This is a genomic window from Streptomyces sp. NPDC043680, assembly GCF_056436685.1.
Genome location: NZ_JBWKCE010000006.1, coordinates 318,907 through 407,380, shown reverse-complemented (window position 1 = coordinate 407,380; position 88,474 = coordinate 318,907). Strand labels below are relative to the sequence as shown.

Annotated in this window: 77 protein-coding genes, 2 tRNA genes and 1 pseudogene (1 of these 80 cut by a window edge); 30 read left to right on the top strand and 50 right to left on the bottom strand. The window is 72.5% G+C overall.

Going from position 1 to position 88,474, the window contains the following annotated elements; translation table 11 throughout:
- Positions 1 to 213: 213 nt before the first annotated feature.
- The 3 genes from AC0666_RS16865 to AC0666_RS16855 all read right to left on the bottom strand — a co-directional run bounded on the left by AC0666_RS16865 (position 214) and on the right by AC0666_RS16855 (position 4,792).
- On the bottom strand, positions 214 to 1,092 hold the full coding sequence (locus tag AC0666_RS16865) for a cellulose-binding protein (RefSeq protein WP_468969762.1): 879 nt from the start codon (positions 1,090 to 1,092) through the stop codon (positions 214 to 216).
- Positions 1,093 to 1,248: 156 nt separating this feature from the next.
- On the bottom strand, positions 1,249 to 3,771 hold the full coding sequence (locus tag AC0666_RS16860; RefSeq protein WP_478707818.1) for an SUKH-4 family immunity protein: 2,523 nt from the start codon (positions 3,769 to 3,771) through the stop codon (positions 1,249 to 1,251).
- Positions 3,772 to 3,778: 7 nt separating this feature from the next.
- Positions 3,779 to 4,792, bottom strand: a complete 1,014-nt coding sequence (locus AC0666_RS16855) for an SMI1/KNR4 family protein (RefSeq protein WP_361718216.1) — start codon at positions 4,790 to 4,792, stop codon at positions 3,779 to 3,781.
- A 229-nt stretch (positions 4,793 to 5,021) separates the two neighbouring features.
- Between AC0666_RS16855 and AC0666_RS16850 the strand changes: the two genes are divergently transcribed.
- On the top strand, positions 5,022 to 5,570 hold the full coding sequence (locus AC0666_RS16850; protein WP_468581960.1) for a YwqJ-related putative deaminase: 549 nt from the start codon (positions 5,022 to 5,024) through the stop codon (positions 5,568 to 5,570).
- Between the two features lie 11 nt (positions 5,571 to 5,581).
- Entirely contained in the window at positions 5,582 to 6,094 is a 513-nt protein-coding gene (locus AC0666_RS16845) for an SUKH-3 domain-containing protein (RefSeq protein ID WP_478707817.1), read from the top strand.
- Positions 6,095 to 6,152: 58 nt separating this feature from the next.
- Here AC0666_RS16845 and AC0666_RS16840 read toward each other — a convergent pair whose 3' ends face one another.
- A complete protein-coding gene (locus tag AC0666_RS16840; protein ID WP_478707816.1) occupies positions 6,153 to 7,418 on the bottom strand; it encodes a sensor histidine kinase in 1,266 nt (421 codons plus the stop codon).
- A 131-nt stretch (positions 7,419 to 7,549) separates the two neighbouring features.
- On the opposite strand from AC0666_RS16840, the pseudogene AC0666_RS16835 reads away from it, so the two are divergent.
- From AC0666_RS16835 to AC0666_RS16805, 7 genes and pseudogenes are all read left to right on the top strand, one after another.
- Positions 7,550 to 8,466, top strand: a pseudogene (locus AC0666_RS16835) (hypothetical protein).
- A 7-nt stretch (positions 8,467 to 8,473) separates the two neighbouring features.
- Positions 8,474 to 8,544, top strand: a tRNA-Gln gene (locus AC0666_RS16830).
- Positions 8,545 to 8,653: 109 nt separating this feature from the next.
- Complete coding sequence (glmU, locus tag AC0666_RS16825) at positions 8,654 to 10,102, top strand: bifunctional UDP-N-acetylglucosamine diphosphorylase/glucosamine-1-phosphate N-acetyltransferase GlmU (RefSeq protein WP_478707815.1); 1,449 nt, start codon at positions 8,654 to 8,656, stop codon at positions 10,100 to 10,102.
- A gap of 144 nt (positions 10,103 to 10,246) precedes the next feature.
- Positions 10,247 to 11,224, top strand: coding sequence for a ribose-phosphate diphosphokinase (locus AC0666_RS16820; protein WP_356853028.1), 978 nt, complete (start codon positions 10,247 to 10,249; stop codon positions 11,222 to 11,224).
- Positions 11,225 to 11,432: 208 nt separating this feature from the next.
- Positions 11,433 to 12,014, top strand: a complete 582-nt coding sequence (locus AC0666_RS16815; protein WP_468581956.1) for a 50S ribosomal protein L25/general stress protein Ctc — start codon at positions 11,433 to 11,435, stop codon at positions 12,012 to 12,014.
- Positions 12,015 to 12,116: 102 nt separating this feature from the next.
- Positions 12,117 to 12,707 (top strand): aminoacyl-tRNA hydrolase, encoded by a 591-nt coding sequence (gene pth / locus AC0666_RS16810; protein ID WP_468581954.1) that lies wholly within the window; start codon positions 12,117 to 12,119, stop codon positions 12,705 to 12,707.
- Positions 12,708 to 12,872: 165 nt separating this feature from the next.
- Positions 12,873 to 13,607 (top strand): LPXTG cell wall anchor domain-containing protein, encoded by a 735-nt coding sequence (locus tag AC0666_RS16805; RefSeq protein ID WP_478707814.1) that lies wholly within the window; start codon positions 12,873 to 12,875, stop codon positions 13,605 to 13,607.
- An 84-nt stretch (positions 13,608 to 13,691) separates the two neighbouring features.
- Here AC0666_RS16805 and ppc read toward each other — a convergent pair whose 3' ends face one another.
- Positions 13,692 to 16,448, bottom strand: a complete 2,757-nt coding sequence (gene ppc / locus AC0666_RS16800; protein WP_468581952.1) for a phosphoenolpyruvate carboxylase — start codon at positions 16,446 to 16,448, stop codon at positions 13,692 to 13,694.
- Between the two features lie 362 nt (positions 16,449 to 16,810).
- On the opposite strand from ppc, the gene AC0666_RS16795 reads away from it, so the two are divergent.
- Together AC0666_RS16795 and AC0666_RS16790 are read left to right on the top strand one after the other, a co-directional pair.
- The gene (locus tag AC0666_RS16795) at positions 16,811 to 17,791 is read left to right on the top strand and encodes an acyl-CoA desaturase (protein ID WP_468969777.1); all 981 of its coding nucleotides are present in this window, start codon (positions 16,811 to 16,813) and stop codon (positions 17,789 to 17,791) included.
- Positions 17,788 to 18,462, top strand: a complete 675-nt coding sequence (locus AC0666_RS16790; RefSeq protein WP_361726003.1) for a TetR/AcrR family transcriptional regulator — start codon at positions 17,788 to 17,790, stop codon at positions 18,460 to 18,462. Before AC0666_RS16795 ends, AC0666_RS16790 begins: the two co-directional genes overlap by 4 nt.
- Before the next feature lie 73 nt (positions 18,463 to 18,535).
- Here the strand turns inward: AC0666_RS16790 and AC0666_RS16785 are convergent, their stop codons facing one another.
- Together AC0666_RS16785 and AC0666_RS16780 are read right to left on the bottom strand one after the other, a co-directional pair.
- Entirely contained in the window at positions 18,536 to 18,916 is a 381-nt protein-coding gene (locus tag AC0666_RS16785) for a VOC family protein (protein WP_468969780.1), read from the bottom strand.
- 2 nt (positions 18,917 to 18,918) lie between these two features.
- The gene (locus tag AC0666_RS16780) at positions 18,919 to 19,803 is read right to left on the bottom strand and encodes a trans-aconitate 2-methyltransferase (protein ID WP_468969783.1); all 885 of its coding nucleotides are present in this window, start codon (positions 19,801 to 19,803) and stop codon (positions 18,919 to 18,921) included.
- Between the two features lie 175 nt (positions 19,804 to 19,978).
- Here AC0666_RS16780 and AC0666_RS16775 point away from each other — a divergent pair, with 175 nt between their 5' ends.
- Entirely contained in the window at positions 19,979 to 20,476 is a 498-nt protein-coding gene (locus tag AC0666_RS16775; protein WP_356853042.1) for a MarR family winged helix-turn-helix transcriptional regulator, read from the top strand.
- Here AC0666_RS16775 and AC0666_RS16770 read toward each other — a convergent pair.
- The 12 genes from AC0666_RS16770 to rsmI form a co-directional block, all read right to left on the bottom strand.
- Positions 20,435 to 21,220 (bottom strand): LuxR C-terminal-related transcriptional regulator, encoded by a 786-nt coding sequence (locus AC0666_RS16770; protein WP_468581946.1) that lies wholly within the window; start codon positions 21,218 to 21,220, stop codon positions 20,435 to 20,437. The genes AC0666_RS16775 and AC0666_RS16770 overlap by 42 nt on opposite strands.
- A 530-nt stretch (positions 21,221 to 21,750) precedes the next feature.
- A complete protein-coding gene (galE, locus tag AC0666_RS16765; RefSeq protein WP_361713157.1) occupies positions 21,751 to 22,698 on the bottom strand; it encodes a UDP-glucose 4-epimerase GalE in 948 nt (315 codons plus the stop codon).
- Between the two features lie 127 nt (positions 22,699 to 22,825).
- The gene (locus AC0666_RS16760; protein WP_468969787.1) at positions 22,826 to 23,515 is read right to left on the bottom strand and encodes a response regulator transcription factor; all 690 of its coding nucleotides are present in this window, start codon (positions 23,513 to 23,515) and stop codon (positions 22,826 to 22,828) included.
- A 145-nt stretch (positions 23,516 to 23,660) separates the two neighbouring features.
- Positions 23,661 to 25,409 carry an outer membrane protein assembly factor BamB family protein gene (locus AC0666_RS16755; protein WP_478707813.1) on the bottom strand — a complete coding sequence of 583 codons (1,749 nt, stop codon included), beginning with the start codon at positions 25,407 to 25,409 and terminating at the stop codon, positions 23,661 to 23,663.
- A gap of 40 nt (positions 25,410 to 25,449) precedes the next feature.
- The gene (locus tag AC0666_RS16750; protein WP_478707812.1) at positions 25,450 to 27,093 is read right to left on the bottom strand and encodes an outer membrane protein assembly factor BamB family protein; all 1,644 of its coding nucleotides are present in this window, start codon (positions 27,091 to 27,093) and stop codon (positions 25,450 to 25,452) included.
- Between the two features lie 135 nt (positions 27,094 to 27,228).
- Complete coding sequence (locus AC0666_RS16745; RefSeq protein ID WP_468581941.1) at positions 27,229 to 29,025, bottom strand: ABC-F family ATP-binding cassette domain-containing protein; 1,797 nt, start codon at positions 29,023 to 29,025, stop codon at positions 27,229 to 27,231.
- Between the two features lie 123 nt (positions 29,026 to 29,148).
- On the bottom strand, positions 29,149 to 30,060 hold the full coding sequence (locus tag AC0666_RS16740; protein WP_468581940.1) for a 4-(cytidine 5'-diphospho)-2-C-methyl-D-erythritol kinase: 912 nt from the start codon (positions 30,058 to 30,060) through the stop codon (positions 29,149 to 29,151).
- Positions 30,057 to 30,959: a 16S rRNA (adenine(1518)-N(6)/adenine(1519)-N(6))-dimethyltransferase RsmA gene (rsmA, locus tag AC0666_RS16735; RefSeq protein ID WP_468969798.1), complete on the bottom strand. Its 903-nt coding sequence runs from the start codon at positions 30,957 to 30,959 to the stop codon at positions 30,057 to 30,059. The genes AC0666_RS16740 and rsmA overlap by 4 nt, the downstream gene beginning before the upstream one ends.
- On the bottom strand, positions 30,956 to 32,854 hold the full coding sequence (locus AC0666_RS16730; protein WP_478707811.1) for a ubiquitin-like domain-containing protein: 1,899 nt from the start codon (positions 32,852 to 32,854) through the stop codon (positions 30,956 to 30,958). Before AC0666_RS16730 ends, rsmA begins: the two co-directional genes overlap by 4 nt.
- Before the next feature lie 112 nt (positions 32,855 to 32,966).
- Positions 32,967 to 33,842 carry a TatD family hydrolase gene (locus tag AC0666_RS16725; RefSeq protein WP_468969804.1) on the bottom strand — a complete coding sequence of 292 codons (876 nt, stop codon included), beginning with the start codon at positions 33,840 to 33,842 and terminating at the stop codon, positions 32,967 to 32,969.
- Between the two features lie 36 nt (positions 33,843 to 33,878).
- Positions 33,879 to 34,421: a hypothetical protein gene (locus AC0666_RS16720; protein WP_468969807.1), complete on the bottom strand. Its 543-nt coding sequence runs from the start codon at positions 34,419 to 34,421 to the stop codon at positions 33,879 to 33,881.
- Positions 34,422 to 34,581: 160 nt separating this feature from the next.
- Positions 34,582 to 35,439 (bottom strand): 16S rRNA (cytidine(1402)-2'-O)-methyltransferase, encoded by an 858-nt coding sequence (rsmI, locus tag AC0666_RS16715; RefSeq protein ID WP_478707828.1) that lies wholly within the window; start codon positions 35,437 to 35,439, stop codon positions 34,582 to 34,584.
- 202 nt (positions 35,440 to 35,641) lie between these two features.
- Here rsmI and AC0666_RS16710 point away from each other — a divergent pair, with 202 nt between their 5' ends.
- Positions 35,642 to 37,411: a dolichyl-phosphate-mannose--protein mannosyltransferase gene (locus AC0666_RS16710; RefSeq protein WP_478707810.1), complete on the top strand. Its 1,770-nt coding sequence runs from the start codon at positions 35,642 to 35,644 to the stop codon at positions 37,409 to 37,411.
- Between the two features lie 177 nt (positions 37,412 to 37,588).
- Here the strand turns inward: AC0666_RS16710 and AC0666_RS16705 are convergent, their stop codons facing one another.
- Entirely contained in the window at positions 37,589 to 37,885 is a 297-nt protein-coding gene (locus AC0666_RS16705; RefSeq protein WP_468969812.1) for a pentapeptide repeat-containing protein, read from the bottom strand.
- Here AC0666_RS16705 and AC0666_RS16700 point away from each other — a divergent pair.
- Entirely contained in the window at positions 37,860 to 39,491 is a 1,632-nt protein-coding gene (locus AC0666_RS16700) for a penicillin-binding transpeptidase domain-containing protein (protein ID WP_478707809.1), read from the top strand. The genes AC0666_RS16705 and AC0666_RS16700 overlap by 26 nt on opposite strands.
- Before the next feature lie 82 nt (positions 39,492 to 39,573).
- Here AC0666_RS16700 and AC0666_RS16695 read toward each other — a convergent pair whose 3' ends face one another.
- From AC0666_RS16695 to AC0666_RS16680, 4 genes are read right to left on the bottom strand one after another with little or no spacing between them, the layout of a single operon-like run.
- Complete coding sequence (locus tag AC0666_RS16695) at positions 39,574 to 40,740, bottom strand: serine hydrolase domain-containing protein (RefSeq protein ID WP_468969817.1); 1,167 nt, start codon at positions 40,738 to 40,740, stop codon at positions 39,574 to 39,576.
- A 28-nt stretch (positions 40,741 to 40,768) separates the two neighbouring features.
- Positions 40,769 to 41,569, bottom strand: a complete 801-nt coding sequence (locus tag AC0666_RS16690) for an energy-coupling factor ABC transporter ATP-binding protein (RefSeq protein ID WP_468969819.1) — start codon at positions 41,567 to 41,569, stop codon at positions 40,769 to 40,771.
- The gene (gene cbiQ, locus AC0666_RS16685) at positions 41,557 to 42,318 is read right to left on the bottom strand and encodes a cobalt ECF transporter T component CbiQ (protein WP_361713100.1); all 762 of its coding nucleotides are present in this window, start codon (positions 42,316 to 42,318) and stop codon (positions 41,557 to 41,559) included. The genes AC0666_RS16690 and cbiQ overlap by 13 nt, the downstream gene beginning before the upstream one ends.
- 1 nt (position 42,319) lies before the next feature.
- Positions 42,320 to 43,384, bottom strand: coding sequence for an energy-coupling factor ABC transporter permease (locus AC0666_RS16680; protein WP_468969822.1), 1,065 nt, complete (start codon positions 43,382 to 43,384; stop codon positions 42,320 to 42,322).
- Between the two features lie 214 nt (positions 43,385 to 43,598).
- Here AC0666_RS16680 and AC0666_RS16675 point away from each other — a divergent pair, with 214 nt between their 5' ends.
- Positions 43,599 to 44,084 carry an SsgA family sporulation/cell division regulator gene (locus AC0666_RS16675; RefSeq protein WP_468969824.1) on the top strand — a complete coding sequence of 162 codons (486 nt, stop codon included), beginning with the start codon at positions 43,599 to 43,601 and terminating at the stop codon, positions 44,082 to 44,084.
- Between the two features lie 86 nt (positions 44,085 to 44,170).
- On the opposite strand, the gene AC0666_RS16670 is transcribed toward AC0666_RS16675, so the two are convergent.
- Positions 44,171 to 46,372, bottom strand: a complete 2,202-nt coding sequence (locus AC0666_RS16670) for an MMPL family transporter (RefSeq protein WP_468581920.1) — start codon at positions 46,370 to 46,372, stop codon at positions 44,171 to 44,173.
- A gap of 116 nt (positions 46,373 to 46,488) precedes the next feature.
- Positions 46,489 to 47,079, bottom strand: a complete 591-nt coding sequence (locus AC0666_RS16665; protein WP_361713092.1) for a TetR/AcrR family transcriptional regulator — start codon at positions 47,077 to 47,079, stop codon at positions 46,489 to 46,491.
- A 162-nt stretch (positions 47,080 to 47,241) separates the two neighbouring features.
- Between AC0666_RS16665 and AC0666_RS16660 the strand changes: the two genes are divergently transcribed.
- Positions 47,242 to 50,523: a S41 family peptidase gene (locus AC0666_RS16660; protein WP_468969827.1), complete on the top strand. Its 3,282-nt coding sequence runs from the start codon at positions 47,242 to 47,244 to the stop codon at positions 50,521 to 50,523.
- Between the two features lie 102 nt (positions 50,524 to 50,625).
- On the opposite strand, the gene AC0666_RS16655 is transcribed toward AC0666_RS16660, so the two are convergent.
- From AC0666_RS16655 to AC0666_RS16645, 3 genes are read right to left on the bottom strand one after another with little or no spacing between them, the layout of a single operon-like run.
- Positions 50,626 to 51,519, bottom strand: a complete 894-nt coding sequence (locus tag AC0666_RS16655) for an SDR family oxidoreductase (RefSeq protein ID WP_468969829.1) — start codon at positions 51,517 to 51,519, stop codon at positions 50,626 to 50,628.
- The gene (locus AC0666_RS16650) at positions 51,516 to 52,475 is read right to left on the bottom strand and encodes an alpha/beta fold hydrolase (RefSeq protein WP_478707808.1); all 960 of its coding nucleotides are present in this window, start codon (positions 52,473 to 52,475) and stop codon (positions 51,516 to 51,518) included. The genes AC0666_RS16655 and AC0666_RS16650 overlap by 4 nt, the downstream gene beginning before the upstream one ends.
- Positions 52,472 to 54,094: a flavin-containing monooxygenase gene (locus tag AC0666_RS16645; protein WP_478707807.1), complete on the bottom strand. Its 1,623-nt coding sequence runs from the start codon at positions 54,092 to 54,094 to the stop codon at positions 52,472 to 52,474. Before AC0666_RS16645 ends, AC0666_RS16650 begins: the two co-directional genes overlap by 4 nt.
- Positions 54,095 to 54,262: 168 nt before the next feature.
- Here AC0666_RS16645 and AC0666_RS16640 point away from each other — a divergent pair, with 168 nt between their 5' ends.
- Positions 54,263 to 54,961 carry a MerR family transcriptional regulator gene (locus AC0666_RS16640; protein ID WP_468969836.1) on the top strand — a complete coding sequence of 233 codons (699 nt, stop codon included), beginning with the start codon at positions 54,263 to 54,265 and terminating at the stop codon, positions 54,959 to 54,961.
- On the opposite strand, the gene AC0666_RS16635 is transcribed toward AC0666_RS16640, so the two are convergent.
- Positions 54,943 to 55,746, bottom strand: a complete 804-nt coding sequence (locus tag AC0666_RS16635; protein ID WP_478707806.1) for an exodeoxyribonuclease III — start codon at positions 55,744 to 55,746, stop codon at positions 54,943 to 54,945. The two genes, AC0666_RS16640 and AC0666_RS16635, sit on opposite strands and share 19 nt — an antisense overlap.
- Before the next feature lie 38 nt (positions 55,747 to 55,784).
- Between AC0666_RS16635 and AC0666_RS16630 the strand changes: the two genes are divergently transcribed.
- The gene (locus AC0666_RS16630; RefSeq protein ID WP_468969841.1) at positions 55,785 to 56,279 is read left to right on the top strand and encodes a GNAT family N-acetyltransferase; all 495 of its coding nucleotides are present in this window, start codon (positions 55,785 to 55,787) and stop codon (positions 56,277 to 56,279) included.
- 217 nt (positions 56,280 to 56,496) lie between these two features.
- Here the strand turns inward: AC0666_RS16630 and AC0666_RS16625 are convergent.
- From AC0666_RS16625 to galU, 7 genes are all read right to left on the bottom strand, one after another.
- Positions 56,497 to 56,570: transfer RNA gene (locus tag AC0666_RS16625), tRNA-Ala, on the bottom strand.
- 76 nt (positions 56,571 to 56,646) lie between these two features.
- Positions 56,647 to 57,660 (bottom strand): divisome protein SepX/GlpR, encoded by a 1,014-nt coding sequence (gene sepX, locus AC0666_RS16620; RefSeq protein ID WP_468969843.1) that lies wholly within the window; start codon positions 57,658 to 57,660, stop codon positions 56,647 to 56,649.
- A 157-nt stretch (positions 57,661 to 57,817) separates the two neighbouring features.
- Positions 57,818 to 58,426 carry a GNAT family N-acetyltransferase gene (locus AC0666_RS16615; RefSeq protein ID WP_478707805.1) on the bottom strand — a complete coding sequence of 203 codons (609 nt, stop codon included), beginning with the start codon at positions 58,424 to 58,426 and terminating at the stop codon, positions 57,818 to 57,820.
- 17 nt (positions 58,427 to 58,443) lie between these two features.
- Positions 58,444 to 58,926, bottom strand: a complete 483-nt coding sequence (locus AC0666_RS16610; RefSeq protein ID WP_468970497.1) for a MogA/MoaB family molybdenum cofactor biosynthesis protein — start codon at positions 58,924 to 58,926, stop codon at positions 58,444 to 58,446.
- 164 nt (positions 58,927 to 59,090) lie between these two features.
- The gene (moaC, locus tag AC0666_RS16605; protein ID WP_361713075.1) at positions 59,091 to 59,570 is read right to left on the bottom strand and encodes a cyclic pyranopterin monophosphate synthase MoaC; all 480 of its coding nucleotides are present in this window, start codon (positions 59,568 to 59,570) and stop codon (positions 59,091 to 59,093) included.
- Between the two features lie 74 nt (positions 59,571 to 59,644).
- Positions 59,645 to 60,994, bottom strand: coding sequence for a molybdotransferase-like divisome protein Glp (glp, locus tag AC0666_RS16600; protein WP_468969850.1), 1,350 nt, complete (start codon positions 60,992 to 60,994; stop codon positions 59,645 to 59,647).
- A gap of 4 nt (positions 60,995 to 60,998) precedes the next feature.
- Positions 60,999 to 61,901 carry a UTP--glucose-1-phosphate uridylyltransferase GalU gene (gene galU / locus AC0666_RS16595; RefSeq protein ID WP_356852310.1) on the bottom strand — a complete coding sequence of 301 codons (903 nt, stop codon included), beginning with the start codon at positions 61,899 to 61,901 and terminating at the stop codon, positions 60,999 to 61,001.
- Between the two features lie 90 nt (positions 61,902 to 61,991).
- On the opposite strand from galU, the gene AC0666_RS16590 reads away from it, so the two are divergent.
- The gene (locus AC0666_RS16590) at positions 61,992 to 62,621 is read left to right on the top strand and encodes a 5-formyltetrahydrofolate cyclo-ligase (RefSeq protein ID WP_468969854.1); all 630 of its coding nucleotides are present in this window, start codon (positions 61,992 to 61,994) and stop codon (positions 62,619 to 62,621) included.
- Here AC0666_RS16590 and AC0666_RS16585 read toward each other — a convergent pair.
- Complete coding sequence (locus tag AC0666_RS16585) at positions 62,616 to 65,459, bottom strand: penicillin acylase family protein (RefSeq protein WP_468969857.1); 2,844 nt, start codon at positions 65,457 to 65,459, stop codon at positions 62,616 to 62,618. The genes AC0666_RS16590 and AC0666_RS16585 overlap by 6 nt on opposite strands.
- Before the next feature lie 255 nt (positions 65,460 to 65,714).
- Here AC0666_RS16585 and AC0666_RS16580 point away from each other — a divergent pair, with 255 nt between their 5' ends.
- The 7 genes from AC0666_RS16580 to mscL all read left to right on the top strand — a co-directional run bounded on the left by AC0666_RS16580 (position 65,715) and on the right by mscL (position 72,259).
- On the top strand, positions 65,715 to 67,202 hold the full coding sequence (locus AC0666_RS16580; RefSeq protein ID WP_468969860.1) for a potassium/proton antiporter: 1,488 nt from the start codon (positions 65,715 to 65,717) through the stop codon (positions 67,200 to 67,202).
- Positions 67,203 to 67,609: 407 nt separating this feature from the next.
- Positions 67,610 to 68,941 (top strand): MFS transporter, encoded by a 1,332-nt coding sequence (locus tag AC0666_RS16575; protein ID WP_478707804.1) that lies wholly within the window; start codon positions 67,610 to 67,612, stop codon positions 68,939 to 68,941.
- A gap of 67 nt (positions 68,942 to 69,008) precedes the next feature.
- Positions 69,009 to 69,314 carry an FmdB family zinc ribbon protein gene (locus AC0666_RS16570; RefSeq protein ID WP_361713062.1) on the top strand — a complete coding sequence of 102 codons (306 nt, stop codon included), beginning with the start codon at positions 69,009 to 69,011 and terminating at the stop codon, positions 69,312 to 69,314.
- 76 nt (positions 69,315 to 69,390) lie between these two features.
- Positions 69,391 to 70,224, top strand: coding sequence for an S-methyl-5'-thioadenosine phosphorylase (locus tag AC0666_RS16565; RefSeq protein ID WP_468969866.1), 834 nt, complete (start codon positions 69,391 to 69,393; stop codon positions 70,222 to 70,224).
- A 90-nt stretch (positions 70,225 to 70,314) separates the two neighbouring features.
- Positions 70,315 to 70,872 carry a carboxymuconolactone decarboxylase family protein gene (locus AC0666_RS16560; RefSeq protein ID WP_468969869.1) on the top strand — a complete coding sequence of 186 codons (558 nt, stop codon included), beginning with the start codon at positions 70,315 to 70,317 and terminating at the stop codon, positions 70,870 to 70,872.
- Between the two features lie 256 nt (positions 70,873 to 71,128).
- Entirely contained in the window at positions 71,129 to 71,644 is a 516-nt protein-coding gene (locus tag AC0666_RS16555; RefSeq protein WP_468969872.1) for a hypothetical protein, read from the top strand.
- 123 nt (positions 71,645 to 71,767) lie between these two features.
- Complete coding sequence (mscL, locus tag AC0666_RS16550) at positions 71,768 to 72,259, top strand: large conductance mechanosensitive channel protein MscL (protein ID WP_468969874.1); 492 nt, start codon at positions 71,768 to 71,770, stop codon at positions 72,257 to 72,259.
- A gap of 4 nt (positions 72,260 to 72,263) precedes the next feature.
- Here mscL and AC0666_RS16545 read toward each other — a convergent pair whose 3' ends face one another.
- Positions 72,264 to 72,491 (bottom strand): hypothetical protein, encoded by a 228-nt coding sequence (locus tag AC0666_RS16545; protein ID WP_478707803.1) that lies wholly within the window; start codon positions 72,489 to 72,491, stop codon positions 72,264 to 72,266.
- Between the two features lie 37 nt (positions 72,492 to 72,528).
- The gene (locus AC0666_RS16540; RefSeq protein WP_478707802.1) at positions 72,529 to 73,968 is read right to left on the bottom strand and encodes a NarK family nitrate/nitrite MFS transporter; all 1,440 of its coding nucleotides are present in this window, start codon (positions 73,966 to 73,968) and stop codon (positions 72,529 to 72,531) included.
- A 289-nt stretch (positions 73,969 to 74,257) separates the two neighbouring features.
- Here AC0666_RS16540 and AC0666_RS16535 point away from each other — a divergent pair, with 289 nt between their 5' ends.
- Both AC0666_RS16535 and AC0666_RS16530 read left to right on the top strand, forming a co-directional pair.
- Positions 74,258 to 75,412 carry a low temperature requirement protein A gene (locus tag AC0666_RS16535; protein WP_468969881.1) on the top strand — a complete coding sequence of 385 codons (1,155 nt, stop codon included), beginning with the start codon at positions 74,258 to 74,260 and terminating at the stop codon, positions 75,410 to 75,412.
- Positions 75,413 to 75,451: 39 nt separating this feature from the next.
- A complete protein-coding gene (locus AC0666_RS16530) occupies positions 75,452 to 76,708 on the top strand; it encodes a cytochrome P450 (RefSeq protein WP_468969883.1) in 1,257 nt (418 codons plus the stop codon).
- Between the two features lie 144 nt (positions 76,709 to 76,852).
- Here AC0666_RS16530 and AC0666_RS16525 read toward each other — a convergent pair whose 3' ends face one another.
- The gene (locus AC0666_RS16525; protein ID WP_468581879.1) at positions 76,853 to 77,347 is read right to left on the bottom strand and encodes a DUF5949 family protein; all 495 of its coding nucleotides are present in this window, start codon (positions 77,345 to 77,347) and stop codon (positions 76,853 to 76,855) included.
- 91 nt (positions 77,348 to 77,438) lie between these two features.
- Entirely contained in the window at positions 77,439 to 78,044 is a 606-nt protein-coding gene (locus AC0666_RS16520) for a DUF4352 domain-containing protein (protein WP_468969886.1), read from the bottom strand.
- 170 nt (positions 78,045 to 78,214) lie between these two features.
- Between AC0666_RS16520 and AC0666_RS16515 the strand changes: the two genes are divergently transcribed.
- Entirely contained in the window at positions 78,215 to 78,646 is a 432-nt protein-coding gene (locus AC0666_RS16515) for a DUF6299 family protein (RefSeq protein ID WP_468969889.1), read from the top strand.
- Between the two features lie 41 nt (positions 78,647 to 78,687).
- Here the strand turns inward: AC0666_RS16515 and AC0666_RS16510 are convergent, their stop codons facing one another.
- The 5 genes from AC0666_RS16510 to AC0666_RS16490 form a co-directional block, all read right to left on the bottom strand.
- Positions 78,688 to 78,882 carry a hypothetical protein gene (locus tag AC0666_RS16510; RefSeq protein ID WP_468581875.1) on the bottom strand — a complete coding sequence of 65 codons (195 nt, stop codon included), beginning with the start codon at positions 78,880 to 78,882 and terminating at the stop codon, positions 78,688 to 78,690.
- A gap of 53 nt (positions 78,883 to 78,935) precedes the next feature.
- Complete coding sequence (locus tag AC0666_RS16505; RefSeq protein ID WP_468970500.1) at positions 78,936 to 80,975, bottom strand: SpoIIE family protein phosphatase; 2,040 nt, start codon at positions 80,973 to 80,975, stop codon at positions 78,936 to 78,938.
- Positions 80,976 to 81,056: 81 nt separating this feature from the next.
- Positions 81,057 to 81,329, bottom strand: coding sequence for a hypothetical protein (locus AC0666_RS16500; RefSeq protein ID WP_468969892.1), 273 nt, complete (start codon positions 81,327 to 81,329; stop codon positions 81,057 to 81,059).
- Between the two features lie 12 nt (positions 81,330 to 81,341).
- Complete coding sequence (locus AC0666_RS16495; protein ID WP_468969895.1) at positions 81,342 to 82,640, bottom strand: NAD(P)-binding domain-containing protein; 1,299 nt, start codon at positions 82,638 to 82,640, stop codon at positions 81,342 to 81,344.
- Positions 82,641 to 82,804: 164 nt separating this feature from the next.
- Entirely contained in the window at positions 82,805 to 84,154 is a 1,350-nt protein-coding gene (locus AC0666_RS16490) for an ATP-grasp domain-containing protein (RefSeq protein ID WP_478707801.1), read from the bottom strand.
- Positions 84,155 to 84,448: 294 nt separating this feature from the next.
- Between AC0666_RS16490 and AC0666_RS16485 the strand changes: the two genes are divergently transcribed.
- Positions 84,449 to 86,149, top strand: a complete 1,701-nt coding sequence (locus tag AC0666_RS16485) for a glycoside hydrolase family 26 protein (RefSeq protein ID WP_468969901.1) — start codon at positions 84,449 to 84,451, stop codon at positions 86,147 to 86,149.
- Positions 86,150 to 86,163: 14 nt separating this feature from the next.
- On the opposite strand, the gene AC0666_RS16480 is transcribed toward AC0666_RS16485, so the two are convergent.
- The 3 genes from AC0666_RS16480 to AC0666_RS16470 form a co-directional block, all read right to left on the bottom strand.
- Positions 86,164 to 87,306, bottom strand: a complete 1,143-nt coding sequence (locus tag AC0666_RS16480; RefSeq protein WP_468969903.1) for a GNAT family N-acetyltransferase — start codon at positions 87,304 to 87,306, stop codon at positions 86,164 to 86,166.
- Positions 87,303 to 88,040: a YveK family protein gene (locus AC0666_RS16475; RefSeq protein ID WP_478707827.1), complete on the bottom strand. Its 738-nt coding sequence runs from the start codon at positions 88,038 to 88,040 to the stop codon at positions 87,303 to 87,305. Before AC0666_RS16475 ends, AC0666_RS16480 begins: the two co-directional genes overlap by 4 nt.
- 71 nt (positions 88,041 to 88,111) lie before the next feature.
- A protein-coding gene (locus AC0666_RS16470; RefSeq protein ID WP_478707800.1) for a glycosyltransferase crosses the window boundary here: on the bottom strand, positions 88,112 to 88,474 show its 3' portion. It continues 948 nt past the right edge of the window; the window shows 363 of its 1,311 coding nt (coding positions 949-1,311); the start codon falls outside the window, past its right edge; the stop codon is at positions 88,112 to 88,114.

Sequence of the window (88,474 nt, the reverse complement as noted above, 5' to 3'; positions counted from 1 at the left end):
CTATTGTGTGGAGTACCGACCTGCGCACCTCCCCCCCCCCCACCCCCCCCCCCCCCCCGGCCCCACCGGACCCGCCCCGCTGGGCCCCGCCCGCACGGGACCGCAAGCACCCGCAGGGACCCGCAGGGACCCGCCGGAACCCGCGCCCGCCGGGACCCGCAGGGACCCGCCCCCCAAGGGATCCGCCCGGCACGGGACGCGCAAGGACCCGCCCTAGCCCTCGGCCGGAGCCCGCCCCGTCAAGGCCGCCAGGCTGGACCGGACATGGCTCATGTGCGCCCGCATCTCCTCCTGCGCCTCCGCATGCTCCCGCAGGATCCGCTCCGTCTCCCGCCCCACCCGCTCCGCCTCCACCCGCGCCTCCGCCAGCACCTCAGCGGCCAGCGCCTCCGCATCCTCCTGCCCGTGCCGCGCCAGCTCCTCCACCTCCGCGTACCCCCGCCGCGCCTCCGCCAGCCTCCCCTGCGCCGACCGCTCCCACTCCGCATGCCGCGCCAGCAACTCCGCCTCCCGCGCAGCCAGCTCCCGCTCCGACGCCTCCCACCGCGCCTCCTGCTCCTGCTCGCGCTCCGCCAGCAGCGCCTCCGCCCGCCGCCGCACCTCCGCCAGCCCCGCAGCCGCCTCCCCCCGCCACGCGGCCGCCTCCTCCCGCGCCTCCGCCCGCAGGGCCTCCGCCTCCTGCTCCGCCCGCGCCAGCCCCTGCCGCGCCCGGACCTCCGTCTGCTCCCGCACCGCCTCCGCGTCCTGCCGCGCCAGCTCCGCCACCCGCTCCGCATGCGCCTCGGCCGCGCTCCGCGTCTCCGCCGCATCCGCCCGCGCGTCCCCGCGTACGCAGTCCGCCTCCTCCTCCACCAGCAGCAGGATCCGCCGCGCACGCTCGCCCAGCTCGTCGTACGTCTGCCCGTGCGGCGCCAGCTGCGCGACCGCCTCCCGCAGCCGCTCCGCCTCCGCCTCCATCTGCCGCGCCAGCACCGTCAGCCGCGCCGCGCGTTCCCACGCCTCGTCCCGACTCCCCGACAGGCGCGCGAGATACCGCTCGACCTGGTCCGTCCGGTAGCCGCGGCCGCGCACGGTCGTGAAGGGTGCACTCATCTGGAAGCGCCTCTCTCGCGGGGGGGGATCCCTGTCAAGGATGCGCCATTTGCTCCCAGAAGCCGGAATGGCCGGGCCGGGACCCCGCACGAGGGGTCCCCACCCGGCCATTCAAACGATCACCTGATCACCCGATCGCCGGACCGGGTCACCGGATCAGAGCAATCCGTCCCACATCTGCTCCAGCAGCACCGACCACCAGCTCTCCGGCGACGCCAGCGCCGCACTGTCGAGCCCCGCCAGATTCGCCTGGAAATCGACGGTCCAGCGCCCGGCCTGCTCCGGCGTCAGATGCTGCCGGAGCCGCCACATGTGACCCAGCATCGCCAGCGACCGAGCGAACTGCGGCAGGCTCGAATTCACGAACTGCGGAGGCACCGGCGCCCCGCCCGGACCACCCTCCACCGGCACCGCGACGATGTGCGCCGTCCCGTACTGCACGCACAGCGCCTTGCCGAAGTCACTTCCGACCACGAGGTACGAACCCGCGTCCGAAGCCGGCTGCACCTGACGCTGCGCCGCCAGCTCCGCCAGCGTCGGCACCGGCTGGCCCGGCACCGCCTGCGCCCAGAAGAACGGCCCGAAGTCCACCGGCAGACCCGACCACACCAGCGTCTGCGCCACGATCTCCGGCACACCCTGGCGCGACACGGCCCGCTGGTCGAAGCGGAACACGCCCTGCGGACCGAACGCCCCCACCAGCTCCTGCGCGATCGCCTCCAGCGGGATCGCCGGCTGCAGCGGCACCTGCGGCAGCGGCGCCCGTACCGGCGCGGGCCGCGCCGGACCGTCCGCCACCTGGTGCAACTCGCCCTGGTGCGTCAGCAGATGGCGCATGCCGGCCTGACGGCCCGCGTGGTCCTGCCCGTACGGGGCCACGCTCGTGATCCGGACCTGCGGCCACGTCTCCCGGATCATCCGGGCGCAGTAGCCGCCGGGCAGCTCGCACGAGGCCAGCTCGGTGTGCAGCTCCAGCACCTGCTGCGGCGGCACGTTCATCGCGCGCAGCTCGTGCAGGATCTGCCACTCGGGGTGCGGGGTACCGGGCGCCGAGCGGCGGATGAGCTGCTGCTCGGAGCCGTCGGGAGCGCGGTAGCGCAGGACGGCCTGGTAGCCCGGGCCCACGGTGGGCACACCCGGGGGTACGGGAGCCTGCGGCGCCGGACCCGGCTGCGGCTGCGGCTGGCCGGGCGGGCCGGGGGGCGCGGGCGGCCGGCCCACGACGGCCGGACCGGCCAGCATCGTCGCGGCATGGTCCAGCCCCTGCCCGGGAGCACCCGGAGCACCGGGAGCACCAGGCGCACCCGGAGCCCCGGGCGGCCCCGGAGGCGCGGGCGGCTGGCCCACCACGGCCGGACCGGCCAGCATCGTCGCGGCATGGTCCAGCCCCTGCCCCGGCGTACCGGGAGCCCCCGGCGGGCCGGGAGGCGCAGGCGTCTGACCACCACGCGAAGCACCGGGCGCACCGGGCGGACCGGGAGGCGCGGGCGGCTGACCCACCACGGCCGGACCCGCCAGCATCGTCGCCGCATGGTCCAGTCCCCGCCCCAGCGAACCGGGAACCCCCGGCGGGCCGGGAGGCGCAGGCGCCTGACCACCACGCGAAGCACCGGGCGCACCAGGCGCACCCGGAGCCCCGGGCGGACCGGGAGGCGCGGGCGGCTGACCCACCACGGCCGGACCCGCCAGCATCGTCGCCGCATGGTCCAGCCCGCCCCCCGGCGGACCGGCGGGAGCGGCCGGCTGGGCCGCGGGCGGCGCCACGGGCGGCTCGCCCGGCCGGGAGACACGGGCCTTGCTCGTCGGAGCGTCCGCAAGGGCACTCGCATCCGCCGCCCCGAGGTCCAGCGCGGGCGCCACCGCCGTCCTCGGGAGCTGGCTGCCCCCCGCCATCAGCGTCGTCTTCGCCTCCGAGGCCCCCGCGGGCGGCGCGGGCACGTCGTCCAGGTCCGAACCGGACAACGGCGGCGCGAACACCGTCGCGGGCAGCGGCACGGAAGCGGCGTCGTCGGCGCCGGAGTTCACATCGGTCCCCGCCCACGGCGTGGCCCCGACCGGCACCCCGTCATTGGCGGTCGGCTCGTACGGCACCTCGCGCCGCAGCGGCACGGCGTCGATCGGCTCCGGCGCGGCCGGAGCGCCCGCTGCCTGCGGCCCGGCGGCCGCAGGAGCAGGAGCAGGAGCAGCCGGAGCCCCCTCGGCCGCAGCCCCCACAGGAGCACCCGCGTCCCCGGCCGGAACCGAAGCCGCAGCCGCATCCACCGGCGGAGCCGGAGCCGCAGCCGGAGCCGGAGCCGCCGGCGCAATCCCCGCCCGGTCCGCCGCCTCCTGCAACCACTCCGGCGGACTCAGCATGAACGACGTCTGCTCCGAGTCGATCCGCGGCGTCGGCACCGACGGCTCCGCAGCCGGCGCAGCCGCAGCCCCGTACTCCTCCTCGTACCGGCGGATCACCTCACCCACCGGCAACCCCGGCCACAGCGTCACCTCGCCGCTGTCCCGCGCGATCACCAGCCGCTGGCGGCCGCCACCCGACACCGGACCCGCCGCACGGTCCTCCGCCCACACCACGAACCCGAGCCCGAACTCCCGCACCCGCACCTCCCGGTGCTGATACGGCGCCACGGCCCCGTTGATCCACTCCTCGGCGCGCTCCTGCGCCTGCGCAAACGTCACCATCGCGCCGTCACCCCTCCACCGGAGCCTGAGCCGAAGCCGACGCCGACCCCGCCACTGGAACCGAGCGTGCGAATCCGCCGTCCACCATCAGACCGGCCACCGTCTCCAACTCCGGCGGATTCCCCGCCAACCGTTCGAGGAAGGCATCGAAATCGGCACCGCACGGCAGCAACAACCGCTCCACGCGCTCCTGCACCGACCAGCCGTCCCGGTCACGCGCGTCGTCGTACGGCGAGAACCACACCGACCCGATGCCCTCGCCCTTCACCTTCACCGCGAGCAGACCGCCCTGCGCGAAAGCCACGCACAGGTAGTCCTTCGTCAGGTGGTCGCGCAGACACTTGTTGACGTACACCAGGTCATTGACCGCCGCCTCCTCACGCACCGTGAAGAACGGCTGGTCCACCAGCACACCCAGGTCCACGTCCAGCCCCACACCCACCGGCGCACAACCGCCCGCCGCCTTCAGGAACGAGCGGTACGCCTCCGGCAGCCGGTAGCCGAGATCCTCCTCGACCCCCTGCACCTGCTCCTCGGACACCGACACCACCGTCTTCGGCAGCCCCAGGTGCACCGGGCGCACCTCCTGCAACGCCCGCGTCCCACGCCTCTCGTGGTCCACCGGGGCCGTCGCCAGACCCGCGTGATGCCGCAGCAGCGCCTTCACCTCGACCGGGACCAGCTCCATCCGCCGCGTCCCCGCCACGTGGTGCCACGTCCAGCCGTGCGGCGTCGCCACCGCACCGACCGTGTCCCACAGCGCATGCCCCGAGGCCCGCATCGCCGCATTCGCCGACACGAAGTCCGTCAGCCGCAGCTCGTCCACGCCGAAGCCCTCCGGCGGCTCGGCGATCTCCACCGCCGCACGCGCGTACGGAGAGAAGTCCGGGTGTCCGTTCCCGTCCATCCGCACGCCCTGGGGATGCCGAGCGGCCCGGACCGGGTCCGGGAAATGCACGACCTGCCCCGAATACGCGGCGTTGGGTGGCGCGGCCTGCTGCCCGAGCCGACCTGTCGTCATGGCGGTAGCCCCCTGCTGGATCTGGCTGGTTCACCACAGCCTATGTGTTCCGGCAAGAGCACCCCGCGCCCGTACGCCACCCGCCCCCACAAGGGCCAGGAACATCCGAATTGATACGAATATTCGACCCCGCTTCCACACGACAGAGGACATTTGACAGTCTGTCCCCGCAGCACGGGGGCGTGCGCGACAGCGGCCATCACCGCCGCCACGGGAGGGAAGAGCGACCATGCAGAACACGGCGACCCGCACAGAACACGCACAGCCAGACGGCCAGAACGGCAGCCACGGCGGCGACCCGCGCCTGCGCTGGAGCAGCACCGACGGCCGAGCCGCCGTACCCGTCCTGCGCTTCCGCCGCGACGGCATCCTCCCCACCATCGCCGCCGCACTCTCCGTACGCGGCGAAACCCTCACCGGCACCGCCGGCAAAGCCGACCAGCCACCGGCACTCCACCACCTCGTCCAGGACTTCCTGGACACCCTCACCAGCAACCAGCGCGAACGTTTCACCGGCCGGTGCCCCGAAGCGATCCTGCTCTCCCGCCACCTCGCCGCCGTCGAAGGCGCCCGCAGCAAGCGCGCCTCCCGCAAACCCCTGACCGCGAGCGAAGCCCGCCGCTCCCTCAAACACGCCAAGATCACCGCCCGTCGCATCCGCGAGGACGGAGACCCCCTCCACGGCAGCTACGCACCACCCTGCCGCTCCTGCGAAGCCCTCCTCGCCCACTTCGGCGTACGCGCCGTCGACCTCACCCCCGCCTCACAGAAGGCCTGACCCACACCACCATGACCACCTCCTCCGCCTCCTACGACCGCTCCTCGGCCACCCGCTTCGCCACCCCCGTGGACACCGCCCTGCGCACCGCCGGCTGGGAGCCCGGCCGCTGGGACATCAAGCAGGCCGAATACTGGGCCGACGCCCTCCGGGACCACACCACCCCCGCCGGACACCGGCACACCGTCTTCCCCGCCGCCGTCGAGGCCTGGGCCGAATTCGGCGGCCTCACCGTCGCCGCCCCCGGCCCCGGCCGCCAGATAGCACCGGTCCCCGTGCGCCTGGACCCCCTCACCGGCCTCCACCTGGCCCGCACCTTCGCCGACCTCGGCCGGGCCCTCTCCACCGAGCTCTGCCCCCTCGGCGCCGACTCCGACGGAACCTCCCACCTCGCCATCGACCGCGAAGGCCGCGTCTACGGCATCGACCACACCGGCGACTGGTACCTCGGCGCAGGCGTCGACGAAGCCCTCACCCTCCTCCTCACCGGCCTCCAGCCGGCCCGCCTCACCACGGCGCACTGACCACCACCGGCCGGGGTCCCATCCCCCGGCCCCCGGCCCCCGGCCTCCGGCCCCGCGCCTACACCGGCAACACCGCCGACACCCGGAACCCGCCCGCATCCGTCGGCCCCGACACGAACACCCCGCCCAGCCCCAGGACCCGCTCCCGCATCCCCACCAGGCCGTTCCCCCCGCTCGGCAGCGCCGGCACCACCGCCTGACCGTCACACGGCCCGTTCTCCACCTGCATCGCCACCTCCCTCTCCCGGTGCGCCAGCCGTACGGCGACCCGCGCACCCGGCGCGTGCTTGTGGCAGTTGGTCAACGCCTCCTGCACCACCCGGTACGCCGTCTGCTCCACCTCCGCCGCATACGACGCCCCCGAACCCCACACCTCCAGCTCCACGACCATCCCCGCCGCCCGCGACTGCTCCACCAGCGCCTCCAGCTCCGCCAGCGAAGGCCCCGGCCCGTCGTCGAAACCCCCCGCCAAAGCCACCGGCGCCACCGCAGCCACCGCCACAGCCGGCTTCGGCGACTCCACCGCCCGCAGCACACCCAACATCTCGCGCAGCTCCGTCAACGCCTGCCGGCCCATGTCCCCCACCAGCGCGGCATTCCTCACGGCCTTCTCCGGATCCTTCAACGCCACCGCCTGCAACGCCGCCGCGTGCACCACCATCAGCGACACCCGGTGCGCCACCACGTCGTGCATCTCCCGCGCGATCCGCGTCCGCTCCTCCGTACGCGCCCACTCCGCCCGCTCCTCGGCCCGGTCCGCGAGCAGCGACAACTCCCGCTCCAGCGACACCGCCCGCTCCTGCAAGCTCTCCATCAGCCTGCGCCGCGCCCCTATGTAGAGGCCGAGCAGCACCGGCGGCACGGTCAGCGCCACCGCCACGAACACGGACAGCCAGATCACGACCGTCCGCGTCACGCCCTCGTCACCGATGGTCCTGACGTACATCACCACGAAGGTGGCCGCCAGCGACATCGCGGTCAGCGTCGCGGTGATCCGCCGGGGCACCTCGCAGGCGGCGAGCGTGTACAGCCCGACCACCCCCAGCAGGAACCCGATCGCGGCCGGCGACACGGCGATCCCGACCAGCACCACGGCGATCGGCCAGCGCCGCCGCAGTACCAGCACGGCCCCCACCACGACCCCGAACAGCACCCCGACGACCACGGGCACCGAAGCCTCGTGGGCGAAGCCGACGCCCTCGACGGCGCACTCGACGGCGGACACCCCGCCGAGCCCCACATCGAGCACGGCCCCCCGCCGCCGCTCCCACCACCAAGGCCCGTCCCGCCCGGCCCCGCCTTGCTCTTCCCCCGTATAGGTCATGCCGTCCAGCGTAGCCAGCGCCCCCCACCACGGAGGCGACCGGAATTCCGGCAAACCCCCGGTAATCGCACGACGAATGAATAAGCCGGCATGCGAGACCTGAATCCCACATTCCGGACGACAGTGAGGCCATGGCCGACATCCGACGTCGCCCCGGCGACGGCACCGGCGGCCTCCGCACCGGAACCGCGACCTTCGACAGCCTCCGCGAGCAGGCGGTGACCCTGCGCCGCGAGGGCCTCAGCCGCCGCCAGATCCGCGACCGCCTGCACGTCCACAACAACGACATCCTCAACCGCCTCCTGGAGGGCGAACCGGCCCCTGAATGGACGAAGCGCCCCAACGCCAAGGACGACCTCCGCGCAAAGGCCCGCGAACTCCGCCTCCAGGGCATGACCTACGACCAGATCCAGGTCGAGCTCGGCTGCTCGAAGAGCTCGATCTCCCTCCGGGTCCGCGACCTCCCGAAACCGGAACGACAACGAACCCCTGCCGAACAGGCGCGGCTCGCCTCCACGAAGCGCCGGGAGCACGAAAACGCCATCCGCGACGGACTCCGGACCCAAACCAAGGAGGCGGCGCGCTCCTCGATCGGGCGACTCAGTGACAGGGAGCTGTTCATCGCAGGCGTGACCCTGTACTGGGCGGAAGGAGCGAAAGACAAGGCGTACGACCGACGCGAGAAGGTCCAGTTCATCAACAGCGACCCTGGCGTCATCCAGGCATTCCTCGCCTGGCTCGATCTCATCGGCGTGGAACGGCAGCGCATCCGGTACCGCGTGATGATCCACGAGTCGGCCGACGCCGCGGCAGCGAGGCCCACTGGGCGCAGTTCGCCGGCGCGGACCCGTCACAGTTCGCCAGGACCACCCTGAAGAAACACAACCCGAAGACCACTCGGAAGAACGTCGGCGAGAACTACCGCGGCTGCCTGGTTCTTTACGTGAGTCAAAGCGCCGACATCTACCGTCGCATCGAGGGCGCCTGGTGCGGCATAGTAGGGGCGTTCAACACGAACGGGAAAGCCGGAATGTCCGATTCGGGTTGATTTGCCATCCCCTGTGGTGTAATGGCAGCACTGAGGTTTTTGGTACCTTATGTCCGGGTTCGAATCCTGGCAGGGGAGCACAGTACGTTCGGGTCCTGACCTCCACGGTCAGGACCCGGCCTCGTTTCCGGGGGCCGGGCCACCGGTATCCTTCACGGGTCCACCCCCGAAGCCGAAGGGCACACCCGTGAGCGCCAACCGCCCGGCAGCCGTCGTCGTACTCGCAGCGGGTGAGGGCACCCGCATGAAGTCGGCCACTCCCAAGGTTCTGCACGAGATCTGCGGGCGCTCGCTCGTGGGACACGTGGTCGCCGCCTCGCGCGAGCTGGACCCCACCCACCTCGTGGTCGTCGTCGGCCACGCCCGTGAGCAGGTCGCCGCGCACCTCGCCGACATCGACGCGGGCGTCCGCACGGCCGTCCAGTACGAGCAGAACGGCACCGGCCACGCCGTCCGCATGGCCCTGGAGGAGCTCGGCGGGCAGATCACCGGCACCGTCGTCGTGGTCTGCGGCGACACCCCGCTGCTGACCGGGGAGACCCTCGCGCAGCTCACGCGGACCCACGAGGCCGACGGCAACGCGGTCACCGTGCTCACCGCCGAGGTGCCGGACTCCACCGGCTACGGGCGGATCGTGCGCGACGCGCAGACCGGAGCCGTCACCGCCATCGTCGAGCACAAGGACGCCACCGAGGCGCAGCGGGCGATCCGGGAGATCAATTCCGGGGTGTTCGCCTTCGACGGGGCCCTGCTCGCGGATGCGCTGGGGAAGGTACGGACGGACAACAGCCAGGGCGAGGAGTACCTCACCGATGTGCTGGGGATCCTGCGCGAGGCCGGCCACCGCGTGGGGGCGTCGGTGGGCAGCGACCACCGGCAGATCCTGGGGATCAACAACCGCGTGCAGCTCGCGGAGGCGCGGGCGCTGCTGAACGCGCGGCTGCTGGAGGGCGCGATGCTCTCCGGTGTCACCGTGGTCGACCCGGCGAGCACCTTCGTGGACGTGACGGTCACCTTCGGTCAGGACGCCCTGGTGCATCCCGGCACGCAGCTGCTCGGTGCCACGCACATCGCGGAGGGTGCCGAGGTGGGTCCGAACACGCGGCTGAAGGACACGCAGGTGGGTCCGGGGGCGCGGGTGGACAACACGGTGGCGGACTCGGCGGTGATCGGGGAGTCGGCTTCGGTGGGGCCGTTCGCGTACCTGCGTCCGGGTACGAAGCTGGGCCTGAAGGCGAAGGCAGGCACGTACGTGGAGATGAAGAACGCGACGATCGGCGAGGGTACGAAGGTGCCGCACCTGTCGTACGTGGGTGATGCGACGATCGGCGAGTACACCAACATCGGTGCGGCGAGCGTGTTCGTGAACTACGACGGTGAGCACAAGCACCACACGACGGTCGGCTCACACTGCAAGACGGGTTCGGACAACATGTTTGTGGCACCCGTCACGATCGGGGACGGGGCTTATACGGCGGCCGGGTCCGTGATCACGAAGGACGTGCCGCCGGGTGCGCTGGCCGTGGCCCGTGGACAGCAGCGGAATATCGAGGGTTGGGTGGCTCGCAAGCGTCCGGGGAGTGCGGCGGCGTCGGCGGCGCAGTCGGCGTCCGTGGACGAGTCCGAGGTCCGCTGAGGGTCTTCCGGGTGAACTGACCGGAAACAGGTACGCCTGGGACGGCGTACCGTGATAGGTGCACGCAATTCGGCTGGCTCACCGTGTGCGGGACGGACGCACACGGGGGCGAGCAGCTTTCAACACGTCTGAGGAGACTGTGCTGTGACCGGGATCAAGACGACCGGCGAGAAGAAGCTGATGCTCTTCTCCGGCCGCGCCCACCCCGAGCTGGCCGAGGAGGTTGCGCATCAGTTGGGCGTCGGCCTCGTGCCGACCAAGGCTTTCGATTTCGCGAACGGTGAGATCTACGTTCGTTTCCAGGAGTCGGCCCGTGGCGCGGACTGCTTCCTGATCCAGAGCCACACGGCTCCGATCAACAAGTGGATCATGGAGCAGCTGATCATGATCGACGCGCTGAAGCGCGCGTCGGCCCGCTCCATCACCGTGATCATCCCGTCGTACGGGTATGCCCGTCAGGACAAGAAGCACAAGGGCCGTGAGCCGATTTCGGCGCGTCTGGTCGCGGACCTGCTGAAGACGGCGGGTGCGGAGCGGATCCTGACGGTGGACCTGCACACGGACCAGATCCAGGGCTTCTTCGACGGCCCGGTGGACCACCTGTCGGCGCTGTCGGTGCTGGCCGACTACGTGGGCGCGAAGGTGGACCGTACGAAGCTGACGATCGTGTCTCCGGACGCGGGTCGCGTGCGGGTGGCGGACCGCTGGTGCGACCGGCTGGATGCGCCGCTGGCGATCGTGCACAAGCGGCGTGACAAGGACGTCGCGAACCAGGTGACGGTCCACGAGGTGGTCGGTGAGGTCGCGGGCCGGGTCTGCGTCCTGGTCGACGACATGATCGACACGGGTGGCACGATCTGCGCCGCTGCCGACGCGCTGTTCGCGCACGGTGCGGAGGACGTGATCGTGACGGCGACGCACGGCATCCTGTCGGGTCCGGCGGCCGACCGTCTGAAGAACTCGAAGGTCAGTGAGTTCGTGTTCACGAACACCCTGCCCGACCCGTCCGATCTGGAGCTGGACAAGATTACGGTGCTGTCGATCGCGCCGATGATCGCGCGTGCGGTGCGCGAGGTGTTCGAGGACGGTTCGGTCACGAGCCTGTTCGAAGAGCAGCAGTAGGGTCCGGCGGTAACGGCCGGCGGCAGAGCCGGCAGTAGAGATCCTTTTGGGTACGGCCTCCCGGCCGGGTAGACTCTTCGAGTTGCTCGGCGAGGGAGGCCGTACCTGCGTGCAGGTCCGGACACTCCGTTATCGACGCGCTCTTCGTAGCAGGCCGTTTCGGCCGGGTGACTCCAGTCCATTTCCGTCACCCCCACGAGGAGTGAGCATGTCCGAGGTCAAGCTTTCCGCCGAGACCCGCACCGATTTCGGTAAGGGCGCCGCCCGCCAGGCCCGTCGCGACGGCAAGGTTCCCGGTGTCATCTACGGTCACGGCACCGCCCCGAAGCACGTGGACGTCGAGGGCCACGGCCTGATGATGGCCCTGAAGACCCCGAACGTCCTGATCTCCCTGGACATCGCGGGCACCGGCTCCGAGCTGGTCATCCCGAAGGCCGTCCAGCGTCACCCGGTCAAGCGCAGCCTGACCCACGTCGACTTCCTGATCGTCCAGAAGGGCGAGAAGGTCACGGTGGACGTTCCGGTCGTCACCGAGGGCGAGCTGGCCCCGGGTGGCAACCTGCTGGAGACCCTGCTGACCACGATCTCCGTCGAGACCGAGGCCACGCACATCCCGACCGAGGTCACCGTGTCCATCGCGGGTCTGGAGGCCGGTGCCTCGATCCACGCCAAGGACCTGGTCCTGCCGAAGGGCACCACGCTGGCCGTCGACGGTGAGACCGCCGTTCTGCAGGTCGTCGCCGCCCAGGCCGAGGAGCCGGCCGCCGAGGCCGAGGGCACCGAGGCCTGAGCCTCGCCCCTTCTGCTTGGCAGTGCCCTCAGCAGTTGCTGACCGACCGCCGTCCGGCTCCACTGGAGCGGGACGGCGGTCGTTCTCGTTAAGGAGCTTTTGATGTCGGACGACGCGGCGCCCTGGCTGATCGTCGGTCTCGGTAATCCGGGTGCGGAGTATGCGGGCAACCGCCACAACATCGGGTTCATGGTGGTGGACCTGCTGGCGGAGCGGATGCGCGGGAAGTTCAAGGCGCACAAGGCGCGGGCGCAGGTGGTGGAGGGCCGGATGGGTCCGCCGGGTCCGGCGAACCGCCGGGTGGTGCTGGCGAAGCCCATGTCGTTCATGAACCTGTCGGGTGGGCCGGTGACGGCGCTGCGGGATTTCTACAAGGTGCCGGTGGAGCGGATCGTGGCGGTCCACGACGAGCTGGACATCGACTATCCGACGCTGCGGTTGAAGCTGGGTGGCGGGGACAACGGGCACAACGGTCTGAAGTCGATGACGAAGGCGATGGGTGCGGACTACCACCGGGTGCGGTGTGGGATCGGGCGTCCGCCGGGTCGGATGCAGGTGGCGGACTTCGTGCTGAAGGACTTCTCGTCCTCGGAGCGCAAGGAGCTGGAGTGGTTCGTGGACCGGGCGGCGGATGCGGTGGAGTGCCTGGTGGCGGAGGGTCTGGAGCGGGCCCAGTCGGCGTACAACTCCTGACGGCGGCCCGGCCGTAGGGAGATCGTTACTTCAGACATTCCGCCCGCCGGGGGGCAACTCCGTACGAGTGCCCACGAGTACCTCTTGACCTTGGCGGGCGGCGCTCAGCATGCTGGGCCGCCGCCCCCCACGGCACGATTCCCCCTCCCTGTCAGAGGTACCTCCATGCCCATTTCCAGGGTTCGTTGGGCTGCGGCGACGCTCCCCACAGCGGCCTCGCTGCTTCTGGCGGCCGGCGCCGCCCCCGCTTTCGCGGACGACACCTACACCCTCCCGCTGCACCAGCCGCTGCCGGTCACCGCCACGTCGCAGGGCGTGGAGCACGAGAAGACCTGCGCGGACATACCGTCGAGCAAGGACGGCTGGCACTTCGTGCTGCCCGGGAACTCGACGACGTTCGTCAAGCTGACGGTCACCTTCGAGCCGGGCGGCCAGCAGGTCGTGACGGTGTTCGGGCCGCCGTCGGACAAGCACGCCTACGTCGCCTCGGCGCCGGGTGCGAAGCTGACGGCCGCTTCCGCCGAGGTCAAGGGCGGCAGCGTGAACTGGTTCAACCTGTCGCACACCTGCCCGGCGACGACGAAGCCGAGCGGGACGCCGTCGGGGACGCCGAGCTCGGCGCCGCCGTCGCAGGTGCCGAGCCAGAGCCCTTCGCAGAGCGCTTCGCCGTCGCCGTCCGGGACGCCGTCGGGCACGCCGAGCCGCACGCCGTCGGGGACGCCTTCCTCGCCGGTTGCGTCCGTGTCGGCCCCTGCGGGTGCGGGTGGTACGACGGGGGGTGACCTGGCGAAGACCGGTTCGGACACTCCGGTGGGTCTGCTCGCCGGGGTGGCGGCCGCGCTGGTCGGTGCCGGTGCCTTCCTGGTGGTCCGCCGCCGCAAGGCGGGTGCGCAGGGCTGAGCCCGCGCCCGGGGTGGTTCCCGTACGAAAGCCCCCGCCCTCCGGATCGGATCCGGAGGGCGGGGGCTTTCGTGTGCGGGGGTGTCAGCCGGTGTTGCGCAGGCCTGCGGCGACGCCGTTGACGGTGAGCAGCAGGGCGCGGGAGAGCAGCGGGTCGGGGTCTTCGCCTCGGGCGGCGGCGGCGCGCTGGCGGGCGAGGAGGGAGACCTGGAGGTAGGAGATGGGGTCGAGGTAGGCGTCGCGGACGGCGAAGGTCTGCTGGAGGACGGGGTGGGAGTCCAGGAGCTTTTCGCCGCCGGTGATGCGCAGGACCTCGCGGACGGTGAGTTCGTGTTCGGCTTCGATGCGGGCGAAGACGTGCTTGAGGTGGTCGGGGACGAGGGTGTCGACGTAGTGGCGGGCGATCCGCAGGTCGGTCTTGGCCAGGGTCATTTCGACGTTGGACAGGAAGTTGCGGAAGAAGTGCCAGCGTTCGCCCATTTCGGCGAGGACGTCGCCCTGTCCGGTTTCGCGCAGGGCCTTGAGGCCTGAGCCGACGCCGTACCAGCCGGGGACGATCTGGCGGGACTGGGTCCAGCCGAAGACCCAGGGGATGGCGCGCAGTCCGTCGAGGCCGGCGCCGGAGTCGGGGCGGCGGGAGGGCCGGGAGCCGAGGTGGAGGTCGGCGAGCTGGTCGACGGGGGTGGCGGCGAAGAAGTAGGCGGGCAGGTCGGGGTCTTCGACGAGGGCGCGGTAGGCGGCGTGGGCGGCGTCGGAGACGGTGTCCATGGCCGCGTCCCAGCGGGCGAGGTCGTCGTGGGACTGGCGGGGGGCGGTGTGCAGGGCGGAGGCCTGCAGGGTGGCGGCGACGGTGAGTTCGAGGTTCTCGCGGGCGAGGGAGGGGACGAGGTACTTGTCGGAGATGACCTCGCCCTGTTCGGTGACCTTGATCTCGCCTTCGAGGGTGCCCCAGGGCTGGGCGAGGATGGCGTCGTGCGAGGGGCCGCCGCCGCGGCCGACGGTGCCGCCGCGGCCGTGGAAGAGGCGCAGGCGGACGCCGTAGCGGTGGGCGACGTCGCGCAGGCGGCGCTGGGCGCGGTGGATCTCCCACTGGCTGGTGGTGATGCCGCCGAACTTGGAGGAGTCGGAGTAGCCGAGCATGACCTCCTGGACGTCGCCGCGCAGGGAGACGAGGCGGCGGTAGGAGGGGTCGGCGAGCATCTGGTCGAGGATGACGTCGGCGGCGCGCAGCTCGTCGGTGGTTTCGAGGAGCGGGACGATGCCGATCTTGGCCCAGCCGGCGTGGAGGTCGATGAGGCCGGCCTCGCGGGCGAGGACGGCGGCGGCGAAGACGTCGTCGGCGCCCTGGCACATCGAGATGATGTAGGACTCGATGACTTCGGGGCCGAACTTCTCGAAGGCGTCCTTGATCGCGAAGAAGACGCCGAGGGTCTTCTGTCCGGCGGCGTCGAGGGGTGCCGGGGTGGGGGCGAGGGGGCGCCGGGAGCGGAGTTCCTTGGCGAGGAGCTTGCCGCGGTAGTCGCGGGGCATGTCGGCGTAGCGCCAGGATTCCTCGCCGAGGCGGTCGAAGAGCTGGCCGAGGGCGTGGTGGTGGGCGTCGGCGTGTTCGCGTACGTCCATGGTGGCGAGCTGGAGGCCGAAGGCGGCCAGGGTGCGGATGGTGCGGTCCATGCGGCCGTCGGCGAAGAGGGCGCCGCGGTGTTCGCGCAGGGAGGTCTGGATGAGGGTGAGGTCGGCGAGGAGCTCGGCGGTGCCGAGGTAGTCGCGGCCTTCCTCGTGGGGGGTGCCCTTGGCGAGTCGCTCGCGGGTGTTGAGGAGCTTCTGGCGGATGCAGGTGGCCTTGAGGCGGTAGGGCTCCTCGGCGTTGAGCCGCTTGTAGCGGGGGCTGATCTCGGGGAGGCGTTCGAGGTCGGCCTGGAGGGAGGAGAGGAGTTCCTCGGTGGCTCCGGTGTAGCGGATGGAGTTGGAGAGGAGGCCGCGCAGGAAGTCGACGAGTTCGAGGGCGTCGGTGATGCCGTGTTCGTGCTGGAGGATCAGGACGTCGCGGGTGACGTCGGGGGTGACGTTGGGGTTGCCGTCGCGGTCGCCGCCGATCCAGGTGCCGAAGGTGAGGGGGCGGGTGCCGGCGGGGAGTTCGACGCCGACGCGCTGGAGTTCGGCGGTGAGGTCTTCGAGGACGTCTCCGACGGCGCCGGCGTGGAGTTCGTCGAGGTAGTAGATGGCGTTGCGGGCCTCGTCGGTGGGTTCGGGGCGTACGACGCGCAGTTCGTCGGTCTGCCAGACGAGGTCGATGTTCTCGGCGAGGCGCAGGTCGTGGCGGCGGCGTTCGCCGGCGCCGGAGACGGGCTCTTCGAGGAGGGCGGCGATGCGGCGCAGCTTGTTGAGGACGCTGCGGCGGGCCGCTTCGGTGGGGTGGGCGGTGAAGACGGGGCGGACGTTGAGGTTCTTGACCGTCTCGCGCAGGTGCTCGGGGTCGGCGTCCTTGAGCATGTCGGCGGTGCGGGCCAGGAGGCCGCCTTCGGCGGCGCGGTGGGCGCGCAGTTCCTTGCCCCGGTGGACCTGTTCGGTGACGTTGGCGAGGTGGAAGTAGGTGGAGAAGGCGCGTACGAGCTTGGCGGCGGTCTCCAGGTCGGTTTCGCCGAGCAGGGCGGCGGCGGCTTCGCCGTCGGTGCGGGTGAGGGCGCGCACGCGTTCGACGAGGTCGAGGAGCTCTTGGCCTTCTTGGCGTACGAGGGTTTCGCCGAGGAGGTCGCCGAGGCGGCGGATGTCCGCGCGCAGCTCTGCGTTGGCGGCGGCGACTGCCGTGGGGGTGGTGGAGGGGGCCTGGTCAGCACTGCTCACAGGTGCGGCTCCTTGCAGTGTTCGAGCGCTACTGGGAGGTGGCACCGGGACACGCCCGGTTACCGCTGCGGACCACGCTGTCCGACGTCACCAGGATAGGTGGCCGGTGCTGATGTCCAGGTAGGCGTCCCGGCAGGCGGGACGCGGGGTGTAACGGGAGGCTTGGGGTAGGCGTAGTGGGAGGTGGTGGGGCGCGGCGGGGCGGGTGGCCCCGGGCGTGCTCCTCTTGCCGCGCTGCACGGCTGCGCCATACTTACGTTGCCGTAGGTTACGGCTCCGTAGGCTGGGGCCGGCCGTCTCACGACCCGTTCCTTGCATCCCGCTTCCTTGACCCCCGATTCCTCACCCCCAGGGGACATGCCATGACCCTCAGTCCGGATCTTGTCGAGGACGCTTCGGCGGCCTCCGAATCGTCCGTGCCGTCCGCGACGCGCGGCGGCGAGAGCAAGCGGTCCGTCGAGCAGATTGCTCTGCTGCTGTTCATCACCGTTCCCTTCCTGGCGCTGCTGGCGGCGGTTCCGCTGGCGTGGGGCTGGGGGGTGAGCTGGCTGGACCTCGGCCTGATGGTGTTCATGTACTACCTGGCCTGCCACGGGGTCACCATCGGCTTCCACCGCTATTTCACGCACGGGTCCTTCAAGGCGAAGCGGCCGCTGCGGATCGTGTTGGCCGTGATGGGGTCGATGGCGGTGGAGGGGCCGCTGGTGCGCTGGGTGGCGGACCACCGCAAGCACCACAAGTTCTCCGACCACGAGGGTGATCCGCATTCGCCGTGGCGGTTCGGGGAGAGCGTGCCGGCGCTGATGAAGGGCCTGTGGTGGGCGCACATCGGGTGGCTGTTCGACGAGGAGCAGACCGACCAGCAGAAGTACGCCCCCGATCTGATCAAGGATCCGGCGATCCGGCGGATCTCGCGTGACTTCGTCTACTGGACGATCCTGTCGCTGGCGATCCCGCCGCTGGTGGGCGGTCTGGTGACGATGTCGTGGTGGGGGGCGTTCACGGCGTTCTTCTGGGGTTCGCTGGTGCGGGTGGCGCTGCTGCACCATGTGACGTGGTCGATCAATTCGATCTGTCATGCGGTGGGCAAGCGGCCGTTCAAGTCGCGGGACCGTTCGGGCAACGTGTGGTGGCTGGCGGTGCTGTCGTGCGGTGAGTCCTGGCACAACCTGCACCACGCGGACCCGACGTCGGCCCGCCACGGCGTGCTGCGCGGCCAGGTCGACTCCAGCGCCCGGCTGATCCGCTGGTTCGAGCTGGCGGGCTGGGCGACGGACGTGCGCTGGCCCTCGCAGTCCCGGGTCGACGCCCGGCGCAGGGAAAACGCGTCGAACGCGGCATGATGGAGGGCGTGGCGATCGACGGCAGTACTTCCAGCAGCGACAAGCCCCGGCGCGGCCGCAGGGTCCGGATGACGGGAGCGGAGCGCCGTCAGCAACTGCTGGACATCGGTCGGGCCCTGTTCGCGGAGAAGGGTTTCGAGGGCACCTCGGTGGAGGAGATCGCGGCGAAGGCCGGGGTGTCCAAGCCGGTGGTGTACGAGCACTTCGGCGGCAAGGAGGGCCTGTACGCGGTGGTCGTGGACCGGGAGATGCGCCAGCTGCTGGACGGGGTGACGGGCGCGCTGACGGCCGGGCACCCGCGGGAGCTGCTGGAGCAGGCGGCGTTCGCGCTGCTGGACTACATCGAGTCGTACACGGACGGTTTCCGGATCCTCGTGCGGGATTCCCCGGTGGCGCAGTCGACGGGTACGTTCGCCTCGCTGATCAGCGATATCGCCACGCAGGTCGAGGACATCCTGGGGCTGGAGTTCAAGGCGCGGGGGTTCGATCCGAAGCTGGCGCCGCTGTATGCGCAGGCGCTGGTGGGGATGGTGGCGCTGACGGGCCAGTGGTGGCTGGATGTGCGCCGGCCGAAGAAGGCGGAGGTTGCGGCGCATCTGGTGAACCTGGCCTGGCACGGGCTGGACGGGCTGGAGGCGAAGCCTCGGCTGGTGGGCCACCGCAAGAGCTGAGGCCCGTGCGGGCCCGGTGTGCGAGGGCGCCCCGTCACCGCGGTTGCGGTGGCGGGGCGCCGTCGCGCGGCCGTCACGCCGGGTGCGGCTGCGGGCTGTGCGGCTCCAGGAACTCAAGCCGGTTGCCCACGGGGTCCTCGGAGTAGAAGCGGCGGTGGCCCGGCAGGTCGTCGTCCCAGACGACCTTGGCGCCGCGCTGTTCCAGCCTGCTCGCGTATGCCTCGATGCCGGTCACGCGCAGGCCCGGGTGGGCTTTGCAGGCGGGCCGGAAGTCCTCCTCGACGCCCAGGTGCAGCTGCACGGGCCCGGCGGCGAACCAGCAGCCGCCGCGGGCGGCGAGGACGGGCGGCTTGGGGATCTCGGTCATGCCGAGGACGTGCGTGTAGTAGGCGCGCAGGCGGTCCTCCGAGCCGGGTGGCGCCGCGAGTTGGACGTGGTCGACTGCGGTCAGCATGCTCAGGGCTCCTTGCGGGCGACGGCGAAGATGCGCCGGAAGGGGAAGACGGTGCCGCGCGGGCCGGGCGGGTAGGCGGTGCGCAGCAGGTCGCGGTACTCGGCGACGAAGGCGTCGGCGGCGTCCTTGTCGTCGCCGAGGGCGGTCAGGACGGGCCGCATGGCGGTGCCCTTGACCCAGTCGAGTACGGGGTCGGGGCCGGACAGCATCTGGTAGTAGGTCGTCTCCCACGTGTCGGCGGCGCAGCCCAGCTCGGTGAGGCGGGCGAGGTATTCGGCAGGTTCGAGGATGTGGATGTAACGGGCGCCGTGGCCGGCCAGGCGGCCCCGCCAGCGCGGGGTGTCGCAGAGTTCGGCGAGGAGGGCGTGGCTGGGGGCGGTGAAGTTGCCGGGGATCTGGAAGGCAAAAGTGCCGCCGGGGCGCAGTCCGTTGATCCAGGCGGCGAAGGAGCCGGGATGGCTGGGGACCCATTGGAGGGCGGCGTTGGAGACGATGAGGTCGTAGGGCTCCTCGGGGAGCCAGCCGGCGATGTCGGCGTGGCGGAAGTCGATGCTGCCGCCGCCGGGGGTGGGTCCGGCGTGCTCCTCGGTGGCGCGCAGCAGCATGTCCGGGGAGAGGTCGAATCCGGTGATGCGGGCCTGGGGCCAGCGGTCGGCGAGGAGGGCGGTGACGTTGCCGGGGCCGCAGCCGAGGTCGGCGATGCGGGCGGCGGGGGTCTCCCCGGACGAGTTCCGGGGGAGGGCGGGGAGCTCGGGTATCCGGCTCAGGAGATCGAGGAAGGGGCGGGTTCGGTGTCCGGCGTGCCGGAGGTACTGCTGGGGGTCCCAGGTGGGCGCGGCGTGGGTGGTAACGGTGGGGATCCGGGCCGACGCGATATCGGAATGCATGTTCGAGCCTCCCTGCTGGCGGGGCGGGCGGAAGCGGAAGCCGTTCCGGCCCCCTCCATGCCCATCGTCAGCCAAAATATATCTTGATGTCAAGATTCACGTTTTCGAGATATCCATCGTCGAGATTCTTGCTTTGAAGAGACTTCACATCGACAGACCCCTTACACTGATCGGCATGGAGGACGAGGTCGACCGATTGGTCGCGGCATGGCGGCGGGAGCGCCCTGACCTCGACGTGGAACCGCTCGAAGTACTGAGCCGCGTCAGCAGGCTGGCCCGGCACCTCGACCGGGCCCGCAGGCTCGCCTTCTCCGAGCACGGCCTGGAGCCCTGGGAGTTCGACGTCCTGACCTCCCTGCGGCGCGCCGGCGCGCCCTACCAGCTCTCCCCCGGCCAGTTGCTGACCCAGACCCTCGTCACCTCCGGCACCATGACCAACCGCATCGACCGGCTCGCCAAGAAGGGCCTCGTCGAGCGGCTGCCCGATCCCAACGACCGGCGGGGCGTCCTCGTCCGCCTGACGCCCGAGGGCCGCGACCGCGCCGACGAGGCGCTCGCCGGCCTGCTGGCCCAGGAACGGGCGATCCTGGCCCAGCTCTCACGGGCCGAGCGCGGCGATCTCGCCGGACTGCTACGCCAGTTGACCGCTCCGTTCGACAACATCCCCGGCTAGCTCCGCCGGCCGCACCCCGGCCCGCCGGGCCAGCGCCACCGCCGCGAGCGTGGAGTGCACCCCCAGCTTGCCCAGCACGTTCTGCATGTGCGTGCGGACGGTGTGCGGGGACAGGAACAGCCGCGCGGCCACGTCCTTGCGGCCCAGCCCCGCCACCATGCAGCGCAGCACCTCGTGTTCGCGCGGCGTGAGGGACTCCACGAGCCGCTCGCTGTCACTGCGGTGCTTGCGCGCGGCCGTCAGCTCGCGCAGCACGCCGGTCAGCAGCGCGGGCGGCAGGTGGGTCTCCTCGCGCAACACCCCCCGGATGACGGCGAGCAGCCGCGAGAGCGAGCAGTCCTTCGCCACCCAGCCGGAGGCACCCGCCTGCAGGGCGAGCGCCGCCCGGCGCGGATCGTCGCGCTCGGCCAGCACCACGGTGCGCACCCCCGGGTGGGAGGCCCGCACCCCTGCGACCAGCGCGATCCCGTCCGGACCGGGCGCGCCGGGCGCGCCCGGCGGCAGCGGGCCGGAGCCCGACTCGCGCTGCGCGGGCACCGCACCGGCCGCGGCGCCGAGATCGGAATCGACCAGCAGGACGTCGAAGCGGCGGCCCTCCGCCACCGCCCGTTCGAGACAGCGCAGCGCGGCGGGGCCGCTGCCGGCCGCGGACACGTCCACGTCGGGCTCGGCCGCGAGCGCGGCGGCGAGCGATTCGGCGAAGATGCGGTGATCGTCGACCACGAGAACCCGGATACGAACCACAAAACCCCCAAGGGTCGGGGAACGGACGGACGACTGCGGGTACGGCGCACGGACCGGGTGATCCGCAGCTGCCGCGGCCGCCGCCGGGACACCTCTGCACTACCCCGGACCGGACGCCGTACCCGGCGTGTCTCGACCCCTGAAACATCACCGGCCCCCACCGGTGTCACGCATCAGCGTAGAGCGGGTCTCCCCTCGCGGTTGGCCGAATAGCAGAAGTTTTCCCCGCGATTTTCCGGCTCGAACCTCCCGAACGGGCGCGGCGGTGGCCTGAATTCGATGTCCGAGGGGTGGCCCGTAAACGGGCCGGGCCCCGGAGCGTGCCACGGGCAGGTGCGCGGGGGCCGGTTCACCCGGCGTGTGCGCGCCGGGCGCCCGCGCACGGCGCCCGCCCGCGGCGCCGACCGCCCTGCGCACGCCCCGGGCACAGCGCCCGTACGGGCCGCACGCCCTGCCGGTTGCCCGTACGCACCGCGCCCCCCGCACCGGTGCGGTGCGGGGGGCGCGGTGAGCGGGTGCGGCGCGGGGGGTCAGGAACAGTGGGCGCGGGTGAAGTTCCAGGCGTCCGTGATGATGCCGGTGAGGTCCGCGCGGGTCGGCGTCCAGCCGAGCCTCTCGTGCGCCCGGCGCGCGGAGGCCACGAGGACCGCGGGGTCGCCGGCCCGGCGCGGGGCGACGACCTCCGGGATCTCCTTGCCGGTGACCTTGCGGACGGTCTCGATGACCTCGCGGACCGAGAAGCCGTTGCCGTTGCCGAGGTTGCAGATCAGGTGCTCGCCCGCGGTGGCGGCCCGCAGCGCGGCCAGGTGGGCCTGCGCGAGGTCGGCGACGTGGATGTAGTCGCGTACGCACGTGCCGTCCGCGGTCGGGTAGTCCTCGCCGAACACCGAGATCGACTCGCGCCGGCCCAGGGCGACCTGGAGCACCAGCGGGATCAGGTGGGTCTCGGGGTCGTGGCGCTCGCCGAACTCCCCGTACGCCCCCGCCACGTTGAAGTAGCGCAGCGACACCGCCGCCACCCCGTGCGCCGCGCACTCCCCGGCGATCATGTGGTCGACGGCCAGCTTCGAGGCGCCGTAGGGGTTGGTGGGCTTGGTGACCGAGTCCTCGGTGAGCAGGCCCTCGGTGGGCTCGCCGTAGGTGGCGGCGGTGGAGGAGAAGACGAGGGTGCGCACGCCGGCGGAGCGCATCGCGGCCAGCAGGGCGAGGGTGCCGCCCACGTTGTTGTCCCAGTACTTGCCCGGGTTAACGACGGACTCGCCGACCTGCGAGGAGGCCGCGAAGTGCAGGACGCCGTCGTAGGAGGAGTCGAGGTACTTCTCGGCGTCCTGGATGCGGCCTTCGATGAAGGCGGCGCCGGCGGGGACGCTCGCGCGGAAGCCGGTGGACAGGTCGTCGAGGACGGTGACCTCGTGCCCGGCCTCCAGGAGGTGGGCCGCCACGACGCTGCCGACGTATCCGGCGCCGCCGGTGACCATGTACTTGGAAGACGCCGTCTCACTCACTCGCCTACTACCTCTCCGAGGGGGATCGCACGCGCCGTACGTGCACGTGCCGGTCACTGGCTTACCGGATTCCGGCCCTCCGGGGAAATCGGCGGGCGTCTCACTCCGGCGCGGAGGCAGCCCGCGGCAGGACCACCCGGTCCAGCAGACCGGTCCGGGCGGCCAAGGCGGCCGCCTCCAGCCGTGAGCCGACCCCCAGCTTCATCAGCACCCGCTGGACGTGCGTACGGGCCGTGCTCGGGGCGATCTCCATGCCCGCGGCGATGAGCCGGGTGTCCTCGCCCTCGGCGACCCGCAGCAGGACCTCCACCTCGCGGGGGGTGAGCAGCCGCAGCAGCCGGCTGCCCTCGTCGTCGGGCTGGACGGCGGGGTTCAGCAGTTCGGCGAAGGCCCCCTGGAGCAACTGCGGGGAGACGGCGACTTCCCCCGCCCGGGCCTTGGCCAGCGCCCGCTCCACCCCTTCGATCCGCTCGTCGTGGCGTACGTAGCCGGACGCCCCCGCGGCGAAGGCGGCCGCGATCCCGCGCGGGCTGGGCACCGGTCCCAGGACGACGACGGCGATCTGCGGGCGCTCCCGCTTGATGCGGACCACCGGTTCGAAGACGCCCGGCTCGGCGGGCGTGGCGGTGCCGAGCAGGCACACCTCCGGGGACCGGCTGATGACCAGCTCGGCGGAGCCCGCGGCCGGTGCGGCCGCCGCGAGCACCCGGTGCCCGCGCAGTTTCAGGGCAGAGGCCAGCGCCTCGGCCAGCAGCCGGTGCTCGTCGACCACCACGACCCGTACGCCCATTGGGCACCCACCCCCGACCCTTCTGCCCCGGCAAGCTACACGCTTGTTCGACGGTGCGCGGCGGATACCGCGCAGAAGCCCCCGGAAGGCGGACCTTCCGGGGGCTCGGGGTGACTGCGCGGCTGACCGCGTGAGCGGCCGGGGATCAGCTTGCGGTGAAGGAGACGAACAGGTACTCCGGGTCGCCCGTGGACGAGTACGGCTTGCGGGCCGTCGTACGGGAGATGAAGAGCTTGCCGTTGTGGTAGCGGTACTCGGAGTACTCGGGGGAGAAGGCGGTCTCGGCGCGCTGGCTCGCCTTGTCCGCCGGGTTCTCCATCAGCAGGGTCTCCTTCATCGTCGCGCCGTCGATGCTGACGACCTGGCCGCCCTTGTCGTACGGGGGCTCCTTGTACGCGATGATGTTCGACCCGTCCATGCGGAGCGGGAACATGGTGTACCGCTCGCCGGCGTCGGCGCGGTCGGTGGTCTGCTTGCCGGTCTCCAGGTCGAAGGAGAGGATCTCGTTGGTGCGGCCGGCGGCGGCCTGGCCCTGGTGCTCGTACGAGGGCAGGTAGACCTTGCCGTTGCCGACGACGAAGCCGCTGCACTTCTCGACCTCGGTGGCCCCGCACTTGCCGGCGAAGTTGCCGGAGGCGAGCGAGATGCGCGTCTTCAGTTCGCCCTTGGCGTCGACGACGAACAGGTCGCTGACGCCCGTGGCGTTCTTCGCCGTCTTGCCGACGTCCGCGGCGACGATCAGGGGCTTGGTGGAGACGAGGGAGGCCCACTCGATGCCGGGCGAGAGCTTGTAGGAGGCGGTGGGGGCTCCGGTGGCCGGGTCCAGGCTCTGCGCGTACAGGGTCTGGGCGCTGCCGCGGCCGCACTTGCGGATCACCCCGAGGGCCTCGCCGCCCGCGTAGCCCATGTCGTAGCAGCCTTCGCCGTCGACCTTGGGCGTCCACAGGGGCTTGCCGTCGGCGAGGTTCCAGGCGGCGCCGCCGCTGGTGCCGCCCGCGGCGACGGTCTGGCCGCTGAGGGTGACCTCGTAGTAGGCGGCGGGCTTGTCGCCGGTGGTGGCGCCCTTGGCGTTGCCGGACCAGACGAGCTTGCCGGTGTTCAGGTCGATGACGCCGACCTCGGTGCACGCCGGGTACTTGTTCTCGGGCGTGGCCTGGGTCGGGCGGAAGAGCACCGCCGTCTTGTTGTCGCTGATGTGCTTGGTGGCGCCGCAGAGCTCGCCGGGGAACGGCAGCTCCCACTTCTTGCCGCCGTCGACCACGTTGTAGCCGACGACCTTGGCCACGTCGGACTTGATGTAGGTGGTGTCGGTGAGCCAGGAGCCCGCGACGCCGACGACGTCTTCCGGCGTCGGGTTGGGCTGGTTGAACAGCGGCTTCGACTTGGGGTTGGAGGGGACCTTCTCCGACCCGGGCGTGCCGCCGGCCGGCTTGTCGCCGCCGGTGCCGCCACCGTTGGCGCTGGGCCGGGTGCCGCCGCCGTCGTCGCCGGAGACGTACCAGAACCCGCCGGCGATGATCAGGACGATGGCCAGGAGGGCCGCGCCGACGATCATCAGCTGGGTGCGCTTGTCGTTGCCGCCGCCCGTGGGGCCCCCGGGTGCGGCGGGCTGGGGGACGTACGTCGGCGCCTGCTGCTGGGGCGGGTAGGCGTAGCCCTGCTGGGGGTATCCGTACGCCGGCTGCCCGGGCGGGCCCGCGGGCGGCGCGGCCGGTACGGTCGGCGGCTCGGCCGGCGGCTGCGGGGGCCCCGGCGGTACGGGCGGCACCGGCGGCGGCGCGCCGAAACCGCCGGGCGCGGGGGTCCCCCCGGCGTTGGCCGGGGGAGGGTCCTGCGGTGCTCCGAAGCCGCCGGCGGGCGGCTGGGGCGGGGGCGGGGGCGGCGGGGTACTCATGGGTTGCTAAGCCTCTCGGTGGGCGGCTCGGTGGACGCGTTCACTTGCCGAAGACCATCAGGAGCTTCTCGTCCTTGCCCTTGGCGAGCAGGCGGGAGGCGGAGATGTACAGCCGGCCGCCCACGTAGTCGACCTTCGGGGCGTAGAAGGAGCTCTCGATCGGCGCGGCGGCGCCCGACGGGTTGCGCAGCAGCGCGGTGGGCTGCCCGCCGGCGGCGGGGATCGAGACGACCTCGCCGCCCTGGTCCTGCTCGGCGTGGCGGTAGGCGATCAGCTGCCCGTTCGCGGCGCCCAGCGGGGTGAGGGTGCGCTTGTCCCCGGCGGGGGTGCGCCACTTGACCTTGCCGGTGCCGAGGTCGAAGGCGACGATCTCGTTGGCCTTGCCGGGCTCCGCGACGGTCGGCAGGTAGAGGGTGTTCGCGTCGACGGCGGTGGTGGAGCAGACCTCGACGGACCGGAAGAGGCCGCCGCTGCAGTTGGTGGCGAAGCTGCCTTCGCCGCTGACGGTGGTGCGCTGCTTGCCGTCGGGTCCGAGGACCACGATGGAGCGTTCCTTCTTGTCCTCGTTCCCGACGTCGAGGACGAGCGGGTCCAGCGAGTAGACGGCGGTGACCTTGTACTTGGCGGGGAGCCGGTAGGTCCAGGTCTTCTTGCCGGTGACCGGGTCGGCGTCGGAGACCTCGGCGGTCATGTCGTCGTCGTAGCAGGTGGAGATGGCGATCATCTTGCCGCTGTGGGCGACGTAGGAGTCGGGCTTGCAGCCCTCGGCCGTGGCGCTGCCGAACAGCTTGTCGCCGGTGCTGACCTTGAAGGCGCTGGCCGTGCCGCTGCGGCTGACGGCGACGGTGTCGCCGGTGATGCCGAGGCTGGGGCTGGTCATGATGTCGAAGAGGCCCTCCTTGGGCACCTCCTTCGTCCAGCCCTCCTTGCCGGACTTGAGGTCGACCTGCCGCATCTGGTTGCAGCTGGCGCTGTCGCCTTCGCCGTCCTTGAACATGACGACGGTCTTGGCTTCGGCGGTGGTCTGGCGGGTGACGGCGCAGATCGGCGTGGGGAAGGCGAGCGTCCACTTCTCCTTGCCGTCGGTGGAGCCGTAGGCGGTGAGGTTCTTCCAGACGCTCTTGACGACGGTGTCGCCGACGACCCACTGGCCTTCGGAGTCCACGCCCAGGCCGGGTCCGTCGACCTTGGCGGTCTTCAGCCACAGGACCTTGTCCTCGCCCTGCTTGCGGCCGGCGTTGAGGTCCTCGTCGTCCTTGGAGCCGTTGCCGCTGCCGTCGCCGGTGTCGGCGGAGGTGGACGGCTTGTCGTCGGGGCCCGGACTCTGCGCCACGGGCTTCTTCGGGTCCTTGTCGTCGCCGCCGACGAAGGCGGCGTACGCGCCCGCGCCGAGGACGAGCACGCCGGCGACGGCCGCGGCGATGATGACGGTCATCCGCTTCTTCGGCGGCATGCCCTGGCCCTGCGGGGCCCCGGGCGGCGGATAGCCGTAGCCCGCCGGCTGTGTGGCCGGCTGGGGCCCCCAAGCGGGCTGGTGCATGGGCTGGGTGGGGGGCTGCTGGGCGTACGGGTTCTCGCCCTGTGGCGGGTGGCCGTAGCCGGGCGCGGACTGCGGCGGGCCGGGCAGGTGACCGTAACCGGACGGCGGGGGCGGCTGGTTCGGCGGCTGGGGCGGCTCGGTCATCAGCGCATACCTTCGGCGTCGGGTGATCGTGGAGGATCACCTTTTTATCACTGACGCCGTACATACATCGGGCCGGTCCTGCCCCTGTTCCCAAGGGAGGACCGGCCCGTGACAACGCTGTTATCGGCCGGCGGGCTACGCCTCCTCGGCCAGCTCCAGCCAGCGCATCTCCAACTCGTCCCGCTCCGAGATCAGTTCGCGCAGCTCCGCGTCGAGCTTGGCGACCTTGTCGAAGTCGGTGGCGTGCTCGGCGATCTGGGCGTGCAGATTGCTCTCGCGGTCCGACATCTTGTTGAGCTGCCGCTCGATCTTCGCCAGTTCCTTCTTCGCGAGGCGGGAGTCCCCGGAGGCCGTCGACTTGGGGGCGGCGGGGGCCGGTGCCGGGGCGGCCGCCTCGATCATCTTCCGGCGGCGCTCCAGGTACTCGTCGAGCCCGCGCGGCAGCATCCGCAGCGTGGCGTCGCCGAGCAGGGCCATCACCGTGTCGGTGGTGCGCTCGATGAAGAACCGGTCGTGGGAGATCACGATCATCGAGCCGGGCCAGCCGTCGAGGAGGTCCTCCAGCTGGGTGAGGGTCTCGATGTCGAGGTCGTTGGTGGGCTCGTCGAGGAACAGGACGTTGGGCTCGTCCATCAGCAGCCGCAGGATCTGCAGGCGGCGGCGCTCACCGCCGGAGAGGTCGCCGACGGGCGTCCACTGCTTCTCCTTGGTGAAGCCGAACTGCTCGCACAGCTGACCGGCGGTCATCTCGCGGCCCTTGCCGAGGTCGACCCGGTCGCGTACGCGCTGCACGGCCTCCAGGACGCGCAGGGACGGGTCGAGTTCGCCGACCTCCTGGGAGAGGTAGGCGAGCTTGACGGTCTTGCCGACGGTGACGGTGCCCGCGACGGGCTGTACGTCGCCCTGGGTGCGGGCGGCCTCGGCCAGCGCGCGCAGCAGGGAAGTCTTGCCGGCGCCGTTGACGCCGACCAGGCCGACGCGGTCGCCGGGGCCGAGGTGCCAGGTGAGCTGCTTGAGCAGGATCTTCGGGCCGGCCTGGACGGTGACGTTCTCCAGGTCGAACACGGTCTTGCCGAGGCGGGCGTTGGCGAAGCGCATCAGCTCGGACTTGTCGCGCGGCGGCGGCACGTCGGCGATGAGCTCGTTGGCGGCCTCGATGCGGTAGCGGGGCTTGGAGGTGCGGGCGGGGGCGCCGCGGCGCAGCCAGGCCAGCTCCTTGCGCATCAGGTTCTGCCGCTTGGTCTCCTCGGTGGCGGCGATCCGCTCGCGTTCGGCGCGGGCGAAGACGTAGTCGCTGTAGCCGCCTTCGTACTCGTAGACGGAGCCGCGCTGGACGTCCCACATGCGGGTGCAGACCTGGTCGAGGAACCAGCGGTCGTGGGTGACGCACACGAGCGCGGAGCGCCGCTCCTGCAGGTGGCGGGCGAGCCAGGCGATGCCCTCGACGTCGAGGTGGTTGGTGGGCTCGTCGAGGACGAGCAGGTCCTGGTCGGCGATGAGCAGCTGGGCGAGGGCGATGCGGCGGCGTTCACCGCCGGAGAGCGGGCCGATGACGGTGTCGAGGCCCTGCGCGAAGCCGGGCAGGTCGAGGCCGCCGAAGAGGCCGGTCAGGATGTCGCGGATCCTGGCGTTGCCGGCCCACTCGTGGTCGGCCATGTCCCGGATCATCTCGTGGCGGATGGTCGCCGCGGGGTCGAGGGAGTCGTGCTGGGTGAGGACGCCCATGCGCAGGCCGCCGCTCTGGGTGACCCGGCCGGTGTCGGGCTCCTCCAGTTTGGCGAGCATGCGGATCAGGGTGGTCTTGCCGTCGCCGTTGCGGCCCACGACACCGATCCGGTCTCCCTCGGACACGCCGAGGGAGATGCCGTCGAGCAGGGCACGGGTTCCGTACACCTTGCTGACTGCCTCGACATTGACCAGATTGACGGCCATCAGACGCGCTCCAGGTGGGGGTCCCCCCGGTCCGGGCCCGGGGGGAAAATGTGGATCAGCCCCCCAGCCTAACGCTCCGGACCGGGCCGCAAGGCGCCGCGGGCGGCCCGGCGACGGGGGACGCTAGGGCAGGACCACCGCTCCGGGGGAGGGGCTGGTGGCCACCCGGGTGGTGCGGCAGGTGCCGGAGGCTTCGAGGGCCGCCGCCACCTTCAGGGCCGCTTCGGGATCGCGGACCAGGAACGCCGTGGTCGGGCCGGAGCCGGAGACCAGACCGGCCAGGGCGCCCGCCTCGGTGCCCGCGGCCAGGGTCTGCGCCAGTTGCGGACGCAGCGACAGCGCGGCCGGCTGGAGGTCATTGGCCAGGGTGGCGGCGAGGGCGTCCGCGTCCCCGGATGCCAGGGCCGCCAGCAGGGCCGGCGAGGCCTCGGGCGCCGGGACCGGCCGGCCCGCGGCGAGCCGGTCGAACTCCCGGAACACCGCCGGGGTGGACAGGCCGCCGTCGGCCACGGCGAACACCCAGTGGAAGGAGCCCGCCTCGACCGGGGTCAGCAGTTCCCCGCGCCCGGTGCCCAGGGCGGCGCCGCCCACCAGGCTGAACGGCACGTCGCTGCCGAGCTCGGCGCAGATGTCCAGGAGGTCCTGGACGGGGGTGTCCAGCCCCCACAGGGTGTCGCAGGCCAGCAGGGCCGCCGCGCCGTCGGCGCTGCCGCCGGCCATGCCGCCGGCGACGGGGATGCTCTTCGCGATGTGCAGGTGGACGTCGGGGGCCAGGCCGGCCCGCGCCGCGAGGAGCTCCGCGGCCCGCGCCGCCAGGTTCGTCCGGTCCAGCGGCACCTGGTCGGCGTCCGGGCCCGTGCAGCCGACGGTGAGGCCGTCGGCCGGCGTGGCGGTCACCTCGTCGTGGAGGGACACGGCGAGGAAGACGTTGGCGAGGTCGTGGAACCCGTCGGGCCGGGCCGCGCCGACCGCCAGCTGGACGTTGACCTTCGCCGGGACCCGTACGGTCACCCCCGCGGCCGGTGCCGCGCTCACAGCGCCGGCCTTTCGGCGGCGGGCTTGTGCTCGGCGATCGCCGCGAACTCCTCGACGGTGAGGGACTCGCCGCGTGCCTGCGGGGAGATCCCGGCGGCGACGAGCGCCGCCTCGGCGCCCGCCGCGGAGCCGGCCCAGCCGGCCAGCGCGGCCCGCAGCGTCTTGCGGCGCTGCGCGAAGGCCGCGTCGACGACGGCGAAGACCTCCGCCTTCGAGGCGGCCGTCTTGATCGGCTCGGCGCGCCGCACGAGCGAGACGAGACCCGAGTCCACATTCGGCGCGGGCCAGAACACGTTGCGGCCGATCGACCCGGCCCGCTTCACGTCCGCGTACCAGTTCGCCTTGACCGAGGGCACGCCGTACACCTTGTTCCCGGGCTTGGCGGCCAGCCGGTCGGCGACCTCCGCCTGGACCATGACGAGCGTGCGCTCGATGCTCGGGAAGCGGTCCAGCATGGTGAGCAGCACGGGCACGGCCACGTTGTACGGGAGGTTCGCGACGAGTGCCGTGGGCGGCGGCCCCGGCAGTTCCTCCACCAGCATCGCGTCGGAGTGGACCAGTGCGAAGCGGTCCTTGCGCTGCGGCATCCGCGCCTCGATGGTGGCGGGCAGCGCCGCGGCCAGGATGTCGTCGATCTCGACGGCGGTGACCCGGTCCGCGGCCTCCAGGAGGGCGAGCGTCAGCGAGCCGAGCCCCGGCCCGACCTCGACGACGACGTCGTCGGGCCGCACCTCGGCGGTGCGCACGATACGGCGCACCGTGTTGGCGTCGATGACGAAGTTCTGGCCCTTCTGCTTCGTCGGCCGTACGCCGAGTACGGCGGCCAGTTCCCGGATGTCTGCCGGGCCCAGGAGGGCGTCTGGGGTGGTGCTGTCGGGCTGCTGCTCTGCGGTGCTCACCGGTAAAGCCTACGGCCGCAGTGCGGCCAGGGACTCGCCCCCCGCTGTACGTAGAGCTTCTTGGCCCGGTACGTCTGCTCGGCGGCCGATGCGTCCTGGGGGCGGCCGCTGCCGCCGAGGCTCTGCCAGGTGTGTACGTCGAACTGGTACAGCCCGCCGTAGTTGCCGGACGCGTCGGTGGCGGCGGGGCGGCCGCCGGACTCGCACTGGGCCAGCGCCGCCCAGTCCAGGCCGTCCGCGCCGGCGACGGAGGACGGCAGCGGCTTCGTGCCGACCTTGACGAGCTGCGTGACGGGCTCGCGGACGGTCTCCTCGGCGACCTGGCGGGGTTTTTGGCGCACGCCGTTGACGGTGCGCAGGACGTAGGTGACCCGGCGGGCGCCGGGGCGGCCGATCCGTTCGACGACTTCGGTCCCGGCGAACAGGCTGTCGTCCTCGACCTTCTCCGTCGCGTACGGGATGCGTTCTTCGCGGACCTCGCGGGTGCCGGTGACGCGCAGGACGGTGACGGTCTGGCCGTCGCGGGGGAAGGAGGCGGGCGGGACGGAGGTGGTGTCCTGGCCGCGGAGGGTGATCCCGGCCTGGGCGAGGGCCTCCTGGACGGTGGCCGCGTTGGTGCGGACGGTGGTCTCCTCACCGTCGGCCATGAAGGTGACGCTGCGTTCGGTGCGGACGGCGAGGGCGAGGCCGGTGCGGGGCACGGGGGTGGTGCGGGCGGTGGAGAGGTAGGCGCCTTCGACGCGGATCCCGAACTGGCGCAGCGCGCCCTCGACGGTGCGGGCGGTGGTCCACACCTGGCGGCTCTGCCCGTCGAGCGTGAGCTTCAGGGGGCGCCCGTAGTGGACGACGACCTCGTCCCCGTCGCCGATGGCGGCGTTGCGGGCGGGGGCGACGAGGTCGTGGGGGCCGACTCCGAGTCCTTCGGCGGCGAGGAGTTCACCGACGTCGTCGGCGAAGGTGTGCAAGGTTCTGGGCTGCCCGTCGACGGTGAGCCGTACGGACTTGTCGGCGGCGACGAAGGCGGTGGTGCCGCCCGCGAGGACGGCGACGACGAGCGCCTGCGGCACGATCCGCCGCCAGTTGTCCCGCCCCGCGACCGCGGCTCCCGGGAGCCCGGCTCCCACGGTCCCGGCGGCTGCGAGCTCGGCTGCTGCGGCCCCGCCTGCTGCTGCGGTGGCCGCCTCGCGCCGCCGCCTTCCGGTGCCGGGCTGGTCGGGGGCGGGGTCCCCGCTGCGGCGGCGCCCCGAGCCGGGCCCTGCGGGGGCGCTCCCGTACGCGGCCGGTCCGGCACCGGCGGCGGACTCGGGGCCGCGGCGCCGCCCGGTGCCGGGCCCGGCGGGGGCGTACGCCCGGTCCGGCCCGGCGGGGGCGTACGCCCGGGCGGCGGACTCGGGGCCGCGGCGCCGCCCGGTGCCGGGCCCGGCGGGGGCGTATGCCCGGTCCGGCCCGGCGGGGACTTCGGCCGCCGCCCTGCGGCGCCTGCCGCCGCGTCTCTCGCCGGGGCGGGGCGCCGGCACGCCGGGCTCGGGCTCGGCTCCGCCCTGCGCGGCCCCCGGATCCGGATCCGCGGGCGGACCGCCGGCCGGCCCCGGCCAGGGGTGCGCGGGGCCCCCCGGCGCGAGCCACCGGGCGGCGGCGGCCGGGCCGGGATCGCCCTCCCGGGCGGGCTGCGACCAGGTCGCCGGCGCCGGCTCCGGGCGGGGGGCGGGTTCGGGCCACGGGCGGCGGGCCTGTGCGGCGGGATCCGGGTCGGGGCCCGGCCAGGGCAGGGCCGGCGCGGGCTCCGGGTCGGGCCACGGGGCCGGCTGCGGCGGTGCTTCGCGGTTCAGGTCCGGCCAGGACAGGCGCGGGTCGGACTCGCGTACGTACACCCCGGTGAAAGGAATCTCGCTCACGACGCTCGCTCCACTGGTCCGGCCCCATCGGTTCGGGCACGGCACCCTAGCGGAGCCTTCGTCACTCACCCAAGTCGGCCGGCTACGCAGTGTGTCGAACGGCGGGGCCGGTTCAGTAGCCGAAGGCCCGCGCCGTGTTCGCCGCCAGGGCGGTGGCCATCGCGTCCTCGTCGATCCCGCGGACCGCGGCCATCGCCCGTACCGTCAGCGGAATGAGGTACGGCGCGTTGGGCCGTCCGCGATACGGCGCCGGGGTCAGGTACGGGGCGTCGGTCTCGACGAGCACCAGCTCCAGCGGGGCCACCGCAAGGGCGTCGCGCAGCGGCTGGGCGTTCTTGAAGGTGACGGTGCCCGCGAAGGACAAGTAGTAGCCCGCGGCGGCGCACTCCCGGGCCATGTCGGCGTCGCCCGAGTAGCAGTGGAACACCGTCCGCTCCGGGGCGCCCTCCTCGCGCAGGACGCGCAGGACGTCGGCGTGGGCCTCGCGGTCGTGGATGACCAGTGCCTTGCCCTGCCGCTTGGCGATCTCGATGTGCGCGCGGAAGGACCGCTCCTGCGCGGCCATCCCCTCGGGTCCGGTGCGGAAGTAGTCCAGGCCGGTCTCGCCGACGGCCTTCACGTGGTCCAGCTGCGCGAGGGCCTCGATATCGGCCAGCGCCTCGTCGAGCGCGGCCTCGCCGCCCCCGGCGCGCGCGCCCTGCCGCGACCAGCCGTCGGGGTCCCCGTGCACGATGCGGGGCGCCTCGTTCGGGTGGAGGGCCACGGCCGCGTGGACGTTCTCGTACGCGGCGGCGGTCTCGGCCGCCCACCGGGAGCCCTTCACGTCGCAGCCGACCTGGACGACCGTGGTCACGCCGACGGAGGCGGCCTTGCGCAGGCCCTCCTCGACGGTGCCGGCCTGCATGTCCAGGTGGGTGTGGGAATCCGCCACCGCCACCCGGAGGGGCTCGGGCAGCGGCGGCGGTGCGTCCTTGGAGGCGTTGCTCATACGGCCGATCTTATGACCGGCCCCCTTGGCCCGCGGTCACCGGCGGAACAGGGCCGCCAGCCGGGAGAGCCAGCCCCTGCGCTCCCCGATGTCGGCGTTCACGGGCACCGGCCCGGGGGCGTCGTGCAGCGGGGCCTTGCGCTGCTTCGGGGCGCGCGGCAGGTCCGCGCCGGCCGGGACGGGCCCGGCGATCCCGGGGGATATGCGGTGGTGGTAGAGCTTGTCGATCGTGCCGAGCACCGACGACACCTGGCCCTCGCGCATGATCCGCACCACGTGCCCGCCGCAGTTGTGGCAGGTCGGGTTCGACAGCGGGGAGGGCACCCGCTCGCCCTTGACCGTGTAGATGATGAAGGGCTGGCCCTTGCCGTCGACGTGGTGCTCGATCTCGTAGCCCTGCTCCCAGGCGTAACCGCACTTCATGCACGCGAACGAGTACGCCTCGTGCACGGTGTGCACCCCGGGCGCGGTCTGCGCGGTCGGTGCCGTCGGTGCGGTCTGCGCGGTCGGTGCGGTCGGTGCGGTCGGTGCGATTGCGGGGGCCGGGGCGGGTGCCGAGGTGTCTGCGATCTCACTCATGCCAGCTCCTCTTGTTCCACTGGTGCCGTTGCCAGTGGACGCCTCTTCGGGCGGGAGCGCATCAGGCCCTGTCTACTGTTGGACGGACTTTGGGCGACTCATGCCCAAAGCGCCCGGTGCGCGGTCTGAGCTTTGCTTTTCAGGTTAGCTCTTTACCGTCTTACGGCGCCTTTTGTGTCGCATTCTTTGCCGCGACGACCGCGTCGAAGACCTCGCGCTTGGGTACGCCGGCCTCGGCCGCCACCGCCGCGATGGCCTCCTTCCGGCGCTCCCCCGCCTCCTCGCGCACCCGCACCCTGCGCACCAGCTCCTCGGCGTCCACGTCGCCCGGTCCGGCCGCGGGGGCACCCTCGACCACGATGGTGATCTCGCCGCGTACGCCCTCGGCGGCCCAGGCGGCCAGCTCGCCGAGCCCGCCGCGCTTGACCTCCTCGTACGTCTTGGTCAGCTCGCGGCAGACGGCGGCCCGCCGGTCGGCGCCGAAGACCTCGGCCATGGCGGCGAGGGTGTCGTCGAGCCGGTGCGGGGCCTCGAAGTAGACGAGCGTGCGCCGCTCGCCCCCGACCTCGCGCAGCCGGCCGAGGCGCTCGCCCGCCTTGCGCGGCAGGAACCCCTCGAAGCAGAACCGGTCGACGGGCAGCCCCGACAGGGCGAGTGCGGTGAGCACCGCGGACGGCCCGGGGACGGCGGTGACCTTGATGTCCTTCTGCACGGCGGCGGCGACCAGCCGGTAGCCGGGGTCGGAGACCGAGGGCATGCCCGCGTCGGTCACCAGCAGCACCCGCCTGCCGTTCTCCAGTGCCTCGACCAGCTCCGGGGTCCGGGCCGACTCGTTGCCCTCGAAGTACGAGACGACGCGTCCGGTGGTGTGCACGCCGAGCCCCTGGGTCAGCCTGCGCAGGCGCCGGGTGTCCTCGGCGGCGACCACGTCGGCGCGCTCCAGTTCGGCCGCGAGCCGGGGCGGGGCGTCGGCGAGGTCGCCGATCGGGGTGCCGGCGAGCACGAGCGTGCCCGTCAGGCCTGCGGCCGGGCCTGCAGCCGTGGCTGCGGTGGCGGGGGTTTCGGGGCGGCGGGGCTGGTCAGTGGTCACCCGCCCATCCTCTCAGCCGTCCCGCCCGGCACGTCATGCGTCCCGCCCGGCACCTCATGCGTCCCGTCCGGCGCACACCGGACCGCCCCGGCGCTGGGGTTCGCACACGCGCGTTCCCTACGATGACCCGGTGACCAGTACCGCGACGCCGCCGCCCAGCCCCGCGGGGGCCCCGCCCGTCCCCGTGGCGGGGCGCGAAGACCAGCCGTCCACCTGGCTGCGCCGCCTGCGCGCCTTCGGCTACGTGCCGCCCGCCCGGACCGGGCGGCGCGGGGACGTCCGCTCCCGCCTGGTGCCCCCGTACGCCCGGCCCTCCGGCCAGTTGTGGACGGCGCTCGGCATCCACGAGTCGGCGGCGGACGGCTGGCAGCGCTTCCTGGCGTGGGCCGGGCCGCTGCTGGTGGCGCTGGTGGCGGGGGTGCTGCGCTTCGCGCACCTGGGCAGCCCGAAGGCGGTGATATTCGACGAGACGTACTACGCCAAGGACGCCTGGGCCACCATCAAGCAGGGCTACGAGGCGAGTTGGCCCAAGGACATCGACAAGTCGATCCTCGCCAACCCGGACGGGGTGGCACTCCCCGTCGACCCCGGCTACGTCGTGCACCCGCCGGTCGGCAAGTGGGTCATCGGACTCGGCGAGTGGATGTTCGGCTTCACGCCGTTCGGGTGGCGCTTCATGACGGCCGTGCTCGGCACCCTGTCGGTGCTGATGCTGTGCCGGATCGGGCGGCGCCTGTTCCGCTCCACCTTCCTGGGCTGCCTGGCGGGCGCGCTGCTGGCGGTGGACGGCCTGCACCTGGTGATGAGCCGGACCGCCCTGCTCGACCTGGTGCTGATGTTCTTCGTGCTGGCGGCCTTCGGGGCGCTGCTGATCGACCGGGACCGGGCGCGGGCCCGGCTCGCCGCCGCACTGCCGGTGGACGAGGAGGGCCGTACCCAGCCGGACGTGCGGATCGCGGAGACGCTGCGGCTGGGCTGGCGTCCGTACCGAATCCTGGCCGGGGTGTGTCTGGGCCTGGCCTTCGGCACGAAGTGGAACGGCCTGATCGTCCTGGCCTTCTTCGGGGTGCTGACGGTGCTGTGGGACGCGGCGGCGCGGCGCACCGCGGGTGCGGGCGCCCCGTACGCGGCGATGCTGCGCCGGGACGCGCTGCCGGGCTTCCTGTCCACCGTGCCGGTAGCGGTCGCGGTGTACCTGGCGTCGTGGACGGGCTGGATCCTGAGCCCGGACAACGGCAAGGGCGGCTACTTCCGCGACTGGGCCGCCAAGCAGGACCAGCACAGTGCCCTGTCGTTCCTGCCGGAGTGGCTGCGCAGCCTGTGGCACTACGAGACCGAGGTCTACAAGTTCCACGTCGGTCTGACCTCGGGCCACACGTACGACTCGAACCCGTGGAGCTGGCTGGTCCTGGGGCGTCCGGTCTCGTACTTCTACGAGTCCCCCGAGCCCGGCACGGACGGCTGCCCGGCGACGGAGGCGGGCAAGTGCGCCCGCGAGGTGCTGGCCCTGGGAACGCCGCTGCTGTGGTGGGCGGGCTGCTTCGCCCTGCTGTACGTGCTGTGGCGGTGGTTCTTCCGCCGCGACTGGCGGGCGGGCGCGATCGCGTGCGCGCTGGGAGCGGGCCTGCTGCCCTGGTTCAACTACCAGGAGCGGACCATCTTCTTCTTCTACGCGGTGGTCTTCGTCCCGTACCTGTGCCTGGCGGTGGCGATGATGATCGGCGCCCTCCTGGGCCCGTCGGGCTCGACGGAACGCCGCCGCGCCCTGGGCGCGATCGCGGCGGGCGTACTGGTGCTGCTGATCATCTGGAACTTCATCTACTTCTGGCCGATCTACACGGGCCAGACCATCCCGATGGACTCCTGGCGGAACCGCATGTGGCTGGACACCTGGGTCTAACGGCCGAATCGACGGCCCCAACACCCACCGGTGTCGGGGCCGTCGTGGTTGTTGTGCGCAAATGGTGGATATCACCGGATTGGACATCAGCTCCGCCGCCCCGACCTCCAACAGGCAGTTCCGCGCGCGGGCTACTGCGAGCGTGTCGAGTCAAGCCAGCCCATGGTGGCGCCTCCATCACCTGTCCAGCAGTTCAGCCGGAATGCCCCTCGCCTGATCTAGGTGGGCTCCGTTCAGGTTCACGCGGGTTAGATCGGCGCCGACCAGGTTCGCCCCCTCCAAGTGGGCGTAACTCAGGTCAGAGGAGTGCGCGGGGCGGTCGGGGTGCAAGGGGCGGATGTTCCGGTCCGGTAACAAGAGTGACACCGTTCGCTCGCAGCGCGTAAGGTCGGCAGCTGAGGTTCTTTGAACATGTTCAGAGAACGGGGGATCCTGGGGAGGGGACGCAGTGAACGGGGCGGCGAAGGGTGCCATCGTCGGCGGGGTGTTTCTCGCGATGGTCGGCGGGGCCGGGTACGGGGTGTACGCCCTGGTCGGGGACAGCGGCCAAGGGCACGGCAAGGACGGCGGGGCCGCCGTCCAGGCGGAGAAGGCGAGCGGGCCGGTCACGGACAAGGAGGCCGCCCAGACCGCGAAGGCCTTCCTCGCCGCCTGGGCGGCGGGCGACGCGCGGGCGGCCGCCGACCTGACGAACAACGTGCAGGCCGCGCAGACGGCGGTGGCCGACTACCGGGCCAGGGCGAACGTGTCCAAGGCCGTGATCACCCCGGGGGTGCAGACGGGCACGACCATCCCGTTCGCCGTCGCCGCCGAGGTCACGTACGAGGGAGTGACCAAGCCGCTCGCGTACGAGTCCAAGCTGACCGTCGTGCGCGGGCTCACCAGCGGCAAGCCGCTGGTCGACTGGCAGTCCTCGGTCATCCACCCGCAGCTCGGCAAGGACGAGAAGCTGCGCGCGGGGGCTCCAGCGGCCCCGCCGGTCAAGGCCGTCGACCGCTCCGGCGAGGAGCTGACCGCCGAGAAGTACCCCTCGCTGCGGCCGGTCCTCGACCAGCTGCGCCAGACCTACGGCGGCAAGGTGGGCGGCAAGCCGGGCGCCGAGCTGTGGATCGAGCCGACCGCGCAGGACGCGCCGAAGCGGACGCTGCTGACCCTGGTCGAGGGTGAGCCGAGCACGCTGAAGACGACGCTGGACGCGACGCTGCAGGCGGCCGCGGAGAAGGCCGTCGCCCGCTACCCGGAGTCCTCGGTATTGGCCGTCAAGCCGAGCAACGGGCACATCCTGGCCGTGGCCAACAACCGCAAGGACGGCTTCAACGCGGCCATGCAGGGCACGCGGGCACCCGGCTCGACGATGAAGATCGTGACCTCGGCCATGCTGATCGACCGCGGCAAGGCGGCGGCCGACAAGCCGGCCGAATGCACCAGGGAAGCCTCCTGGGGCGGCCGCACCTTCCACAACCTGGACAACTTCGAGCTGCCCGGCGCCACTTTCGCGACCAGCTTCGCCAAGTCCTGCAACACCGCCTTCATCAAGCAGATCGACGACGTCAAGGACGACGCGGCGCTGTCGAAGGAGGCCCGGGAGGTCTTCGGCATCGGCCTGGACTGGAAGACGGGCATCAAGTCCACCGACGGCAAGGTCCCGGTGTCGAGCGGTGCGGAAGCGGCCGCCGCGTACATCGGGCAGGGCCAGATCACCATGAACCCGCTGAACATGGCCTCCATCACGGCGACCGCGCGCAGCGGACAGTTCCACCAGCCGCTGCTGGTCGCGGCGGACCTGGACGGCCGTACGCTCGCGACCGCGGAGCGGCGCATGAAGCCGTCGGTGCAGCAGCAGCTGGTGCAGATGATGCGGCTGACGGCGACGAACGGCACCGCGGCGCAGGTGATGCGGTCGGTCGGCGGCTCGGACAAGGGCGCGAAGACCGGCTCGGCGGAGGTCGACGGCGCGGGCAGCCCCGACAGCTGGTTCACCGGCTACAGCGGTGACGTCGCGGCCGCCGCGATGGTCGAGGGCGGCGGCCACGGCGGGGACGCGGCGGGCCCGATCGTCGCGGCCGTGCTCAACTCCTGAGCCGGGGAAGGGCTCCTGCGCCCAGCCGTGAGCGGGGCGCGGAGCGGCGGCGCCCCGGACCCGCGCTGCGACCGGAGCCGCGTCAGAGGCTGGCGCGCACCGCCCGGACCAGTGCCTGGGCGCGGGGGTCGGCGGTGACCGACGTGGCGTGGGCGTTGGTGACGTAGCCGAAGCCGATGCCCGCCTCCGGGTCCGCGAAGCCGAGCGACCCGCCGCGGCCCGGATGGCCGAAGGAGGCCGGCGACAGCAGCGGCGAGGCCGGGCTGTGCAGCATGTAGCCGGGGCCGAAGCGGGTGTTGACCACGAGCACCCGGTCGGGCCCGGACGAGAGCTCCGCACCCGCCAGGCGGACCGTCTCCGGGGTGAACAGGCGCGGCCCGTCCTGCGTGTCACCGAGCAGCGCCGCGTACAGGCCGGCCAGGCCGCGGGCGGTGCCGATGCCCGCCGAGGCCGGGAGTTCGGCGGCCCGGAACTCCGGGGCGTTCTCGTCCGCGAGCGGGGTGATCGCGGCGAAGGCGCGGCGGGTCAGCGAGGTGGGGTCCGCGTACGCCTCCGAGACGTTCCGCCGGGGCCGCGTCCGAAGACCTGCCGCCGTCTGCGGCGGCTCCACCGGCCCCACCCGGCCCACCCGGCCCGACTCCGCCTCCGGCAGGCCGATCCAGAACTCCAGCCCCCTCGGGCCCGTCACCTCCTGCGCCAGCCACTGGCCCAGCGAGGCCCCGGTCGCCCGCAGCACCAGCTCCGACAGCAGCCAGCCGTACGTCTGCGCGTGGTAGCCGTGGGCCGTGCCCGGCTCCCAGAAGGCCCGCTGCTCGGCGACCGCACGCGCCCCCGAGCTCCCGTCCACCGCCTCCGCGGGGGTCAGCGGCACGTCCAGCGCCGGCACCCCCGCCCGGTGGGCGAGCAGGTCCCGTACGAGGGCGTGCTCCTTGCCGCCCGCCTTGAACTCGGGCCAGTACGCCCCGACGGGCGCGTCCAGGTCCAGCAGCCCGCGCTGGTGCAGCAGCAGCGGTACGACGGCGGCCACGCCCTTGGTGGCCGAGCGCACCACCTGCGCGGTGCCCGCCGCCCAGGGCCGGCCGCCCTCCCCGCCGTCGACGTCCTGGGGGCCCGCCCACAGGTCCACGACCTTGCGGCCGTCCCGGTACACGGCCACCGCCGCGCCCCGGTCCCCGAGCACCTCGAAATTGCGCACGAAAGCGTCCCGGACGGCCTCGAAGCCCTCCGCCACCACACCCTGGATGTTCACGAGCGGTCCAACAATCGCCTGATCCGACTTATGCCACCGATACCGAACGCGGGTCGAAGCCGAAGGGCAGCTCCAGCCGGTGCGCCCGCATCAGCTCCTCGTCGCACAGCAGGTCCTGGGTGCGCCCGTCCGCGGCGATGACCCCCTCGCTGAGGATCACCGAGCGCGGGCACAGCTCCAGCGCGTACGGCAGGTCGTGCGTGACCATCAGCACGGTCACGTCCAGGGAGCGCAGGATGTCGGCGAGCTCGCGCCGCGACGCCGGGTCCAGGTTGGAGGAGGGCTCGTCGAGCACGAGGATCTCCGGCTGCATGGCGAGGACGGTCGCCACGGCGACCCGGCGGCGCTGGCCGAAGGACAGGTGGTGCGGCGGACGGTCGGCGAAGGCCTCCATCCCGACCTGTTCGAGCGCCCCGCGCACCCGCGCCTCCAGTTCCGGACCCCGCATGCCTGCGGCCGCCGGGCCGAAGGCCACGTCCTCCCGGACGGTCGGCATGAACAGCTGGTCGTCTGGGTCCTGGAAGACGATCCCGACCCGGCGCCGGATCTCGGCGAGGTTGCGCTTCTCCACCGGGAGCCCGGCCACCGTGACCGTGCCGACCCCGCCGTCGAGGATGCCGTTGAGGTGCAGCACCAGGGTGGTCTTCCCGGCGCCGTTGGGACCGAGCAGCGCCACCCGCTCCCCCTGTCCGACGGTGAGGTCCACGCCGAAGAGGGCCTGGTGGCCGTCCGGGTAGGCGAAGGCGAGGCCGCTGACCTCCAGGGACGGAGGAGAGGACGGGGGAAGGGGGGACGGAGGAAGGGAGGCGGAAGGAGTCACAGCGTCCATCCCATCAGACAGACGGCGAGGGCCGTCACGGGGAGGGCGGCCGCGTACGCCCACTGGGCGCGCGTGGCCGCGACGTCGTCGATCACCGGCATGGATCCGGTGTAGCCCCGGCTGACCATGGCGAGGTAGACCCGCTCGCCGCGCTCGTAGGAGCGGATGAACAGGGCTCCGGCCGTCTTGGCCAGGACCCCCCAGTGCCGGATGCCGGAGGCCTCGAACCCGCGCGAGCGCCGGGCGATCGACATCCGGCGCAGCTCGTCGGTGATCACGTCGCCGTACCGGATCATGAACGAGGCGATCTGGACGAGCAGCGGAGGCAGCTTGAGGCGCTGCAGCCCGAGCAGCAGCGACCGCAGTTCGGTGGTGGAGGCGAGCAGGACGGAGGCGGCGACCCCGAGGGTGCCCTTGGCCAGCACGTTCCAGGCGCCCCACAGGCCGGAGACGCTGAGCGAGAGGCCGAGCACCTCCACCCGTTCGCCCTGCGCCACGAAGGGCATCAGCACGGCGAAGGCCACGAACGGGACCTCGATCAACAGCCGGCGCAGCAGGAAGGCCGCCGGAATCCGGGCGGTCGCCGTGACCGCGGCGATGAGGACCGCGTAGAGACCGAAGGCCCACACCGCCTCGCGCGGTGTCGACACGACGACCACGACGAAGCCGAGCGCCGCGGCGATCTTGCAGTGGGGTGGCAGGGCGTGCACCGGCGAGTGGCCGTGCCGGTAGAGCTTGTGGGCGTGGCCGGCGCCCATGTCAGCCCGCCGCGGAGGGGCTCGCGGGCAGGGCTGCCGAGCCGTCCGCGCGGCGACGGCGCACGGTCCAGAAGACCCCGGTGCCGACGGCGACGGTCGCGCCGACGCCGATGACCCCGGCGAGGCCGCCGGAGAGGCGGGCGTCGTCGACGTCCTTGACGCTGTAGTCGGCGAGCGGCGAGTCGGCGGCGGCGTGCTCCCGGACCTTCTGGTCGATGCCCTGGTCGGCGGCGACCTTCTCCAGGCCGTCGGGGCTGGCGGAGGCGTAGAAGGAGACGAAACCGGCCAGCACGAGCGCGGTGACCAGGCCGGTGGCCCACACCTTCCGGGTCGAGCCGCCGGAGCGGGCCGCGGCGGCCGCGGGGGCGGCGACCGGGGCGTCGACCAGCTCGCCGCCCACGCGCAGCTTCAGCGGGGAGGCGAGCGTGCGGGCCCCGTGCACCAGGTCGGGCCGTACGGCGAGCACGGCGGCCACGGTCGCGGCGGTGATGACGGCCTCGCCGATGCCGATCAGGACGTGCACGCCGACCATCGCGGTGAACACCTTGCCGACGGACACGTCGGTGGTGCCGCCGAGGGCGTAGAGGAGGGTGAACGTGACGGCCGCGCCGGGCACCGAGAGCAGCGCCCCGGCGAAGGCGGCGACGGTGACGGAGCGGCGGGTGTCCGGCAGGAGCTTCAGCAGCCCCCGGAAGACCGCGTAGGCGACGACCACCGTCACCACGGCCATGTTCACGACGTTCACGCCGAGGGCGGTCAGGCCGCCGTCGGCGAAGAGGACGCCCTGCATGAGGAGGACCACCGACACGCACAGCACGCCGGTGTAGGGCCCGACGAGGATCGCGGCGAGGGCACCGCCCAGCAGGTGTCCGCTGGTGCCGGCCGCGACCGGGAAGTTCAGCATCTGGACGGCGAAGATGAAGGCGGCGACCAGCCCGGCCAGCGGCGCGGCGCGCTCGTCGAGCTCGCGGCGGGCGCCCCGCAGGCTCACGGCCACGGCTCCCGCGGCGGCGGCACCTGCGGCCAGTGACACGGGGGCGTCGATGAATCCGTCGGGCACGTGCATGGATGGGCTCCGCTTCTCCCCCGGACTCCTGCGGGGGGTACCCCGGGGCTGTCCGGGCCTTGACCTGAAAAACCTTTAGCCGCTCAAGAATAGTGCCCTATTGCAAACCGTTGGCAAGAGCGTCCACCTCACAAAGACTGACGCGCGGAATGGCGGGAATGTGCGAGGCTGGGGGCAATACGGACGGATACGTTCCGATCTGAGGAGTCTTGTCGTGTCAGCCACCGCCGAGAATCCCCCCGCGACCGCAGCGACAGCGGCCACGGCGACCGCGACCTCCCGGGCCGCCGCCCCCGCGACCCCCGCCGGCGCCACTGCCACCGCCACTGCCACCGCCGTCGAGGAGCGCGTCGTCGCCCGCGTGATCAGCGACGATCCGCTCTACCGGAAGATCCCGGTCGCCCTGCGCTTCACTCCCACGGAGCCCTTGGCCGTCCGGATCGTCTTCCCCGCGGGCCTGTCGCCCGAGGGCACCGACAACGAGTGGGTCTTCCCCCGGGCCCTCCTGGAGTCCGGCCTCCAGATCCCGACGGGGACCGGGGACGTACGCGTCTGGCCCTGCGGCCGCGTCCAGGCGGTGGTCGAGTTCCACTCCCCCGAGGGCGTCGCCGTGATCCAGTTCGACATCGCCGCCCTGCGCCGCTTCCTGCGCCGTACGTACGCGCCCGCCGAGGCCGCTGCCCCCGCCGCCACCCGGTAGGCCCAACGGGCCGCAGGCAAAAACGGGCCCGGCCCCGCACCCGGTCATCGGGTGCGGGGCCGGGCCGTTCGCCACGGGCGCGGGCGTCAGGCGTTGACCAGCTCGCGGTCCTTGTCCGGGCCCTCCGTGTCGCGGGCCGCCTCGCCGAGGTGCTTGCGCAGGCTCTCGCCCTCCACGTCCACGTTCGGCAGCAGCCGGTCCAGCCAGCGCGGCAGCCACCAGGCCTTGTGGCCGAGCAGCGCCAGCACCGCCGGGACGATCGCCATGCGGACGACGAAGGCGTCGAAGAAGACGGCGACGGCCAGGCCGAAGCCGATCATCTTGATCATCTGCTCGCTGGCGCCGATGAAGCCGGAGAACACCGCGATCATGATGACGGCGGCGGCCACGACCACCCGGGCGCTGTACTGGAAGCCGGTGACGACCGCCTGGCCCGGGCGCTCGCCGTGGACGTAGGCCTCACGCATCCGGGTGACCAGGAAGACCTCGTAGTCCATGGCCAGGCCGAAGACCACGCCCACCATGAAGATCGGCATCATGCTCATGATCGGGCCGGTCTGCTCCACCCCGAACAGCGAGCCGAGCCAGCCCCACTGGAAGACCGCGACGACCGCGCCGAGGGCCGCGACGACCGACAGCAGGAAGCCGAGGGCCGCCTTGAGCGGGACCAGGACCGAGCGGAAGACCACCATCAGCAGCAGGAAGGCGAGGCCGACCACGAGCGCCAGGTAGGGCAGCAGCGCGTCGTTCATCTTCTGCGAGAAGTCGATGTTCATCGCGGTCGCGCCGGTGACGAGGACGTCGTCCCCGCTGCCGTCGCGGATCGTGTGGACCAGGTTCTCGGTCTCCACCGAGGACGGGCGGTCCTTCGGGATGACCGTGATCACGGCGGCGTCGCCGGCCTCGTTGGGAGCCGGCGGGGTGACCGCGGCGACGCCCTCCAGGCCCTTGATCCGGCCCTGGGTCTCGTCGGCGAGCTTCTTGTCACCGTCGACGACCACCAGCAGCGGGCCGTTGAAGCCCGGGCCGAAGCCCTCCGACAGCAGGTCGTACGCCTTGCGCTGGGTGGTGGAGACCGGCTGGGCGCCGTCGTCGGGCAGGCCCATCTCCAGCTTGCTCGCCGGGATGGCGATGGCGCCGAGGCCGATCACTCCGACGAGCAGGACCATGACCGGGCGGCGCAGGACGAAGCGGGCCCAGCGGGTGCCGCCGTTGGGCTTGGGCGTGGCGCCGGCCGGGCGGCCCTTGCCGAACAGCCGGCTCTTCGTGCCCGCCGGCAGCACCTTCTTGCCCGCGAAGCCGAGGATGGCCGGGACCAGCGTCAGGGCGACCAGGACCGCGATCACCACGGTGGCCGCGGCCGCGAAGCCCATCTTGGTCAGCATCGGGATGTTGACGACGGCCAGGCCCACCAGGGCGATGACCACGGTCAGACCGGCGAAGACCACTGCGGAACCGGCGGTTCCGGCAGCGCGGCCCGCGGCCTCGTCCCGCTCCCGGCCCTCGGCGAGCTCCACGCGGTAGCGGGAGACGATGAAGAGCGCATAGTCGATGCCGACCGCGAGGCCGATCATCATCGCGAGCGTGGAGGTGGTGGAGCCGAGGTCCAGCACGTTGGCGAGCGCGGCGATCGAGGAGACGCCGATGCCCACGCCGATCAGCGCGGTCAGCAGCGGCAGACCGGCCGCGATCAGCGAGCCGAAGGTGATGACGAGGACGATTCCCGCGATCAGGATGCCGACGATCTCGCCCGAGCCCGTCTCGGGGGCCGTCATCAGCGCGTCGCCGCCGATCTCGACGGTCAGTCCCGCGGCCTTGGCCTGCGTGCCCGAGCCCTTGAGCGCGTCGCGCGTCTCGTCCTTGAGCTCCATGCCGCTGACGTCGTACTTGACGCTGACGTAGGCGGTGGAGGCGTCCTGGCTCACGGCCTGGGCCTGGTACGGGTCGGTGACCGAGGCGACCTGGGCCGCACCGGGACCGGACTTCAGGCCGGAGACGATCTTCTCGACCTCGGCCTTGTTCTTCGGGTCGTTGACCGTCGCGCCCGCGGGCGCCTTGATCACGATGCGGGCGGTGGCGCCGTCGGCGGCCATGCCCGGGAACTTCTTGTCCAGCAGGTCGAAGGCCTTCTGGGCCTCCGTGCCGGGTATCGAGAAGGAGCCCGACGTGGGGGCGGACGCCGTCGCGGCGCCGAAGCCGGCGGCGAACAGCAGCGCCACCCAGACGAGGGCGACGAGACCGCGGCGCCGGAAGGCGCCCCTGCCGAGTCGGTAGAGGAAGGTGGCCACTGAGGTGGTTCTCCCGTTCAGGTCGTGGGATGGATCCGGGATGGATCAGGGCGTGGAAAGCCGGCCCGACGACGAGAGCGGCGTGTCAGGAGCAGCAGTGGGACGTGCGCGAAGACTCAGACGCCGAGGGCGGGGAAGACCACGGCGTCGATGAAGTCCCCGAGGAAGGCCCGGTCGACGGACCGGTCCTCGATCAGCGGAAGCGCGATGAACGCGCCGACGAGCATGTGCGGGACGAAACAGAGGGCCGGACAGTCCGGGGCGACCTCGCCCCGGTCCACGGCCCGCTGGAGCATCAGCTGGAGACCGGTGATCTCCGGGTCGACCAGCAGGTCCCGCAGTGCCTTGTGAAGCTCCGGGCTCTCGTGGACCGCATGGGCCAGACCCCGCATCAGCGCGGTGTCCTTGGCCATCTGCGCATCGTCGGAGTGCTCGACCATGAGGTGGAAATCGCCGCGCAGGCTACCCGTGTCGATCTCCCGCAGGGACATCGGCTGGGTGCACCGCAGGGCCTTGGCGACCAGCTCCGGCTTGCTCCCCCACTGGCGGTAGAGGGTGGCCTTGCTGGACTTCGTACGGGCGGCGACCGCATCCATGGTCAACGCCTCGTAGCCGACCTCGCGCAGGAGGTCGAGGACCGCCCCGTGCAGCTCGGCTTCCCGCTCGGGGGTGATCCGGCTGCGCCGCGAGGGGACTTCGTCGATCATCTGCGGCACCTCCTTGCCCATCCATCCGAACGAAACTGTTTCGTACGCTTCGATACTACTCCCCTCCCCTAGCGAAACGAAACCGTTCCGTTTCGCTGGAGGACGTGGCATGGATCACGTGTACGAGTTGCCAGGCCCCTGTCGCACGGAAAGCATTGTGGGGTGAGTCACGACGCCGCGTACCTCCGATTCCCGCACCTGCACGGCGATCTGCTGTGCTTCGTCACCGAGGACGATCTTTGGGTAGCGCCCTTGGTTCCGCCTGGAGAACCGGTCGGCCGGGCCTGGCGGATCACGGTCGACCGGACCAGGGCCGGCCATCCGCGCTTCTCGCCGGACGGGCGGCACATCGCCTACACCACGTGGCGCAGCCTCGATCCGGAGATCCACCTGGCCCCCGTCGACGGCGGGCCGGCGCGCCAGCTCAGCTACTGGGGCTCCACCGACACCCGCGTCTGCGGCTGGACCCCGCCCGACAAGGACGGCCGCAGCGACATCCTCGCGGTGTCCTCGCACGGCCAGCCCTTCTCCTACTACGCGTGGGCCTACAGCCTGCCGACCGACGGCTCCCCCGGCGGCCAGCTGCCCTGGGGCCCGGTCTCCGACATCGCCGTCCACGAGGAACCCGGCGGCGAGCGCCGCACGCTGCTGCTGACGGGCAAACCCCCGCACGAGCCCGCCGCCTGGAAGCGCTACCGCGGCGGCGCCACCGGCCGGCTCTGGCTGCACGGCACACAACTGCTGGAGCACATGGAGGGCCACCTCGACGCGCCGATGTTCGTGGACGGCAGGATCGCCTTCCTCTCCGACCACGAGGGCATCGGCAACCTGTACTCCTGCCTGCCCGACGGCACCGACCTGCGTCGGCACACCGACCACGAGGAGTTCTACGCCCGGCACGCCTCCAGCGACGGCTCGCGGGTCGTCTACCAGTGCGCCGGCGACCTCTGGCTCGTCGAATCCCTGGCCCCCGAGGCCGTCCCGCGCAAGCTCGACGTCCGGCTCGGCGGACCCCGCCCGGGTCGGCGCACCTACCAGGTCCCGGCCGCGCACCACGTCGACTCGCTCTCCGTCGACGCCACGGGGCGTGCCAGCGCGGTCGTCGTACGGGGCAGCCTGTACTGGCTCACCCACCGCGACGGACCCGCACGGACCATCGCCGACACCCCGGGCGTACGGGTGCGGCTGCCCGAGATGCTCGGCAGCGGCGGGCAGGTCGCGTACGTGACGGACGCGGAGGGCGAGGACGCGATCGAGATCGCCTATCTGCCGCGGGCCTCGGGGGAGCGGGAGCCCCGGCGGCTGGCCTCGGGGAAGCTGGGCCGCGTACTGGAACTGCTGTCCGATCCGGACGGCGAGCGGCTCGCCATCGCCTCCAACGACGGGCGCCTGCTGCTCCTCGACGCGACGGAGGAGTCCGACGGCGAGGTGACGGAGCTGATCCGGTCCGTCAACGGGCCCGTCACCGACCTGGCCTTCTCCCCCGACGGGGCCTGGCTGACCTGGTCGCACCCGGGTATCGGGCGCTCGCTGCGGCAGATCAAGATGGCCAGGATCGCCGGCCCCGGGCCGCGCACCGTCGTGGACGTCACCAACGGGCGGTTCGAGGACGACCATCCGGTCTTCACCCGGGACGGGCGCTATCTCGCGTTCCTGTCCTGGCGCGGTTTCGACCCGGTGTACGACGTGCACACCGGTGACCTGTCCTTCCCGCTGGGCTGCCGCCCCTACCTGGTGCCGCTGTCCTCGGCGACCCCCTCGCCCTTCGCGTACACGCCCCACGGCCGGCCGGCGGCGGGCGGACTCGACCCGGTGGAGGGCGAGTCGAGCGAGGGCGACGGCTCGGTGACCGTGGAGGTGGAGGGGCTGGAGAGCCGGGTCACACCGTTTCCGGTCACGGCCTCGAAGTACTCCGCGCTCTACCCGGTGCACGGCGGCGGCCTGGTGTGGTTGCGCTGGCCGATCTCGGGCGCGCTAGGCGAGACCTTCGCCAACCCGGCCGACACCAGCGGCAAGCCGACCCTGGAGCACTTCGACATCACCAAGGCACGCAAGAGCGAACTGGCCTCCGGGCTGGACTGGTTCGCGGTCAGCGGCGACGGCACCCGGCTGGTGATCAACGACGACGGCGACCTGCGCGCGGTCCCGGCGACCGAGTCGGGGGACAGCGACTCCACCGTCTACCTGGACCTGCGGCGCATCCACCACGAGGTGGACCCGGCGGCCGAGTGGCGCCAGGCCTTCGAGGAGGCCGGCCGGCTGATCCGTGCGTACTTCTGGGAGCCGAAGATGTGCGGCATCGACTGGGACGGGGTGCTGAGCCAGTACCGCCCCCTGGTCGAACGGGTCGCCTCGCCCGACGAGTTCGCCGACCTGATGCGCGAGGTGCTCGGTGAACTCGGCACCTCCCACGCCTACGTCTCGCCCCCGCGCCGCAACGAGGGCCCGCCGCACTACCAGCGTCCGATCGGCCTGCTCGGCGCGAACCTGGTGCACCGCGAGGAAGGGTGGATGGTCAAGCGGATCCTGCCCGGCGAGTCCTCCGACTCCAAGGCCCGCTCGCCGCTGGCCGGGAGCGGGATCCGGGAAGGCGCCATCCTCACCCACGTGGACGGACGGCCGGTGGACCCGGTCACCGGGCCCTATCCGCTGCTCTCGGCGGCCGGCGGCACCACGGTCGAGTTGACCTTCCGGCCCGCCGACGGCGAGGGCCGGCCGCGGCGGGTCGCGGTGGTGCCGCTGATCGACGAGCGGCCGCTGCGCTACCACGACTGGGTCTCCAAGCGGCGGGCGGTGGTCCGCGAGCTCAGCGGCGGCAAGTGCGGCTACCTGCACATCCCCGACATGGGCGGCTCGGGCTGGGCCCAGTTCAACCGGGACCTGCGCATGGAGATGTCCCGGCCCGCCCTGATCGTGGACGTACGCGGCAACGCGGGCGGGCACATCAGCGAATTGGTGGTGGAGAAGCTGAGCCGCTCGATCCTCGGCTGGGACCTCACGCGCAACGCCCAGCCGGTCAGCTACGCCTCGAACGCGCCGCGCGGTCCGATCGTGGCGCTCGCCGACGAGGCGACCTCCTCGGACGGCGACATGATCACCGCGGCGTTCAAACTGCTGGGGCTCGGCCCGGTCGTGGGCCAGCGCACCTGGGGCGGGGTGGTCGGCATGACCGGTCGGCACACCCTCGGCGACGGAACGGTGATCACGGTGCCGATGAACGCCGCCTGGTTCCCGGAGTACGGCTGGTCGGTGGAGAACCACGGCGTGGAGCCGGACCTCGCGATCATGCGCACCCCGCTCGACTGGGCGGAGGGACGGCACGCCCAGCTGGACGACGCGGTGTTCCTGGCGGTGGAGTTGCTGGAGCAGGAGCCGGCCGCGGTGCCGCCCGGCTATGCGGACGTACCGGACCTGCGGCGTCCGAAGCTGCCGCCGCGCGAGTAGGGCGTGCCCGAGGCGCCGGGGCATGCCCGAGGGGCGCGATCCGCGGCTGCGGGTCGCGCCCCTCGGCTCTGCTCAGGCCAGGGCTGCCGGCGACTCCCCCCGCTACCGCGGGGAGGTGCCCCCGGTGCGCTCCCTTTCGTCGGCGGCGCCCCCGGCGCCCACCAGCCCCTTGGAGACGCCTGCGAGCCTCGGTTCGAACCGCTTCATCTCCCGCTGCCCGACGGTCGCGATGATCCCCGGCAGATAGCCGCGCACCCCCTGCATCCCGCGCAGCCACCCCTGCGCATACACGTGCGCGGAGCGCCGCTCGATGCCCGCCACGATCCGGTCCACGGCCGGGCCCAGCGGGTACGTGCGGTTCGCCGGCCAGGGCAGTCGTCGGCGCAGCTCCCGCATCACCTCGTCCCGGTCGGCGCCGCGCACCATGTCGGTGTCGGTCCACGAGAGGTAGCCGACGCCCACCTTGACGCCCTTGTAGCCGACTTCGGCGCGCAGGCAGTGCGCGAAGGTCTCCACGCCGGACTTGGAGGCGCAGTACGCCGTCATCATCGGCGCCGGCGTGATCGCGGCGAGCGAGGCGATCTGCAGGAAGTAGCCGCGGCTCTCCGTGAGGACGGGAAGGAAGGCGCGGGCGGTGACGGCCCCGCCGATCAGGTTGACCTCGATCACCCGGCGCCAGGCGTCGGGATCGGAGTCGGCGAACGGACCTCCCGCGGCAACGCCCGCGTTGGCGACGACGATGTCCACCTTGCCGAAGCGCTGCTTGACCGCCTGGGCCACCCGCGCCATGGCCTCGTGGTCGGTGACGTCGGCGTACCAGTGGTCGCTGTCGGAGTGCAGCCGCTCGGAGACCTCCTTGAGCGCCTCCGGCTCCAGGCCCACCAGGGCCACCTTCGCGCCGCGCGCGGACAGTTTGCGGGCGAGCAGTTCGCCCACGCCGCGGGCTGCGCCGGTGACGACGGCGACCTGGCCCTCCAGACTCCTGCGAGCGCTCACGGCGTCTTCTCCTTCTCCTGGTCGGTCACGTGGTCGGTCGTGTCTGCGGTGCCGGGCAGGTGGCGGGCGGCCAGCTCCCGCAGGGCTCCCGTGACGGCCCGCGGGGCCTCGATCGGGGTCATGTGGCCCATGCCGGTCAGCTCCGTCAGACCCGCGCAGTGCGGGAGCGCGGCGGCGAGCTGGCGGGCGTGCACGAGCGGCGTCAGCCGGTCGTGCGTACCGCCGAGGACCGCGGTGGGCACGGTGAGCGCGGCCAGGTCGGCGTCGAGGTCCAGCCCGGCCAGCACCTGGGACCAGGCGTGCCGGGGGCCGGTGGCGCAGGCGTGCACGATCCGGGCGCAGGCCTCGACCTGTTCGGGCGTCGCTCCGGGGCCCATGGTGGCGTACTTCAGCACCTTCGCGGCCACCGGCGTGACGGGCCCGAGCGGGGCGCGGGAGCCCAGGATCGCCCCGGTGGCGCGCGTCCTCAGACGCCCGGCACGCCAGGGCAGGACCAGCGACTGGGCGACCAGCTGCGAACTGCCGGTGCTGCACAGCAGCGCGGCGGCGGCGTGCTCCTCGAACTCGGGGCGCCCGGCCGCGGCCATGATCGTCATCCCGCCCATGGAGTGCCCGGCGACCACGGCCCGTTCGCCGGGGGCGAGGGTGGCGCCCAGGACGGCGACCAGGTCGTCGGCGAGGGCGGAGGTGCTGTACCAGCGCCCGGCGGGGCTGCGCCCGTGCCCGCGCTGGTCGTACGCGACCACCCGGTGGCCGGCCGCGGCCAGGGCGCGGATCTGCGCGGCCCAGAAGGCGGTGGAGCAGGTCCAGCCGTGCGCCAGCACCACGGCCGGCGCCCCCTCCTCCCCGTGCACCTCCACGTGCAGCCGCGCCCCGTCGGCGGAGACCGCGGTCAGCTCGCGGCGGGGAACGGGCGGGGCGTACGGCCCCGTCGTGACGTGCGGCGGGCGGCTCACGCGGCGCCCTCCTCGACGCCGGCCTGCGCAGCGGCGGGCCGCGCAGCCGCGGCCCGGGTGGCGGCGGCCCCGCCGGCTGCGGCCTGCGCGGGGACCCGCCCGGGCGCCGGCTCCCGTTCCTGCTCCTTCTCCCGCAGCCGTACGACCTCGTACTCGCCCAGGTCCACGGTCCGCGTCTCCTTGCGGAACTCGCCGGTGGTGCCCGGCCAGACGGTGGTGTTGCGGCCCTGCGCATCGAGGTACCAGCTGGTGCAGCCGCCGGTGTTCCACACCGTGCGCTCCATCCGGGTCTGCACGCGCCGGTTCCACGCGTTCACGGCCGACGGCCTGGCGGCGAGCGCGACCGGCCCGCCGAGCATGTCGAGCTGGCGCAGGTAGTCCGCCATGTAGTTCAGCTGCGACTCGATCATCAGGATCATCGAGCTGTTGCCGAGGCCGGTGTTCGGCCCGATGATCGTCATCCAGTTGGGGAAGCCCGCGGCCGTCGCCCCGCGCAGCGACTGCATGCCGTCCTTCCAGTGGTCGGCGAGGGTCTTGCCCTCCGCCCCCACCACCCGGTCGGCGATCGGCATGTCCGTGACGTGGAAGCCCGTGCCGAAGATGATCGCGTCGACCTCGGTCTCGGTGCCGTCGGCGGCGACCAGGACGGAGCCCCGGATCTCCTTCAGACCGGAGGCGACCAGGTCCACGTTGGGCCGGGCGAGCGCCGGGTAGTACTCGCTCGACAGCAGGATCCGCTTGCAGCCGATCCGGTACGAGGGCGTCAGCTTGGCCCGCAGTGCCGGATCCTTGATCGACCGCGCCATGTTGGCCTTGGCCAGCGACTCGATCAGCCCGAGCTGGTTCGGGCGCTTGGTGAAGGCGCTCACCTGGAGCTCCCGGATGCCCCACAGCAGCCCGCGGCGCGCGGCGCGGGTGAAGGGCAGCCGGCGGTGCAGCCAGCGCTCCGCGGTGCCGATGGCCCGGTCGGTGCGCGGCATCACCCACGGCGGGGTCCGCTGGAAGAGCGTGAGCCGCTCCACCTCGGGTGCGATGGCGGGCACGATCTGGATGGCCGAGGCGCCGGTCCCGATCATGGCGACGCGCTTGCCGCGCAGGTCGTAGTCGTGGTCCCAGCGCGCCGAGTGGAACACCTTGCCCGGGAAGCCGGCGAGCCCCGGAAGCTCCGGCACCTTCGGGTCGGACAGCGGGCCGGTCGCGGACACGACGACGTCCGCGGTGAGCTCGCCCGTCGAGGTCTCGATGTGCCACCGGAGCCGGTCGGCGTCCCAGCGCATCATCGTGACCTCGGAGTTCAGCCGGATGTGCGGGCGCAGCCCGAAGGTGTCGGCGACGTGCTCCAGGTAGGCGCGGATGTGCGGCTGCCCGGAGAAGGTCCTCGGCCAGTCCGGGTTGGGTGCGAACGAGAACGAGTACAGGTGCGAGGGAACGTCGCACGCGCACCCGGGATAGCTGTTGTCGCGCCACGTCCCGCCGACGGAGTCGGCCCGTTCCAGGACGACGAAGTCCGTGATCCCCTCCCGCCGCAGCCGGACGGCCGCGCCCAGCCCGCCGAAGCCGGAGCCGATCACCGCCACCCGTACGTGCTCACGCCGTTCGGCGCCACCCTTGCCCGCCATGCCCGCCGCCTTCCGCATCCGCTTGCGCAGTACCAGCCCAGCCCAGTCATCACCACAGCGCCACACTGCCAGCAATCACTGGCACAATCGGGAGAGTAGAGCAGCCCCGTACTCATGGGTAGGGGTCGCACCCGGAAAGTTACTCCCGGTACGCCATAGGCTTCGTCCGTGGCAGAGACGCAAGCGGCGAGGACAGTGCGCGAATACCGTACGGCGGAACTGGCGGAGGCGGCCGGCATACCCGTCCGCACCCTGCGCTTCTACCGCGAGCGCAAGCTCCTGCCGCCCCCGCGCCGCGAGGGCCGCATCGCCTGGTACGACGACCACCACCTGGCCCGGCTGCGCACCATCGCCGCCCTGCTCGAACGCGGCCACACCCTCGGCGGCATCGCCGAACTGACCGCCGCCTTCGAGAACGGCCGCGACGTGAGCCAGCTCGGCGAGCTGCTCGGCATGGGCGGGTCCGAGGAGACCCCGGTACGCCTGACACCCGAGGCCCTGGCCGACTACTTCGAGGGCGAGGTCACCCCGGAGAACCTGGCGGCCTCCCTCGACCTCGGCTACCTCGCCACGGACGGCGACGAGATCGTGCACGTCAGCCGCCGCCTGCTGGACGTCTCCTCAGCGCTGGTCCGCGAAGGCGTCCCGCTCGCGGCGGTCCTGGAGACCGGCCGCCGGGTCCGCGCGCACGCGGACGCCTTGGCGGCCCTGTTCACGGAGCTCATCGAGGAGCACCTCTCCCCGGAGGCCGTGCCGCGCCTGCGCCCGCTGGCGAAGAGCGTGGTGGAGGCGGAGCTCGCGATGGCGATGGACCGCCTCCAGGCCTCCCGGTCCCGGCCCGCGGGGTCTCAGACCCCGAGCTCGTAGACGGCGGTCACCGGCGCGTGGTCGGACCACCGCTCCGGATGGGTCGCGGCCCGCTCGACGAAGGCCTTCACCGCCCGGGCGGCGAGTCCCGGGGTCGCGACCTGGAGGTCGATGCGCCAGCCGGCGTCGTTGTCGAAGGCCCGCCCGCGGTAGGACCACCAGGAGTACGGCCCCTCGGTGTCCGGATGCAGCGCGCGTACGACGTCGACGTACCCCGCCTCCTCGTACACCCTGCCGAGCCACTCGCGCTCCTCGGGCAGGAACCCGGCGCTCTTGCGGTTGGTCTTCCAGTTCTTCAGGTCGACCTCCCGGTGGCAGATGTTCCAGTCGCCGCACACCACGACCTCCCGCCCCTCGCCGGCCGCGCGCACCTTCAGCGCGGCGAGGTAGGGCAGGAACTCCGCCATGAACCGGTACTTCTCGTCCTGCTTCGCGGTCCCGGCCTCCCCGGAGGGCAGGTACAGGCTCGCCACGGTCACACCGGGCATGTCGACCTCCAGGTACCGCCCGGAGCCGTCGAACTCCTCGCTCCCGAAGCCCACCTGCACCCGCTCGGGCTCCCGCCGCGTGTAGAGGGCCACCCCGGCCCGGCCCTTGACGGCGGCCGGCGCGAAGACCGTGTGCCAGCCCTCGGGCTCCCGCACCTCGGCCGGAATCTGCGCCTCCTCCGCCCGTACCTCCTGCAGGCAGACCACGTCGGCATCCGACCCGGCCAGCCACGGCGAGAAGCCCTTCTTGGCGGCGGCGCGGATCCCATTCACATTCACGGAGGTCACGGTGAGCATCCCAGCACCATAGCGGGAGGGTTCCGTACGATGTTCCGATGTCTCACGGGATCCAGCTCCGCTCCGTACCGTACGACCACCCGGACGCGGTCAAACTCAACGACCAGGTGCAACTGGAGTACCAGGCGCGCTATGACGGCGAGGGCGATGTCACACCCCTCGACCCGGTGATGTTCACCCCGCCGCGGGGGCTGTACCTGCTGGCGTACGACGCCTCGCAGAGCCCGATAGCCAGCGGCGGCTGGCGCACCCAGGACGAGAACGACGAGGGCTACTCCGACGGCGACGCCGAGCTCAAGCGCATGTACGTCATCCCCGAGGCCCGCGGTCTCGGCCTGGCCCGCCGCATCCTCGCGGAGCTCGAAGCCGACGCCCGCGCGGCGGGCCGCGTCCGCATGGTCCTGGAGACGGGCGACCAGCAGCCGGAGGCGATAGCCCTCTACCTCTCCTCGGGCTACGCCCCCTCCCCCAAGTTCGGCCACTACCGCTTCCACGACTCCAGCCGCTGCATGGCCAAGCCCCTGACCCCCTGACGCGGCAGAGCCCGCCCGGACGGATCGCGGCAGCAAAGAGCGCTCGGCCGTACCGGAGTTGCCGCCGCTGGCTCCGGCGGCCGCCAACGGCCCGTGACCGCCCGGCCGTTCGGGCACCGGGCTGCCCGGACCCCGGAAACGCCGAGATCCCGCCCGGTCTTGCGACCGGACGGGATCTCGTGACGATTCCCGAGAGCTACTCGGGAACTGTCGTCTGTGGACCTGTGGGGATTTGAACCCCAGACCCCCTCGATGCGAACGAGGTGCGCTACCAGACTGCGCCACAGGCCCTTGCGACGTGTGAAACATTAGCATCCCCGCGGCGGTGCTCCAAAACCGGTATCGGGGAGCATCCGCGCAGGTCCGGTCATTCGTTCGCGGCGCGGGGGCGCTCGTCGCTCTCGTACTGGTCGAACAGCGGGGTGCGACCGCGGTCGCGGCCGCGGCCGGGGTGCTGGGGCTTCGTCTCCTGGGCGGGGGCCGGGGCGGGCTGGGTGCGCAGGCGGGGGTCCGTCGGTTCGGCTGCGCTGGAGCGGGCCGCGCTCCAGGCGTCCGGGGTCGCCGGACCCGTGGCGCGCGGAGCCACCGGGGCCGTCACGTACGTCGGCAGCGGGACCGGGACCGGCTCCCAGCTGTCGCCGCGGGCGGGGCCGCGTTCGCGCTCGCGCTGCTGGTCCACCCACTCGGCGTGGTCGGTCTGCTCGACCAGCGCGCGCCGGCCGGCCTCCTGCGGGGAGACCGGCGGAGCGGGGTCGGGTTCGGCCGCGGCGGTCGGGGTGTCCTCGGGATGGCGGCGGCGCTGGCGGCTCTCGCGCAGCTGCCGGGCGGCGGCCTCGGCGCGCCGCCGGTCCATGGTGAACTCGTAGCGCCTGCGCTCCTGGACGCGCAGGTGCATGATGTACGCGCTCAGCAGGAGGGCCGGTACGGCGGGCGCCCACAGGTACGCCAGACCGCCGACCGCGGCCACGACCGCGCCCAGCGTGAAGATCAGGAAGAGCAGCGCGGTGGTGCGCCGGCGGCGGGCGAGCACCTGCAGGCGCTGCTCGCGCCGGTGCCGCTCCGCCACGGCCGACCGCGGCTCCGCCCTGGTCGGGGGCACGGCAACGGCCCGGGCGTCGGCGTCCACGGAATTCACCGTTTCCGTCGCGGCGTCCGGGTCCGCGTGGTACTGGGTCTGCGCCTCCTGCTCGGCACGCTCACGCAGCCCCTTGGCGTAACGGCGCTCCATTCCCGCCCGGCCCGAAAGCAGCCGAATGGCAGTGGAGAAGCGTTCCGTCGGACGGGCCTCGTTCAGCTCGTCCTGCCTCCGGAGCCACATGGGCACCAAGTAGGCGGCCCAAGCCCCGACAATGACTGCGTAGATGAGGCCGCTGCTGCTCACACCCCACACCGTAGAGGGGCGCGGCCGAGCGGATCCGCCAATTGGACCGGTGTGTCGCACGAACTGGCTGATATCACGGACTTTTTTTGTGATTCTTCGGATCAGGTTATGGGCGAATCGGTTTCCCGGCCCAGGAATTCGAACGGATATTCGTTTCCTATGAGGGCGAGGCCCCTTGGCTGCGCGCCCGGTGCCAGCGGCGCAGCAACCCCTCCGGGATCTCCTCCGCGGTCAGCGCGTACACGAGGTGGTCGCGCCAGGCGCCGTCGATGTGCAGGTAGCGCAGACGCAGCCCCTCCTCGCGGAAGCCCAGCTTCTCGACCACGCGCCGGCTCGGGCCGTTCTCCGGGCGGATGCACACCTCCATCCGGTGCAGCCCGACCTTCCCGAAGCAGTGGTCCACCGCCAGCGCGACCGCCGTCGGCATGACCCCGCGGCCCGCCACCTCGCGGTCCACCCAGTAGCCGACGTGGCCCGCGCACATCGAGCCCCAGGTGATCCCGGCGACCGTCAGCTGGCCGACCAGGCGGCCCCGGTACTCGATGACGAAGGGCAGCATCCGCCCCGCGTTCGCCTCGGCTCGCAGGTGCCGCACCATCTGGCGGTACGTCGGCCGGTGGACCACCGGCCCCCAGGGCGCGGGCGGCGGGATCGTGGCCTCCCAGGGCCGCAGCCAGTCGCGGTTGCGCCGGTTGACCTCGCGCCAGGCGCTCTGGTCGCGCAGCTTTATCGGCCGGAGCGTGACGTCGCCGTCGCTCAGCACCACCGGCCAGGAGGGCCCGTTCAGCTGGGGCTCCCCGCAGGTCTGGGGTGATCGCCACCCCGGATCTGGTCCACGGCGTGCGGCAGGATCCGGGCCAGGACCGCGAGGCCGTCGCGGACTCCGCCCGTCGAGCCGGGCAGGTTGACGATCAGGGTGCGGCCGGCCACTCCCGCCAGCCCCCGGGACAGGGCCGCCGTCGGCACCTTCGCCAGGCTCTCGGCCCGGATGGCCTGCGGGATGCCCGGTACCTCGTGGTCCAGCACCCGGGCGGTGGCCTCGGGGGTGCGGTCGGTCGGCGAGATGCCGGTACCGCCGGTGGTGAGGATGACGTCGTACCCGGCGGCCACGCCCTCGCGCAGCGCCTGCTCGACCGGGTCCCCGTCGGGGACGACCCGCGGCCCGTCCACGGTGAAGCCGAGTCCTTGGAGTCCCTCTGCGAGCAGGGGCCCGCCCCGGTCGGCGTACACGCCGGCCGAGGCCCGGTTCGAGGCGGTGACCACCAGGGCGCGAAGGGGGCGGGCGGGCTGCCCGCCCGGCCCCGCCTGCCGTGCATCGGCCGCGGCGGGGGTCGCCGTGCCGCCGGGTGCCGCGGACGCGCCGGCGCCGTCCGCGCCGGCCGGCGCAGGGCCGTGGCTGTGGCTGTGGACCTCGCCGCCGCGCGGGGCGTTCACGCCCGGCTCCAGTCGCCGGACTTGCCGCCGGTCTTCTCCTCCACCCGGACGTCGGTGATGACGGCGCCCTTGTCGACGGCCTTCACCATGTCGATGACGGTGAGCCCGGCGACCGCGACGGCCGTCAGCGCCTCCATCTCGACGCCCGTCCGGTCGGCGGTCTTGACCGTCGCGAGGATCTCCACGGCGTCGTCGGCGACCGAGAGGTCCACCTTCACGCCCGAGACGGCCAGGGGGTGGCAGAGCGGGATCAGGTCGGGGGTCTTCTTCGCCCCCATGATCCCGGCGATCCGCGCGGTGGCGAGGGCGTCCCCCTTGGGCACGCCCTCGCCGCGCAGCAGTTCGATCACCCGGGGGGAGACCAGCACGCGCCCGCTGGCCCGTGCCGTCCGCGTCGTGACGTCCTTCTCCGAGACGTCGACCATCCGGGCCGCACCGGCCTCGTCGATGTGCGTCAGCCTGCTCTGCGTACTCATGTCTGCGTGCCGCTCCCGCTCCGGGCCCCGCAAGGGCCTGTGTGGTGCACCACGCTACCCGCACCGGCGGGACTTCAGCCGAGCAGGACCACTTCCAGCTCGTCCCCCGGCTGCACCGAGGTCACGTCCTCCGGCACGACCATCAGCGAGTCGGCGTGCGCCAGGGCCGCGATCAGGTGCGAGCCGGATCCGCCGACCGGACTGACCGTGCCGCTCTCCTTGTCGTACGCCCCGCGCAGGAACTGCCGGCGGCCCGACGGGGAGCCCAGCGGCCGGTCCGCCTTGAGTACCGCCCGGACGCTCGGCCGGCTGACCTCGGAGGCGGGCAGCCCCATGAGCGCGCGGATCGCGGGCCGCACGAACAGCTCGAAGGAGACGTAGGAGGACACCGGGTTGCCGGGCAGGGCCAGCAGCGGGGTGTGGTCCGGGCCGACGGTGCCGAAGCCCTGCGGCTTGCCGGGCTGCATCGCGAGCTTGCGGAACTCCATCCGCCCGGCGTCGATCCCGGCCTCGGGATCGGCGCCGACCGAGGACAGCGCCTCCTTGACCACGTCGTACGCCCCGACGCTGACGCCTCCCGTGGTCACCAGCAGATCGGCCCGGATCAGCTGGTCCTCGATGGTGGAGCGCAGGGTGTCGGCGTCGTCCGCGACCGCCCCGACGCGGTAGGCGATGGCCCCCGCGTCCCGCGCGGCCGCGGCCAGCGCGAAGCTGTTCGAGTCGTAGATCGTCCCGGGGGCCAGCGCCTCGCCCGGCTGGACCAGCTCGCTGCCGGTGGAGAGCACCACCACGCGCGGCCGCGGCCGGACCCGGACGGTGCCCCGGCCGATGGCGGCCAGCAGAGCGATCTGCGGCGGGCCCAGCACCGTACCCGCGGCCAGCGCGAGGTCTCCGGCCTGGACGTCGCTGCCCCGTGCCCGTACATGGGCCCGCGCCTCGGCGGCCCGGTGCACCCGCACCTCGCCGCCCGCGCCCTCGGGGGCCGCGCTGGCCGGGGTCATGCCGGTGGCCGCGCCCGCGCCCGCGCCGCCGTCGGTCCACTCGACGGGGACGACGGCCTCCGCGCCGGGCGGCAGCGGGGCGCCGGTCATGATGCGGGCGGCCTGGCCCGGGCCGACGGCGGGCAGTTCACCGCTGCCCGCCGCGACGTCCCCGATGACCGTCAGCACCGCGGGGAACTCCTCGCTCGCGCCCTGGACGTCGGCCGTGCGGACGGCGTACCCGTCCATCGAGCTGTTGTCGAAGGGCGGGAGGGCGACGGGCACGGTGACGTCCTCGACCAGGACACAGCCCTGGGCGTCGAGCAGCTGGAGCTCGATGGGCTCCAGCGGCCGGACGGCGGCGAGGACGTCCGCGAGGTGCTCGTCCACCGACCACAGACGCTGCTGGCCGGTGTCCTGCGGTGCGGCGGCGGGGCTGCTCAAGGTGCTACATCTCCTCCGTGACGTAACGGTGAAGCCAGGTGCGGAACTCCGGGCCCAGGTCCTCACGCTCGCACGCGAGGCGGACGATGGCCCGCAGGTAGTCCCCGCGGTCCCCGGTGTCGTAGCGGCGGCCCCGGAAGACCACGCCGTGCACCGGGCCGCCCACGCTCTCGTCGGCGGCCAGCTTCTGCAGGCCGTCGGTGAGCTGGATCTCCCCGCCGCGGCCCGGCTCGGTCTCCCGCAGTATGTCGAAGATCGCCGGGTTGAGGACATAGCGTCCGATGACGGCGTAGTTGCTGGGGGCGTCGGCGGCGTCGGGCTTCTCGACGAGGCCCGTGATCCGGACGACGTCCGCCTCGTCGGTGGGCTCGACGGCGGCGCAGCCGTAGAGGTGCACGCTGGCCGGGTCGACCTCCATCAGGGCGATGACGGTGCCGCCGGTGCGGGCGTGCACATCGGTCATCTGGCGCAGCAGGGGGTCGCGCGGGTCGATGAGGTCGTCGCCGAGCAGGACGGCGAAGGGCTCGTCGCCCACGTGCGGAGCGGCGCACAGGACGGCGTGGCCGAGGCCGCGCGGGTCGCCCTGGCGGACGTAGTGCATGGTGGCCAGGTCGCTGGACTCCTGGACCTTCTTGAGCCGGTCGTCGTCGCCCTTGGCGATGAGGGCGGACTCCAGTTCGTAGTTGCGGTCGAAGTGGTCCTCAAGCGCACGCTTGTTACGCCCTGTGATCATCAGGACGTCGTCCAGGCCGGCCGAGACGGCCTCCTCGACGACGTACTGGATGGCCGGCTTGTCCACGACCGGGAGCATTTCCTTGGGCGTCGCCTTCGTCGCCGGGAGGAAACGTGTGCCAAGGCCTGCGGCAGGGATGACGGCCTTTTTGATCACGGGGTGCAACTGAGTCATGGGCAGAACCATAGTGGGTCACGCTCCCACCCATGGATTCCGGCAAATAGATCCCTGATTGCCCCCTTTGAAAGGAAATCTGAGGCAGCCGTGCTAGTGAACGCACCCGATCCGTCCGCAAAGGCCCAGTTGCGCCGGGACCTCCTCGCCGCCCGCCGCGCCCTGTCCCCCGACTCCCTGCGCACGGCGGCCCGCGCGCTCTCCCGCTCCGCCCTCGGACTGCCCGAGCTCGCCGGGGCGCACACGGTGGCGGCGTACGTCTCCGTGGGGAGCGAGCCCGGTACCCGCGAGCTGCTCGACGGGCTGCGCACGGCCGGGAAGCGGGTCCTGCTGCCCGTCCTGCTGCCCGACAACGACCTCGACTGGGCCGAGTACGAGGGCCCCGGCAGCCTCGCCGAGGCCGCGCACCCGGGGAAGATGCGGCTGCTGGAGCCCGCCGGACCGCGGCTCGGTCCGGAGGCGGTCACCGGCGCCGACGCCGTCCTGCTGCCCGGGCTGGCGGTGGACCGGCGCGGGATGCGGCTGGGGCGCGGCGGGGGCTCGTACGACCGGGTGCTCGCGCGTCTGGAGCGCGCCGGGGCGCATCCCGCGCTGGTCGTGCTCCTCTACGACGAAGAGGTGGTCGCGCGGGTCCCGGAGGAACCGCACGACCACCCCGTTCAGGCGGTGGCCACCCCGTCGGGGGTGGTCCGCTTCACTTCTCCGGCCGGCGGCTCATGAACCCGGCTTCAGCGTGAGCGTCTCGACCGTCGCCTTGTCCACGGCCTCCTTGCCGAACGGCCAGTCCAGCAGCTCGCCCTTGGCCCACAGGGTCGTCTGGTCCGTGTAGTTGTCGTGGTAGGCGTGGCCCGAGGCGCCGGTCAGGTTGATCCAGCGGGACTTGTCCAGGTCGTTCAGGTTCACGACCATCCGCATCGACGGCACCCAGGTCACCCCGTAGCCGCCGGAGGCGTTCCAGCCGGTCGCGTTGACCGTGGCCTCGCCGCCGCCCAGGTTCCACGGGCCGCGGTTGAGGAGCCACTGCAGGAAGCCGGGGCCCTCGGTGCCGATGGTCTGGTTCTTCAGCGTCAGCTGGTGCAGGCGGCCCCAGCTCCAGGTGGCCTGATCCTTGCCGAGCTTGGCGGTCAGCTCCCAGCGGGCGTCCTTCATGGCCCGGGCGAACAGCTCGTCGCGGGTGGTGGTCGCCGGCTCCCGCAGGCCCCGCTTGGGCGACTGCCACCACGCGGACTTCTCGTCCTTGACCAGGCGGCGGACCACCTCGAACCAGCGGTCGCCGCCGTCGGGCTGCGCGGAGTCGGAGCCGCGCTCACCGCACTCGCGGACGGTCTTGGCGAGGTCGTCGACGATGCCGGTGCCGTCGCCGGTGACGTTCATGCAGCTGTCCTCGATGCGCAGTTCCTTGGGCATCTTGTCGCCGAAGGACAGCTTGAGGATGTTGCGCCAGACCGCGTTGAAGTAGGCGGCGGCCGCCGAGTCGGGCTCCTGGGTGTAGTTCCAGCCCTCCAGCAGCTTCTGCGCGGAGCGCACGTCCGGGTCCGAGACCTCGATCTTGGCCAGCATCGGGGTCAGCAGCGCGGCGATCTCGCTGCTGTTGTCCATCTGCATGGTGCGCATGTCGTCGGTGGAGATCTTCCCGCTGTCCTTGATCTTCGCCTCGATGAGGTCGTTGATCCGCTGGCTGCGGGCGCCGTAGCCCCAGTCCGCCGTCAGCAGGTACGGGTACTTGCCCTGGCCGGTCCCGCTCTCGACGACGGCCTGGTTCGCCGTCACGATGTAGCCGCGGCCCGGGTTGAGGTCGTACGGCATCTCGTCCTGCGGGATGTAGCCCGCGTTGCCGTCCTTGCCGCCCTTCCAGGCGTACTTGGAGTCCCAGCCGGGGGCGGGCATGCGGCCGTCGCCGGCGCCGCGGACCGGGATCCGGCCGGGGGCCTGGTAGCCGATGTTGCCCAGCGGGGCCTTGTTGTCGGCGTAGATCAGGTTCTGCGAGGGGACCTCGAAGTCGCGGGCGGCCTCGCGGAAGCCCGCGAAGTCCTTGGCCCGGTCGAGCTTGAAGACGGCGTCCATCGACTTGCCCGGGTCCAGGGCGGTCCAGCGCAGGGCGACGGCGTAGCCGTTGCCGCGGTCGGGGGCCGAGCCGGCGACAGGGGCGCGGCTGCCGACTGCGGCGAGCTCCTCGCTGCGGTCGGAGATCAGCGGACCGTTGTTGGTGGTGCGGACGGTGATCTTCTTGCTCTTCTTCTCGCCCGCGATCTTGATCTCCTCCTCGCGGGTCGTGAAGGGGATCACCTTGTTGTCGTAGACGTAGCCCTCGGGCTTGACCTGCTCCAGGTAGAGGTCGGTGACGTCGGCGCCCAGGTTCGTCATGCCCCAGGCGATGTCGGCGTTGTGGCCGATCACCACGCCGGGCATGCCGGAGAAGGTGTAGCCGGCCACGTCGTACTGGCACTGCGCGGAGACCGCGCGGCAGTGCAGGCCCATCTGGTACCAGACCGAGGGAAGCTGCGGGGACAGGTGCGGGTCGTTGGCGAGCAGCGGCTTGCCGGTGGTCGTGTACTTGCCGGAGACGACCCAGGAGTTCGAGCCGATGCCGCTGCCGTTGGGGCCGAGTATCGCGGGGATCTGGTCCAGGGTCTTGGCGAGGGAGGTCAGCGAGGTGCGCAGGCCCACCGTCGCCCCCTGGGCGGTGGCGTCGTCGGCGAGGCCGGTGGGCGTCGTGGAGGCCGGCGATCCGTTCGCGGTGCCGGTGCCGGTGGTGGAGCCCTTGCCGGTGCCGGGTCCGGCCGCGGCCGAGCCGCCCTGGGGCGCGTACTTGCCGCCGTCGATCTTGCCGCCCTCGACGATCGGCCGGTTCCGGTCGAACGGGTAGGGCGGGTAGAGCTCGTCGATCTGCGCGGGCGTGAGCTTGTTCGCCATCAGCGCGCGGTCGATCTCGTCCTGCATGTTGCCGCGCAGGTCCCAGGCCATGGCCTTGAGCCAGGCCACCGAGTCCACCGGCGTCCACTGCTCGGGCTGGTAGTCGGCGCTGAGCTTGAGGGCGGCGTGCTCGACGGAGAGGTCCTTGCCGGACTTCCCCTTCAGGTACGCGTTGACCCCGTCGGCGTAGGCCTGGAGGTTCTTCTTCGTCTCCGGCGAGAGCTTCGTGTCGTACTCGGCCTGGGCGACCTGGCGCCAGCCCAGCGTGCGCAGGAAGGCGTCGGTCTCGACCTGGCCGGAGCCGAACATCTCCGAAAGCCGCCCCGAGGTCAGGTGGCGGCGTACGTCCATCTCCCAGAAGCGGTCCTGCGCGTGGACGAAGCCCTGCGCGCGGAAGAGGTCCTCGTCCTTGTCGGCGTAGAGCTGCGGAATGCCGTGCGCGTCGCGCTTGACCTCCACTGCCGAGGTCAGGCCGGGCACCTGGAGGGAGCCGGTCGCCTGCGGGAAGGAGGCGCGGACGGTGTCCAGGCCCCAGTACGTCCCGTACCCGAAGCCCGTGAGGAGCGCCAGGACCAGGACGAGCACGATCAGGCGGGCGCGTCGTCCCTTCTTCTTGACGGAAGGGGCGGTTTCGTTGGCGGGCATCGCTGTCCTTAGAGGGGCAGGGCGGTCCTGGGAGTGCTGGGAGCAACCATAGGCGCACGACCGTGTTCGTTGATCCGCCAGGGGTCAAGGTGCGAAGGACAAGGCCGAACGGCCGTTTCACAATGTGGTTATCGCGTAAAGGGTGCGTCAAATATTAGGTAAGGTAACGAACTACCTGCCGATCTTGCCGAACCGGTCGCCCGCAGGAACGTTTTGCCGGGCGCTTGAGGAAAGGGCCGCCCGCTGACTGTCCACATGCTCAATGAGCTTCTGCTGGTCTGCTCGCTCGTGCTGCTCGTCGCCGTGGCGGCGGTGCGCGTCTCCTCACGCAGCGGCCTCCCCAGCCTGCTCATCTACCTCGGCATAGGCATCGCGATAGGCCAGGACGGCATCGGCAACGTCGTCTTCGACAACGCCGAACTGACCCAGGTCATCGGCTACGCGGCGCTCGTCGTCATCCTCGCCGAGGGTGGTCTGGGCACGAAGTGGAAGCAGATCAGGCCCGCCCTGCCCGCCGCGATCTCCCTGTCGCTGGCGGGCGTCGCGATCAGCGTGGGCGTCACGGCGGCGGGCGCGTACTACGTGGTGGGCCTCGACTGGCGGCAGTCCCTGCTGATCGGCGCGGTCGTCTCCTCGACCGACGCGGCGGCCGTGTTCTCGGTGCTGCGCAAGGTGCCGCTGCCCTCGCGGATCACGGGTGTGCTGGAGGCGGAGTCGGGCTTCAACGACGCCCCGGTGGTCATCCTGGTCGTGGCCTTCGCCACGGTCGGCCCGGTGGACTCCTGGTACGTACTCGTCGGCAAGATCGCGCTGGAGCTGGCGATCGGCGTGGCGATCGGCCTGACGGTGGGCTTCCTCGGGGCGTACGGCCTGCGGCACGTGGCCCTGCCCGCCTCGGGCCTCTACCCGATCGCCGTGATGGCCATCGCCGTCGTCGCGTACGCGGCCGGCGCACTGGCGCACGGCTCCGGCTTCCTCGCCGTCTACCTGGCGGCCATGGTGCTCGGGAACGCGAAGCTGCCCCACTGGCCCGCCACCCGGGGGTTCGCGGACGGGCTCGGCTGGATCGCCCAGATCGGCATGTTCGTCCTGCTCGGCCTGCTGGTCACCCCGCACGAGCTGGCGGGCGACTTCTGGCCCGCCGTGGTCATCGGCCTGGTGCTGACGATGGTGGCGCGGCCGCTGTCGGTCTTCATCAGCCTGCTGCCCTTCCGGGTGCCCTGGCGGGAGAAGGCCCTGATGTCGTGGGCCGGCCTGCGCGGAGCCGTGCCCATCATCCTCGCCACCATCCCGATGGTGACGGGGATCGAGGGCAGCGACCGGGTCTTCAACATCGTCTTCGTGCTGGTCGTCGTCTACACCCTGGTCCAGGGGCCGACCCTGCCCTGGGTGGCCCGCACGCTCCGGCTCGGCGACACCGACGAGGCCGCGGACCTGGGGATCGAGTCGGCGCCCCTGGAGAAGCTGCGCGGCCACCTGCTGTCCTTCGCCATCCCCCGGGACTCGCGGATGCACGGCGTCGAGGTGAGCGAGCTGCGGCTGCCGCCCGGGGCCTCGGTGACGCTGGTGGTCCGCGAGGGCAAGAGCTTCGTGCCGTTGCCCTCGACCGTGCTGCGGCGGGGGGACGAGCTGCTGGTGGTGGCCACCGATCCGGTACGGGACGCGGCGGAGGCACGGCTGCGGGCGGTGGCCCGGGGCGGCAAGCTGGCCGGATGGCTGGGGACCGGGTCCAACGGTTCCTGAGCCCCGGCCGGGGCTTCAAGGGATGTCGACAGAGCGTTAGAGCATCGTTCTAATTCGCTATTTCAGAGGGTTGGGATAGAGCCTTTGCCCTGCTTCGACAGGGCTCGGAATACGAAATTCCAGTTAATCCAAGGTGAAGACACACCCTGTCGCCGGAATCACAGGGCGTGATGCCAGCTCTCCCTGTACGATAAAGGCACACCACATCGAACCAACTCTGCCTGACGCAGAGCTGGCGCGACCGCAAAGCGGCCGTGGCACCCTCCCGCAGTGGGCGCCCAGGTATCACTCGGTTCTGCGCAAGAGGACAGCTCTCGGGGCTCCCACATGTACGGGTGCGGTCGCTCACGAGGCGGCACACCGTCCGCAGACGGGGACGCTCTACCAGGCAGCGGAAAGGCCAGGCCGTGACATCCGCGGTCACGACCGACACGTCCGCCCGACCCGGTTACGGGCAGCTCCTGCGCACCCCCCGCGCCCTCGGCTTCGTTCTCCCGGGCTTCGCCGCCCGCCTCCCCTTCGGCATGCTGACGATCAGCATCCTGCTGCTCGTCCAGCACACCACCGGCTCCTACGGCAGCGCCGGCATCGTCGCCGCCGTCACCGGCGTATCCATGGCCCTGTGCGCCCCGGTGATGGGCAACCTCACCGACCGCTTCGGCCAGAGCGCCGTACTGACGCCGGTCGTCCTCATGCACTCCGCCGCGGTCAGCACCCTGGTGGCCCTCGCCCTGCTCGGTGCCCCCGTGTGGGCCCTGGCGCTGGCCGCCGTCCCGGCCGGTGCCTCGGTGCCGCAGGTCGGCCCGATGGTCCGGGCCCGCTGGGCCGCCCGGCTGGAGGGCTCGCCGCTGCTGCCGACGGCCGCCGCGTTCGAGTCCGTCACCGACGAGTTCACCTTCGTCGTCGGACCGGTCCTCGCGACCGCGCTGTGCACCGGCATCCACCCGGCCGCGGGCCTGGTCACCGAGGCCGCGCTGACGCTGGCCGGCGGCCTGGTCTTCGCCGCCCAGCGCGCCACTCAGCCCACTCCGCACGCCCGGGCCGCGGGCGACGAGAAGCACGCCTCCGCGCTGTCCTTCGCGGGTCTGCGCGTCCTGATCGTGGCCTTCCTCGGCATCGGCGCCGTCTTCGGCGGCATGCAGGTGTCGCTGGCCGCCTTCTCCAACGAGATCGGCAACCCGGGCGCCAACGGCCTGCTCTACGGCGTCTTCGCGGCCGGCAACATGATCGCGGGCATCGCCTGCGGTGCGATCGCCTGGAAGATCGGCCCGCGGCGGCGGCTGCTGCTGGGCTACGCCGGCCTGACCGTGGCCGCCTCGGTCCTGTGGACTGCACACTCCGTGATCCTGCTGGGCGCGCTCGGCCTGCTCGTCGGCCTGTGCATCGCCCCGGCGCTGATCACCGGGTACACCATGATCGAGTCGCTGATCCCGGCGAACGCCCGGACCGAGGCCTTCACCTGGCTGACCGGCGCGGTCGCCTTCGGCCAGGCCACGGCCGTGACGCTGGCCGGGCGCCTGACGGACGCCCACGGGTCCTCGTACGGCTTCCTCGTGCCCATGGCGGGCACGGCGCTGGCGCTGGTCACCCTGCTGGCGCTGCGGGCGAAGCTGGCCCCGAAGGCCCCGAGCCGGATCATCAACTCGTCCGCGCAGGCCGCCCAGCCGGCCCCGGCGGACTCGTCGGGGCGGGTGAACCAGCGTGGTCTGGGTCACCGCGCGCCGGTGACGGTGGACTGATCCGCCGGAATACGTCACCATGGATCGTCGTTAGCACTCATCGAGTCAGAGTGCCAGGAGGAAATTCGTGCCGACCTACCAGTACCAGTGCACCGAGTGCGGTGAGGGCCTTGAGGCCGTGCAGAAGTTCACCGATGACGCACTGACCGAGTGCCCGAGCTGCAACGGACGCCTGAAGAAGGTGTTCTCCGCGGTCGGCATCGTCTTCAAGGGTTCCGGTTTCTACCGGAACGACAGCCGTGGAGCCTCGTCGAGCAGCACCCCTGCCTCGAAGCCCGCGTCGTCCACTTCGACCTCGACGTCCTCGGCCCCCGCGCCCGCCGCGTCGACCGCGAGCAGCAGCACGAGCTCCAGCTCGACCTCGGCTGCCTGACCTCGTCACTTCCTCGCAAGGCCCTGCCTCCCTTCCGGACGGCAGGGCCTTGCGCATGCCCGGTTAGGGTGACGACATGGCTAACGCAGAGATCGGTGTCATCGGCGGTTCGGGGTTCTACTCCTTCCTGGAGGACGTCTCCGAGATACAGGTGGACACCCCGTACGGGCCCCCGAGCGACTCCCTCTTCCTCGGCGAGCTGGCCGGGCGGCAGGTCGCCTTCCTGCCGCGGCACGGCCGCAGCCACAAGGTGCCGCCCCACAAGATCAACTACCGCGCCAACCTCTGGGCGCTGCGCTCGCTGGGTGTGCGCCAGGTGCTCGGCCCGTGCGCGGTGGGCGGCCTGCGCGCCGAGTACGGTCCGGGCACGCTGCTGGTTCCCGACCAGCTGGTCGACCGCACGAAGTCCCGGGTGCAGACCTTCTTCGACGGGGAGCCGCTGCCCGACGGCTCGGTGCCGAACGTCGTGCACACCACGTTCGCCGACCCGTACTGCCCGGTGGGCCGCGCGGTGGCGCTGGCCGCGGCCCGGGGGCGCCAGTGGGAGGCGGTGGACGGCGGCACGATGGTCGTGGTCGAGGGGCCCCGCTTCTCCACCCGCGCCGAGTCGCAGTGGCACGCGGCGGCGGGCTGGGCGGTCGTGGGCATGACGGGCCACCCGGAGGCGGTCCTCGCCCGGGAGCTGGGACTCTGCTACACCTCGATGGCGCTGGTGACGGACCTCGACGCGGGCGCGGAGACGGGCGAGGGCGTGTCCCACACGGAGGTCCTGAAGGTCTTCGGCGAGAACGTCGGCCGACTGCGCGAGGTCCTCTTCGACGCGGTGGCGGCCCTCCCGCCGACGGAGTCCCGCGCCTGCCTGTGCACGCACGCCCACGACGGCTGGGACCTCGGCATCGAACTGCCGTAGCCGCCTGCTGTCACATTTCGCAGGGCTGTCCTGTCTCAGCGGATGGAGGCCCCGAACCGCGGGGCCGCATCCGCCCAGGAGGCGACCGCCATGCCGCGCATCTCCCTCACCCCGCCCCGTACGCCCCTCATGCGCCTCGGGGCCTGGTACTCGCGCCGCAAGTACGGCAAGGTGCTCGACCCCGGGCAGGCGTACGGGCACAACCAGCGCGTGCTGTTCGCGTACGTCCGCCTGGAGCAGCGGGCGGCGAAGTGGAACGCACTCGACGCCGGGCTGAAGCACCTCGCGGTGATGGCCGCGGCGGCGCGGATCAACTGTTCGTGGTGCATGGACTTCGGCTACTGGGAAGGCCGGGAGCTGGGCCTGGCCGCCCACAAGATCGAGCGGGTGCCGCAGTGGCGGGAGTCCCGCGAGGCCTTCACCGAGGTGGAGCTGCTGGTCATGGAGTACGCCGAGGCGATGACGGAGACCGAGCCGGCGGTCACGGACGCACTGGCGGCGGAGCTGCTCGGACGGTTGGGCGAGGCGGCGTTCGTCGAGCTGACCGCGATGGTGGCCCTGGAGAACATGCGCTCACGCGCCAACCGGGCCTTCGGCCTGACCAGTCAGGGCTTTGCGGAGGCGTGCACGGTCCCGCCCGGCCGGTGACCGGAGGCCTGGAGCGGCCCGGGTGGTCGGCGAAAGGCAGCCGACGACCCGGCGACCCGGGGCGCCGACGGCTCGGGTGGTCGGTGACGGGCGGCGGGTGACCCGGGCGGCCGGCTGCTCCTGGGGGTGACGACGTTGTCCACAGGCTGTGGATTGTCCACAGGGTCGAGCGGGATCCTGCGGGTGGGCGGATCGTGAGGGGGTGTCCGGGCATCGGGTCCGGGCAGCGGAACTCACATCTCTGGTGGTGGTCGTCATGTCCAGGACCTCGCAGGTCTGCCCCGCTCCGCTCCCTTCGTGCCCTCCGGCGCGACCGGTCCCCTCCTTCCCCCCGCTCCGCGTCGGCCGGGGTGGGGACCGGCTGCGCCGGGCGGTGCGGCGTCGGCGGCGGGCCGCCTCGGCCGGACTGGCCGCCGTGGCGGTCGCCCTCGCGGCGGTGGGCGCGGCGCAGGCACAGGCCTCGCGGGGCGGAGCGCCGCCGGTGGTGAAGCCGCCGCCGGAGGCGGTGCGGACGGTGTCGGCGCCGGTGCGCATCGCGGACGCGGCGACGGTGCGGCTGCTGCGGCCCGGGGACCGGGTGGACGTGGTGGCGGCGGAGCGCGCCGGGGCGCCCAGGGTGGTGGCCGCGGGGGCACGGGTGGCCGAGGTGCCGGATCCGGGGAAGGCCGAGGGGGACGGCGGGGCGCTGGTGGTGCTGTCCGTGCCCCGGGAGACCGCGCGGGCGCTCGTGGGCGCAGGCGCCGTGGCTCGGCTGGCGGTGACGTTGTGCTGAAGCGGACTGCGGTTCTGTCACGTCGCCTTGAATCCAGGGCTGATTGGACACACGGGGCCCGTACTGCCGTAGTTTTCGGAACCGTTGGCTCCGAGTTTGGCAGTGAAGAAAAGAGGCTCAGTGGTGAGCGCGAAGAACAAGGAGAGCGTCCTGGCGGGCTTCAAGGCCTTCCTGATGCGCGGCAATGTCGTGGACCTGGCCGTCGCCGTGGTGATCGGCGCCGCGTTCACGAACATCGTGAACTCCGTGGTGAAGGGGATCATCAGCCCGGTGGTCGGCGCCGTCGGCACCAAGAGCCTGGACGTCTACTCCTCCTGTCTGAAGGCCCCTTGCGGCGTCGACGCGAAGGGCGAGCCGACGGGTGTGAACATCCTCTGGGGCTCGGTGCTCAATGCCACGCTGACCTTCCTGATCACCGCCGCAGTCGTCTACTTCCTGATGGTGCTGCCCATGGCGAAGTACCTCGCCAGGGTGGAGCAGCGCCGCCGCGCCCGGGAGGGCGTGCAGGAGACCATCGAGATCACCGAACTGGAGGTACTCAAGGAGATCCGCGACGAGCTGGTCGCCCAGCGCGGCCAGGCGAGCGGCGCGGGCGTCCCCGGAGGCCGGTACTAGCAGTTCAGAGGTGGTGGGGCGGCTTCTCGTCGAGGAAGCGGGCCAGGTCGGCGGCGCTTCCGCCGGTGGCCGGCCGCTCGCCCCACCCGCGGTCCGTGTCGTCCGCGGACTGCTGGTCCAGCGGGTCGTCGAAGTCGATCCTCGGCTTCGGCTTCGGCTCGGCAGCGGGCGCGGGCTGCGGCCGGGAGGCGTCGGGCGCGGACTGCGGGTCGGCGTCGGGGGCGGTGCTCATGCCTCCAGGGTACGGCCGCCCCCGCCCGCGTCCCCGCTCAGCTGGGGGCTTCGGCGCCCTCGCGGGCGTAGAACCACCAGCACAGCGCCAGGCAGGTGGCGTAGAAGCCGATGAACAGCCACAGCGCGTGCGGGACGGGCATGGCGGCGAACATCGCGGGGATGAAGAAGAAGCCGTAGGCGGCGATGGCGGAGGAGAAGCCGGTGACGGCGCCCGCCTCCATCTCCGCCTGCCTGAGGGCCGCGGCCTGCGCCTCGGCGCCCCGGCCCTCGGCCTCCTGCATGTGCCGGTCCCGGAAGACCACGGGGATCTGGCGGAAGGTCGACCCGTTGCCCAGCCCGGAGAAGGCGAAGGCCGCGAGGAAGCCGGCAAGGAAGGTCCAGAAGCTGCCCCGGTCACCGCCGGACGGCTGCGCGGCGATCACCACGGCCAGGGCCCCCGCCATCCCGGTGAACGACAGCATCGTGACGCGCGCCCCGCCGATCCGGTCGGCGAGCCGGCCGCCGGCCCAGCGCATCAGCGCCCCGATGAAGGGGCCGATCCAGGCATGGGTCGTGGCCTGGTGGCCCTGCACCTCGAAGTCGTTCTTGATCAGCAGGGGCAGGCCCGCGGCGAAGCCGATGAAGGACCCGAAGGTGCCGACGTAGAGCCAGGTCATCAGCCAGTTGTGCTTGCGCCGGAAGATGACCTTCTGCTCGCGGAAGGGGGCCGCGGCCACCGTGAGGTCGTTCATCAGGAACCACGCCAGCAATGCCGTGACCACCAGCGGCAGCACCCAGAGGAAGGCGCCGTTCTGGAGCCAGATGTCGTTTCCCTGCTTGGTGTCGCGCTGCGGGCCGCCCGCCGGCGGACCCAGGACGCCCGCGGTCACCACCAGCGGGGCGACCAACTGGACCACGCTCACCCCGAGATTGCCGAGCCCGCCGTTGAGGCCGTTGGCCGTGCCCTTCTCCCGCCGGGGGAAGAAGAAGCCGATGTTCGCCATCGAGGAGGCGAAGTTCGCGCCGCCGATGCCGCAAACGGCCGCGATGAGGGCCAGTTCCCCGTACGGGGTCCCGGTGTCCTGGAGGGCGCAGCCGAGCCAGAGCATCGGTGCCACCAGCACGATCGTGCTGAGCGCGGTGAACTTGCGCTCGCCCACGATGGGTCCGATGAAGGTGTAGAGGATCCGGAAGGTGCCGCCCGTGATCCCGGGGATCGCGGTCAGCCAGAACAGCTGGGCCTTCGAGAAGCCGAAGCCGACGTCGTTCAGCCGGACCACGGTGACCGACCAGACCTGCCAGACCACGAAGCCGAGCATCAGGGCGGGGATGGAGACCCAGAGGTTGCGCCGGGCGACCCTGCGGCCGGTGGCCTGCCAGAAGCCCCGGTCCTCGGGCCGCCAGTCGCCGATGGAGGTTCCGGGCCCGTAGGACTCCGCGGGGTGCGGGCGCAGCCGCTGCGGAGCGGCGGTCGGGGTGGGGGCGGGACCGGCCATGGTCATCGGTCCCTCGGGGCGAGGAGCCACGGTGCCCAGCACGACGAGTAAGGCCAGGGCCCGGAACCCGGCCCCGGGACGGACCCGCACCGCGCGGGAGCGGGGGCCCGTTCGGACGGAGGTGGCGCCGCGGCGAGGGCTTCTGAGGGCTCGGACACGCCCCCACGCTAGGCGGTGTGAACCGCTATGACCTGTTGTGTCCGTCGAGTGGGTGAACCTCTCGGGCAATGGCCTACCCCCGCTCCGCGAAGGCTCCCTCCGTCGGTGCGCGGCTGCTGTCCTGGGCGGTATGACGTACGTACCGATGACCTCCCGCAGCCGGGAGGAGGCACACCGCACGTCGACGCCGCTGGAGCTCTTCTTCGACCTGTGCTTCGTCGTCGCCGTGGCCCAGGCGGGCCGGCAGCTGGTCCACGCCCTCGCCGAGGGGCACACCGGCGCCGGGATCGCCGGCTACCTCTTCGTCTTCTTCGGCGTGTGGTGGGCCTGGATGAACTTCACCTGGTTCGCCTCCGCCTACGACGTCGACGACGTGCCCTACCGGATCGCGACCCTCGTACAGATCTCCGGCGTGCTCATCTACTCGGCCGGCATTCCCCGGGCCTTCAACGACAACGACTGGACCGTCGCCGTCGTCGGCTATCTGGTGATGCGCCTCGCGCTGACCGTCCAGTGGCTGCGCGCCGCCGCCGGGGAGCGCGGCCCGGCCCGGCGCTGCGCGCTCGTGTACGCGCTCGGGCTGGTGGTGTGCCAGGCGGGCTGGACGGCGATGCTCGCGGCCCCGGAGGCCGACCGCAAGTGGCTGTTCCTGGTCCTGGTGGCAGCGGAATTGTCGGTTCCGGTCTTTGCCGAGCGCAGCAGCCAGACGCAGTGGCACCCGCACCACATCGCCGAGCGGTACGGCCTGTTCACCATCATCGTGCTCGGCGAGACGATCGCCGCCAGCACGGTCGCGGTCCAGTCGGCGATCGACGAGCACGAGGCGCTGGGCCGGCTCCTGCCGATCGCCGCGGGCGGTCTCCTGCTGGTCTTCGCGGCCTGGTGGATCTACTTCGCGGTTCCCGTCCACGACCGGCTCCGGAGCAACCGCGAGGCCATTCCCTGGGGATACGGGCACTTCGTGATCTTCGCGGCGGCCGCGGCCATCGGAGCCGGCATCGAGGTGGCGATCGAGCACGCCGTCGGCAAGGCCCACATCTCCACCCTGGCCGCGAACCTCGCGGTCACCGTCCCCGCGGCGCTCTTCTTCGCCTTCGTCTGGCTGCTGCACTCCCGCCACTTCAAGCGCGGCCGCGCCCAGCAACTGATCCTGCCCCTAGCGGCCCTGGTCCTGTTCGCCTGCGCCTGGACCGGTGCGTCGGCGGTCCTCTGGGCCGGGCTGGCCGCCGCCGCCACCGTCGCGGTGGGCGTGACCTTGGCCCACCGCGAGCGTTCTGGTGCGTGAGGACGGAGGGCTGCGGCCCGGCGAACGGAAGAAGAAACGATGACGGTACCGGCACAGCGGTACGAGAACGCAGAGGCGGGCGCCCAGCTCGCCGACCCGGCTTTCTGGCAGCAGGCCCCGGCCGCGCGCCTGGCGGCCTTCGCCCGGTTGCGCGCCCTGGACTCCCCGGTCCACGTGCCCGAGGCGAAGGGCCCCGGGCACTGGGCCCTCGTACGGCACGCGGACGTGCAGGAGGCGAGCCGGCTGCCCAAGGTGTTCGCCAGCGCGCCCGGGGTGACCACGCCCGAGCCGGCGCGGTGGGTGCGGGCGCTGTTCGGCGACTCGATGGTCAATCTGGACGGCGCCGACCACGCCCAACTGCGCAAGATCGTCCAGCGGGCCTTCACGCCCCGGCTGCTCGCTGCGGCCGAAGAAGACATCCACGCGGTGGCCGCCCGGATCGTGGACGACGTACTGGCCGAGCAGCCGGACGAGTTCGTCTCGGCCGTCGCCTCCCGGCTGCCCTTGGAGGTCATCTGCAACATGATGGGCATCCCGGAGCGCCACCGGGCCGAGATCGCCGACCGCGTCAACCACGCCTCCGAGAACATCGGCGTCGAACGCGGCCTGGCCTCGCGGCTGCGGATGCCCGGACGCGGACTGCGGGCGCTCGCCCGGATGCAGCGGATGGTCGCGGGCATCGGCCGGGAGCGGCGCAAGAACCCGACCGACGACCTGATCTCGGCCCTGGTCTGCGCGAATGTGGACGGCCAGGCCCTGGGCGCCCGGCAACTCGGGGCCTTCTTCTCGCTGCTGATGGTCGCGGGCGTGGAGACCACCCGCAACGCGATCACGCACGGGCTGACCCTGCTGACCGACCACCCCGACCAGCGGGACCTGCTGCTCTCGGACTTCGAGAAGTACGCCGACGGCGCGGTCGACGAGATGATCCGGCACTCGACGCCGATCATCCAGTTCCGCCGGACGGTGGCCGCCGAGCACACCCTGGGCGGACACCCGTTCCACCCCGGCGACAAGGTGGTGCTGTACTACGCCTCCGCCAACCGGGACGAGGCGGTCTTCGCCGACCCCGACGCCTTCGACATCACCCGTTCGCCCAACCCGCATCTGGGTTTCGGCGGCGGAGGCCCGCACTTCTGCCTGGGTGCGCACCTGGCCCGGGTGGAGATGAAGGCGCTGTTCCGGGAGCTGCTGACCCGGCCGGTCGGGCTGCGGGCGGTGGGCCTGCCGGACCTGGCGGGGTCGAACTTCGACAACCGGGTCCGTTCGCTGCGGTTCGCCTTCGAACGCCCGTAACACCCGCGACGCCCGTGACGCCCGTGGTGGCCGCCGCACCCGCGGCGGCCGTCGCTCCCGCGGCCTGCCGGCGGCGGGTCGGCCGCGCGGGAACCGGCCGCCGGGCAGGCCGGGGGCCGGTTCCCGCGCAGCCGGGGACCGGGGCTACTGCTGGAGGCGCCGCACCGAGAGCACGCAGTGGGCGCTGCCCGTGAGCACCGCCTCGTCGCCGGCGAACTCCTGCAGGGTCTTCGCGTCGACCGGCTGGCCCGGGACGGCCTCGGGCCAGGCGCGCGTGGCGAACAGGAAGTAGGCCTGCCCGCTCTCGTTCGCCGCCGCGACCCACTCGTCGGGCGCCGTGCAGGTGGCGTTCAGCCCGGGCATGGTCAGCCCGATCTGGTTGTTCGCCAGCACGATCTGCACCGGGAAGGCGGACGGGTTGCGGGTGCCGTCCATGACCACGTCCCCGATGGGCAGGCCGATCTCCTCCAGGAGTCCCCGCGCGGCCGCCTCGCCGGCCTCCCGGCCCTGCGGGCCGTCGCCGAGGGTGTAGGCGAGGAGGTAGGGGATGTCGTGTCCGTCGGAGGGGTCGCCGATCCATGCGAGCACCGAAAGGGTGCCGAGCTGGGACCGGTCGATTTCGGCTTGAGTTGAAGTCATGCGCGCACCCTAGTGCTCTCTCCCTCGCCGCCTTCACGGCCTTTCACCCGCGCGGGCTACGCACCCCGGCCGCCGACGGACACGCCCCGGATCAGACCGCCCAGAATCCCCCTCCGGAATTCGGCTGCGTGTTCGCGTCCTGGTACTGGAGCCGCACGATGCGCGCGTTTTCCGGGATTTCGAACACCACCCAGCCCTCGGCCCGCTCCCCCACCGCGAGGGAATCGAAGACGAGGGGCTTTCCGGTGGTCAGTTCGCCGGTCGGTACCACCGGGTGCCGCTGCCCCGCACTGTCGTACGCCCACATGCGTCCGAGCGCCCCGTACGAGACCCCGCCGACGTTGACGAACGACATCGAGGCGGCCACCCAGCGCTTCCCGGCGGGCGGGGCGTAGTTCGCCTCCACACTGACCGCCGGGTCCACGTACGCGCCGAGCACGGCCTGCAGGTGCTTGCCCACCTGCTTGCCGTCCACCTGTACGGGCTCGCCCACGTGGGCGTCCTTCACGGCTCCCTGCGCAGCTCCCGCACCCGTCGCGGGATCCTCATCGGCTCCCGGCACCCCGTCGTCCACCGGGACGGCGGGCGCCGCGGCGGGGGCGAGCGCGGCCCCCTCTGGCGCGCGGGAGCAGGCCGTGGCACCGGGGAGCAGGGACAGCAGGAGGGCGGCGGCGAGGACGGAAGCGGACTGGCGCATGCGGGATCCCTTCGGGGACCTTCGGGGCTGTATTCCGGTCAGTTTCACGCGCCCGAGCGGGCAATTGCACACACCGACACGGGTGTCCGGAGCGAGTTGCCGCCCAACTGCCAGCACAATTCGTTCCGACGGATTCCCGCCATCTGCATTCACCTGGAGGAACGATGGGTATGCTCGGCCGCCGAATGGCCCTGGCAGCGCTCTCCACCCTGGCCGCCACCGCGGCGTTCACCGCCCCGGCCACCGCCACCTCTTTCGATTCCGCTATTTCCGTACAGCCGTACGCTCATATCGGTGAGGACGGCACGATCACCCTTTCCGGGACGTACCGCTGCACCGACACGTCACCCGTCGGAGGGATTCAGATCGCGGCCTCCGTCATCCAGGACAACACCCGCCTGACGACCGGCGCGGGCGGGGCCGTGTGCGACGGCGCCGAGCACGAGTGGGAGAGCCGCGCCTCCCTCAAGTGGACCCCGGGCATCCACCCGGGCCAGGCCCGGGCCGAGGTCAGGCTCCAGGAGGCCAAGCGCTCCGGGCTGATGCCGAAGTCGCTCCACACGCTCGCCGAGGACCAGCAGGACATCCTGGTCGTCGAGTAGCCACGCGGCGTCCGCGGATCCGGCCGTGCCGGTAGCCGCCGCTACCGGCAGGCGGGCTCCGCCCCGGTCATCGACATGAACGCGACCCGTTTGCAGCCCGGGTCCCGGTGCGGGCGCCCCGTCGTCCAGTCCACGACCGTCGGCACCCCGGCCACCAGCAGGAGCACCGCCGCGACGGCCGCGACGGCGCCCTTGCCCGGCCGCCTGCCCGACCTTCCCTCAGTGGTCCGTTCCATGGACCGCATCATCACCCCGGCTCCCCGACCCCACAACTCGGAGTGACGGACGCTCACCCGAAGCCCGCCACACTGCCCGCCGCGCTGAACTCGCACCACACCGCCTTGCCGTCGCCCCGGGACTCCACCCCCCAGTGCGTGGCCAGCGCGTCCACCAGCAGCAGCCCCCGGCCGGTGGTCGCCGACTCCCCCGGGGTCCGCCGGCGCGGCCACACGCTGGAGCGGTCCTTGACCCACAGCCGGATCCGGCGCACCGGCTCCGGCAGCACCTCCATGGTCAGCACCGCCCCGCCGTCCGTGTGCAGCAGGGCGTTGACCAGCAGCTCACCTGCCGCGAGTTCCACGTCGTCGGCGAGCTCCGGCATGCCCCAGTCGCGCAGGGCCTGCCGCAGCGCGTAGCGGGCCTCCGAGAGGCCCTCCGGGTCGGCCTGGTGGATGTACTGGTGGATCCGCGGGGCCCGGTGGGTGCCCGGGTCCGGGGCCCGGCGCAGCACCAGCAGGGCCACGTCGTCGCCGGAGCCCCAGCGCTCCCAGAGCCGGTCCGAGAGGTGGTCGGCGAGGGCGCCGGCGTCCTGGGGGCCGGTCCTGACCGCCTGGGCGAGGGCCTCCATGCCCTGGGTGATGGCGGTCCCGGGCTCCTCCACCAGGCCGTCCGTGCACAGCACGAGCGTCTCCCCGGGCACCAGGTCGAGCCGGGTCTCGGGGAACTCCTCCTGCTCGAAGACCGAAGCCAGCCCGAGCGGGAGCCCGCCGCGCACGTTGGGCCAGCCCGTGCGCCCGTCGGTGTGGCGGATCAGCGGCCCGAGATGGCCCGCACGGACCGCCCGTACGCCGCCGGTTTCCAGGTCCACCTGCGCGTACATGCAGGTCGCGAAGCGTTCGGTGTCCAGTTCGGCGAGGAAGCGCGAAGCCCGCGCCAGTACGGTCGACGGCGGGTGGCCCTCCCCCGCGTACGCCCGCAGCGCGATCCGCAGCTGGCCCATGATCGCCGCCGCGTGCGTGTCGTGCCCCTGTACGTCGCCCACCACCAGGCCCACGCGGTCGCGGGGCAGCGCGATCACGTCGTACCAGTCCCCGCCGACCTCCCGCCCGCTCCACGCGGAGTGGTAGCGCACCGCGATCTCCCCGCCGGTGATCTCCGGGATCCGCCGCGGCAGCATCGAGGCCTGCAGGCCCGTCGCGAACTCCCGCTCCTGGTCGAACAGCAGGGCCCGCTGGAGCGACTGCGCCACGATGCCCGCGAGGCCGAGGCACAGGTTGCGCTCCTCCGGGCTGAACTCGCTGCGCCGCCGGTAGAACAGCACGAGCCCGCCGATGGCCTTGGCCTGCGCGATCAGCGGAAGGTAGGCGGCCGCGTCGAAGCGGATCCGGTTCAGGTAGTCGGACAGCAGCGGGAACTCGTCCGCCAGCTCGGTCAGCGAGGTGACGAACCGCGCCTTGCGGGTCAGCACCGCCTGCGACAGCGGCAGCGAACCGTCCAGCCGGGTGAACTTCCGCTCGCTGAGGATCTCCAGTGATTCCCCGCTCAACGCAATGATCTTGATGGCGCCATTCTCGACCAGCCCCAGCGCCAGCCCGTCCGCGCCGAGCCGCTCCAGCGCTCCCGCCCCGGTCAGCGTGGCCGTCACGTCGTCCACGGTCACCGCCCGCGACAGGGCCTCCGTGGTCCGCTGCACGATGGTGGCCTGCGCCGCCCGCGCCGCCTCCAGCTTCCGCAGCACCATGGCGTGGGCCAGCTCGGCCGTCGCGTCCCGGACGATCCCCACGATCCGCCGCGCCCGCCCGTCGGGATCGCGCAGGATCCGGCCCTGCGTGTGCGTCCACTGGCCGACGCCGTCACGCCGCTGCACCGTGAAGTACGAGCCGTACGTCTCCTCGCCGCTCTCCAGCGCGGCCTGCACCGAATCCTCCAGCCGGGCGCCGTCCTCCGCCGGGATCCGCAGCCCCAGGCCCTCCGGAGTGCAGTCGAACTCCTCCGGCTCCACGTCGAAGACCACGAGGCCGGCCTCGTCCACCATCAGCGTGCCGGCGTCCAGGTCCCACTCGAAGCTGCCCATGCGGTTCAGGGCGAGCCGCTCTCCGGCCGCGGTCACCGGTTCCTGCGGGCCCTGCCCCGGTTCCTGCGGGTCCTGCCCCGGTCTGTCGTGCTCCGCCGCTGCCACGAGTCACACCACCTAACGGCCGGGCCAGCACGGCTGGGAGATCAGCCGCTCCCACTCCTCGTCAGGATGCCCCGGAAGGGTCCGCCCGGCCTCCCGCCAGCGCTTGACGAGAGAGAGGTAGATCGTCGACTGGTCCGGCGCCGCGTACCCGGACGGGGCGCCGTACGGGCCGCCGTACGGGCCGCCCCGCACCCCGGCTCCCCGCGCCGGGCCGGCGGGCTGCTCCGTCCGGCTGGCCGGAATGCGCACCCAGCCGCGGCCCTGTGCTCGCTGCTCCGCACTCATTGCGGACCCCTCTCACCGCAGAGACGTCTTCGGATGCCCCGGGGGCACCCCCGGACGGACTCCGGAGGCAGCCCGGTCGAGCCGGGCGGTCCCGGTGGAGCCCCGCCGCCGGCCCCGGTCGCCGAGGCGTTGTCGGACTCCTTTCACCAGTCTCCCCGCCGTGAACCCCGCACCGTGCACGAATCGCATGGAAGGGCCGAATGAGGGAGCCGTGAGCAGCCCCGCGAAGAACAGCCCGGGCCACGACGACTCGAAGCCGGGGCTCAGCTCCGGGGTCCCGCTGTCGCCCACCGTCTCCAGGGCGGCCCGCAGCCCCGCGTCCAGCAGCTCCAGGCGTGCCAGGTCCGGGGTGAACCCGGTGGCCGCGATGACGTGTGCGACGTCCAGTACGACGGACTCCCCGGCCCTGGTCGTCAGCCCGAGCCGGGTCCGCTCGCCCACCGCCACCGCCCGGTGCAGCCGGTGCCCCAGCAGCACGGGCACGCTCCGCTCGAAGCGGTCCCGCAGCCACCAGGCCCCCGCGGGCCCCAGCGCGGTCGCCGCGATCCGCTCCCGGGTCGGGGCGGGCAGCAGCCGCACCGCCCAGGGCAGCTCGGACCAGGCCCAGCTGCGCCACCCGGTGCCGAGCCCGCTGTGCGGAGCGCGCAGCGCCCGCAGGGCCGGCCGGTCCAGCGGCTGGGGCACGGTGTTCCAGTTCAGCCGGGACCGCCGGGCCACCAGGCAGGGCCGGGCCCCGTTCTCGGCCAGCAGGGCGGCGGTCTCCAGGGCCGCCTGCCCGGCGCCGATCACCGCGACCTCGCGGCCCGCGAAGCGGGCGAGGTCGCGGTGGCCGCTGCTGTGCGAGGCGTGCCCGGGAGGCAGGTCGCGCAGGGCCCGCGGGTGGTGGACGAAGGGCATCACCCCGACCGCGAGCGCCACCGTACGGGCGAGCAGCGGCGGCCCCTCGGCGGTGCGGATCCGGAATCCGTCGCCCTGCGGGGTGACCTCGGTGACGGTCACCTCCTCCACCTCGGGCGCGGCACGGCGGGCGAACCACATGCCGTAGGCGCTGAAGGTGCCGATCGGCAGCGGACGGCCGTGCTCGGCGACCAGGCCGCGGGTGGTGCAGTACTCGGCGAGGGTGTGCCGGCCGTCGGGCGCGGACAGGTTGGAGGACCAGGGCTCCGACTTCAGGTACATGCCCTCGGGCATGTGGTCCCGCCACGAGGCCATGGGCCGCCCGAGCACCCGTACACCGAGTCCGGCCGCCGCCGCGTGCGCGGCGATCGAGAGGCCGTACGGCCCGGCGCCGACCACGACGAGATCGTCCATCCGCGTCACCGCTGTCCCTTCCGTCTCATGGATCCCCTTCGGCCCGGTCGCCGGGTCGTCACACGCCCCGTCGGCCCCAGCTGCCGCCTCGTGTCACCCCGTCACCTGGGATCCCGTCACCTGGGACACCGTCAGCCGGCACGCCCGCCGGGCCGCGCATGCGGTCACCGGCTCACCAACTCGTCCGGCTCCGCCGGTTCGGCCGCCGCGGAGGGACCCGAAGGGGCAAGATCGCGGGCACGCTGGCGCGGGGCGCGGACCACCGCCCGCGCCGTGCGCCGGCCGTGCGCCGGGACACCGCGCAGGGCGCGCTTGCCCTTGTCGGCGCCCCGCCCCAGGAACGCGGCGAGCATCGCCAGGAAGGGCATCAGGTCGTCGGCGGCGAACCAGGCCGCCTCCACCCGCCCCCGCTCCGTACGCGGCGCCGGCCGCAACGGCCCGGACCCCGACCCGCCGGTTCCGCCGGTGGGCGCCGCATCCGGGCCGGACGCCACCGCGGCGGGATCGCCGGAGCGTCCGGCCGGGCCGCCGCAGTCTCCTCCCGCGGCCCCGCCTGCCGACCGCGCCGACCGCGCCGGCCGCCAGGGCAGCTGACGGCCCCGCACCGATGCCAGCAGCGCGTAGTTCTCCGCCACGAACACCCGTCCCGGCCCGCCCGAGGGCTCCGGCACCCGCTGACCCGTCAGGTCCAGGTACATCGCCTGAACGACGTCCAGCCCGGCCGCGTCAGCGAACAGCCGGAACTGGGCGCCGGGCCGCGGGTTGAAGTCGACCAGCCGGAAGCACCCGTGCTCGTCCCGGCGGAAGTCCAGGTCCAGGATCCCCTGGTAGCCCAGCCGTGCGGCCAGCCGCAGCCCCGCCTCCTCCACCGCCGGATCGGGCAGCCAGCGACCCACCGCCGTCAGGCCCGTGCGCACCGGCCACGACAGCTCCTTGCGGCCCGAACCGGCGAGCAGCGGCCGCCCGCCCCGGCCGAAGGCGCCGTGGAAGAACCAGTCGGTGTCCGCCCCGGCCGGCAGGAACCTCTGCAGCAGCAGCCGGCTCCCCGCCTGCGGGGTGCGCTCGTACAATCCCCGCGCCTCGGCGGCGCTGTGCACGAGGGTGGTGCTGCGCAGCCCGGCACCCGGCGGCAGCAGCCAGGGCCGGCTCCACTTGGCGACCACCGGCAGGCCGAGGCGCCACGCGGCCTCCGCCGCCTCCGCTCCGCTCGCCGGGATCACGGTCTCCGGGTGCGGGATGTCCCAGCGGCCGCACAGCATCGACAGCTGCGCCTTGTCCGCCACCCGGGCCGGCAGCCCGTCCGGCTGATGGGGGATCCGGTACCGCCCGTCGAGCATCGGCGCGATCCGCGCCACGGCGATCGCGCTCAGGTCGTCCATCGCAACGAGCACCGCCGGCCTGCCGATCCGCTCCGACACCCCGACCAGGCACTCCAGGAGCGCCTCGGGCGCCTCGGGGTCCAGTCCGCCGACCGGTCCGGGATGCGCGGCGCGCAGGTACCGCGAACGTCCCATGGGACCTCCCCCGGCCTCGACGACGGCATGGACCTCCACGCCCTTGCGCCCAAGGGATCTGACGGCGCCGAGGGTTCCGTGGTGGAACGGATTCCGATCGAGTCTGAGCACAACAGCGGGCACATGGGCGTCGAACGCGTACATGGGAACGGTGTCTTTCACCTAGTCGGTCCAAGCAGGGAGGGTGCGCAACTGCGAATGGCCTAGAAAGCCCTCATCGGACAGGCCATTCGTCAGATGTGCTGCCTAACGTCTTTGGCAAGCACACCGATTCAGGAAGCCTCGGGAGACGCCATGTCCAGACCACGCCGCCGGCTGGCGAGCACCTGCATCGGTACGGTCACGGCCGGACTGCTCGCCACCGGCGCCGCGCTCGCGGCGCCGGAGGACGACGAGCCCAAGAGCTCCGACGTCGCCATGGGGGCCTACCTCGACTACGGGCCTCCCGGGGTCGCCCGCATCCCGTTCCTGTCGCACTGGCTGGGCGGCAGGGAGATCCGGGTCGGGCACACCTATCTGCCGGGTGACCGGTGGAGCGGGATCGAGGGGCGCGTCGGCTTCCTTGACGAGTGGGCGGAATGGCGCCTGGACGGCAAGGACCGGATGTTCGTGCTCAACGTGCCCATGCAGGAGCGCAACGAGGGCCGCGTCCCCGACCGCCAGGTCGCCCAGCTGATCAGGGCGGGCGCGCAGGGCGCCTTCGACGAGCACTTCAGGAGGCTCGCCGAACGGCTGGTGGACCTGGGCGTGCCGGACACGGTGATCGTGCTCGGCTGGGAGATGAACGGCTCCACGTACACCCACCGGTGCAGTCCGGACCCGGAGAACTGGAAGGTGTACTGGAAGCGCATCGTCAACACGATGCGCTCCGTCCCCGGTCAGAAGTTCAAGTTCGATTTCGCCCCGAACCGCGGGACGGACGCGATCGGCTGGACCAAGTGCTACCCGGGCGACGACGTGGTCGACATCATCGGCATGGATTCGTACGACCAGCCCCCCGGCCGCACGTTCGACGACCAGATCACCCAGCCGTACGGGCTCCGGCAGCACGTCGACTTCGCGAAAGCACACCGCAAGCAGATCTCGTACCCGGAGTGGGGGCTCTTCCGCAACGGGGACAATCCGGAGTACGTGCGGCGCATGCTGAAGTGGATCGAGCAGCACAAGCCGCTCTACCACACCATCACCGACTACTGCCCGCACGGCGTGTGGCGGTGCAAGCAGAACCCGCGCTCGTCGAAGGTGTTCCGCGAGGCGCTCACGCCCGAGAAGCCGGGCCCCGTGATCCCGACGCCGGTCGTACCGACTCCGGTCGTCCCCACGCCCGTGATCCCGCCCCCGGTCGTCCCGATTCCGGACGTACCGATTCCGGACGTACCGGCGCCGCAGATCCCGACGCCCCATGTCCCCGCCAGGCCGAGCCCCGCCAGGCCGGGCCCGGTCCCGAGCCCGGTCGTCCCGAGCCCCGCGCCCCAGCCCTCGCACCCGGTCCCGCAGCCGAAGCCCAGCCCGGTGCAGCCCAGCCCGGTCGAGCCGACCCCCGTCGCACCGGGCCCGGTGCAGCCCAGCCCCGTGGAGCCCGGCCCGGCCGCACCCGGCCCGGTCGAACCGAGCCCGGTGGAGCCCGGCCCGGTGGAACCGAGCCCCGTGGAGCCCAGTCCCGCCGCACCCGGCCCGGTGGAGCCGAGCCGAGTGGAGCCCGGCCCGGTCGAACCGAGCCCGGTGGAGCCCAGCCCCGTCGAGCCGAGCCCGGTCCGGCCCGTGCCCTCGCCCGTGGTGCCCTCGCCCCAGGCGCCGGTCACCCCGGTCCCGAGCCCGGTCGTGCCGGAGCCCAAGCCGCCGCAGCCGCAGCCGCAGAAGCCGCACTCCAACAGCACGCAGTGGTGCGTGCCGCTCAACGTCGGCGAGTGGCTCTCCAAGCTCCTCGGCAAGGACTCGGTGTGCGTCACGCTCGACTGGCGCTGGGGCGGGGACTCCGGCTTCTGGCCGTTCTAGTCGCGGCGGGGTGGTCACCGGACGCGCAGTTCGTTGAGCCGTGCCCGCCAGTCCCTGGCGGCCGGCAGCGCCTCGCGCAGCGCCTCCACCGCCCGCTCGCGCCCCGCCGCCTGCCCTTCGTGCAGCCGCAGCAGGGGCGCGAGCGCCGTCCTGGCCAGCAGGAACCGCTGGTTGACCACGGTCTCCGGCCGCCAGTGGTTCTTGTACGGTTCGCTGCCGCGCAGGAAGCTCACCACCGGGCGGCCCTCCGCGAGGGCCCGGCCCGCTTCGTAGCGCAGCAGCAGCGTGGCCACGTCCACCTTGCGGGACCGCAGTTCCGGGTCCGCGCCGTACAGGTAGCCGCCGCTCAGCGCGCCCGACAACAGGGTGACGTTGGCCGCCACCACCTTCCCGTCCAGCCGGAACTCGGTCAGCCGCCCCTCGCCGGCCCTGACCATCCGCCGGGTGGCGCGGGTCAGGTGCTCGGCGAAACGGGGCTTGAGGTGCTCCGGGGTGACCCCGCGCCCGCGCCACTGCTTCTCGTGGAGCCGCAGCAGCGTCCGTACCGCGCGCGGCACTTCCTGCTCGGAGACCTCGTGCTCCTCGATGCCGGCCGCGTCGGTCTTGCGCAGCTTGGCCCGCACCCGCTGGGCGCCGGAGGCAGGCATCCGCTTGACCAGCTCGTCGAAGGGCAGGGCGGGCAGCTCCATACAGGTGGAGTCGGCCAGCTTGGTACGGACCCCGGGCCACTGCTCGTACAGGGCCTCGGCGGCCGCCCCGGGCCGTACCTCGCGCAGGTCGACCACGGCGCCGCGGGCCGCCCGGTGCAGCCCGTGGGCCAGCGCCGGGACGACCTCGGAGGCGTATTCCGCGGCCACGAGCACGTCGGAGTAGTCCGTGATCCCACCGCCGAGCGGTACCAGCAGCGGCAGCGGCCGGTGTACGAGCATCAGCGGGGCCGCACCGACCAGCTCCTCGCCGCGCCGCACGAGGACGACCCGCAGCCGCCCGTCCCGGCCGTAGGAGAGCCACCAGGAGTGCAGCCAGGCGTGGCTCTGGAACGGGGTGGCGGTGGGGCAGGAGCGGAAGAGCCGGTTCCACGGCTCCTCCATCGCGGCGAACTGCCGGGGATCACGGCACAGCGTCACCGTCAGGGCCCCTGGGGAGCCCGCGGTCATCGCACGGACTCCTTCTCCTTGGCCGAGCCCGGCTCACCCTGGGCGGGCAGCGAGGCGTACTCCTCCACCACGGGGTCCGCTGCCTCTGCGCCCGCGCCCGTGCTCGCGGTCGGGGCCGCGCCCGAGTCGGGGTTCGGGTCCGCGTCCTTGCGGCGCGGCCGCGCCAGCAGCCACAGCCCGCCCAGCAGGCCTCCCGCACACATCCCGACGGCGCCGCTGACGGCCGCGGACGGCGAGGCGGGCTCGGTCGGCGCCACCGCCTGGTTGAACAGCAGCAGCTGGACACCGGTGTTCTTGGCGGCCTGGTTGCTGCTCAGCGACAGCGCATCGGCGACCGCGTTGGCGATGTCGGCGGCCTCGCCCGGGCTCTTGGAGGTACCGGTGATGGCGATCATCGGGGACTCGGGAGAGGTCTCGGCCCGTACGCGGGTGCGCAGTTGCCGGGCGGGGATGCCGGCGCGGGGCTGCGCGTAGGCGAGGGTGGAGCTGCTGGTGGCGATCCGGGCGTACGCCTGGGCGAAGCCGAGGGCGGTGGCCGGCTCGGTGGTGTCGTCGGGCACGGCGACGACGTAGCTGGTGGCGGCGTACTCGGGCGCCTTGAGCACCCCGTACGCCCCGCCGGCGGCCAGCCCCAGCAGGGCGGCGCCCGGCAGCGCCCACCATGCGGGCGGCGGCAGCAGCCTGGCTCGGCGGCGTCGGCGGTCGGTCTTCTTCTGGTCGGCGGTGTCGGCCATGTGCGTGCTCACTTCCTGGGTGAAGGGTTCTTGTCTCGGGCCCGGTTGCGGGCCCCGTACGGCGGTTCGGCTCAGCCGTCCTCCCCGCCCCCGCCCGGTGCGGCCGGGCCCGGGGCCACTGCGCCGGGAGCCGGCCGCCGCCCGGGCACGGACGCCGCCTCGTACGGCTCGCCCCCCGGCGCCCCCGCTTCCGGCCGGGGCGGGGTCGCGGGGCTGCCGGCCCCGTGGCCCCCGTCCGCGCGGTCCGCGGCACCCGGGCGGGACAGGGCCAGGCGGTAGACGTCCAGCAGGAGTTCCGCGCTGTGCGCGATGTCGTAGCGCCGGGCCACCGGCGGCGGCGGCAGCCGGCGCACACCTGCCTCCATGTGCCCGCGCAGCGCGGCCACCAGCTCCTGCTCCCCCGTCCCGATTCGCCGCGCCCCCGGTGCCTGCGC

Excerpts from the sequence above, each read along its gene's own strand:
- AC0666_RS16865 (WP_468969762.1), bottom strand. The coding sequence starts at position 1,092 with ATGAGTGCACCCTTCACGACCGTGCGCGGCCGCGGCTACCGGACGGAC.
- AC0666_RS16860 (WP_478707818.1), bottom strand. The coding sequence starts at position 3,771 with ATGGTGACGTTTGCGCAGGCGCAGGAGCGCGCCGAGGAGTGGATCAAC.
- AC0666_RS16855 (WP_361718216.1), bottom strand. The coding sequence starts at position 4,792 with ATGACGACAGGTCGGCTCGGGCAGCAGGCCGCGCCACCCAACGCCGCG.
- AC0666_RS16850 (WP_468581960.1), top strand. The coding sequence starts at position 5,022 with ATGCAGAACACGGCGACCCGCACAGAACACGCACAGCCAGACGGCCAG.
- AC0666_RS16845 (WP_478707817.1), top strand. The coding sequence starts at position 5,582 with ATGACCACCTCCTCCGCCTCCTACGACCGCTCCTCGGCCACCCGCTTC.
- AC0666_RS16840 (WP_478707816.1), bottom strand. The coding sequence starts at position 7,418 with ATGACCTATACGGGGGAAGAGCAAGGCGGGGCCGGGCGGGACGGGCCT.
- AC0666_RS16815 (WP_468581956.1), top strand. The coding sequence starts at position 11,433 with ATGTCCGAGGTCAAGCTTTCCGCCGAGACCCGCACCGATTTCGGTAAG.
- pth (WP_468581954.1), top strand. The coding sequence starts at position 12,117 with ATGTCGGACGACGCGGCGCCCTGGCTGATCGTCGGTCTCGGTAATCCG.
- AC0666_RS16805 (WP_478707814.1), top strand. The coding sequence starts at position 12,873 with ATGCCCATTTCCAGGGTTCGTTGGGCTGCGGCGACGCTCCCCACAGCG.
- AC0666_RS16795 (WP_468969777.1), top strand. The coding sequence starts at position 16,811 with ATGACCCTCAGTCCGGATCTTGTCGAGGACGCTTCGGCGGCCTCCGAA.
- AC0666_RS16790 (WP_361726003.1), top strand. The coding sequence starts at position 17,788 with ATGATGGAGGGCGTGGCGATCGACGGCAGTACTTCCAGCAGCGACAAG.
- AC0666_RS16785 (WP_468969780.1), bottom strand. The coding sequence starts at position 18,916 with ATGCTGACCGCAGTCGACCACGTCCAACTCGCGGCGCCACCCGGCTCG.
- AC0666_RS16780 (WP_468969783.1), bottom strand. The coding sequence starts at position 19,803 with ATGCATTCCGATATCGCGTCGGCCCGGATCCCCACCGTTACCACCCAC.
- AC0666_RS16775 (WP_356853042.1), top strand. The coding sequence starts at position 19,979 with ATGGAGGACGAGGTCGACCGATTGGTCGCGGCATGGCGGCGGGAGCGC.
- galE (WP_361713157.1), bottom strand. The coding sequence starts at position 22,698 with ATGGTCACCGGCGGCGCCGGATACGTCGGCAGCGTCGTGGCGGCCCAC.
- AC0666_RS16760 (WP_468969787.1), bottom strand. The coding sequence starts at position 23,515 with ATGGGCGTACGGGTCGTGGTGGTCGACGAGCACCGGCTGCTGGCCGAG.
- AC0666_RS16755 (WP_478707813.1), bottom strand. The coding sequence starts at position 25,409 with ATGAGTACCCCGCCGCCCCCGCCCCCGCCCCAGCCGCCCGCCGGCGGC.
- AC0666_RS16750 (WP_478707812.1), bottom strand. The coding sequence starts at position 27,093 with ATGACCGAGCCGCCCCAGCCGCCGAACCAGCCGCCCCCGCCGTCCGGT.
- AC0666_RS16745 (WP_468581941.1), bottom strand. The coding sequence starts at position 29,025 with ATGGCCGTCAATCTGGTCAATGTCGAGGCAGTCAGCAAGGTGTACGGA.
- AC0666_RS16725 (WP_468969804.1), bottom strand. The coding sequence starts at position 33,842 with ATGAGCAACGCCTCCAAGGACGCACCGCCGCCGCTGCCCGAGCCCCTC.
- AC0666_RS16720 (WP_468969807.1), bottom strand. The coding sequence starts at position 34,421 with ATGAGTGAGATCGCAGACACCTCGGCACCCGCCCCGGCCCCCGCAATC.
- AC0666_RS16705 (WP_468969812.1), bottom strand. The coding sequence starts at position 37,885 with ATGGCACCCTTCGCCGCCCCGTTCACTGCGTCCCCTCCCCAGGATCCC.
- AC0666_RS16690 (WP_468969819.1), bottom strand. The coding sequence starts at position 41,569 with ATGGACGCTGTGACTCCTTCCGCCTCCCTTCCTCCGTCCCCCCTTCCC.
- cbiQ (WP_361713100.1), bottom strand. The coding sequence starts at position 42,318 with ATGGGCGCCGGCCACGCCCACAAGCTCTACCGGCACGGCCACTCGCCG.
- AC0666_RS16680 (WP_468969822.1), bottom strand. The coding sequence starts at position 43,384 with ATGCACGTGCCCGACGGATTCATCGACGCCCCCGTGTCACTGGCCGCA.
- AC0666_RS16665 (WP_361713092.1), bottom strand. The coding sequence starts at position 47,079 with ATGATCGACGAAGTCCCCTCGCGGCGCAGCCGGATCACCCCCGAGCGG.
- AC0666_RS16645 (WP_478707807.1), bottom strand. The coding sequence starts at position 54,094 with ATGGCGGGCAAGGGTGGCGCCGAACGGCGTGAGCACGTACGGGTGGCG.
- AC0666_RS16635 (WP_478707806.1), bottom strand. The coding sequence starts at position 55,746 with ATGCTCACCGTGACCTCCGTGAATGTGAATGGGATCCGCGCCGCCGCC.
- AC0666_RS16630 (WP_468969841.1), top strand. The coding sequence starts at position 55,785 with ATGTCTCACGGGATCCAGCTCCGCTCCGTACCGTACGACCACCCGGAC.
- moaC (WP_361713075.1), bottom strand. The coding sequence starts at position 59,570 with ATGAGTACGCAGAGCAGGCTGACGCACATCGACGAGGCCGGTGCGGCC.
- galU (WP_356852310.1), bottom strand. The coding sequence starts at position 61,901 with ATGACTCAGTTGCACCCCGTGATCAAAAAGGCCGTCATCCCTGCCGCA.
- AC0666_RS16585 (WP_468969857.1), bottom strand. The coding sequence starts at position 65,459 with ATGCCCGCCAACGAAACCGCCCCTTCCGTCAAGAAGAAGGGACGACGC.
- AC0666_RS16580 (WP_468969860.1), top strand. The coding sequence starts at position 65,715 with ATGCTCAATGAGCTTCTGCTGGTCTGCTCGCTCGTGCTGCTCGTCGCC.
- AC0666_RS16565 (WP_468969866.1), top strand. The coding sequence starts at position 69,391 with ATGGCTAACGCAGAGATCGGTGTCATCGGCGGTTCGGGGTTCTACTCC.
- AC0666_RS16560 (WP_468969869.1), top strand. The coding sequence starts at position 70,315 with ATGCCGCGCATCTCCCTCACCCCGCCCCGTACGCCCCTCATGCGCCTC.
- AC0666_RS16555 (WP_468969872.1), top strand. The coding sequence starts at position 71,129 with ATGTCCAGGACCTCGCAGGTCTGCCCCGCTCCGCTCCCTTCGTGCCCT.
- AC0666_RS16545 (WP_478707803.1), bottom strand. The coding sequence starts at position 72,491 with ATGAGCACCGCCCCCGACGCCGACCCGCAGTCCGCGCCCGACGCCTCC.
- AC0666_RS16540 (WP_478707802.1), bottom strand. The coding sequence starts at position 73,968 with ATGGCCGGTCCCGCCCCCACCCCGACCGCCGCTCCGCAGCGGCTGCGC.
- AC0666_RS16535 (WP_468969881.1), top strand. The coding sequence starts at position 74,258 with ATGACGTACGTACCGATGACCTCCCGCAGCCGGGAGGAGGCACACCGC.
- AC0666_RS16530 (WP_468969883.1), top strand. The coding sequence starts at position 75,452 with ATGACGGTACCGGCACAGCGGTACGAGAACGCAGAGGCGGGCGCCCAG.
- AC0666_RS16525 (WP_468581879.1), bottom strand. The coding sequence starts at position 77,347 with ATGACTTCAACTCAAGCCGAAATCGACCGGTCCCAGCTCGGCACCCTT.
- AC0666_RS16520 (WP_468969886.1), bottom strand. The coding sequence starts at position 78,044 with ATGCGCCAGTCCGCTTCCGTCCTCGCCGCCGCCCTCCTGCTGTCCCTG.
- AC0666_RS16515 (WP_468969889.1), top strand. The coding sequence starts at position 78,215 with ATGCTCGGCCGCCGAATGGCCCTGGCAGCGCTCTCCACCCTGGCCGCC.
- AC0666_RS16510 (WP_468581875.1), bottom strand. The coding sequence starts at position 78,882 with ATGGAACGGACCACTGAGGGAAGGTCGGGCAGGCGGCCGGGCAAGGGC.
- AC0666_RS16500 (WP_468969892.1), bottom strand. The coding sequence starts at position 81,329 with ATGAGTGCGGAGCAGCGAGCACAGGGCCGCGGCTGGGTGCGCATTCCG.
- AC0666_RS16495 (WP_468969895.1), bottom strand. The coding sequence starts at position 82,640 with ATGGACGATCTCGTCGTGGTCGGCGCCGGGCCGTACGGCCTCTCGATC.
- AC0666_RS16490 (WP_478707801.1), bottom strand. The coding sequence starts at position 84,154 with ATGGGACGTTCGCGGTACCTGCGCGCCGCGCATCCCGGACCGGTCGGC.
- AC0666_RS16485 (WP_468969901.1), top strand. The coding sequence starts at position 84,449 with ATGTCCAGACCACGCCGCCGGCTGGCGAGCACCTGCATCGGTACGGTC.
- AC0666_RS16480 (WP_468969903.1), bottom strand. The coding sequence starts at position 87,306 with ATGACCGCGGGCTCCCCAGGGGCCCTGACGGTGACGCTGTGCCGTGAT.
- AC0666_RS16475 (WP_478707827.1), bottom strand. The coding sequence starts at position 88,040 with ATGGCCGACACCGCCGACCAGAAGAAGACCGACCGCCGACGCCGCCGA.